The following is a 115,343-nucleotide window of genomic DNA, read 5'->3' on the forward strand; positions in this document are numbered from 1 at the left end:
TGAACTGGCGACAGGACGATGCGATGAACTGGCGACAGGACGATGCGAAGGGATCGCCAAGTTCGTTATGGTCTGGGCGAAGCAGGATGGCACCTGGCGGATCACCAGCGTCCTCAGTTACGGGCACCGCGCCGCTACGCCTGCGGAGCAGCGAAGCGCCACTGACAGATAGCTCGTCGAGTGCCTCCTGATTCGGTTTGGCGGACCAGACCCACTTCCGGCCATTGAGATTGTGTTGCTCGCTTCCCAACTTCCGCCATTCATTCAGGTAAATTTGAGGCGGCGTCGGCAGGTGGCTGGGCCACGGCGCCGTACCCGGTCAGTTGGCTGCCGCTATGGCTTAAGCGGGTCAGACTGGACCGGAAGCCTCTCAGGTCCGCCGTCCCCCCGACGATTCCGACCACGCCCGAGCTCTGTGATGACGGCCATGGTCTCAAGCGCCGCCTTCAACTCGTCGGGTGCGGTGAGCCCGTACCTTGCGAAGTATGCCCGGATGTCGGTCGGGCAATTCACCGTCTTGGCCCAGCCTGTTGGATCAGATCCATACAGGGGCGACGGCCGTTTTCCTCGCCTACCCTCGTGCGAGCGTTGGCGCGACCAGCCGACGAGGGTAGGCCAGATTTTCTCGATCTCGAGGACGTATGACTCGATAACATCGACTTCGGGGAGCAGCTTCAGGTCCATCGCAGCCATGACTGCCTCGACTACCGCCAGCGTCTCCGGAATCCGCCTCGGTTCCAAGGGAGCCGCCCTCGTAACGGCACGATAGACGGAATGCACGGTGCCAAACCGCTCAATCGTGGCTGCGTTCGCTTTCAGGTCGCGAAAGCCCTCCCCCTTCTTTACACTCTTAGCTCTCGTTGCCTTCTCGTATTGCCCGCTGGCGAGCAGCATGAGTCTCAGGAATAGCGATCGCTCAACTACGGACTGCCGGCCAGCGAACCCGTTTTGAATCGCTTCGGCATATTCCCCGCGCTTGTGCTCGTACAGCAGGCCATGGGCCATAAACACGCGTTCGGCGAGCGCCCGCTGCTCATCGTTGGCCACTACGCGATCGGCGGTCACCACCTGCGTTTGCGAGTTGGTGGCCGAAGATATCTCCCGTACCAGCTCCTGCCTCTTCTTATGCTCAATGTCCGGTAGCGTAATGATTCGGACCACGACCTCCTTATCCTCGAAGAGAGCGGCGCGCTCGAGATCGGAGGCCGCATCCCAGATCCTGCTTAGGGTGAACGCCGTCTGCCCTCCGTTGATGATCTGCGGATTGCGCAAGGCCACCTGGGCCGTTTCTCTTTGACCCGTCCGCTCAGAAACGAAGGTTTCGTCAGACAATATGGTGATGCCGTTGTTCAGGAGCGCGAACTCGCCCGACGAACGATCCGTGATGCTTTCCCAAATCTGACGGTTTGTTGCCTGTTGCGAGAATTCGAGATATGATCTGGGATTAAAGCGCAGTATTGAATTGCGATATCGGGACATCAGCCGCGCAATCTCAATGGTTGGAGCAAGGATAACGGTGATATCCACCGGCCCGTGTTCTGTCCGCACCTTCGCACTTAGCCGGCTGCCCGCCGACTTATTGCTCATGTCGATATTAAACAGAAGATTGGCAAAGTAGGTCTGCTCACCCCGGAGCACGGGAATCACTAATTCCTCGTAGCACCGTTCGAAGTCATAGATCTCGACTTCCATGTCGGGAAACAGCCTGCCGGTCGCTAGCTGCTCATCAGTACGCACGTTAGCGAGCAAAACGACCCTGTAGCGGTAACGCGCGATGTCTGGCACCTCTGCCAGCTGCCGCTGCAGACCCTTGATGTGGCCGCTGTAGCTATTGCCATTCGCGTCCTGCCCCTCGCCCCTGAGAATCCGCTCAGCATCGATCCGGGAAACCTCGCCGATAGTAATATGTTTATCTGAGTAGTTCTGCGCGGTTGACCTGAATTTGGATTGGACGAGCACGACCACGCGGTTCTCGTGATCGATGTGGAATGCATCGACGCCACCGTCATAGGACGAGTCGGTAATTTGCTTCTCGCGATCGTTGAACTCGTGCAGGCCATATTTAGCTTCAAGGAAAAGGTGGATGTAAGCACGCGCGCGGGCTTGATCCCGCTCAGCGGGGGATTGGCTAGCGTTTCGGTAGATTGAACGCTGACCCGCCGCCGCGCCGCCCTGAACTATGCGGTCAAGGATATTCAGAAGGATTTGGTACTTGGCCTCTGCGCCCGTCATCCGGTGTCCTGCTCTCTGTAATTGCTTAAGGCTATAACGCTTCGCTGCAAAGCGTCACCTCCCGGGAAACGGCGCAAGGTTTGCTTTTGTGTCCTGTGGAACCGCGCGGTGAAGCAGTGCCGCGACCAGAAAGTGCCGCAGCGGACCCCTTCTGACGTTGTCACGTGACCCAGAGCCGGACGCTCAACGTCCGCCTGGCACCGCCCGAGAGCGGACACTCGTTCATCTTGATCGGACGCCCGCTTCGAGCAGCTCCGCTTGCCCCTCGATCATCGCGAGCGGGGTGGGGAGCAGACGTGCCGACAGTTGCTATCCTTCGCCGGTTTCGCCCCCGCTCGACTTAACTGGATCGATCTCGGCTGCAAAGGCGTCGAAGACGCCGTCCATGTCGCGGCACCGTCGTGGACGCGATGAAGCCAACTCGCTAATGTCGATCCTGTGCCTGGCGAGCGCAAAGCTGTCGCGCTGTTCGCGGATCTCGAAAAATCCCACAGCCCGACTGCGCTGCGCCAGCGCTTGCACCACGCTATATTTGACCGCGGTGGCGCAGCGCATACCGAAGACGATCTCTTCGAGCTCAAGCGGTGAATTCTGCTCGCCGCGCGAGCCGATCAGCCGCCATTCGCGCTCATAGATCCAGGGCTTGGCCTTGCGAAGCAGGACGTCGTCGTCAACGCGGCGGCGGGCCGCGTCATCGCCCCCGAGCATGGCGGCAACCGCACTGGCTTGGACAAGCCGGCTCCCGCCATAGCGCATCTTGCGGACATTTGACGTAGCGGCCGGCGGCACTGAATAGCCGATGCACAGTCCGCGATGCTGGTCGCCGTAATGGCTCCACATCAGCGGGCAGGTGGCGCGGGCAACCAGCGAGAATACGCCCTTGTCATAGCGGCGCAGCAGCTCTTCCTGGACATAATAGCCAAGCAAGAACCGCTCGGGATCCTCGATCTCATATTCCGGGTCGGTGGCGTTGTAGCGCAGATCGGCCAGCCCGCGCTGGGCCGCCTTGCGGCCATGCCGGGCGATATGGTCGAGGGTTTTGGGGCCACGGTAGCGGAGCGTCTTCGCTGCCGCCGACATCTCGGCGACGGTCCGGTCCTCGATCAGCCGCGCAAGGATGGTCTCGAGTGCGGCGTTGTCGATATCGGCGGCAAGCGCCGGTTTGGTGTCGAGCGGATCGTTGAACGTCGTTGGATCGGCAAAATAGACAGTATCGTCGATCAGCATCGACAGGGTCCGGTTGCTGAAATTGCGGTATTTGTAGAGCCGCCGCGGCACGCCTTCCCCCTTCACAGCGCCCACCGTACCGGATCGGACCCGGATCTGAACCCTTTATGCCCGGCGATCGGATAGAAGCGCGTCGCGATCGCGCGGGCATCGCTCTCGACCATGACGTCGTGGAGGAATTTGCGTTTCGCGACCAGAAAGATGCACCGCAGGCCGGAGTCGTCGTAGGTTTCGAGCTTCACCAGATGGTCGTTTCCAAAGTCGATATAGACCGGGCAGGTAGCATCAAGCCAGGTTCGGCGCGGGCGGACCCAGTCATATTGATGATGGCCGCGATAGGTCTGATCGACCTCAGTGCGAATCTCGTGGATGCCGTGCAGCTCGCCGAACTGCAGGTTCGCCTTGGTGATCGCCCGCTCGGGATAGTCGCGCCGGCCTTCGGATAGGCGGAAAAACATGCCGTGTGCCGCGCCCTGCATTGGCCGGCTCGCCTTTGCCCAGACGATGTCCTGGGCGAGTTCGGACGCGGGATCGGGCAGCAGATGGTAGATGTCGAAATTGTCGCGAAAGCCGCGGCCATCGATCACCCACACCAAATTGCCGTAAAATTGCTCGCGCGCGATGCGCTCGGCATCGGTCATCGCCGAATGCTGAACCTCGATGACGATTCCCGTCGGGGTCTTGATGTCGGCGCGGTGGATCTCGCCGTCGGGCGCGACGTGCGAAATTTCCCGGCACGCTGCGGGGAAGAGGTTCTTCCACGCCCGGTGCCACTCGGTCTCATTCTCCCACCAAGGATCGCAGCTCCTTCGGCCAACATGCGCCCAATGGTAGAGAATGCGCGGCCCGCATTTGGCGATCGTCGTCGCCCCGCAGTTCGGGCAAGCACCGCGGCCGCCCGTAAACGCCTCGCGACGCGCGCCATCGACTAGCGCATATTGCATGGCAAACGCCTTCCGCTGCGAATGGCGCGCTTAGTGCCCACGCAGTCCGAACTCCGCGATCACTGCAGGCCGCGCCGCGAGCAGCCGTTCGAGGTGACTTTCGGCCCACATCTCGATCCTCGGCAGGGACCCGGCGGCATTGTGCGCTTCGATTGCGGCGACGGCGTCGGCAGTGAAGCGGCCAGAGGTTGCGAACACCAGCACATCGACCCGCGGCGCTGGCCACAACGCCATCTGCTCTTTCGCGGTAGCCACCTCTGCGACGTTGACGCTCCGGCTCAGCCAATGCTTGCACTGGATGATGACGCGCAGCCGAAGGATGCCCGATAGCTCGTCTTGGCTGACGCGGATGACCGATAGGTCACGGCCGCGATCCGGCGCTCGGGTCTGCATCAGCCATTCGGGATTCTCATAACCCGGGGTGTCGCTGATCAGCGTGAAGACCAGCCGCTCGAAACCCTCATCGTTGAGGCTCGACCAATCGAGCGCGGTCGAAATCGGCCCCTTGGGCCGCGCTGCGACCAAGGCGGCAAGATCGTCGGTGCGGACGGGGACCGGTTCGTTGACGCCGTAGAGGCCCTTGCGCAGGGTCGATTTCACATTGGGCCAGTCCACCCGCTCGATGTCATCGAGATCGCCGACATAGCCAAATTTTATGTGACGCATCATGTCAGACCAGCGCACGGGCTTCGTGACGCTCGAGCCCAGTAGCACCTCGACCTGTTTCATATGCTCGCGCACCGGCGCCCACTGATCCGCGTGGAGCTGTGCGCCGGGCTTGGGGTCAGCGCCCGCGAGCGCACGAAGTTCGCGCAAGTCTGCGTCGATCTGATCGATCAGGCTGACGAGGGCATCGCGGATTAGAGCCTTGCGCGTGTTGCCCAGCCGGAAGCGGTATTCGCGCAACTCGCGGCCCGGCTCATCAACCCAGCGTTCGACCGACGCCTCCGCACCGACCTCGGCGAGCTCGAGCGCGTCGAGGCGGCTTTGCGCGATCTCGTCGAGATCGGGCGGCACAGCGGTCGGCTTCCACCCGTCGATCTTGGGCAGTGCGGCCAGCAGCAGCTCGAAGGAACGCGCGCGATCCTCATGCTCGATATTCTTTCCGAAGCCGATCCCGGTCGGGACGATTGCCGCGATTTCGTCCCAGAGGCGCTCCAGCTTCAGCAAGTTAGCTTCCGCGGCCTCGAATTGCTCAAGTGCGGCCATGATCGCGCTGGCTTCGCTAATCGTTTCTGGCATCGCTCGTCCCGGTCATTGATCAATCCACTATGCTGAGAAGATGCCAAAGAGTCGCGCCCGCTGTGCCCCCCGTCAACGGCGAGGCAATCCCGGCCAATCTGCACAAACTCGCAGCGGAACACGGTATGACGCAGGGAGACTGGGCGGCGGCAGCCGAGGTCGATTGCTCTAAACCAGCGAGATCGAGAACGAGCACAACTCGGGGCGCTGGATCTTGGCTGAGGAACTAGCCCGCTTGTGGCGGCATTCTCAGCCTCACCCGAAACCTGCCAGTCAGTTGACGGCCCAGCAGCGGCCATCACGCCGTCCGGATAATGCAAGGGCGGGAAGTGTGCCGAAAATAGTCACTCTGCCCCACCGTGACGACGACCCACATCCGGCCATTCAGACCGTACTGTCCGCGCGCCAAAAGCGGGCGTTCGTTCATCGCAGCATCATACGGCAGCTACGCGCCCCAATGTCAGTCAGTAGACCTACCAGTCGGCTATCCGGAAGCTGTCATTCGGATGCTCCGGCCTGCGCAGGCGCACAGCAATCGATGACAGTCCAGCCGCGCCCGGTGAGAATGTCGAGTTCGCCCGCGGCAAAGACATCCTTGCGCATCGCCAGGCACAGAAGATGGGTCGGTCGCGTCATCGCGACATAGTGCAGTCGCAGTCTGCCAAGCATCCGCGAACCTTCAGCGACCACATTGCCTCGGCCATTCAGGCGCGACCCGCCCCCCTTCGCGCCGAGGAGCCAGGGTTTGAGCTCGCTCAGGTGATGCGCGAAGTAAAAGCTGTCGAGCACGAGTGTCGCAGTATGGGTCTCGCCCTTAACCGAGTGGATCGATCCCAGGCGGACGCGGACCTGCGGGGCGTCCTCGGGATAGGCGAACAGATTGTCGGTTCGCGCGATGGCCGCAGCCCCGGCTTGGAGCGCTGGTGCGCCCTGCGGCCATGCTAGGAATGCCGCCGCATTGCCGAGCGCCTCGGCGCCGCTCAGCTGACGGACGACCGTCTCCGCGTGCGGACGCACCGCCGCCTGCCAATCGGCGTCCGCGATCTCGCCGCGGCCAGCGAGCATGCGCTCGATCAGGGCTAGATAGGCGGGATAAGCCTCGGTGCCGGTGAGGAGATCGACTACGCGGCGATGCGGCGACTTGCGCGTCATCCGCCCGTGCGTCCCGCCGGCCAGTTCGCTTGCTGCGAGCAGCGCCGATGCCGCCGCATTGACCAACTTGTCGCTGTTGCCGCTGCCTGCCATCTCGAACCGCGCGCGTGCCAGATATTGCGCGAAGCTGGCTGGCGCCGCTTCCTTGCGCGCACAGGCCGGATCATAGGTGGGGGCGTAATGGCCCATCGCGTGCGGCACCCGACCAGCATCGTCGAGATCGTGCACGCCCGCCACCGCGGTGAACACGCCGCGTTCAAGCACATGGGCGTCGAAGGTCGCGAGCAAATGCGCGCCATAGCGGGGCAGCACCGACCGCACGCTGGCGTCGTCGAACAGGAACAGCGTGGGCGCCTGGTGCGCGACGCCGTGCTCCAGCGGCGGCCCCGCACCGACCAGGTCCTGGGGGGCGACTCCGAGCGCCTTCACCTCATCGGCGAGCGGCTGCGCGAACCGATAGCTGCGTGGTATCGCCTGGACCGCGGCGCCGGGAAAGGGATCGGTCGCAGCGCCCGCGGCGCCGGCGCGCGCATAGATCGCTTGGTTCGAGTCCCCAAAGCGCTGCCGGCGCGACGGCGCGTCACCCGCGCAAAAGATCCGGTGCAGGAGCGCTGACTGCTCCTCGCTATTGTCCTGCGCCTCGTCGACGAACACTAAGGGGAAGCGCCGCCGGAAGTCTGCTGCGGCCTCTGGCCGCTTGTCGAGCAATTCGTTCGCCCAGACGAACATCTCGTCGAAGCAGAAATAGCCCTGTTCGCTGCCCGTACGGCGCGCTTCGAGGATCGCTTGGTAGGTCGGCGTCTGCCGCCCAAACTTGCCGGTGCTGCCGCCCGTATAGTCGGGGCGGGTGTAGATTAGGCACCCTTCGCTAAGCTGGGCCTTCTGGATCGCCCAGCGTGTGTTTCCGGGCAGAAGCCCCCAGCGCTTGGCGAGCGCGATTTGCGTATCGATGCACCGGACTACGAGACCCTTGGAGCGCAGCCAAGGCAGCGCCAGATACTCGTTCACGAACGCGTGGATCGTGCCGATGAAATGCGGGTAGCGGGTCAGCGAGATTCCCGCAGCCGAATTGCCGAGCTTGGCACCGATCTCGTTGCGCGCCGCATTGGTGTGCGAGAGTACGCAGATACCTTGGTGCCGGTGCGGCCAGCGCGTTGCCAACACGGCGAGCTTGGCGACGAGAAGCGTGGTCTTGCCGCTCCCGGGACAGGCCTCGAAATCGACCGTGTCTAGATTGAGCATCGCCCGGAGCCGGCTGTCGTCATCACCGACCGGCGCAAAGCCGTCCGGTCCAAGTCCCATGAGCGCCGCCGCCCAAGCGACGTCCTGCTCCCGGATGAGATCGTGGAACATTGGCTTCAGGCCGCCGCCGCCGGGCCCGGTGCCGCGGCGCCATTCGGCTCGGGCGCCGGGAAGGGCGCGGTGACGTGCGCAATTGCCGCGACAACATAGGGCGGCAGTAGCTGCCGCAACGCTAGGGCGGTGATCGTTCCGGCTTTCACCTCCTTCTCGAGCAATTCGGCGAGATATTGGGCGGCGATCGCCTTCGATGCGCCCTCGGCCTCGAACAGTGCATAGATGTGAGAGCCGAGCGTCTCCCGATCATGAGCGGCATCGGCCAAAGCCTGATAGGCCGCATCGGCCCCGGCGATCACCCCGGCCTGTACTGCGCCGCCGGCGTTGAGTGCGTCGTCCGCCAGCGCCAGCGAAGCGCCGCGATAGACCTGCTTGCTGAGCCCGTGAAAGGCGAGATCGTATTCAAGTGTCCATTCGTCGGAGACGAAGGTCTCGACCCGCTGGCCAGACGCCTTGGCGCGGCGTTCGGTACGACGCTGGGCAAGTTGCTCGCCGGGAAGGTCGGCCTTGATCCGCCATTGCCGCCGCGAGGGCGGTCGTGCCGGCACCGGATGGCCTGGTTCGAGCTTGCCGACGATCCACGGCGCCATATCGGGCATCACGTCCATGTCGGTCACGCAGGCGACGGGAATACCGATCTCGCCATCCCTTTCCGGGTTCTCGCGTAGGAAGATGCGCGCATAACGGCTAAGCCCGACGCCACCGACATTGACCAGCGACACCCCATACTCGTGAAAATCGCGCCCGAGCAGCTTGGCCACCACCGGTATCAGGATCGTCTCGGCATCGCCTTCGACGATCATCACCGCGCGCGCGAAAAACAGGTTCGCTTTGGTCACGTCGAGGAAGCGCTCGAGAAAGCGATAGTCGGAGGCGCTGAGCTGAGTCTTGCCGCGGCACAACGGGAATGCCCGCGCGCCCTCGATCAGCACCAGATTGTCCAGCTGCAGGTCCGAAGCGAGGTTCGGACTGTGCGTCGTGACAATGATCTGGATCTTCTGGCCATCGGCGCGGGGCTTGCTTGCCTGGGCCTGCAGGAACGACATGAGACGTAGTTGGCGCTGCGGATGGAGATGCGCCTCGGGCTCCTCGATCAGCAGCAGCGGGAAGCCGTCGCTTTCAGCCGCGAGGAGCAGCAGCTCGCAGGCCATGAACAGCAGATTGTTCGACCCAAGCCCGCGGTTGTGTGCGCTGTCCGCATCGGCCGACGCCGTCAAGGCCAGTTCCAGCTTTTCAAGAAGCTGGCGCAGCCTGAGATTGTCCTCCTGTGCTCCAGCAACACCGATGCGGGCAAGGAGCAGATCATCCGCAAACGACAAGGGCGCGAGATACTCCTCGTTGAGCCGCTTGCGCGCCTGCTTGATGCCTTCGCTTTCACCGAACAGGTGGCTGGCATAGTCGCCTAGCCCGAGCACACTGAGGTCTTTGGGCTCGGCTGGCGGGTTGGCGCTGCGATCGAAGCCGACGCCGGTGTTCCGAATCTCGGCGGTGTGCTGGAGGATCTGCGACAGCCGCGATCCGCGTCCGGCGCTCATCGCGCGTTCCGCATCGCGCAACGGGCGCAGATAGGTAGCGGTCAAAAGCGAGCGCGCGCCTAGGTCCATTAGGGGACCATCGCCTTTGGCGCCGGTGCGCCATTCGGGCGGAAGCACCCGCCGCGAGCTGCCTTCCTTCGCGTTGCGCTTGGCGATCCAGGTGACGATTAGCGCGGTCTCGAGCTGTTCGCCGACGCTTTCATAGGTGAGGAACTCGGCAAAGGCGCCACGGTCGGCAACGGTTAGGCCGCGGAAGGTCAGGCGGATGGCGATCTGGTCGGCGCGTCCCGCGCCGGGCGCGCTCTGGTGGAAATCAACCGGATCGACGCGCAGGATATCCTGGTCGCGCGTGCCGAGCACCAGCCGGACCGCATCAATGATCGCGGTCTTGCCCGCGTCATTCTCGCCGACCAGCGCCGTCAGCCCGGGATTGAGCGGAAGATGGAAGGCGCGCTCGGCCGATCCGAACAGCCGGAAGTTTTCGATCCTGATCTCAGCGATATACACGTAAGGCCCCCTCCAGGAGGGAGACTAGCACCCAAGTACACGCCAAGAACAGGTTCGCTGACACGAGAACGGGTTGATACTTTAGCGTAGACCTTCACCGAGGCGCATGCGCGGCGGTGCCGATACACGCGCGCAGCTCTCGGGACCGGTTGTATTTTGCGCGCGCAATTAAGGCATCCAGGAGGGGCCGCGTCCTCGATGAGGTAAGTAGGCAGCCCGCTTCTCGCGCTTTTCGACCCGAAGCTGCCAGTCGCCTTCCGGCCCAATTTCGGTCGGTTCAAAGCCCAAACGCTACAATGGCAGCTCTGGGCCGACAGCGGACAGGCAGCTTTTGGGAGATCGCGGTCGAAAAGCGGACACCGTAAGATTTGACCCCATCCCCCGTGAAAATCGGCCCGAGCCGGCTCCACACAGCGTCGGTTGATGCGGATGACAACTCCTTCCTCAGTGCGAACGCGCCAAACTATTATAAAATCGGTCGCAATTTTCGCAGCTACGGCGTCGCTTAGCGCCTCGCAGCTTGATCAAAAGTCGTCACGACGGATCAGCGCCAGCAACTCGCGAAACTCGTCGTTATCGTCACTCCCCTTCCAAAAATTGATAAAGCGGCAGACGATCTGAACATTGCCGTCGCTATAATGGCCCGCGCTGTCGATACGGTCGCACGATGGCGCTAGTCGCGGGTCGGCGCCACTATAGTCGAACGGGATGCCGGTGAGTGCACATCGGTCGCCTTGGACATCGGTGAGCCGCTCGAGCAACTTGCGCAGCGCATATTGGTCGAGATGCAGCTCCTTGTTCTTGACGGTGCGCAGAACGCTCTGGCCATTGGCGTCGCGCACGGTCTTCTCGACCGAGAGGATCATGGTGGCGATTGCCCGGTCACGCGCGCCGAGCTTGCGACCCGGATCGACGCCGCGCGACCCTGACCTGTTCCCGGCGGGTCCGGCAGCGGTAACCAGCGGCAGTTTGACCAGCAGCCAGCAGAAGGAATGGGCATCAATGAGATCGACATTGCCGAACCCTCCATGAGCTTCGAGCCGCGATCGCACGCCGGCAATGGCGTTCAAATAGCGCCGGTAATTGTCCCACGAACATTGGCCGCGCGTGACCAGGTCAATGCCGTGCTCGCGAAACGCCTCGTCGAAGCCGGTCGGCTGGATCGGCAGAAACCGGTCGCCGTCCTTCAGGTAGAAGAGATAGGCGAGAAGCGGATATTTGCGGTGCGTGAGGTCGGCGAGACGGTCGAAGACCAGACCCTCGTCCTCGCCGCCTGCGAACAGTCCGAACAGTGCGGCCTCGAGATCGCGGCGCGCCGCACCGCCATCAGCGGCTTCGAGGAGCGCGCGGTGATCACGGTTGGCGTGGCCGAAGCGGTTTTGCCAGAAGACGAGATTGTTTGCGAGATTGAGCCGGACATCCTGGATTTCGATTGCCGCGATGACATTGCGCAGGATCGCGCCCGCACCGATCGCGGCGTCAGTCCAGCTGGAAACATCGAGCAGCTCGAGCGCGCGGGCACGCAATCGCGGCTTGTAATCCTCCATCGTAGCCGCGACGCCCTCGGCGAAACCGGTGAAGGGACGACCCTTTTGCGCAACACGGACTTGGCCGAGGAAGCGCGCGGCACAGGCGTCGAAATTGCCGGCCGCCAAGCCGCCATTCAACCCGCTGTCTGACCATTGGTCACCGGAGACTCCGGGCGTTTGTGATGCGCCCGCGGTAGTGCCGACATCTTCAGGCGAGGTCACGAAGAAGCCGAGATTGATGAGCCGCTTCGCGGCGTCGTTACGACCGCCGCTCAAATCGAGAGCGCCCAGCGCCTGGCCGTCTCCGCCCGGCGCCCATTTGTACGCGACCGCGGCGATCGCCTTGGAGTCGTAACGCCGGCCTTCGTGGACAAGAAAATAGTCGCGCGCGCCGTTGAAACCGTAGCGTTCGAGAAACGCGGAGCGACCGATGTCGTCGAATTCCGCGATTGCGTTCAAGACGCCTGTGCGCGTGATGTCTCCCTTGGCGATAAGCCCCTCCTGTAATTCGACCTGACCCGGTCCGACCCGACCAACGCGAGATTGGCTAGGCTCGCCTCTCCGGCTGCGACCTGACCAACTTTAAGCTGGCTGGCGCTGCCCCGCCAATCCGGTTCTGTGCCGCGCACACCAAGTGAGCATGCCACCGACAATGCTGACCTGATCGAGCTGACCATGTTACGCAGACGTGGCCCGCCCGACCGCGTCCGTTCGGCAAGCCTAGTCCGGTCTGACCGAAACCCAGCCGGCCAGGCCTTACCGGCCTGACCCGGCCATACCCGCCCGTCCACGGACGATCGGCCAATCCAACGACGATCGTCTTAATCCGGCGACGGGCGGTCCGGCGGCCGCGGATCATTGCCTTTGGCTGCGCCGCGCGCGGCGATGTCCGCCAACACGGTTGGGCCTCGCTCGGCCAGTTCGCGAAGCATGGTTGCAATCTGTCGCTCATTGGTGAGCATCGCATGGACCAGCCGCCCCATGAACGACGGTTTGACGCCGATCGCGAATTGCGGTGCCCAGTCGAAGGTCGCGATCTCCTGGCGCCGCACCGCGTTGTAGTGCGCGCCGAAATGTTCGCCGTAGACGGTGGCCAGAACATTGGCGATGCGGTCGCTCGGCGCCGGATGAGTTTCGGTCGCGCCCGGCACCGCGAGTTCTAGGATCTCGAAAAACTCGCAGACCGACGAAATCCGCGCGATTTCTATTCCCATGCGCGTCTCGAGAGACGGCTCGGGGCCATCATGGTCGAAGTCGCGCCGTCGGGCGAGCTGATAGCCGATGATATCGGCAAGATATTCGGAGCGATGGCTCGGCGATCCGAAGCTCGAGTGCAGCCCATTGGCGAGCATCGACCTGAGCAAATGGTCGGCGAGAAGATGCCCGAGTTCATGGCCGACGATAAAGCCTTCCTGAAAGTCGAGCATGCCATGCACGACCTGGCTGCCGCGCTCGTCGAGCATCACAATCGGTCCGCGCGCCTCGCCGGCCCGGAAGTTGGCGGCGATCTCATAAACTATCGCGCGTGCCAGTTCGGCGGTCAGTTCCTGCGCCGGCCTGCGGTTGAAATAGACTACCTGATCGAGATGGTTTTCGGCGAAGACGAACTTCTTGATCTTGCTCAGGAGAATCATGAGCGAGGTGGTGACGATGACGGCGTAGCTGCCGCTGCCTGAACTGTAGACGGCGCCTTCGATCGCGATCGAGCGGACGCCGCGCACCCGCACATGGTCGCGGCAGAATTGCTGGAGCGCAGGCGGACAGTAGCCAAGCAGTTCGGCGTAGATGCGCTCGACCAACGTTACCAGGCCCAGGCCGCTGCTAATCCGCTCGACCTCGGCCGGATCGAGTGGCTCGCCAAGAGCCGCGTGCCGCGCGGTAAGCAGATCCTGCAGTTCGCGCGACGGCGGCTCCAACTCCGCTGGGATATCGAACCGGGCAGCGATGCGATCGGCAAAGGCGTCGGGCGTTTCAGTCACCGGTGAGGCGCAGTTCGCCGGCGTCGGTCATGCGGATACGATCGACGAGCTGGTAGCGGCCGGCGCCTGCATCAGCGATCATGCCGAGCGCTTTCAGGCGATTGAGCGCGTTCGTCAGCTTGGCTTCGGTGAACCCGGCGTTGCTGTAGGTTGCCTCGACCGCTTTCAGATGCGCGACCAACATGTCGAAGGTGACCAGCCGAAAGCCGTGCTCGACGCTCGAAAGTGCCCACGCCATGCTGAGCGCGGTCGCTTCATCGAGGCCAAAGGTCGCGACGAACGGCTTGCCGCGACCGATCAGCGCCAGTCCGATCGCGACCAACGCTGCGCCGCCGACCCAGCCAGTCACCGCACCGGCGGCGATCATGGCGGCGATGCCCGTTCCGCTCGTCATCATGGCGCCGGCAAGCCCGGCGGCGCCGAGGCGATCGCGCGCCAGATTGCCAAGCTTGACGCTGTAGAAGCGCTGATCGGCGAAGCGTACGACGCCGAAGCCGATACGCCCTTCGCCGCCGCCACCCGAGGACGGCACTGCGATTTGGTCGACGTTGATTTCGACCAGCGCGCGCAGGTTTTCCGCCAGCGCTGCCAAGCCGCCGCCGTTACTCCCGCCGCCATCAGTCGCCCGCTCGCCGCTCCCACCGCTTCCGTCGCTCGACGGTACGTGATTGTCAGCACCGCCGCGCGGCGCGAGATGCGCGTCGCCGTCTCTAAGGCGCATAAGCGCCGCAGCCAGATCTTCGTGGTTCATCGCAGATGTTTGCGCGAAGGCCGGTCAATGGTCCAGCCGATGCTATCACAACGCTGCAGCGATGCGGCGCGTGTCAGCCATGTTTGGCAGGCTGGGTGCGTTCGAACCATCGGTTCAACAAGGTGATCGCGGCCTCGCTCAGCGTGACTTGCATGCGGCGTCGATCGGACGGATCCTGGGTGCGGATGACCAGCGCGTGCTGTTCGAGAGACTTGAGATAGCGCAGCGCGGTCGTCGATGCCGATCCCGACGCGTGCGATGCGGAGGTGACCGAAACGCGGGTGCCGACCGACTGCGCGACGTAGAGATCGAGCAGCATGTCTTAGGACGGTTCGCCTAACATGCTGGAATATTCCCCGACGCACGTATCCCGTGCCCGTCGCGCGCGATACGCCGCTGCCGATGCGGCGACGCAGGTCGCGGCGTTCAACAAGCAGCGCCAGGAAGAGTATCTCAAGAATAGCGATCGGGTGGCGGCGCTCAAGAAGGAAATCGAGCTGCGCGACGCACAAGCCAAACTGGCGGCGTTCGATGCCGACCCCAAGCCCGACGAGTTGAAACCGGTCCAGCTGGCCAAGACCCAGGCCGAGGTCGAAGTCCTGAAGGCACAGCGCGCATTCCTCGAGGCGCAGGCAGCGGTGCTGGTGTCCAAGGCGAGCAACCCATGATGGCGGGACCGTCCCGACGCCAGTGAATGTCGGGTCAATGTCGGTACGGTGATGATGTGCTGGCTGATATTCGCCGTCGACCCGGTCGGCGCGGCGACCGGCCGTCGCCACCGGGCGGCCCATCGCCGCCAACTGCGCGACGATGCTTGCGCCCGGCATTGGCGCGCGTAAAGGTGCGATACGCGGGCTCAATTTTGCCCGGATGGGAAAATTATCGAACATGAATATCCGCAAGGACCAGTCGCTTGACGAATTGGCGCGTGTTGGAAACGTCGCCCAGTTTGTGAGCTACGTGCCGGTCAAGGGCGGTCTGGAACAAAGCTTCTGCCGGGTCGCCGGCTTCGAGCCCAATGCCGCATTCGACTCGGTGGCCAGCGCGGCGCAGGCGCTGCTCGACCGCTCGGTCGATGGCGCCGTGAACGTCCGCAGCTATACACCCGACAGCCCGCGCAGCCGCGAATTCGTCTATGGACTGACGACCAGCGACGCGGTGGTCGAAAATGTCAGCCGGCTCGCTGCCGATGGCCTGTTCATCATCATCAACGAGACCGTCGACATTCAGGATGGCGGCGTTTCGGGCGTTGTCCAGAACGGCATCATCGAGTTCGCGCCCGACGACACGCCGCGCTGCGTCGAGAAGCCGGGGGTCGCGTCGCTGCCATTCGATCTGGGATTGACGCTCCTGCAGCGGGTCTATGGCTTCACGCCCGAGGTCGCCCCCGCCGGCCGGACCGAGTTCAGCATCCATCCGCGTCCGCGCGGGTGGCGACAGACTCACACCCTGTTGTGGGAATGGGAAGACCTGCCTCCGCATGATGTCGCGCCGGGCTGGCGCTGGCCGAACCGGTTCAGCCAGCATGTCGGCGACAAGGCCTTTGGCTTGTTGATGGCGGATCTGGTCGGGTTGCCGGTGCCGCGCACCGAGGTCATCGCAAGGCGGGTAGCTCCGTTCGTGTTCGGTACGCCGACCGGGAGCGCTGAAAGCTGGATCCGTACCTGCCCGCGCGTGCAGGAGCCGGGGCTGTTCACCACGCACAAGGGTTGGCTCGATCCGTTCCGCCTGCTTGCCGACGAGGATCCCGACGGCGATCGCATTGCCTCGGTGCTGCGGCAGGATGCGGTGCCGGCGACGCATTCGGGCGCGGCGATCATCGACGCCAATGGCGAGATCGTGATCGAGGGTCTGTCGGGCGAAGGCGATCTGTTCATGCTCGGCAAGCGCACGCCCGAGGCTTTGCCGGACGCGGTTCACACAGCGGTGACAGCCGCGCAACAGCGCGCGATGGACGTGTTCGGGCCGGTGCGCCTGGAATGGGTCTATGACGGCGGCACGGTATGGATCGTGCAGCTCCATCTTGGTGCGACGGTGAGTACGCAGCGCGTGCTGGTGCCGGGCGATCGCGAGACCTGGGTGGCGTTTGAGGTGCGCGACGGCCTCGAGGCGCTGCGCGATACGCTGGCGCATTTCGACCCGAACCAGGGCCTCGAACTCCATGGCGACGTCGGCCTCACCAGCCATGTCGCCGACCTCGTGCGCAAATCGGGTATCCCGACCCGCGTGGTTGCTGAAGCCGACGCCTAAAGTCGGTCGAACACCGAACCCATGCGCGGGCTGAACAGCCGCTCATAGGTCTTGAGCAATGTCCCGTCGGTCATGGCGGCGACATGGTCGCAGATCGCCCGATTGCCGCCACCGGCATCATAGGCGGCGAACACCTCGTCGGGCAGGAGATGCCGCGGATCGGACGCCATCGCCTCGAAGACGGCGACGACCATGCGCTGACCCTTGAACTCGAGATGCTGAACGCGCGCGCTCTCGATAACTTCAGTCACGACGAGTGCCTGCAGGGCATCAAGGAAGTCGCGAGCGTCGGCGTTGAGGCGGATTCGACTACCGAGCACTTGGTCGGCGAACCCGGCCTCGATCGTACGCTCGATGTTGCGCAGGAGATGGTTGACCAGCCGGCCAATGGTGCGCTTGCGCGCGCCGGCCTCGCCGAACAGGGTGGAGACCAGGGCATCGTACGGTCCGGCGTCGCTATCGGCGAGCGGGCGATCGCGGAGTTCGTGGAGCAGCACGGCGCAGCGCTCGGGCGGAACTGCCGCGCAAAAACGCGCAAGATCGATGAAACCCAGCGCGATCGCGTCTTCAAGATCGTGGACGCCGTAGGCAATGTCGTCTGCAACATCCATGATGCTGCAGTCGAGCGTCTTGTGCAGCGCCTTGGCATGGCGGCCGGGCTTTGACGCGGATTGGGTGAACTGCTTGCGATCGGCGTCGCTGAAGGGTGCGAGCAGCCAGTCGACGATCGATCGCTCCTCGTCGCCATAGGCCTTGGCCGGTTTGCAGGTCGCGCGGTCGAGCACGGTGATCGTTGTCGCGCGCGGATCGAGCGAGGGCACGATCGCCGGATTAGTGACCTGGCTGCGGGCGACAGGATATTTGAGCAGGCCAAGCAAGGATCGCCGCGTCAGATCGGCGCCGTGCGCGGGCGAATAGCCTTCGAGCTTGCTGACGATCCGCAACGTCTGGGCATTGCCTTCGAACCCGCCATCGGCGCGCATGCAATAGTTGAGCGCGAGTTCGCCGCCATGGCCGAACGGCGGATGGCCAAGGTCATGCGCGAGGCCGATCGCGGAGATGAGCGATGGGTTCGGCAATTCGGGTTCGTCGTCGCGCCGGCGTGCGCGAAGCTGCTGCAGCACACCTTGGGCGACCTGCGCGACTTCGAGGGAATGGGTCAGTCGCGTGCGGTAGAAATCATCATCGCCGAGCGCGAGAATCTGCGTCTTGCCCTGAAGCCGACGAAAGGCGCTCGAGTGAACAATGCGCGCATAGTCGACTTCGTCGGGTGACCGAACATCGTCTACATGCGCCGTGCGACCGCTGCGTCGTTCCGACCAGAGAATTAGGGTTTCGGTCACGTCAGTCAGTCCACCAACCGGGCGCGCCAACGAGGATCCACAGGCAACCGAGCACCGGGGCTAGGCTTAAGAGTGCCGCGACCGCGTGAACGGCAAGATCGATGTACAACTGGCGGCGCGGCGATTTACCCCAGCTGACCGAAGCGGCTCGTGCGAACTGGGAGATCACGCGCTGGCCGGCGCCGAACAGGCCTGCGCGACCATCGACGAGCGAGATGCTGACCAGAAAGTATAGCACGAGCGCACCGATGCCGCCGGCAAGGAACGGGTTCCACGCCAGCAACGCGATGAAGTTGCCGCCGCTCGAGAACCCTATCCCACCATCCGGCATGCCCTGCGGCGTTCTAGCCAACGAACCATTGTTGGCGCTGACCAATGAGCCGACGACCGAAATTGCCGACAGAAACGCCGCGACCCCAGCAATGCAGAGTTGGATGGCCTGGGTTTTCTGCGCCGCGGTGACGTCGATGCTTGCCTTGATCGAGTCTTTGAGATGACCAAAGTCATAGGTGTAGCCGCTGGCGACGTTCGTGAACGGCTTATCCGGATCGTCGGTGCGCACATGTCCCATCAGCGAATGCTGGAACGCCTCGGCATAGGCGATGACGCCTTGCGAGCGGCGCAGGCTGATCAGGCTGCCGTCGCGGTTCAACCGCTCGACCTCGCGCGACAGGCTCCACAATGTCTCGCGCCGCCATGCGATCTCGCCTGAATGATCATCGACATCGCCTACCTGCCCCACAGCCTGCGCATCGGCGGCTGCGCACGCGCTGGTGGTCGCGGTAACGGCAGGCGAACGGTCGACCCGAATGAGGGGCGTGATCTGATCGGACGACGGCTCGTGGTGCGTATGATCGTGGACGATGTCCTTGATGAAGAAATAGGCCTGCTCGGCGATCTGATCGAGCTTCTGCTGATCAACCGCTGGTGCTGCCTCGGCGGCGAACCACAAGCGCACCTCGCCCGTGCGCATAAGGGCGAATTGCACCTCGATGCGGCCACTGGTGGCCGTGGCGAGATTGACGACGTTGGTTCTGACCGTCTCGAGCTCGTCGTCCGTTGGTCGGCGGGGCGCGCCCCACAGCTTGCGCATGATTGCCTTGCCCGCCTTTTTCTGGTCCGCCTCAGCGTATTTGTTGCGCTGGGCGTAGGGCAGGATGTGGACCTTTCCATTCAACATGCCCTGCCGATCAGGCACACCATTGACCTTTTCATCCTCGCCGATCACGGGAATGCTGGTCGAGCAGGTCGTCGCTTCCATCAGCCAATAATGGACAAGGTCGCGCCGCAACCACGCGACCACCGGCGTCCACCACGGATAGTCGTTCGACACCCGCCGCTCGATTGCAAGTACGAGGCGCGAGGCTCCGCCGCTATAGGCGCGCGTATAGGCTTCGGCACGGCGCGACGCGCCGATCATGCTGAACGATAGATGGCTGCGGACGTTAGGCACCCAGCCGGCATAATTAAGTTTTGCGCCAGCCCAGGGCGCCTGTGTTTTCGACATGGAACGACCTACCGGCTGCGGTTCAGAAGACGTCCTTGGCGACCGTCCTCGTCTCGTTGACCAGAAGCCCCTTGTCCGTCACGCGCAGGCTGATCCCGGCGCGCGTCGAAATGAGCGAACCGCTGTCCTGCTTCGCGACCGAAGCGCCGAAGAATTGCGGAAGTCCAATGCCCGCGCGAGCAAATTCGCGGGCCTCGGCCGTCCCGCCACGCCAGACATGCGCGAGCGCTGCCACCAATGCCATGAACAGCGAGAGGAAGATCGGGAGCGCGACACACGCTGCGATGATCAGGAACAGCTTCATCCGTTCTCCCTTCGTACCGGTTTAACGATAGTTTGGCAAGAGATCGACGATCGTGCGGCCAGGGGTCACTCAACGTGGCGGCCGACAACTTGTTCACCGGAGCCCGGACATCCGCATATGCGAGGGCCGCGATGGGCGCGAGTCCGGGGCGCCTCGGCGATGTCTGTGCGCGCATCGATCAGACCTCCAGGCTAGTCCAGACGCCGCTTTCGACGCGCTCGACCTTGAGCACCATGTCGGCGATATCGGGCACACCGCCTTCGACTGTCAGTTCGACGATCCTGGGCTTGGTCGTGGTGCCGACCCGGCCCGCACCGCTCGGAAATCCGGCGATCGGGTGGAACGTCGCGGTGCCGCGCGGCTGCGGTACGTAAAGCGTCTGGCCCGAGTTGATGGCACTCAACAGGATCGCGTTACGGTGGCGTTCGATGAGCGACTTGGTGTCGACGGTGAGCACAACCTGCGGATCCTTGGCATAGGCCTTGGCTTTCAGCAGCCGTTCGAGCCGTTCGCGCTCGACCCACAGAAAGCTCTTTCGGTTGAGGGTTTCGTACCAGTCCCGCGGGGTCAGGCCGTTCTGCAGGCATTTGAGCAGCGACGCTTCGAACATCGGCTTGTTGTCGCGCACCACCGCGTCGGGCAAACCGTCCGCCTTCAGGGTAACGCACTGCGGCCGCCGGGCGGATTCGATTGGCGCGCGCGCGCCGCCGGTCACGCCGTAGAGGTCGAGCAGCGCGGTGACGCTCAGCAATCCGTGATCGCGGATCGACGGCCAGCTGCCGTCGGCGGCCATATGCCAGACCTTGGGATGTCGCTCGATCAGCTCGTCTTCAGTCACTAGGGTCTCCGGTCGATCATGCCGCCGCGACGCGGGTCGGTCGAAATCAGCGTTACCGGCACACCCGTAACCTCCTCGATTTGCAACACCAGCGCCTTGGTATGGTCGGTGAGCGACGCGAAATGGGGGACGTCGACATTCTGGGCGGACAGATAGTCGGCGAAGGTCAGGGCGATCTCGTCGGCGCCGTTGAGTGCCGCCGCGCGACGAATCTGCCCGAGATCGAATTCGGCGATGCGTCGCGGCTTGCCCGAGACGGTGCCGACCTCGGTTTTCATGATCCCCTCGACGGCGAGGCCCGAGCGATCGGCGATCGTCTTGGCATCGATCTCGATCCCCATATAGCCCGAGTCGCCGCCGACCCGGATCGGATAAGTGCGCGCGACGATGATGACCTTGCGGACGCGATTGGGCGGGATCCCGGCATCGGACAGGCACCCGCTGGCGGTGGTTTCGCGCGAAGTGACGTGCGGCCACATGCCGTGGTGCAGGCTGAGGTCGGTCCCCTGGGTGCCCTCCAGCATGATGCGTTCACCGGCTGCGTAGGCGCGCTCGAGTTCGATCAGCACCGGCCGCACGAACGGCTCGAGTTCGATGATGTCGCGCGCCAGTCGAACGGGCGCGCCGAACGTCTGCTTGCCCCGGCCGAGGATCTTGCGCGCGGTCGCCACCCCGACCCCCTTCTTGGTCGAGCCGATCACCTCGAGCGCGCCGGTTTCCCACTCGACGTCGCTGTCTTCGATGATGATCGCCTGCGGGTCGATCGACAGCCGCTCGGGCGTGATCTTGAGTTCCGCGATTTCCCGCAGGATGACGGTCAGCGACAGGGTCGCGCCAGCGCCGATCAGCAGCCGGGCATCGGGGTTGTGCAACGCGCCCGAAGGCAAGTGGATGAAGTCGTAGTCGGGATCCTTGACCCGGTGACCGGCATTGGGACCGCCGACGCGCAGCAGCACCTGATAGTCGCTGGCGAGGTAGGAGCAGACATTGCCTTTGCCCTCGCTCCCGAACTGACCGCCGACGATGACATCGACCAGCGGGATCACCTCGCGCCGCATCAGCCCGAGCCCCGCCAGGGCGACAGCAGCAATCGCGCAGGAATCGAGGCGCGTGGCGTCGAACGTCACGTCGGCGATCTGCGCCATGCGGTCGACGTCGGCTTCGGTCAGATTGACGCGCACCGCGTCGTAGCTGTCGGGCTCGATCACATCATGGTCGCGCCGACGGTGGCGGCGCTCGCGCTCCGCCGGTTCGGCAATGACATGGACGTGGCGCACGATGTCGGGAAACAGTTCGCGCAGATAGGCCACCTGCTCCGGACGGCGAACCGCATCGACGATCACGATCGCATCGGGAGCAAGGTCGGCAACAGCGGCCTGGGTCGCATCCCCGACCCAATTCAGGTTGGTATCGACATCGAGCTTGTCGCCGGCGGCCTGGAGGTCTTCCCGGCTTTTGCCGCAGCCGGTCAGCTCGAGGATCATCGAGCGCGTCGACAATCGCGTTCCGTCGAATTGCGACAGGATCGCCGTAGCGACAGTTGATTTGCCGCTCGCAACCGCACCCGACAGGGCGACTATTTGTCGCATTCCCCCTCCTCGCGCTCAGATGTCCCCCGACATCGTGAAGCGAACATAATGATCCTGCGGCGAGATGCTATGATTATGACGTTCAACGCGCAGAAATCGTTCCGGATTTGGTGGCAATTCTCACCCATGCGCTTGCCAACCGCGACTGGCGGCCTCTCACCCGTATGAAGTTCAACAGATACAGTCGGCGCGACGTGGCGGCCTGTTCAAAGCAAAGGCCCGGCGATGGGCCTATCACCGATAATCTGCGCTGGAAGAAAGCATCGCCCCTTCGGGTAGGAAACCCGGAAGCCAAGCTGCGCATTACACATGAGCGACCGTGTCTGTTCCCACAGAGCCGCAAAAAGCAGATTGAATTTGTCTCATGCGTTTTCATGTGACCTACCATGTATCCAGCTAAGCACTTGAAAACATGGTGGGCGCGACAGGGATTGAACCTGTGACCCCACCCGTGTGAAGTGCAGGATTGATAGCCAGCTACGAATGACCACTTTCGGCTGTGGATCGTGAGTTCACGAACGACCGACTTTGGGGCGCGTAGCTGCCGGCCTTCGGTATCTGAATGAAGGGCAGCTTACGCCATTCCAGCGCCTAAAAGCGGTCGGTCCGGTCTCCACCATCAGTTGCCAGCGGCGAATCGATGCTCAGGAACAACGTCGAGTAAATAGAAGGAGCGACGACGATCGCTAGTGTTCCCATGGTGATCGGCGGGGCGGCGTGCGCCCATTTCGTACAGGAAATCTGCTGTCTCTTTCTTGTGTTTCCAATTTGCGACCGCTTCGCTCGTTGCCTGTGCCGATATGAATCCGTCGTGGTAGAAGGCGGCTAACTCATCTAGCCGCTCGGTTGCACCGCGCGGAAGTGTCATGTCGCAGTAGCTTGAGAGGCTGCCCCTGAGCAGCGTGGGGCGCTTGCTTTGCCGGTTGGCGATCAGATCATCAACGATAACCGGGATCTCATGCTCGGCCTGAATGAGGCGTCGAACGGCAGTCGCGATAACGGAAACGGGCGATGTGAGATGGTGCCATTTGGCGGGGAAGGTCTTCGGCCCCTTATACTTTACCAGACCATCGGGATACTCTGTCCTGGCCAGATCGGGATGGCGCATCTGGGCGGCGACAGCCCGCATCAACACCGTCACCTGCTTCAGGTCGGGTCCCGCCGGTGATTTCACGTTTGAGCGAAGGCGCCGAAGAATTCGGCCGAACCAGACGTGCTTCGGCCTGGCAAGCAGGGTTTCCGCCGCTGGTGCCGCAAGCTCGACATCCTTATAGCGCCAATCCTGACAGCCGAAGAACGCATCGAGCGTTTCTGCAATGGCGGCGTATCGCTCGGCCTGGCTGTTCGTGGCGCGCTGTGGTGATCGTTCCGCAGATACGTCGCGGAGCACGCCCAGTTTGCCGAGATCGACCGGATTTGCAATGCGGGCGACGACGAGTTGTACGTCGTGGCTGCACCAGATCAGCGCCTGGCGAATAAGGGCCCCACGCACCTTAGTAATATCGGCGGAGACATCGGCCGACTGAATGTAGCGGATGACGGGAGCAAAGCGGCCAGTAATCAACCCGGCATATAGCGTCATGTTTACATCGCGGATGCGCCACAGATCACTGACGTGATGATCGAGCGCGTGACGCGCACGATGCTTTCCAGCCCAGCCCTTGACGATCATGTCATAGTTCACCTCCTCGCCGTTGAGGATCATCAACCGCATCAGCAAGCGCTTCAGCTCTTCCCGAGTGCGCGGGACAAGGCTTGTTGGCAGCAGTTCCTCCTTGGCGTCGAGCAGCCCCGGCGGGAGCTTTCGGATGTCGGAGAGGCCGGGATCGAAGAGGCGGGTGCCGTACTCCGCTTCCTCGATGCCGCCGTTGTAGATGAGGTGGTGCAACTCGGTTACCAGTCCCTTCAGCTGGTACGCATTAAGCTCCAGCTCTTGAAGGATCGCTCGCGGATCGGCGGAATTCGAGATCAGGTGAGACGAGCGTTGCGCGTTCTCCGGCGGCGTCTGGCGCTTCATGGCGGTGAGCTGGCGCCGCTGCTCCGGTCGACTTATGCGTGCGCTCGTCATAACTCCTCCAGCGCCCGACTGATTCGATCCTGCAACGCTGCCCCTTCGATTATCAACGCCGCGTGCATTTTTTTCAAACGCGCGTAGCGATCCAGCCCCAACCCGCTCTTCGCCAAGATTTCCTCGCACTCGCCCAGCGCCTTTTCGAAGGCGGCGCGGTTCCGCTCGAAGCACCCGATCGCTGCCTCCAGATCCTGATCGTCAGTCATGCGCCAAACCCAGCGCAGGCGGCGATGCAGGCTCTTGCCAGTAGGTCGGATTACCGCCGCGCGCGTAAATCCAATCGAAGGCTTCGCCGCGGTTCGCCAGCTCGGGCAGTGCCTCACTAAGGATGTGGGCGAGCGTCGCGATCAGCGCGGCCTGATCGTCGCTGATCTCCTCGCGGCGCCAGCGCGCTTTCGGCCCAGCCTTGCCCGACGCCATGAAGCTGGTGACTGCGGCATCGTACAGCGCCTTGCGGCGACGCCACTGGAGAACTCTGCCCCAACGGCGACACCAGCTATAGCATGCCGGATCGGCGAACACGGCCTTGACGAGGTCGCCGAACATCGGCCCCGCGCCCCTCTCCCGAGCCTGACGGAGCCACGCCAGCATCTGGTCGGGGTGGGCCATCAGTCCAACCAGCGCCGTGTCGTCGACACCCTCCATGCCAACAAGAGTAAGCCCGGCGCCCAGCGCATAGTTGCTTGCATCGGCGGATCGTCCGCGTCCGCGGCGCTTGGTCAGCGCGTGGTGCTGACGACGTAACTCGCTGATCGAGGCTTCACAGATGCGGGTTGCCGCATCGACCTTTGCGGTCATGTCGGCGACATCGCGACGGCACACGTCAAGGTTCAGGGCAGGCGCGGTGCTGTTTTCCACACCTTGGTCGCTGCCCCAACCGCCGGGAGCATGTAGCAACTTAGCCCACCAAAAATGACGGCCCCTCGATTTCGAAAACGGTGGCCTGAGTTGCGTCTTTCACAACCGCGAGACGGCAAAAGGTGCAGGAGAGAGAGGGGGTGGTGCGCGATAAAGTGTTTTTCGGGCGCCAGAGGCGTACGACAAACCGCTGCGCCACCCCCTCTCTCCTGCGACGGAGAAAGTCATTGAAGGTCGGCTACGCCAAGGTGAAGGAAAGGTCGGATGCGATCCAGCGCGCGCTGGCTGATGCGCGCAGCGCTCGTAACCGGATAACCCGTCAACGGCGCGAGCAGGACCGCGATGCGGTTGCGGCAGGTCGCCGGCAGAGGGCGCGTACCGCGAAGGAGGATCGCGACCGGGAGCGTGCCGGCAAGCGCCGCATCCGGGTGCAGGTCGCCGAGCACGACCGGCCACGCAGAATTGGTACCACACCGCGGCGGCTGTTCACGCGTCAGATGATCTTCAGCACCGGCACGCCGCGTGCGCGTGGCCAAGAGCGTGCCGACGGTTTCAGGTCCATACACTTCTCGCTGGTCGCGCGCGGCTTCCGCTCGACGGCGGGGCGGCGTTGGCGCGCCGGTGAGGCAGGTCGTGCGGCCTTGTACGCGGTGCGGGAAGACGCACTCGAAGGCGGCGAGGTCGGCTGGTGGTCGAATATCGCCGCGGACCGGGCCGAACTGCTCGCCTTCTGGCGCACGGTCGAGGCGGTGGAAAGGCACGACCGCGCCAATGCCAACGTCTACGTTGTCGAGGTCATCGCGCTTGATGCGACGCTCACCGAGGCTGACCGCCGCGCCGTGGTGACCGACCTCTGCGACGATCTCGAGCGGCGCGGGCTCGCTTTCGTCGTCGGCATGCACAAGCCCGATTCCTCGGGCGACCAGCGCAATTTCCACTGCCACCTGATGTACTCGCTGCGTCCAGCCGAACGCCACGCACCCTATGACTGGAGCTTCGCCGTCTCTAAGGTCGGCGACATCAACACACCGGCTGGTATCCGGGCGCGGCGGTCGCTGGCGGTCGATACGATGAACTGGCAGCTGATGCTCGCCGGCAGCGACCGCCGCTACACAGCGCTCAGCAACAAGGCGCGCGGGATCGTGGACACGCCGCAGCCGAAGTTGGGCAAAAGGGCCGTGTGGGTCGGCCGGCGTCTGGATGCAGAGCGGGCGCGAATGAACCACCTCGATCAGCTTGGTGCTGGACTTGCCAGCCTCAACGCAAGCTTCTCCCTGTCTGATCGTTTCGTAAACATCCGGAATTCATTACGCGCAACGCTTCATCGCGCTTCCGTACGGGTAAACGCGCCTGACCCGACTAAGACAGTCAGTGTCGACCCGTTGGAGCTGCGGTCGGACGCCGTCCGCCGTGTTATCGCCGACCGGCTCCATAGGCTTCTGTCATTCGACATCGGATTGTACGATGCCCGGCTGAGCACGATCGAACGGGTGGTGCAGGAGCGCGTGGCGGCACTCCCTACGGCCAAGTCGAAAATGGTGCCGCTCAAAGCTGCGGGAGTTGTTGGCGAACAATCCATCGATGCAGCCTTGCAACCGGATCAGCTGCCGAGCGCCGAAACACCTGTTGCCGCGCCGGCGCCAATAGCTCCGATGGTGATAGCAAACACGACGAACCAGATCGACGCGCCCGAACGGCATCCGGGTGAGGTGCAGACCAGCGGCGAAACCAATACTGGCAAGCATCTAACCAACGACGAACATTCCGAGGAGGATCACGGGATACTTCAACTCGCCCTGATCGCCCGTCTCTTCCACGACGGGCAATGGGATCAGCGCGATTGGCAGTCCGGCGGCAAGAAGCGGTCTGTGGCGCGAGGGAGCCATGTGGATGCGGGAGAAAACTCAGGCCCTGCTGCGGCGGAGGCTGAAGCTGAAACTGAAACACCCGACTGGGATGAAGTTTTGCTGGCTAAGTTGCGGGATGGCGGAGGGCGTGGCGGCTAGGGCTGAGGATCACTTCAAGGATCCAGCATCATGACCGAGCCCATCGCGTCTTTACCGCCTACGAGCGCCCGCTACGTCCCACCGATTCTTCGTGATGGGAAGGTTCAAACGCCCAAGACCGTCTGCGCATCGTGCCCGGCGTCGCTGTGGTACTTCGATCAGCGCCTTCACTGCTTCTGCGGTACGATGAAAACGCTGATGTGGACGGCCGGCAGCGAGGTTCCGCTTCGGCGGTGCGACGGGCGGCGATTCGCCATCGCGCAGTTGCGAGGGGCTAGAAGCGAATGACCTGACCGAGCATCTCCAATCAAGTTGGAATATCAACCCATGCGATGGAAGATAAGGTATGTGCCAGTTCTCGAGTGTCGAGGTTGAGAATCGCCTCCGACCCGATATGATCGCGCAGGCCATGTGCATGCTCAAGAAGGTCGAGCGTGTCCTCGCTCACGGCGCGATCATTTACAACGTCCCAAATCAGCTGCGTGGTCAATCCGTTGGCGTCTACGGCGATTCGACCGAGGTCAAAATTGACTTCGACGCTTCCAGTGTACGGGTTGAGGTGGATGCCGAACGCTTCAGTTGCTGTGAAATGCAGGACTTTCGACCAACCTCCCCACCTCGTAATTTGGAAGACCTGACCAAACGCATGCCGGCATGGACATCGTACATCGCCACTTCGACCGATCCGCTGATTATTCAGTCACGGGATGAAGCAACGGAGCAGGCGCTCGACGCGCTGCAGGCCGCAGTGACTGCAAGCGACCCGGACTGGTGGCATATAATACTTTATCGCTATTCCGCCTCGGTCGTGCGGGCTACTATTCACGGCTCATCCTGTAGTCGCGACTATGCGACTGCAGACCTCGACTCGTCTGAATGGGCATTTCCGATGTCGGAAGCGCTGTCCCGGGCGTTGATCGATTTGCCGGATTACAGCTCGATATCGGATGGTGCTCGCCGTCGCAGCGACGCGCTCGACATCGTGATGTGGCCGCCCCTGCCTTCCATCAGGGATAACACCCTGTCTCCGATCGGTAAGCTTCGCGCGATCGCGCTCGCAGCGGAGAAGGATTACCGCCTCCTGGACTGATCGGTGATGGCGGCGCCGACGATCGACACGATTGCACCTGCACGAGCAGACCTTCCGGTCTGCGTGGCAGTACCGGTGGCAGCGCTGAGGCGCTGAGACGAAGGCCGCAGGGGCGGCAGAGGGGGAATGGAGGAGGATCTTCGAGCCTGAAGAGGAGGTGAAACTCCGAAGGGCTTGTCCCGAACCGATCGGTCGGGACCACGCAAGAAGGTTCTTCATCCTCATGTCCATCTACACCGTGACGGGCTTCAGCCTGACGAGCATTGCCGTCGGCCTGCTTCTCGAAGCGCTCACTGCCGGCGACATCTACGATCAGATCACGTTGCCTGGCCTGCCCAATGCCATCCACGTGCCCGAACGCGACGCGGTCATCGCCGCGACGACCGCGCCCGCGCCGCTGTTCGACGGCGAACTGGAGGCGATCGCCACCGAGCGTCACCTCGACGTTATCCTGTTGCAGATCGGCGGACTGGAGGATGGACGAGCCAGGATCGCCGTCGACTTCGCGCTCGGGTCGCTGCCCTGCACCGTGTGGGCCGAGTGTGGTTTTTCGCTCTATCAGGACGCCGACGGTACGTGGCTGGTGCCCGCCGGCTTCGGCCCGGCGGTGTCGGTCAGTTGGGAGGGCTTCAACCTCGAGATCGTGCCGCCATACGCCGATCTGATCGAGCGCGCCGACGGCATCGCGCGCGCCGCCCGCAGCCTCACTCGCTTCCTCCAGCCGGTGGAGGCGTGAGCGTGGCCAAGCCGTTCCCGATCAACGTCGACGTCCAGCCGAACCCGGCCAATCCGCACTCCTGGCTCCCGCTAATGGGTCACTCGCCCGGCGAAAGCGGTCCCGGAGGTGTCCGGGTGATGTGGGGCGTCCTGCGGCCCGAATATCGCTCGTTTTCACCATCGCTCTCGACCTTCGTTCGCATGAAACTGGCACCCGCCGCCGGTGCAAACGCCACACCTTGGGCTATCACGGCCTATCGGTACGAGGTGCTGCTGCCGGCGTTCGCCAGCGATCACTTGCGCGACCCGCGATTGTTGATCGAGGCCGCCGAGCGCGAACAGCCAGCGGATGCGAAGGCGCTGGCGGCCTACGTCACGCTGACCTCGTCGCCTGATCGACTGCATGCGGCCTGGGAGATCGGGCGTACGCTGGCGAAAAATCTGGTCGACGACCACGACGTCGCCGCGTTGCTGGTCCAGCACGTGCCCTCGCTCGCGGGCGGCAGCGCGCAACCGCACCTCCACCTCGTCATTCCCGGACCGCGTCGGGTCACCCGCTACGGCATGTTCTCCACCCTCGTCGGCGATCTCGCCGGCGACCGCGGACGCGACCTCGTCCTCACGCTGCTCGCCGGGATTGTCGGGGAGACAAGCGCATGAGCGCCCTGCTGCTGCGCACGCTGGACGAGATCGGTCGCCTCGGCCTGACCCACGCGCTCGATCCCGCGCCGCTTGGCGCGGCGCTCGGTGTCGAGTCGATTGATGTCGGAAAACTGATCGACACCGGCTGCGTCTCGGACACGCTTCTGATGACGAGCGAGGCTGCGGCGGCGTACCTTCTCGGGATCCTGGTCCGCCTGGAGGTGCGCTGCCACGGCGACAGTGTGGCCATTCGCGCCGCGCTCGATCGCCCAAGCCCTGACCTGAGTGGTCTCTCGATCGTGCAGGGTCTGCTTGCCCGCCCCGACATCGCCGGCCTCGCCGTGATCCACGAAGCCGCCGGTACGCTGCCCGTACCCCGCGTCCGCATGTGGCGCGTCGCCGACACCTACAGCTAAAAGGTATCCAACGATGAACGACGGACCTGCCGCCCGGCGGGCGGCGGAGGCGCGCGCGCTTACCGCTACGCTCGCCATCGCCGGGCTCGAGGGCTGGTCGCTGCGCGGCGGCGATATCAGCCTCGATTTGCCCTTCTCGCATTACCTGTACGTCGAGGCGGCCCAGTTGCTGCTCGTACCCACCATCCGACCGTTACCGGCGGAGATGAAGACGGTGACGCCAGGTACGCGCATCGCCCGCAGCGATGCCTTGGTCGTCCGCGTCGATCCGGCCGAGCCGTTCCGGGTCGAACTGGCATTCGCCCTGTGGGGTCGCGACGCGACCCGCTGGCTGGCGCCGATGGTACTGTGGCAGCGCAGTGATGTCGGCACGTGGCTGGTGCCGAACCCTTATTTTCACGGGGTGCGTGACGAGTGCTTTTCCCTGCGCGGTGGCCGGCTGCGACCCGGCCCCGCGCCGTGGCGGTCGGAAGCCGAGATGCGGGTCGGCTGCATGAACGTCGCCGTCTGGCTGTCGCGGATGCTCTCCATGTGACCGGCCAGCGGGCCGGCTCGACAGGGTCGAGGACAGGCAAAGGAGCTTGGAAGCCCGGAAGTGCTGGAGACGGGGGAGGGAAATGGACCCTGAAGCCGCTCCGGCGCGAACACGCCAGCCAAAGGACAACAAAGATGATCCCGCACACCATCGATCCCGCAACCGAGACCTACTTCTTCAAGATGTCGGCCTTGCGCGGTCACCACATGCTCTTTGTCACCCAGGCGATGGAAACGCAGAACCCCTGCACGCCGCTCTGGGTTGGGGCTTGCCCCGACGAACGGACGCTGAACGCGTTCGCGCGTTGGCTGGCAGTGCGCCGCGACGAATGGGCTGCATGGGGACGGCAGGTAGAACTTACCGGTTACGAGGCGTTCGACCGCTACCTGCGCGCCCGGATCGAAGCCGAGCCCTACGGCGAATCGGACGCCACGATCGTCCGCGTCGCCGAAGGCAGCCGCGAGGTCATCATCGGCCAGTCGGTCAGCGGACCATTCGGATATGGCGAGGAAATGCTCTACCGGCACATCTTCCGCACGCCCAAGGCACGGAAGCGCTTCCTGGCGTGGCTCGACAAGGACGGAAGCCTTTCGCGCATGCACGAACTCGTCGCACTCGCCTTCCAGCGCGGCACCGCCGCACTCGGCGAAGCCCTCGACGAGATCGCCGACCGATCCGGGACCGGCAAACCGAGCGGCGAGCAGCGGCGCCAACCGCAATCGCTGCAGGCCGGTTAAGCGGTCACTTCTGCAAAAGACGCTGTTTTAGCGGGGCTAAGTTGCGTCTCGTCCGCGGCCATCCTGTCATCTCGACAGGATGGCCCCACAGCCCTTCGATCAACATCCGCAGTCCGGCAGCCGTGTCGATGGCCGGACGGGCTGCTGTGGGCGGCTGATCGTCGACCGCTTGATCGCGCCGCCGATCACACCGGCCGAACTCCGCGCCGTGCTCGATGCCCTTCAGGACGAGCTTCGCAACCTGATCTGACAGAGGAAGACGGTGACCCGTTCCAACCCCATCCGCGCCTATGCCTATCTGCGCCTTTCCGTCGACAAGGAGGATGGTACGCCGCAAAGCATTCAGGCGCAGCGCAGTTCCATCAACGATTATGCGCGCAAGAACGGCATCACCATCGTTGAGGAATTTGCCGACGCCGGCTTCAGCGGCCAGAATGATCGTCGCCCCGAGTTCCGCCGCATGGTGGCTCAGGCCATCGCCGACGATCATCCGGTCGATGCGGTACTCATGTTCATGCTGAGCCGCATGGCCCGCAGCGCTCGGCTGTTCTTCGAGGTGACGGGCAAGCTGGAGGATGCAGGCGTCGAAGTCATCTCGATCACCGAAAATTTCGGTACCGGCCGGGGCCGGCGCATCGGTCGGGCAATCACTGCGGTCATAAACGAGGAACAGGCGCTCGACGCTGCCATCCTCACCCGCAAGAGCCGCCGCGAGAACGCGCGCCAAGGCTTCTATAACGGTGGACCGATCCCTTTCGGGTACGAAACCTATGTCGCCCGGACGGATGGCGAAAAGGAACGCAAAAAGCTGGCGATAGTCCTAGCTGAGGCCGAAATCGTCAAACGCATATTCGAATGGGCGGACAGTGGTCGTGGCGGCCGCTGGATCGTCAGGGCACTGAACAATGGTGCTTATTCGTTGCGAGGTGCCCGGTTCACCAACGGCAATATTGCAGGCATTCTCGCCAACGAGGCCTACACCGGCACCTACCATGATCGCACTGCCGACGACGACGGCGTCCGACCGGACATCGAAGACGCGATTCCGGTCGCCTGCCCGGCGATTGTCTCGCGCGAGCAATTCGATCGTGTCGCCTCTACCCGGGCCAGCCGGAACCCCCGAGCACTGGCGCCGCACGTGGCGGCCGGTACGACGCTGCTGACCGGCCTTGCCCGATGCGGTGGGCCGGGATGTACAAGCGGCCTTACCATCGCCACCGGCAAGGGTGGTCGCTATGCCTACTACCGCTGCAACGATCGGCTGAACCGGGGAGGCAGCTGTTCCACCCGCCCGATTCGGCGCGAGGAGCTCGACGGGATCGTCGTCGATGCGATCGAACGGCGGGTACTGGCACCGGAGCGCTTGCGCGAACTACTCGCCGGCGTGCTCGACTTGTCGGCAGAGCGGCACGTCGCGCGTCAGGCCGAGCTACGCCACCTCCGCGCCGAGAAGACGCGAACCGAAACGGCGATGAACAAGCTGCTTATTCTCGTGGAAGACGAGATCATGAGCCCTCGCGACCCGGTATTTGCCAGTCGCATGGCTGAGAACAAGGCGAAGCTCGCCAGCGTCTCGGCGCGGATCGACGTCGTCGAGGCGCAACTTGTCCGAGGCGCGCGGCAGATCGATGAGCATACCGTCGCCAAGTTCGGAGAGTTGCTTTCTGCCAAGTTGCGCGACGACGATCTGACTTTGCGCGCTCAGTACCTCAAGCTGTTCGTCGCTGAGGTGCGAGTGTCCGATACCCTGATCGAGATCATCGGTCCAACGGCAGCGCTCGAAGCCGGTGTCGCAACCGGCATGCCTGTCAAAGCTGAAGTGCCCAGCTTTGACCGGGAGTGGTGCCGCTTACAGGACTCGAACCTGTGACCCCCGCATTACGAATGCGATGCTCTACCAACTGAGCTAAAGCGGCGTGGGACGCGGTTGGCGTCCAGGCGGCGGCGCTTACCAAGGCCGGCGGCGGCTGGCAAGCGGTTCGTGCATGTTTTGGCGGGTCGCCCCCGGCTTTACGGCTCGTTTACCACGGAGGGCGCACAAGGGGCTGGATCGGGCAGGTTTCGCCCATGGGGACGGTGAGATGGACATGGCGCGCGGACCGGGCGAACAGCGGGGCGAGGACGATCGCGACGGCATCGGCGGCGAGACGGTCGCGATCGGCACCGACGAGCGCCGGATGCAGGTCCGCGCCTACAACCACTGGATCGCGCTGCTGCGCGGGCAGAGCTGCCCCGCGATCGCCGATCTCGATCCGGCCGGCATCGCCGATTTCGGCCCGTACAGCGTGCTGCTCGACTTCACGGCAGGCGTGGCTGACCCGGCGATCCGCTTCCTCGGCCATGCGCTGCGCACCGAATGCGGCGCCAGCGATTCGATCACCCGGTTGAGCGAGGTTCCGGCGCGCTCGCTGCTGTCGCGGCTGACCGACCATTATCTCCAGATCATCGCCAATCGCGCGCCGATCGGCTTCGAGGCCGAGTTCACCGGCACGCGCGGCTTTCCGATGATGTATCGCGGCATCCTGATGCCGTTTTCGTCGGATGGCGAGGCGATCGACTATCTCTACGGCGTCATCAACTGGAAGGAGGTCGTCGATGCGGCCACCCAGTCGCAGTTGCTCGCCGAACTGGAGGAATCGCGCCGGGTCACGCCGCGGCCGACGCCGGGAGCCGCCGTGTGGGCCGATGGCCCGAGCGCGGGGCTGAGCGACCTGAGCACCGATGCCGACACGCTGGCCGACCGGCTCGCCACCGCCCGCACCGCCGCCGACAGCGCGCGGCTGGCCGGGGGCGGCGCGCCCGGTGCGCTGGTCGAGGCGCTGGCGCAGGCGCATGACCTGGTGATCGCCGCCGGGCGCGAGCCCGCCGTCTTCGCCGCGCTGCTCGACGATGCGGGGATGCCGCCCGTCACCGACACGCCCGTCGAATCGGTCGCGCGGCTGGTGTTCGGTGGTGCCCGGCTGGCGGATCATGTCGCGCTGCTCGGGGCTGCGCGGCGGCATGGCGTGGCGGAAGGCGGGTTCGGCGCGTGGGTCGCGGCGCATCCGGGCGGCCTGCCGGCACTGGTCGCCGATGCTGCCCCCCCGCCCTCGCCCACCGACCATGCCCGCATGGCGCAGGCGGTCGCGACGGTGCCGATCGCGCCGGGCGACGACGAGTTCGTGCTGCTGCTCGCGCGCGCCGCCGGCAGCGGATCGGTCGCGGTGCTCGGCCGGGTCGACGGCGATCCGGCAACGCTGACCCGCGCGATCGCCCAGCTCGCCGCCTGACGCCGCTATCCGGTTGAATTGGCTGACCCCGGGGTCGCGCCAGCCCCGTATTGCCGGGCGGCCATGACCCGCGCCTGCGTATTATAATTACCGCAACGCGACATTTTGTTCGCAACTGCCACAAGGGTTGAGCCTGTCATTGTGACGGCGCATAGCGCGGCCATGACACCAAAAGCCAAGCTCGCCCGCCCGCTGGAAACGCTGCTGGTCGACAGCGCCTTGCCCGGCGAACTCGAAGGTCTCGATGCCGCCGCGCGGAGCGATGCGGCGCAGTTCGTCGCTGCCACCGCCGCGCATCGCTCGCCCGGCACGGTCAGCGTCGCGCTGGAGACGCTGACCCGGGGTGACGCGCGGCGGATGCGCCTTGCGGTGGTCAACGACGACATGCCGTTCCTCGTCGATTCGATCGCGGGGACGATCGTAGCGCACGACATCGCGATCGACCGCATCCTCCACCCGGTCGTCAGCGTCACCCGCGACGCGGCGGGCACGCTGACCGGCATCGATGGCGAGGGCCGCCGCGAATCGATGATCTATATCGAGATGGAGCGCGCCGATGCCCGCGTCCGCCACGCGCTGATCGCCGAGATCGAACGCAATCTCGACCATGTCCGCGCCGCCGTTATCGACTGGCGGGCGATGCAGGCGGCGATGCAGGGCGATGCCGCGCGGCTGACCGCGAATGCCGACACCGCCGAAGATGCCGCGCTGCTCGGCTGGTTCCTCGCCGGCAATCTGACACAACTGGCGCACGAACGCTGGTCGCGCGACGGGGTGGTGTCCGACCGGCTCGGCCTGTCGCGTGCGCGGCTCGACGTGCCGCTGCTCGCCGACGCCTCGCGTAGCCGTGCGATCGAATGGTTCGACGCCGGCAACGTCCAGCCGCTGCTGCTCAAGTCGAACTGCATCTCGACCGTTCACCGCCGCGCGCCGATCGACCTGATTCTCGTCCCCGTTCGCGACGGCGAGCGCGTCACCGGCCTGTCGATCCACGGCGGATTGTGGACCAGCGCCGCGCTCCAGGCCGAACCGGCCGACGTGCCGGTGCTTCGCCGCAACCTCACCGCGCTGCGCGCCAAGTTCGGCTTCGATCCACAAGGCCATGCCGGCAAGGCGCTGGCACACGCCATCTCGACGCTGCCGCACGACCTGACCACCGCGCTGCATCCCGAATCGCTCGAACAACTGGCGCTGACCGCGATGTCGGTCGCCGACCGGCCACGCTCGCGGCTCGTGCTGATCCGCTCGGCGCTGGGGCGGCACCTGTTCGCCTTCGTCTGGCTGGGGCGTGACGATGTGACGACGCAGCGCCGCCTCGCGATCGGCGACATGCTGGCGCAGGCGGCGAATGCGGCGATCCTCAACTGGTCGATCGCGATGGAGGATGGCGAGGCGGCGCTGCTGCGCTACGTCCTCGACCTGCGACAGGACGGGCGGATGCCCGATGCCGCCGATCTCGACCGGCGGATCGAACGCATGGTGCGCGGCTGGCGCCCGGCGGTCGAGGCGGCGCTGGCCGAGCGCGTGCCCGAAGGGGCGACGCGCATGGCGCTGCGCTTCGCCAACGCCTTTCCGGCCAACTACCGCAACTCGAATCTCCCTGAGGAAGCGGCCCGCGACATCGTCCGCGTGGCGGGGCTGACCGATGCCGGGGCACGCTCGGTCCGCATCATCGGCGGCGAGGGGCAGGCGCTGCGCATCAAGGTCTATCGTCGCGGCGGCGCGCTGGCGCTGTCGGACGCGGTGCCGGTGTTCGAGAACTTCGGCTTCCGCGTGGTCGAGGAACTGCCGACCCGGCTGGAGGACGACGAGAAAAGCTATATCCACGACTTCGAGGTCGCGCTGACTTCGGGCGGGCAGCCGCGCTTCGACTATACCACGGTCGAACATGCGATCGAGGCGGTGCTGGAGAACCGCGCCGAGAACGACGCCTTCAACCGGCTGACCGTCGAGGCGGGAATCGCGCCTGCCGCCGTCGTGCTGCTGCGCGCATGGTTCCGCTATCTGCGCCAGACCGGGGTCAGCTACAGCCTTGCCACCGTGGTCGACGCGCTGCGCCGCGCACCCGGAGTCGCCACCGCGCTGATCGAGCGGTTCAACGCCGCGCACGACCCGTCGCGCGCCGACCGGGAGGCGGCGATCGCCGCCGCCGACGCCGCGATCGAGGCCGGGCTCGACGCCGTCTCGGCGATCGACGACGACCGTATCCTGCGCAGCTATCGCGGGGTGGTGGCGGCGACGCTGCGCACCAACGCCTTCGCACCCGCCGCCGCCGAAGCGCTCGCCTTCAAGCTCGACAGCGCGAAAGTGCCCGGCCTGCCCAAGCCGCTGCCGTGGCGCGAGGTTTTCGTTTACAGCCCCCGGGTCGAGGGCATCCACCTGCGCGCCGGCCCGGTCGCGCGCGGCGGCCTGCGCTGGTCCGACCGGCGCGACGATTTCCGCACCGAAATCCTGGGACTAATGAAGGCGCAGCGCGTCAAGAACGCGGTGATCGTGCCGACCGGGGCCAAGGGCGGTTTCTACCCCAAGCAACTCCCCACCCCCACCAACCGCGACGCATGGATGGCGGAGGGGACCGAAAGCTACCGCATCTTCATCCGCACGCTGTTGTCGATCACCGACAACATCGTCGACGGCAAGGTAGTGCATCCCGAGCAGGTGACGCTCCTCGACGGCGAGGACCCGTATTTCGTCGTCGCCGCCGACAAGGGCACCGCGACGTTCAGCGACGTGGCCAATGCGCTGGCGCTCGAACGCGGCTTCTGGCTGGGCGACGCCTTCGCCAGCGGCGGCAGCGTCGGCTATGACCACAAGGCGATGGGCATCACCGCCAAGGGCGGATGGATCTCGGTCCAGCGCCACTTCCTCGAACTAGGCACCGATGTGCAGACCCAGCCGATCGACGTGGTCGGCTGCGGCGACATGTCGGGCGACGTGTTCGGCAACGGCATGCTCTTGTCGAAGGCGATCCGGCTGAAGGCGGCGTTCGATCATCGCCACATCTTCCTCGACCCCGCGCCCGATGCGGCGGCAAGCTGGACCGAACGCGACCGACTGTTCGCCCTGCCCCGGTCGAGCTGGGCCGATTACGATCCCTCGCTGATTTCGGACGGCGGCGGCGTGTTCCCGCGCACCGCCAAGACGATTCCCCTCACCGACCCCGTCCGCGCGATGCTGGGGGTGAGCGAGCGCGAGATGGAGCCGACCGCGCTGATTGCGGCGATCCTGCGCGCGCCCGTCGACCTGATCTGGTTCGGCGGCATCGGCACCTATGTGAAGGACCGCGCCGAGAGCCATCTGGACGTGGGCGATCCCGCCAACGACCGGATTCGCGTCGACGCGCAGACGCTGCGCGCCAAGGCGATCGGCGAAGGCGCGAACCTTGGCGTCACCCAGGCGGCGCGCATCGCGTTCTCGCTGAACGGCGGGCGGATCAACACCGACTTCATCGACAATTCGGCCGGAGTTGATTGTTCGGACAACGAGGTCAACATCAAGATCGCGCTCAACCGCGAAGTGATCGAGGGCCGCCTCGCGCTCGACGATCGCAACGCGCTGCTGGCGCGGATGACCGACGACGTCGCGCATCTGGTGCTGGAGGACAACCGGCTCCAGACGCTGGCGCTCTCAGTCATGGAGAATGACGGACCCGTCGCGGTGCCGAGCTATGTCCGCGTCATCGAGATGCTGGAGGCGGCGGGCAAGCTCGACCGAGTGGTCGAGGGGCTGAGCGGCAACGACGACTATATCCGCCGCGCGCAGGACGGCCTCGGCCTCACCCGCCCCGAACTGGCGGTGCTGCTCGCGAGTGTAAAATTGGCGCTACAGGACGCGATCGAACACGCGCCGATCGCGACCGACGACGACATGACCGGCGACCTGCTCGCCGCCTTCCCCACCGAGATGCGCGAGACGCAGCAAAAGGCGATCCTGTCGCACCGGCTGCGCGGAGAAATCGTCGCAACCAAGCTCGCCAACCGCATCGTCAACCGGCTGGGCGTACTCCACGTCTATGAACTGGCCGAGGAAGAAGGCGCGGCGCTGGCCGACATCGCGGCGATGTTCGTCGCCGCCGAGCGGCTGTTCGACATCGACGCGCTCTACGACCGGATCGAGGGGGCCGACATTCCCGAACGCGCGCGCATCGCGCTGCTCGATGAAGTAGCCGTCGGCATGCGCTCGCAGATCGCCGATCTGCTGCGCGCCTTTCCGGCGGGCACCAGCGCGGCGGAAGCGGTTGCGCATCTCGCCAAGGGGGTCGCCAGCCTCGCCACCCAGGCCAAGGCGCTGCTGCGTGCCGAAGCCGCGCAACAGCGCGACCGGATCGCCGGCGTGTTGCAGGATGCCGGTGCCCCGCAGGATCTGGCGGGACAGGTCGTGCGGCTGTTCGAGCTCGATGGCGCGGTCGGCCTCGCCGATCTCGGCCGCCGGTTGAAGCTGGACGAGACGAAGCTGACGCAGGCGTTCACCCATCTCGGCTTCGCGCTGGGGCTCGACTGGGCGCAGGCGGTGGCGGCGCGCATCCAGACCGGCGATCCATGGGAACGGCTGCTGATCGCCGGCCTCGCCCGCGATTTCCAGCAGTTGCGCTTCGATTTCCTCGGCCGGCGCGCGGGCAAGGACCCGCAGGCGGCGGTCGAGGCATGGCTCACCGCCAATGCCCCGCGCGTCGCGCAGTTCGCTGCCCTCGTCCACCGCGCGCGGCAGGCGCCGGTACCGGGTGCTGCGATGCTCGCGCAGATCGCGGGACAGGCGCGGGTGTTGCTCGGCCGCTGATCGCTACCGTACCCGGCCGTTGCGGCACGGCGGTGCTTTTCCCACATGGGCGATTCGAAAGGATCGCCCATGTTGCTCGATCGTCGTCGCCTGCTCGAACTCACCACTCTGACCGGCCTTGCCGCACTGATCGGTTGCGCGCCGGGCGAAAGCGCGGCCGCGCCGAACTTTCCGCTCAAGCTGACCGACGCCCAGTGGAAGGCGCGGCTGACCCCGGCGCAATATGCGATCCTGCGGCAGGAGGGGACCGAGCGGCCGTACAGCAGCCCGCTCAACAAGGAAAAGCGCGCCGGCATCTTCGCCTGCGCCGGCTGCACCCGCCCGCTGTTCAGCTCGAAGACCAAATTCGAGAGCGGCACCGGCTGGCCAAGCTTTTATGCACCGCTGAACGGCGCGGTCGTAGACCGGACCGACCGCTCGCTGATGATGAGTCGCACCGAAGTGCTGTGCAGCCGCTGCGGCGGGCATCTCGGCCATGTGTTCGACGACGGCCCGCCGCCGACCGGCAAACGCTACTGCATGAACGGCGATGCGATGACGTTCCGCGCGGCCTGACCCGGCCCTTCGTCATCCCCGCGCAGGCGGGGATCCATACACGCCGACGTTCCGGCTGGACTCGAAACGGTAGCGTCTATGGGTTCCCGCCTTCGCGGGAACGACGATCGCTGGAGGCTATGCCCAAAACGCAAACCGGCCCGGCGCTCTGGGGGAAGCGCCGGGCCGGTTCTGCCGTCGAAGCGGATACTTACTTGAGCGCCGCGACTTCCCGGTCGAGCGCGCCATGACCGGTCGGCAGCGCACGGGCGACCTGCACCGGCGCGACCGAGGCGACGACCACCGTCGTCACCGGCTGCGCCTTGGCGATCACCAGCGGTGCGTCGAACGGGCTGACCTGCGGCGCATGGCCCGAATAGATGAAGCCGTTGGTCGGATAGGACGAGGTGCCGAGGCCACCGAGCGGGCCGAACCATACCTTCACCTGGCTCCAGTCGCCCGCCGCCGACACGTCCACCGCGCGCACGTCGCGCTCGATGCCGCCGCGACGCGACCAGTTGGCATGGGTGAGCAGCACTTCACGCGCGCTGACGATCTTCGACACCATCGCGACATGGCCCAGACGCATCCGTGACGTCGCGGCGAACGACAGGACCGACCCTTCCTTCGGGGCATGGCCACGCTCGTACTTGCCGGCGGCCTGGTTCCACCAGGTATGGGCGTTGCCGAAAATCTCGACGCCCGAGATTTCGCGGGCATAGGGGGCGCACTGCCAGAAACGGGCCTGCGCCGGAGCCACCATCGTCAGGGCGCACAACACCATCAGCGCGAAACGCGCTGCGAAACCACCAAAACTCATCTGACCCCCAGGCCCCAATTACGCTGTGAGCGGTACCAAGCAGGGTTTTCTTCGCTCGGGAACCCCGGCAACGACTCGACCGGAACCTTTTCCGACGAAGCGTGTTTGCGCGGCGATGACCGGCGGTTGGTCGACGGATCAGGGCCGTGTCGCCGTCCGTTCATCGCCCGGACAGGCTGCCCGACGACGCCCTGGTCGATTCGGGGACAACGCTTTGCGCGCACCGGTCAAATGCGACGAACCGCATGACGGAATTGTTGCAATGCAGCAGCGTCCATGTTCGGATGTGTCGCGGGACGTTGCCCGAACGGTTCGTTCAGCAAGCTGTTAACCAGTTTCGGGCAATCTCCTGTCGGTTAATCCGGGGTGGGAGTTTGGATGATGGCGACTGCACGCAAACCGGCCGAAGGCGCGATGACGCTGGCGGAAATGAAGGAATTCGCGGGCTTCTCGTCCGCCACGCAACGGTATATCCGCCGCGCGCTCGACGTCGGGCTGGACCGCGACGATGCGATGAAGCGCTGGTCGCGCGACGTGGTGGAGGCGGCCAGCATTCGCGCGCAGGCCCGCGTCTATGACCGGTTGCCCGACATTCGCGCCTGCATCCCCGACGACAGCGGGCTCGACGCGATCGAACCGTTCATGACGCCGCTGCTGCTCGTCACCGCCTTCGATCTGGGACAGGGGCGGCTGACCACCTTCGGCGCCTATCGCTTCCTTTACGAACGGCTGGTCGGCGCCGAGGCGCGGCCATGGCTGCCCGCCGCGTTCTGCGCGTCGGCGGCGCTGCCGCACCTGCACCCCGAACTGCGCCGCAAGCTGCTCCAGTCGCTCAGCGAAGCCGCCGCCACCGCCTCGGGCTGGTCGCTGCGGCAGCCGGTGTTCTATCCGGCATGGGTCGAAAAGGTCGAGGCCAGCGCGCCGATGCACTGAGCAACATATTACTCCCCTCCCTGACAAGGGAGGGGCTGGGGGTGGGTCGGCCCGCGAGGAAGCGTACCAGCGCCCCCGAAACCGACCCACCCCCGCCCCCTCCCTGTCAGGGAGGGGAGAGTTACCTCACCGACACGCACCGCCCATTCCGCGACTGGCCTGGTCGAAATGGAAATGGTCGCGGTGCGCCGCATTGTAATCGGGCGACAGCACGGTCGAGAACACGCCACATGCCCCGTCGCGCACGTCGCGCAGGAACGCCGCCTTGTCGGCGTCCGCCTTGCCCTGCCCGGCGGTCCAATCGCTGACCACGCTGATCCGCCGCCCATCCTCCAGCACGAACGCGGCAATATCCAGAGCGTTGGCGGTCGAATGTTCGCTGAACGCCCCCGAATCGCGGCCATAGAGCCGGCGACAGCTATAGCTGCCGAAATGCTCGATCCGCGTGACGCCGCTGCCAAAGCGCGCCTGTGCGGCGGGCTGTACCACCTGCCATTCCCATAGCGCCAGCGCGGCGGCGACGCGGCACGACACGCCAACCCCGGCCGGGGCATAGGCAAGGTCGCGCGATCCCCCGGCGTTCAGCCGCACCGCATCGTCATAGCCGCATTGCGCCCCGCCATCGCGCGGCGGCAGTGCGGTATAGCGCACCCCCGCCGCATCCAGCAGCGCGCGACATCCAGCGAAATCATCCTTCAAACCGCCGATCTTGGAGCGGGTGAACATGCCGATCGGCTGCGACAGGTCGAGCGGGGTCCATGGCACGTCCTGCGGCCGGCTGCGCACAAAGGCGTAGAGCGCGAAGCCGATCGCCACCAGCACCGCCAGCCAGACAAGCGTGCGGACACCGGCCGAAAGCGCCTTCACCCGCGCACCGTCCGCGCCATCGGCTCGGCCGTCACCGGATAGCCGAGATCGTCCGGGATCGTCAGCCAGTCGCCGTCCGCCCGTCGCTCGACCCATGGCGTGATCGTCCGCACCGGCCAGCGCACGGCATCGGCCAGCACGCCCGCGACGTCACGCTGTGCGGCGAGCCGTTCGAGCACCCGCCGCGTCGGGAACAACAGGCTCGCCGCCCCCCGGTCCGCCGCCGCCAGTACCGCGCCCGGCCGAAGCCATGCCGCGCTCCGGTTCTCGGTCCCGTCGACCACCGGTTCGGGGGCGTCGTGGGAACAAGCCGCAACATAGAAATGCGTATCGAACACCCGGCTCACGCCCCGGTCGGGCAACCACCGCGCATAGTCGATCAACGGCGTCGGATCGACCGGCCCGATCGCGCCGAGCACCTGCCCCTCCGCCAGCGCTGCCCGCATCGCCGCGACCTCGCCCGCCACGCCGATCGCGATACCCGCTTCCTCGATCGTCTCGCGGATCGCCGCCAGTCGCGGTGCCAGAGCCTCGTCTCCCATCGCCAGCGCCAACGCGCGGTCGCCGGGGTCGATCCGCCCGCCGGGAAACACCATCGCCCCGCCGGCGAACGCCATCGCCGCCGCCCGCTCGACCATCAGCACCTCCAGTGCGCCCGCCCGGTCGCGAAGCAGGATCAGCGTGGCGGCGGGGATTGCGCCGGTCACGGCCGCGGCACGGTCAGCAGCCGCCATCCCTCGGGCAGATAGTCGATCGGCATATAGTAATAGAAGCCGCACGACCGGTCGCCGCGATAGCTGCTCCCCTTCAACAGCCCGATCGCGGTCGTGCCGATGAAGATCGGCCCGCCGCTGTCGCCGCCGCGACAACTGGGTCCGGCGACCGCGACCCACATCGGCAGGCACGCGCCGCCGCACAGGTCGCCCGACGGCGCGAAATCGGTCATCAGCACCCGCGCGCAGCTATAGCCGCTGCGCTCGCCCCGGTGACAGACGAGGTCGCCGACCCGCGTCGCCGCCCGGCCCCGCTGGTGCTCGACCTGCCGCACCTGCGTTCGCGCGGTATCGGCGAAGAATACCGCCCGGTCGGCCAGCGGTGACAGATTGACCTGCACGTCCTGAAACCCCCAGCCCCATTGCCCGACGAACGGCAACGGAATGCGCGATCCGTCGGTCGCGATATGCTCCAGCGTATCGGGGCAGTGCGCGGCGGTGACGATCGCGGTCCGCTCACCGTCGCTCACCGCGAAACCGGTGGTGCAGATATAGCGCCGGCCATTGACCGGGTCCGGCCCCATCACCTGCGATCCGCCGGGCACCACCGGCCCGACCAGCGGCGACGGCGGAGCATCAAGCGCCGCCGTACCGGCGAGCAATCCGTCCGGCCGGTCAGCGGGGGCGAGTCGCACCGGCACGTCGGTCAGCCGCTCGATCCGCTTGCGCAATTGCTCGCGGTCGCCTGCCGCATCGGCCCCGCCGATCATTATGACCAGCTCGCCACGCCGCGCATCGATGCCCATTGCGGGGGGCCGTGCCAGCATCGCGCGGATCGCCGCCTGATGCTCGCGGATCGCCGCCAGCAGTTGGTCGCGGGTGGCCTTCGCCCCGGTGCGAAAGCGCACCACGACGGTCGCCTCCCCCGCCTGCGCCATCATGTCGGCGACGGGCTTGCGCCCGGTCAGCAGCACGCTGACATCGCCACCGGTATCGAGCGACAGGCCGGCCAGCCGGTCGCGATACGCCCCCTCGATCCATTCGGTCAGCGCGACGCTCGCCCCCTGCGCGCGCAGTTCGGCGAGCGCGGCTTCGGCCGTGCCGCCTTCGGTCCGCGCCACCTCGGCGGCATCCACCGCCAACGCCTCGGCCTCGCGCTGCACCGGCCACACCTGCGCGGCGGCGGGACCAGCCACCGCCAGCGCAAGCAAACTCAGCACGCTCCGGTCAATCCAGCCGACGCGCCAGTTCCTTGTTGAGCGCCAGCGCCGCCAGCGTACCCACCGCACCCGACAGCAGGTACAGCCCCGATGCGAACAGCCCCAGCTTGCCCGCCAGCGCAAGTGCCACCAGCGGCGCGAAGCCCGCGCCGAACAGCCAGGCGAGATCGGAGGTCAGCGCCGCGCCGGTGTAGCGCGAATCCTTGGCGAAGTTCGCCGCGACCGTGCCCGACGACTGGCCGAACGACAGCCCCAGCAGGATGAAGCCGGTAATCATGAACGCGATCTCGCCCGCATCGCCACCGTTCAGCAGCAGCGGGGCAAGTCCCGAGAACAGCGCGATCGCGACCGCGCCGAAGCCGAGCAGCGTGCGCCGACCGACATGATCGGCCAGCACGCCCGAAATGACGATCGCGAAGATGAAGAAGATCGCGCAGGCCGTCTCGATCCACAGGAAACGGGCGATCTCCTGTTCGGTGAACAGGAAGATCCACGACAGCGGGAACACCGTGACCATGTGGAACAGCGCGAAGCTGGCCAGCGGCACCAGCGCGCCGATCACGATCGTCTTCCATTCGCGGCCGACCGTGGGCAGCACCGGCGATGCCTTCAGCTCGCGATTCTCGAACAGCGCGGTATATTCGGGCGTCACGACGATGCGCAGCCGCGCGAACAGCGCCACGACGTTCAGCGCAAAGGCGACGAAGAACGGATAGCGCCAGCCCCAGCTAATGAAATCCTCGGCACTCATATAGGCGGTGAAGAACGCGAACAGCGCGCTCGCCACCATCAGGCCGAGCGGCGCGCCAAGCTGCGGGATCATCGCATACCAGCCGCGCCGGTCCTGCGGCACATTGAGCGCCAGCAGCGAGGCGAGACCGTCCCATGCGCCGCCGAGCGCAATGCCCTGCAGGATACGCAGCGCCGCCAGCAGAATCGCCGACCATGCGCCCACCTGTGCGTAGCTGGGAAGGAAGCCCATCGCCACGGTCGAGGTGCCGAGCAGGAACAGCGCGATCGTCAGCTTGGTGCCGCGCCCGTGCCGCCGGTCGATCGCCATGAACAGCAACGTGCCGATCGGCCGCGCGAAGAACGCCAGCGGAAACAGCGCGAAGGAATAGAGCGTGCCGGTCAGCCGGTCGACATACGGAAACATCAACTGCGGGAACACGATCACCGATGCGATCGCATAGACGAAGAAGTCGAAGAATTCCGAGGTGCGCCCGATGATGACGCCGATGGCGATCTCCTCGGACTGGACGCTGATCTGGTCCTCGCCGTTGCCGGACGTGTTGACCGCCCGGGCATCGGCCTCGAGGTCGCGGGAATGGACGAAGGCCTCGGCCATGGGGACTCCAAGCATGCGGCGCGGCATGCGCGCGGGTGTAGACAGAATATGCGCCCGTTATCGCAATGCACCAAACACCGGGATAGGACAAAATGTCCTATCGCAGTGCAGCATCGGGCAGCATAGGTCGCGCGCATGATCCAGCCCCGCTCGCTTCCGTGGCACCGGCCACTGCGTTCGCTCCTGCCGCTCGGGCTCCTGCCCGCGCTCGCCGGCTGCGACATGGTCGTGCTCAATCCCGCCGGCGATGTCGCGCGCCAGCAGGCCGACGTCCTGATGATCTCGGTCGGCCTGATGCTGCTCATCATCGTTCCGGTGATGGTGCTCACCGTCTGGTTCGCGTGGAAATATCGCGCCGCGAACGAGAAGGCGACGTACAAACCCGACTGGGACCATTCGACCGGGCTGGAACTCATCATCTGGTCGGGACCGCTGCTGATCGTCATCGCGCTCGGCGCGCTGACGTGGATCAGCACCCATCTGCTCGACCCCTATCGTCCGATCGGACAGATTTCGGCGGGCAAGCCGGTGCCGCAGGGGCAGCAGCCGCTGGAGATCCAGGTCGTCTCGCTCGACTGGAAATGGCTGTTCATCTATCCCGAGCAGGGGATCGCGACCGTCAACCGGCTGGTGATCCCGGTCGACCGGCAGGTCCGCTTCCGCCTGTCGTCGTCGTCGGTGATGAACACCTTCTATGTCCCCGCGATGGCCGGCATGATCTACACCATGCCCGGCATGGAGACGAAGCTGCACGCGGTGCTGAACCGTCCCGGCACCTTTGAGGGCATGTCGGCGCATTACAGTGGCGCTGGCTTCTCCTACATGAACTTCAAGACGACCAGCACCGACCAGGCGGGCTTCGACCGCTTCGTCGCGGGTGTGAAGGCGATGCCCAACCGGCTCGACACGCAGCGCTATCTGGTGCTGGAGCGGCCGAGCGAGAAGGTCGCGCCGATGGGCTTCGGCGGCGTCGAGCAGGGCCTGTTCACCCGCATCGTCCAGATGTGCGTGAAGCCCGGCACGCCGTGCATGACCGAGAGCATGCACCACGGCGGCCCCGACGGCGCGCTGGGCGGACCGACCAACAACCGCCTGCCGCCGCAGGGCGAGGATACCAAGGGCGCGCTCGAAAAGGCCCCGTCCGACTATGGCGTCAGCCCGCACAGCAGCGGCGACGCCCCCGAAGGGTCGAAGGCCGCGCCCGGCAGCAACCAGCCGGGCAGCGCCAAGAACCGTAACATGACCCGCATCGCACCGAGCGCGATGCCGGGCCGCCCCGCTTCGGCGCAAGGCTGAGACACATCATGTCCGATACCCTTACCAAGCTGATCTTCGGTCGTCTCACGATCGAAAGCTTCCCGATCCACGAACCGATCATCGTCATGACCTTCGCGGCGGTCGCCATCGGCGGCGCGGCGGTGCTGGCGGCGCTGACGTACTTCAAACTGTGGGGCTATCTCTGGAAGGAGTGGTTCACCACGGTCGATCACAAGCGCATCGGGATCATGTATATGATCCTCGGCATCGTCATGCTGCTGCGCGGCTTTGCCGACGCGATCATGATGCGCGCCCAGCAATCGATCGCCTTCGGCCAGAACGAAGGCTTTCTGAACGCGCACCATTATGACCAGGTGTTCACCGCCCACGGCGTCATCATGATCTTCTTCGTGGCGATGCCGCTGGTCACGGGGCTGATGAACTACATCGTGCCGCTCCAGATCGGCGCGCGCGACGTGTCGTTCCCGTTCCTGAACAATTTCAGCTTCTGGATGACCGCGTCGGGCGTGGTGATCGTGATGGCCAGCCTGTTCGTCGGCGAATTCGCCCGCACCGGCTGGCTGGCGTTCGCGCCGCTGTCGGGGCTGGACTACTCGCCCGACGTCGGGGTCGACTATTATATCTGGGCATTGCAGTTGGCCGGCGTCGGCACATTGCTGTCCGGCGTCAACCTGATCGCGACCATCGTCAAGATGCGCGCGCCGGGCATGGGCCTGATGAAGATGCCGATCTTCACCTGGTCGGCGCTCGTCACCAACATCCTGATCGTCGCCGCCTTCCCGGTGCTCACCGCCGTGCTCGCGATGCTGTCGCTCGATCGCTATGTCGGCACCAACTTCTTCACCAACACGTTGGGCGGCAACCCGATGATGTACGTGAACATGATCTGGATCTGGGGCCATCCGGAAGTCTACATCCTGATCCTGCCGGCGTTCGGCGTGTTCTCGGAAATCGTGTCGACCTTCTCGGGCAAGCGGCTGTTCGGCTATACGTCGATGGTCTACGCGCTGCTGGTCATCACCATCCTGTCGTACCTCGTGTGGCTACACCACTTCTTCACCATGGGGTCGGGGGCGAGTGTCAACTCGTTCTTCGGCATCACCACGATGATCATCTCGATCCCGACGGGCGCGAAGATCTTCAACTGGCTGTTCACCATGTATCGTGGCCGCATCCGCTACGAACTGCCGATGCTGTGGGCGATCGCGTTCATGCTGACCTTCACGGTCGGCGGCATGACCGGCGTGCTGCTCGCGGTGCCGCCCGCCGACTTCGTGCTGCACAACTCGCTGTTCCTGATCGCCCACTTCCACAACGTCATCATCGGCGGCGTGGTGTTCGGAATGTTCGCCGGCATCAACTACTGGTTCCCCAAGGCGTTCGGCTTCAAGCTGGACAAGAAATGGGGCCTCATCAGCTTCTGGTGCTGGTTCGTCGGTTTCTGGGTCGCGTTCACCCCGCTGTATGTGCTGGGGCTGATGGGCATCACCCGGCGTCTGCGCCACTTCGACGATCCGTCGCTCCAGATCTGGTTCATCATAGCCGCGATCGGTGCCGCGATCATCGCAGTCGGCATCGCCGCCTTCCTGGTGCAGATCGCGGTCAGCATCATGAACCGCGACAAGCTCCGGGATTTCACCGGCGATCCATGGGGCGGGCGCAGCCTCGAATGGGCCACCTCGTCGCCGCCGCCCGACTATAACTTCGCGTTCACGCCGGTCGTCCACGATCTCGACGCGTGGTACGACATGAAGAGCCACAAATACGCCCGGCCGGTGGACGGCTTCACCGCCATCCACATGCCGAGCAACACCTGGGCGGGGATCGTGCTGGCGGGCCTGTCGACCGTGTTCGGTCTGGCGATGGTCTGGTACATCTGGTGGCTGGCGGCGCTGGCGTTCGTCGCCGTGATCGGCACCGCGATCGTTCACACCTTCAACTACAAGCGCGACTTCCACATTCCGGTGGAGGAAGTCATCGAGACCGAGGCACGGCGCACCGCCGACCTCCAGGCCGCGGGGGCGTAAAGACCATGGGTTCGTCGGTACAAATCCCCGCAGGCGCGTCGGAGCGCGCCTATCATCTGGCGGAGGAGCATGAGCATGAAGCCGGGTCGAGCACGATGCTCGGCTTCTGGCTCTACCTGATGAGCGACTGTCTCATCTTCGCCATGCTCTTCGCCTCCTATGGCGTCTATTCGGGCAGCACCGCCGGCGGCCCGGACGCCAAGGAGCTGTTCGACCTGCCGCTGGTCGCGCTCAACACCGCGATGCTGCTGTTCTCGTCGATCACCTACGGCTTCGCGATGATTTCCGCCGAAGAGGGCAAGAAGGCGGCGACGCTGCGCTGGCTGGCGATCACCGGCGTGTTCGGTGCCTGCTTCCTCGGCATCGAGCTGTACGAATTCAGCCACCTGATCCACGAAGGCGCAGGACCGCAGCGCAGCGCGTTCCTCTCGGCGTTCTTTACGCTGGTCGGCACCCATGGGCTGCACGTCACCTTCGGCATCGTCTGGCTGACGACGCTGATGGTGCAGGTCGCCAAGCACGGCCTGGGCGCGGCCAACATGCGCCGGCTGATGTGCCTGTCGCTGTTCTGGCACTTCCTTGACGTCATCTGGATCGGCGTCTTCACCTTCGTCTATCTGCTGGGAGTCCTTTGATGGCCGGCCACGCCCACCACGACGCGCATAGCCACGATCATGGCCACGGCGGCCACGGCGACGCCCCCGCCCATGGCTCGCGCCGCGAATATGTCATCGGCTTCCTGCTCTCGGTCGTGCTGACCGCGATCCCCTTCGGTCTGGTCATGACCGGCGTCATCGCCGATCCGCGCCTGACCGCCGGGCTGGTGATGGTCTGCGCGGTGGTGCAGATCGTCGTCCACATGATCTACTTCCTGCACATGAACACCAAGTCGGAGAACGGCTGGACGCTCATGGCGCTGATCTTCACGGTCGTGCTGGTCGGCATCACCATCGCCGGGTCGCTGTGGGTGATGTATCACATGAACGTCAACATGATGCCGCAGATGGGCGGAGACATGAGCTCGATGTGACCCTGCGCCGCGCGCTGCCGGTCGGGCTGATCGCCCTCGTCATCGCCGGCCTGATCGGGCTGGGCCTGTGGCAGTTGCAGCGCCGGACCTGGAAGCTCGACCTGATCGCGCGGACCGAAGCGATGCTGAAAGCACCGCCGGTCCCCGCCCCGCCGCCCGGAACCCCGGTCGGCGGACAAGACGAATACCGCCCGGTGGTCGCCACCGGGCGGTATCGCCCCGCCAGCGACACCTATGTTCAGGCCGTGACCGTGCTCGGCGGCGGCTTCTGGGTGCTGACTCCGCTCGACACCGGACGCTTCACCCTGCTGGTCAATCGCGGCTTCGTGCCCCCTGCCCAGCGCGGCAAGGTGCCGCCGCCGACCACCCCCGTCACCGTGAGCGGCCTGCTGCGCCTGACCGAGCCGGGCGGCGCGTTCCTGCGCTCGAACGATCCCGCCGCCGACCGCTGGTATTCGCGTGACGTGGGCGCGATCGCGGCGAAGCGCGGGGTCGCGCCGGTCGCCCCCTATTTCATCGACGCGGGCGCCAGCACCGGCTGGCCGCGCGGTGGCCTGACCGTCGTCACCTTCCGCAACAACCACCTCGTCTATGCGCTGACGTGGTTCGGTTTGGCGGCGCTGCTGGGCGGCATGACATGGTGGGCGACCCGGCGGCGAGGCTAACCTTCTCCCTGGAAGGGAAGGGTCGGGGGTGGGTTGGGTTGCGAGGGAACGTAGGCGCTCTACAAGCAGCCTACCCACCCCCAGCCCCTCCCTTGTCAGGGAGGGGAGCCAGCACCGCTACCGCCCACGCCCCCGCCCCCCTACATACCGCCCATGCAGCCCGCCCGCCCGCTCCTGCCGCCGCGCTTCCTGCCGCCCGCCGACGGCGTCGGGCGCAACATGCTGTTGCTGGTGCAGTTGCGCTGGCTCGCGGTCGGCGGACAGCTCGCCACGATCCTCGTCGTCGACGGGCTGCTCGGCATCCGCCTGCCGCTGCTCCCGATGGCCGGGGTGCTGGCAGGCCTCGTGCTGCTCAACCTGCTGACCCTCGCCCGCCGCTCGCGCTGGAGCGACACCAACCTGCCGATCTTCGCCGCGCTGGTGCTCGATGTCGCCTCGCTGACCGCGCAACTCTATCTCTCGGGCGGGGCGCGCAATCCGTTCGTCTCGCTCTATCTGTTGCAGGTCGTGATCGGCGCGATCCTGCTGCCACAATGGTGGAACTGGGCATTGGTCGCGATCACCAGCGCCGCCTTCGCGCTGCTCGCGGTCGTCTATCGCCCGCTTAGCCTCCCGCCAGGCTATGCCAGTGACCTGTCCGATGCGTACCTGATCGGCAACTGGATCAACTTCGTGCTGGCCGCGACGCTGCTCGTCGCCTTCGTCACCCGCATCGCCGCCAACCTGCGCGACCGCGACGCCAAGGTCGCCCAGCTCCACAACCGCGCGGTCGAGGAGGAACATATCGTCCGCATGGGCCTCCTCGCCAGCGGTGCCGCGCATGAACTGGGCACGCCGCTCTCGTCGATCTCGGTGCTGCTCGGCGACTGGAAGACCGAACCCGCGATCCGCCGATCCCCCCGCCTCGCCGCCGAGGTCGACGACATGCGCGGCGAGATCGCGCGCTGCAAGGACATCGTCTCGGGCATCCTGTTCGCCGCCGGCGAAGTCACCGGCGAAGCCCCGACCCGCACGACGCTGCGCACCTTCCTCACCGCCACGCTCGACCGCTGGCGCGGCAGCGATCCGGCGCGCGCAACCTTCGAGGACCGGCTCGGCCCCGACGTGCCGATCGTCGCCGACCGCGCGCTGGCGCAGGCGATTACCAACCTGCTCGACAATGCGGTAGAGGCCGGCGGCCGCGCCATCGCGCTGGTCGCGCTGCGCGACGGGGCGATGCTGCGCCTGTCTGTCCGCGACGACGGCCCCGGCTTCGCCGCCGCCATCCTCGCTGCGCTGGGCAAGCCGTACAATACCAGCAAGGACCGGCAGGGTGCCGGGCTCGGCCTCTATCTCGCCACCAACGTGCTGCGTCCGCTGGGCGGCACGATCGAGGCGGTGAACCGCGAGAGCGGCGGCGCCGAAACCACCCTCGTCCTGCCGATCGAATCACTCGCGCTGGAGAAACCGCGATGACCGCGCCCCGCCTGCTCATCGTCGAGGATGACGCCACCTTCGCCCGGACGCTATGCCGATCGTTCGAGCGGCGCGGCTATGCCGTCGAAGTCACCGGCGGTCCCGACCGGCTGGAAGACCTTGCCCGCGCGTTCGATCCCGGCTTTGCGGTCGTCGACCTGCGGCTGGGCGGTGCGTCGGGCCTCGCCTGCGTGTCGACGCTGTCGGCGATCGATCCGGCGATGCGGATCGTCGTGCTGACCGGCTTCGCCAGCATCGCGACGGCGGTGGAGGCGATCAAGCTGGGCGCGACCAACTATCTCACCAAACCCGCCAACACCGACGAGATCGAGGCGGCCTTCGCCAAGGTCGAGGGCAATGTCGCCGCCGACCTGACCGCCGCCCCCACCTCGATCAAGACACTGGAATGGGAACATATTCACCAGACGCTGGCCGACACCGGCTTCAACATCTCCGAAGCGGCCCGGCGGCTGGGCATGCACCGCCGCACGCTGGCCAGAAAACTCGACAAGCGGCATTTGTCGTGAAACTTCGCCATTCAGGGGGTGCGAAACGCCCCCGGCCCTGTGCTATGATGCGCCGCAAAGGGGAAACGGTTCATCGTGCGGCAGCATCGGTAGCGATAGACCGGCCCGCACCCGTAGAGTGTCAAGGATGAGAGCGATTTTCCACAACCGCCACCGCTTCGTAACTCCGGCCCGCCGTCTGCTGATCGCGGGCATCGCGCTCGGCTGCACCGCCGCCGCCGGCGCGCAGGTACTGCCGCCGCCGGTCGTGCCGACGCTGCCGCAGACCACCGGCGTGACCATGGCCGTGCCGGTCCTCACCCCGGCGCAGGAAGGCGAACTCGCCCGGCTGATCGCCCGCGACGAAGTGGCGCAGGGGCTGAAGGACCGCGAACCCGCGCTCGCCTCGCTGACCGGCCCGGCGCTGGTGCAGGCAGCGCTCGACCATGCCCGCGCGGTCCGTTCGGGCCGGCTCGACACCGCCGATTTCCAGACCGACTGGGCGATGCGGCCGCAGCCGTTCGATCCGCTCCCCTCGCTGCGCGCCGCCGTGGCGCAGAACCGGCTGGCATCGTGGGTCGCCGCGCTGCCGCCGCCCTATGCTGGCTATGACACGCTGGTCGCCGGCCTCGCGCGCTATCGCAAGATTCAGGCGGCGGGCGGCTGGGGCACGATCGGCGCCGGGTCCGAACTGAAACTGGGCGGTCGCGGACCGCAGGTCGCGGCGCTGCGCAAGCGCCTCGCCGCCGAGGATTCCGAGGTATCGGCCAGCGGCGACATGTTCGACGCATCGCTGCTCGACGCGGTGCGCCGAGCCCAGCGCCGCTATGGCCTGAACCCCGCCGGACAGGTCGGCGCGCAGACCATCGCCTCGCTCAACGTGCCGGTCAGCGAGCGGATCAAGCAGATCAAGGCCAACATGGAGCGCTGGCGCTGGTTGCCGACGCAACTTGAGAAGGACCGGATTCAGGTCAACATCGCCGCCGCCGTGCTGACGGTGTTCGACGGCGATCAGCCGGTCACGTCGATGAAGGCGGTGACGGGCCGTCCGGGCGATGAAACCCCGATGCTGACCTCGACGATCCACTCGATCGTGCTCAATCCGCCATGGAATGTGCCGTCGTCGATCGCCGACAAGGAACTGTGGCCCAAGGAGCGGGCGAACCCCGGCTATCTGCGCCGCAACGGCTTCCGCGTGATCGACACCGGCAATGGTGGCAAGCGGCTGCAACAGGCGTCGGAGCGCAGCGCGCTCGGCCGGTTCAAGTTCGATTTCGACAATCCGTTCGCGGTCTATCTCCACGACACCCCGGCGCAGTCGGGCTTCGCCAAGTTCGATCGCCTTGCCAGCCATGGCTGCGTCCGCCTCGAAAAGCCCGAGGATCTCGCCCGGCTGTTGCTGCGCACCACGCCGCAATGGCCTGATACGCAGATCGACGCGACGCTCGCCTCGGGCAAGACGGTGCGCGCGCAGGTCGCCAATCCGGTGAAGGTGTACCTCCTCTACTGGACCGCGTTCGCCACGCCCAACGGCACGATGAGCTTCCGCGAGGACCCCTATAAATGGGACGGCGTCCTCGCCAACAAGATCGCCGCGCGGTCGGACAAGATGCAGGTCGCCGCGCGATGAAGGGGGTACGAATGAACCGGAAATTTCGTGGGCTGATGCTGGCGGGCAGCGCGTTGCTGCTCGCCGGGGGTCTTGCCGCCTGCTCGAACGACACGGTCGACGAGGCGCCGATCGAGAACAGCGCGTTCGACGAGGAGGCACCGCCGCCGGTCGAAGCCAACACCGACGTCAGCTACGAACCCGTACCCGACATCGTCGGCAACGCGACCGCCGCCGCCCCGGTCGAGGACCTGCCGCCGCCCCCGCCGCCGGTCGAGCCCGACCAGCAGGTCCTCGACGACGCCTCGGCCACCGGCCTAACCTCGCGCAGCACCCGCGGCGAACCGACCCCGCCGGCCGACGACGCCCCGGTCGACGACGTCATGTCGAACCAGTCGGGCGAGTGATCCCCCCGCCCGGCGCATGGCGCGCCGGGCGACTGTCCTACAGCGGCAGTATTTGCCAGAGTGTCGGCAACGCGCGAAACCGCGTCCGCTATTTGACATGACTGCAACCCTCCCTCGCCCCTGACAGGGGAAAGGGATGCGCGGACCTGATCCTTGCGCAGCAAAGTCCGGGGCGATCGACGTTCAGCCGATGCTACCGCTTTTCGTCGTTCCCGCGCAGGCGGGAACCCATAGACGCAACGGGTCCGGTTCCATTGCTGGCACTGGCGTGTATGGATCCCCGCCTGCGCGGGGATGACGCGGGGAGGGGGCGAAGGCAAATCCCCCTGTCAGAGCCGACTGTCGATCCGCACTGATAGAAACAAGCGGAACGGGCACACTGAAGCAACCACGCACCGCTGCGGACACACCGTCTCAAGCGACTACATTATGCGGGCATCGCAACATCTTGGCGACACTATCGTCGAACGTGCGCGAAGGTCAGTCCGCAACTACGCCAATCCGCCACAATCTAACCACGAATCGCATCACGAGTGTAAAGTTTGTAAACTTTGGCCACCGCGTTCCGGCACGGCCAAGTACCGGTCAGGCCGCGTTGGCGACCGGCTCCGGCTGACCAACGCCTTGATCGGCATAGGCAATGTCGAGATACAGGTTGGCCAGTTCGTAATGGGCGTGAACCACCTGGGCATGGTCGGCGCGCTGCGCCAGTTCCAGTTGCTGTTCCGCACGACGCACGAAGTAGGACATTTCGTCCGGGCCGATCAAAGACACGCTAACCTCTCGCGGGCGGTATCCGCCCTGTTTGACAATCGCCCGGTTCAACCGGACGTCGTATCAACGCCCGACCCCGGATCGGGGATGCCTGTCGCCGCAAATTCTGACGCGGTCATGACACCACCGGTCGCGGGATCGCGGCCGTTGGCGCTCAGATCCGCCGGTGCTTGCCGCCGTAGCGCCCGCCGATATAGGCACCCAGCCGGTCCATCTCGGATGCGGCGGCGACCACCGCATCGCTCTGGCACGGCAGCGGATCGCGCTCGCGATCGGCGGCGCGCATCGCCACCTTCGCCGCCAGATCCTCGATGTCGGCACGCGAGAGCAGGTTCTTCTCGCGAAGCAGGCAGAGCAGGCTCTGCAAGATCACCATGCTCTGTTCACCCACGGCATCACGCGGTTCGATTCCAGCCATCGTTCCTCTCCTATATTATAGGGTGAGGATATGCCGATCGCCGCGCGATGCAAGGGGTGTGCCGTTTAGTTCAATCCACCTCCCAGCGTCCGGTACAGCGTGACGAGGTTGGTCGCCCGCGCCAGCCGGGTCTGCACCAGCGTCTGCCGCGCGGCATAGCTGGTCCGCTGCGAATCGAGCGTGGTCAGGAACGAATCGATTCCCGCGCGGTAGCGCGCATCGGACAGCCGGGCAGCGGTTGTCGCGGCGGCCGCCCGCGCGGTCTGCGCCGACAGCCGCTCGCCGATCGTGCCGCGGGTCGCCAGCGCGTCGGCCACCTCGCGGAACGCGGTCTGGAGCGTATCCTCATAGGTCGCGACCGCGCCCAGTTGCTGCGCGCGCGCCACCTCGACGTTCGCCCTGCGCCGGCCGCCGTCGAACAACGGCAGGCTGGCGGTCGGCGAGATCGAGAAATTCTCGGTTCCCGCGCCGAACAGCCCGCCGAGCGCGGTGCTGATCGTCCCCAGCGTCGCGGTCAGCGAGATCGTCGGGAACATCGCCGCCCGCGCCGCGCCGATATTGGCGTTGGCGGCATAGAGCTGCCGTTCGGCCTGCAACACGTCGGGCCGGCGCAGCAGCACCTGCGACGAAACGCCGGCGGGCAGGTCGGTCAGGATCGGGTCCTGCACGCCCAGCGTCGTCGGCAATTGCTCGACCGGCACGGTGGTGCCGGCGAGCAGGTTGATCGCATTCTGGTCCTGCGCGATCTGCGCGGTCAGCGTGGCGATGTCGCTGCGGGCCTGCTGATAGTTGGTTTCGGCCTGCTGCACCTCCAGCTCGGAGATGACGCCGACGCGGAACTGCGCCCGCGTCAACTCCAGTGACCGGCCGAAACTGGCCAGCGTATCGCGCGAGATCTGCAACTGGTCCTGATCCGACGCCATCGTCAGCCACGCGGTCGCGATCTCGCCGATCAGCGCGATGCGGGCGGCGCGCTGCGCTTCCTCGGTCGCGAAGTATTGCTGGAGCGCTGCCTGGCTCAGATTGCGGACCCGGCCGAACAGGTCGAGCTCGAACGCCGAAAAGCCGACCGACGCCTGATAGATTTCGAGGTTGCCCGACGATTGCGCCGGCACCCCGCCGGCGGCACCGCCACTCGCGCCACCGGCTCCGGCACCACCCGCCCCGCCCAGCGCGCCGAACGGGTTGTTGGTGTAGGTGACGCCACCGTTCGTCGTGGTGGTCGGTACCCGGTCGGCGCGGGTAATGCGGTATTGCGCGCGCGCCTGCAGCACGTTCGCCGCCGTCACGCGCAGGTCGCGATTGTTCTCCAGCGCGGTGGCGATCACCGCCTGCAACCGGGGATCGGTAAAGAACTCGCGGTAGCCGATCTTCGTCACATCGGCCTGTTCGGGCCCCAGCGGCGGATAGGCCCCGCCTTGCGGCAGGGTCAGCGGGATCGCGCCGTCGGGCCGGACATTCTTGGGCGCGAGGTTGCAGGCGGCCAGCGCGGTCGTCGCGCCGAGGATCGCCAGGGTACGCAGGGTCATCATATGCTTGCCCATGGTCATGCCTCCTGCGGCGCTTTGCCGCCGTCGGAGGCGTGGTTGCCGCCATCGGGTTCGATGTCGCGATTGGCCGATTTTTCGTTCTTGCCGCCCTGATCCTTGCCACCGTGTCCGAACAGCCGGAGCACGACGACGAAGAACATTGGCACGAAGAAGATCGCGAGGATCGTCGCCGACAGCATACCGCCCACCACCGCGCGGCCGATGGCGTTCTGCCCACCGGCACCCGCACCAGTCGACAGCGCGAGCGGCAGCACGCCGAAGATGAAGGCGAGCGACGTCATCAGGATCGGCCGCAGCCGCAGCTTCGCCGCCTCGATTGCCGCTTCCATCGGGCTCTTGCCGTCTCCCATCCGTTCCTCGGCGAATTCGACGATGAGGATCGCGTTCTTCGCCGACACGCCGATCGTGGTGATAAGGCCCACCTGGAGATAGATGTCGTTGTTCAGCCCGGTCAGCATCGCCGCCAGCAGCGCGCCGACAATGCCCAGCGGCACCACCAGCATGACCGAGATCGGCACCGACCAGCTTTCGTACAGCGCGGCGAGGCACAGGAACACGATCAGCAGCGACAGCGCGTAGAGCGCCGGCGCCTGCCCGCCCGACAGCCGCTCCTCATAGGACAGGCCGGTCCATTCGAGCGAGGTGCCCGGCGGCAGCTTGGCATGGATTTCCTCCATCGCCTTCATCGCCGCACCGGTGCTGGTGCCCGGCGCCGGCGCACCCTGTAGCTGCATCGCCGGCTGCCCGTTGTAGCGGGTGAGCTGTGCGGGTGCCTGCGTCCAGTTGACCGTCGAGAAGGCGGAATAGGGCGCCATCTGTCCGTTCTCGCCGCGCACGAAGAAGGCACCAAGGTCTTCCGGGCGCTGGCGATAGGGTTCGTCCGCCTGGATATAGACCCGCTTCACCCGTCCGCGATCGATGAAGTCGTTGACGTAGGCCCCGCCCCATGCGCTGGCGAGCGTGCTGTTGATCTGCCCCAGGTCGAGGCCGAGCGCGCGGGCCTTGTCCTGATCGATGTCGATCCTGAGCTGCGGCGCATCGTCGAGGCTGAGCGGACGCACCTGCGCCACCGCCTTGTTCTGCATCGACATACCGAGCATCATGTTGCGCGCGGCGACCAGCCGCTCATGCCCGATCCCGCCGGTATCGACCAACTGCAGATCGAAGCCGGTGGCGTTGCCCAGTTCCTGGACGGCGGGCGGCACGATCGCGAAGACCATCGCGTCCTTATATCCCGACAGCGCACCCATGGCGCGCCCGGCGATCGCCTGCGCACTGTTCTGCGCTCCCGGTCGTTCGGCCCAGTCCTTCAGCCGGACGAACGCCAGGCCGGTATTCTGCCCCTGCCCCGCGAACGAGAAGCCGTTGATGGTGAACACGCCGGTCACGCTGGCGGCTTCGTTCTTCAGGAAATGCTCGCGCACCTTGGTCAGCGCGACTTCGGTCCGCGCGGAGCTGGCACCCGAGGGTCCCTGCACCAGCACGACGACACCGCCCTGGTCCTCGTCCGGCAGGAAGCCCGACGGCAGCCGCACGAACAGCAGCACCATGACGGCGACGATGCCAGCATAGACGAGCATCGACCATTTCCAGCCGCGCGCGGTGCGCCCCACGCCCCGTTCGTACTTCTGCGTGCCCCGGTCGAAGGTCCGGTTGAACCAGTCGAAGAAGCGGTTGAAGAACCGGGCGATCGGGTTCCGGCTGGTGCTGTGGTGCTTGTCCGGGTCGTGCGGCTTCAGGATCGTGGCGCACAGTGCGGGCGTCAGGATCAACGCGACCAGCACCGACAGCACCATCGCCGAGACGATCGTGATCGAGAACTGGCGATAGATGACGCCGGTCGACCCGCCGAAGAACGCCATCGGCAGGAACACCGCCGACAGGACCAGGCCGATGCCGACCAGCGCGCCGGTGATCTCGTCCATCGACTTGCGCGCGGCTTCCTTCGGGGACAGTCCTTCGGTCTGGATCAGGCGTTCGACGTTCTCAACGACGACGATCGCGTCATCGACCAGCAGGCCGATCGCCAGCACCATGCCGAACAGCGTCAGCGTGTTGATGGTGAACCCGGCCAGCGCCATGATGCCGAACGTGCCGAGCAGCACGACGGGCACCGCGATCGTCGGGATCAGCGTGGCGCGCCAGTTCTGGAGAAACAGGAACATCACGAGGAAGACGAGGACCACCGCCTCGACCAACGTGTGGATGACCTGTTCGATCGACAGCCGCACGAACGGCGTGGTGTCGAGCGGATAGATCACGTCGATCCCCGCCGGGAAATTCTTGCGAATTTCCTCCATCTGCTCCTTCACCGCATCGACGGTGCCCAGCGCATTCGCGCCGGGGGCCAGACGGACGCCGAAACCGGCGCCCGGCTTGCCGTTCCACAGGGTCGAGAAGCCGTAGTTCTCGGCACCCAGTTCGACCCGGGCGACGTCGCTCAACCGGACGACCGCGCCGCCGACGCTGGTCTTCAGGCGGATGTTGCCGAACTGTTCGGGGGTTTGAAGCCGCGACTGGACCGATACCGTCGCGTTGAGCATCTGCTCCTTGGGCGCGGGCTGCGCGCCGAGCTGCCCGGCGGAAACCTGCGCATTCTGCGCCTGCACCGCCTGGGTAACGTCGGCCATGGTCAGCGCGTAATTGTTGAGCTTGAGCGGATCGACCCAGATGCGCATCGCATATTGCGATCCGAAAATCTGGAGTTCACCCACGCCGCTCACCCGGCTGATCGGATCCTGGATCTGCGACGAGATGATGTCGGCGAGGTCGGACGCGCTCTTGGTGCCGTCCTGCGACACCAGCCCTACTACCAGCAGGAAGCTGGCGGAGGATTTCGCGACGCGGATGCCCTGCTGCTGCACTTCCTGCGGCAACAGCGGGGTCGCCGCCTGCAGCTTGTTCTGCACCTGCACCTGCGCGATGTCGGGGTCGGTGCCCTGCTCGAACGTCAGCGTGATGGTGACGGTGCCCGCCGACGACGACGAGGACGAGAAATAGCGCAGATTGTCGATGCCCTTGAGCTGCTGCTCGATGATCTGCGTCGTCGTGTTTTCCAGCGTGGTCGCGTCCGCACCCGGATAGGTGGCGGAGATCGAGACCGCGGGCGGCGCGATCTCGGGGAACTGCGCGATGGGGAGCGAGCGGATGGCGAGGATGCCGAACAGCATCAACCCGACGGCGATGACCCATGCGAAGATGGGTCGATCGATGAAATAGCGAGACATGGGGCTTATTTCGCCTGTGCCTGAGAAGCGGGCGCGCCGCCGGCCGGGGCGGCCGCACCCTGCGGTGCTTGCCCCGCCGTCTGCGGCGTCCATGGATAGCCCTTGACGGGCGTGCCGGGCTGGAGGTTCATCGCGCCTTCGATGACGACCTTGTCACCGGGCTTCAGCCCGCCCGTCACCAGCCACGCATCGCCGACCGTGCGGCTGGTGGTCAGCGGACGGGGGCTGAGCTTGCCGTCCTGCCCGATCACCATCGCCGTGGCATTGCCCTTGGGATCGCGGGTGACGGCGCGCTGCGGCACGAGGATGCCGTCGCCCTGCGTCCCCTCGACCAGTTCGGCGCGGACGTACATGCCCGGCAGCAGCAGCCCGCGCGGATTGGCGAAGACCGCGCGGATCACCTGCGTCCCCGTCGCCGGATCGACCGTCACGTCGGTGAAGCGCAGCGTCCCCTCGATCGGATAGGTGCTGCCATCCTCCAGCTTCAGCCGGACCCGCGACGCGGCGGCACCGCGCGACAGGTCGCCGCCCATCAACTGCTGGCGCAGCTTCAGCACGTCGGCGCTCGACTGCTGAATATCGACATAGACCGGGTCAAGCCGCTGGATCGTCGTCAGCGCTTCGGTCTGCGCCGCCGAGACCAGCGCGCCGGTGGTCGATACCGACCGCCCGATCCGGCCGGAGATCGGCGCGGTGATGGTCGTGCGCGACAGGTCGATCTGCGCCTGACGGAGTGCTGCGCGCTGCGCTGCAATATCGGCCTCGGCCTGCTGCGCGGTGGTGGTCGCGTTCTCGAATTCCTGGCGTGAGATCGCGTTGATCTTCACCAGTTCGCCATAGCGCCGCGCGAGATTGCGGGTCGATGCGATCGCCGCCTGCGCACGGGTCAGCGCCGCGCGGGCGCTCGCCACCGCTGCCTGATAGGGTGCGGGGTCGATGCGATACAGCGGCTGGCCACGGCGGACGTAATCGCCCTCCTGGAACAGCCGCGCGAGGATCAGGCCGTTGACCTGCGGACGGACCTCGGACGTCTCGAACGCCGCCGTGCGGCCAGGAAGCTGCGTCGTCAGCGTCACCGGTTCGGTGCGCACGGTCACGAAGCCCACCTGCGGCGGCCCTTGCGGTGCCTGCTGCGGCTGCTGCTCACCCCCGCCGCAGGCCGAAAGAATGAGCGCCAGTGCCAATGGAGCCGTGCTTTTTTTCATGAACGTCCTCGACGGATGTGCTAAACAGTGAGTGATCGATCACTCACACATGGGCGGCGCGTACGCCGTCCCGGCGAATGAGGCAAGAGGTTGCAGGTGAATCTGACGTGAATTTGTTGCAGTGCGGTGCAGCGTGTCGGGCGAGCAAGGCGGCGGCCCGTCGCGAAAGGCTGGTTTCGGTGGCGCGACGGCTGTTCGCGGAACAGGGGTTCCACGGTACCGGCGTGGCGCAACTCGCCGCCGAGTCGGGAATCAAGGTCGGGCAGATCTATCGCGACTTCGCCGACAAGGAGGCGATCGTCGCCGAGATCGTCGAGAGCGACCTTGCGACCTTTCTGCACGAGGCCGATCTCGACCGGGCGATCGAGGCCGGCGACATTGCGGCGATCCGCCACTGGCTGCACGTCTTCGCCCGTTGCGAAGGGCCGAGCGATTCGCGGGCGCTGGTGCCCGAGATCATCGCCGAGGCGGCGCGCAACGATCGCATCGCCGCCATCGCGCATGCCATCAACGCGCGGGTCAAACATGCGTTGTTCCGCGCGATCGCCGCGCTGGCCCCCGATCCCGATCATGCCGAGCGCCGCGCGCAACTGGCCGACCTGATCCTGACGATCGGCGCGGGGTTGATGCACCGCCGAATCGCGGACGCCGAATTCGACGAAGCCGCCACCCGCCGCCGGATGGTCGCCATCGTCGAACGGGCGGTCGACACGCTGACCGACGAAACGCCATACCCGATCCTCCAAAGGGAGGATTGCACTTTGTCGGCAGAGGGCTACTAAGGGGGAACGCACTCCCTTGCGTATCGATGCCAAGGCCCGTCCGACCCGCCGTCGGACGGGCCTTGTGCTATCTGGCGAGCGCACGGTCGAGCACCACGAAATACAGGTCGCGGGTTCGGGGCAAGCCGAAGCGCGGATCGTCGAGCGGAAACGGCCGCGTCCCGCCGGTACGGCGATAGCCCTGCCGTTCATACCATGCGATCAGTTCGCCGCGCTGGGCGATGACCGTAATCTCCATCACGCCAGCCCCCGCCGCCGCCGCGGCATGTTCGGCCGCCGCGACCAGCGCGCGCCCGGTGCCGCCGCCCTGCAGGTCCGGCCGGACCGCAAGCATCCCCAGTGCGGCGCGCCCATCTGGCAGAAACGACAGCGCGACGCAGCCGATCATCCTGCCCTCCGCCTCGGCGACCAGCATCCGCCGCACCGGATCGCCGACCAGTTCGCTCAGCGCGGCGCGATCGGTCCGCTGGCCATCCAGCAGATCGGCCTCGTGCGTCCAGCCGGTGCGGGCTGAGTCGCCCCGGAACGCCGCCTCGACAAGATCATGCAGCGCCGCAATGTCGTCGATCGTCGCGACGCGGATCATGGCACCGCCCCCCATCCACCGCCCATCGCCTGATACAGCGCGACCAATGCGTTCAACCGGTCGGCGCGCACCTGTTCGAGCGACAGTTCGACGCTGAACAGCGCCCGCTGCGCATCCAATTGTTCGAGATACGGGCTGTAGCCGGCACGGTAGCGGTTGGTCGCGTGGCGCAGCGCCTCGGCGGTGGCGGTACGTTGCGCCTCCAGCGCGCGGGCCTGCGCGGCGAGACGGTCGACGCCGGCCAGCGCGTCCTCCACCTCGCGGAATGCGGTCAGCACGGTACGCTGATAGGCGAACGTCGCCTGATCGCGCCGTGCCGCTGCGGCGTCGAGGTTGCCGCGCAACTGTCCGCCGCGGAACAGCGGGGCAAGGATGCTCGCCCCGATCGACCAGATGCCGACCGGATTGGGCAGCGCGCTCGACAGCACCTCGCCGGTCGATCCGGTCAGACGCAGCGCCGGCAGGAACTGCGCACGCGCCGCCGCCAGACTGGCATCGGTCGTCGCCAGCGCCGCCTCGGCCTGCGCGATGTCGGGCCGGCGGCGCAGCAGGTCGGACGGCAGACCGGCGGGGATCGGCGGCGGCACCAGCCGATCGAGCGCCAGCCCGCGCGCGATCGGGCGCGGCGGCGTACCGCTCAGCAACGCCAGCGCATCCTCCTGCCGCCGCGCCAGCAGTTCGAGTTGCGGCAGCGTCTGGGTGACGCCGGCATATTCCGCCTCGGCCTGCCGCAGTTCAAGCTGCGAGGTATAGCCCGCCTGCGCCCGCGACCGCGCGATCCGCAGCGCCTCGCCGCGCGAGGCGATCGTGGCCCGGACCGTCGCGATCCGGGCGTCGAGGCCGCGGAGCGTCACATAGCCGCTGGCGGTGGCCGCCGCGACCGAGAGCCGCGTCGTATCGGCGGCAGCGGCGGCGGCATCCCCCGACAGGCGCGCTGCGTCGATCTGGTTCGAAATCCGCCCGAACAGGTCGATCTCGTACGACGACTGGAACACCGGCTGGAGCGAGGTGCCGGTACTCGCCCGGCCGAGCGCGTTGAGCGCGCGCTGTTCGGTCAGGCCGACGCCGACGTCGAGCGTCGGGAACCGTGCCGCCCGCGCCACCCCTTCCTGCGCGCGTGCTTCCGCCACCCGCGCGGCGGCAATGGCAATGTCGGGATTGTTGGCGAGCGCCGCCGTCACCAGCCGGGCCAGTTCGGGATCGCCGAACCCCTCCCACCAGCGCGCATCGATCGCGGCGGTGGCGGGCAGGGTCGTGCGCCACGCGGGCGGTGCCACCACCCCCGCCCCGGCGGGCGGTGGCCGGTCGGGCGGCGTGCAGCCGGCGAGCGCCAGCATCGCGATCAGGGGCAGGCGGCGGTTCATCGCACCGCCGGCGATGGACCGCCGCCGGTATCGACCCGGGCCTCCACCGACATGCCCGGGCGCAGCCGCGCGAACAGCGGATCGTTCCGGTCGATCGCGATGCGCACCGGAATGCGCTGCGCGACCTTCACGAAATTGCCGGTGGCGTTGTCGGCGCGGATCACCGCGAACTCGTTGGCGGCGGCGGGTGCGATCCGCTCCACCTTGCCCCGCAGTTCGGCGCGATCGAGCGCGTCGACCCGGATCGTCGCGGATTGCCCGGCGGCCATGCGCGCGGTCTGCGCCTCCTTGAAATTCGCCGTGACCCAGACGGCGGGCGGCACGAGGAACATCAGTTGCGTCCCCGCCGTGACATATTGGCCCAGCCGCACGCCGACCTCGCCCAGCCGCCCGTCCTGCGGCGCGCGGATGACGGTGTTGGCAAGATCGATCTGCGCCAGCCGTACCGTCGCCTGTGCATTCTCGACCGCCGCCTGCAATCCGCCCCGACCGACCTCGACGGTGCGGACCTGTTCCTGCGCAACGCTGCGCTGCGCCTGTGCCTGCGCGACGCCGGCCTGCGCCGCGCGGAGTGCCGCCAGCGTCTGGTCGCGTTCGCGCAGCGACACCGATCCCTCGCGCACCAGATCGTCGACCCGCGCCATGTCCGCCCGTGCCCGCGCCAGTTGCGCCTGTGCGTTCTGGACGGCGGCGGCCTGCCCGCCCAGACTCGCCTCGCTCGACCGCTCGCTCTGCCGCGAATTGGCGAGGTTCGCGCGCTGCGCCGCCAGTTGCGCCAGCGCCTGATCGACCCGCTGGCGATAGATGCGATCGTCGATCCGCGCGAGGATTTGCCCGGCGCGCACCTGTTCGAAATCGCGCACCAGCACCTGAGTCACATAGCCGTTCACCTGCGGCGCGATCACCGTCGTCTGGCCGCGGACATAGGCGTTGTCGGTCGCCTGCACCCGGCTGACGAACGGCCACAGCCCCCAGGCATAGAGCGCCAGCGCGACCCCGCCCAGCAACAGCGCGACGAAACCCAGCGTGGAGCGCAGGCTGCCGCGCGGCGGCGCCCAGCCCCGGGCGCGCGCCGGTTCGACGGGGATCTCGACCGGGTCGGCGAGGCGTTGCGCGTCGTCGCGCGGTATCTGGGTATCGGTCATGAGGATTGCTGCTGCCGCATGCGTTGCACCGCCGCCAGATCGGCCGCTAGCGGATTTTCCCCGCGCAGCCGGAAGCGCAGCCACAGCGCGCCGAGCCAGACGACGACCATGGCGGATAGGATCGCGACGGCAAGGAACACGTCGTTGAACGCGAGGATATTGGCCTCGCGCGTCACCTGTTGCGCCAGCAGCGACGTGCCGGTCCCCTGTCGCAGCACCGGATCGCCCTGCACCCGGGCATAGGCCCCGCCCAGTTGCTGGATGCGCTGTGCGACGACCGGATCGGTCAGAGTGAGCGACTGGACCAGCTCGAACGAATGATATTTCTCGCGCACGATCTGGAACGACCCGAGCAGCGCGGTGCCGGCAAGGCCGCCCAGCGTCTGGGTGATGCCGAACAGCGCCGAGAAGCTGACGATATGGGTGGTGCCGCGTGCCAGCGCGCGGAAGATGCCGATCATCAGCATCGGTCCGAGGAAATACAGCGCGGCGAAGGCGATGATCGTTTGGCTGAGGTACAGGCTGGAGGGTCGGGTGAGGTTGGTCGAATCCGAATCCATCCACGCGCCGATGCCGATCAGCGCGACCGCGATCACCACCGGCTTGTAGAGATCGGCCATGTTCAGCGTCTTGAGGCCGACAACCAGCCCGGCGAGCGACCCCAGCACCATGCACAGGCTGAGCGTCACCAACTGGTCGTTGCCCATGCCGACGACGCTCAGCAGCCCGACCGTGCCATAGGTCTGTTCGGACAGCAGGATGCGTAGCGACGCCGCGACGATGCCGAAGCGGATGATGTTGCGCCCGAGCATCCAGCGGGTGTTGAGCAGCGGATTGGCGCGATTATGCTCGATCAGCAGCGCCGCGCCGATCAACGGGATGGCAGCGGCGGTGGCATAGCCCAGCCACGGCGTCGACCACCACTGGATACGCCCCTGCACCAGCACCGCGCACAGCAGCGCGACGCCGGGCGCGAACAGCGCGAAGGTAAGAAAGTCGATCCGCTCGAACGCCGGAGTGCGTTCGGACGGCGGCAGGCGCAGCAGCGCGACCGCGCCGAGGCACATCAGCGTCAGCCCCAGTTCGAACCAGAACAGCGCCTCGATCCGCCCATCGGCCAGCAGCAGCGGCGACAGCGTCCGCGCGAGCGGCAGCGCGATCTGCGACGCGGCAAAGCCGATAATCATTCCCGATAGCCGCGCGGCGGCGGGCAGCGCCTGCATGATATACAGGAAACACAGCGTCGTCAGCGCGCTGGCGACGATGCCCGACGCGCCACGCACGATGAGTTGCACGCCGAAGCTGTGAACGATCAACTGGAGCACGTTGAGGACAAGGAACGCGCTAAGGAACACGCGGGTGAAGCGCTGCATCCCGAATTGCTGGCGGAACTTGATGAGCAGCATCGACATGCACACGCTCGTCATCGACGAAATCGCGGTCAGCCACCCACCCTGCACCTGGCTGAGCCCGAGCGATCCCTGGATCTGCGGCAGGTTGGCGAGCAGCAGCGCGTTGCTGAACCCGCCGGTCAGCCCCAGCAGGATGCCGATCGCGAAATAGCCCACGCGCCGCGCGAACGGATGGTCGGGCGTTGCGGGCGATCCGGGCAGAAACGGCCGTTCGTGCGGCTTGAACTGATAGGCCGTGGCGATCGCCGTGGCTCCGACTGGTCTGGGGTTCCCGTCGCAATAACTTGTAACAAAAGACTTCGTTCCGCACCGGTAATGGATCGCCGCTGGCATCGCCCGCCGCTTCGGTTACGATCAGTGCGATGGTCCGTCTGTTCTGTATCGCGCTACTAGCCGCGTCCGCCGCTTCCGCCCAGCCCGCGCTAGAAGCGCTGCTGCCGCCCGTCCGGCCGTGGCATGGCCGGAGCGAGGCGCTGATCGTCAGATCCGGCGGCCCGTGGATCACCCCTGCCGAGGCGGCCGCGTTCGACACCACCCCCGATTACGCCGCAACGCGGGGCTGGCTCGACCGGCTGGTGGCGGCATCGCCGCTGCTGTCGATCGAGACGTTCGGCCGCAGCGCGCAGGGGCGCGACCTTTACTATGTCCGCGCGCACAAGGGTGGTCCGACACCCAAGCCGGTCGTGCTGGTGCAGGCGGGCATCCATGCGGGCGAGATCGACGGCAAGGACGCCGGCCTCATGCTGCTGCGCGACATCGCGCTTCGCGGCAAGGATCGCCTGCTCGACAAGGTCGATCTGGTGTTCGTGCCCATCTACAACGTCGACGGGCACGAGCGATCAGGTCCGTGGAACCGCCCGAACCAGCGCGGCCCACGCGATATGGGCTGGCGGACGACCGCGCAGAACCTCAATCTCAACCGCGATTATTTGAAGGCCGACGCGCCCGAGACGCGGGCGATGATCGCGCTGATCCGGCGGCTCGATCCGGTCCTCTATCTCGACCTGCACGTCACCGACGGGATCGATCATCGCTACGACGTGACCTATGCCTTTTCCGGCTGGCGCGGCTATGGCGCGCGCTCGGCGGCGATCGGGCAGGTGCTCGACCGGCAGCTCCGCCCCGCGATGGACGCAGCACTGGTCCGCGCCGGCCATACGCCGGGCTATTACGTCAGCACGATCGACAATCGCGCCCCCGAAAAGGGCATGACCCAGGACGTCGACACGCCGCGTTTCTCGACCGGCTATGGCGACACCGCGCATATCCCGACGCTGCTGGTCGAGACGCATTCGCTCAAACCCTATCGCCAGCGCGTGCTCGGCACCTATATCTTCGTCGAGGAGGCGCTGCGCTTCGCCGGCGACCGGGGCAGCGACCTGCGCGCCGCGATCGACCGCGATCGTGCTGCGCGGCCGACCACCCTGACCGCGACGTGGAAGCCGAACCTGGTGCCGCTCTATTCGGTCGACTTTCTCGGATTGGCGCACGACAGCTATCGCTCGCCCGCCTCGGGTCGCGACGAACTGCGCTGGCTGTCGAGACCGGTGACGTTCAAGATGCCGGTGTTCGGCAGCCTGCCCGACAAGGTGGTGCAACTGCCGAAAGCATGGTGGGTGCCCGCCACCCTGCCGCACGTCATCGACCTCCTGCGGCTGCACGGCCTGACCGTGGAGGCCGTCGCCGCGCCCGTTACCCGCACGCTCGACATGGCGCGCGCCACCAACCCGAAACTTAGGCCGGCGAGCGAGGGACATGTTCCGCTCGACGCCACGATCGTCCATGAGAACCGGCGCGAGACGATGCCCGCCGGATCGGTCCGCGTTCCCGCCAATCAGCCGCTGGGCCTGCTCGCCGCCTATCTCCTCGAACCCGAAAGCGGGGAAGGCGTGCTGGCATGGAACCTGGCACCGGCCATGCTCCAGCGCACCGAATATATCGAAGGCTATGCCATCGCCCCCTTGGCCGACCGGATGCTGGCAAGCGATCCGGCGCTGAAGGCCGCGTTCGAGGCGAAGCTGGCCGCCGATCCCGCCTTCGCCGCCGATCCGACGGCGCGGCTGCAATGGTTCTATGCCCGCACGCCCTATTACGACGAACGCTATCTACTGTATCCGATCGGGCGCGAGGTGAATTGACCTTGATGGCCCACGTCCCTAGCCCACGCGACATGACGAGTTTGCCCGCATGACCGCCCCGTCCATCATCGTCGTCGAGGACGATCCCGCGCTGCGCACCCTCACCGCCCGCGCGTTGCAGGAAAACGGCTATCTCGTGCGCACCTGCTCCGCCGCGCCCGAGATGTGGCTAGCGCTGGAACAGGGGCCGGTCGACCTGATCCTGCTCGACATCATGCTGCCGGGCACCAGCGGCATCGACCTGTGCCGCCAAATCCGCCAGGCCAGCGCGGTGCCGATCATCTTCGTTTCGGCCAAGGGCAGCGAGGTCGATCGCGTCATCGGCCTCGAACTGGGGGCCGACGATTATCTGCCCAAGCCGTTCGGCACGCGCGAGCTGATCGCCCGCGTCCGCGCCGTGCTGCGCCGGGGCGAACTGAACGCGCAGACGACGCAGCGCGAGGAGGGCATCTATACCTTCGAAGGCTGGACCGCGAACCTGCCGCGGCGCGAGCTGACCTCGCCGACCGGCGCGTCGGTCGACCTGACCGGGGCGGAATTCGACCTGCTGGTCGTGCTGCTCGACCATGCCCAGCGGGTGATCGCCCGCGAACGGCTGATCGAGCTGTCGCGCACCCGGTTGGGCGACAGTTCGGACCGCAGCATCGACGTGCTCATCAGCCGGTTGCGCCGCAAGTTGTCGACCGCCGGTGCCACTCCGCCGATCGTGACGGTGCGCGGCGTCGGCTATATGCTGAACGTGCCGGTCGAGCGGCGGTGAAACGCACCCTGCCGGCGATGCCGTTCGGGTTGATCGGGCGGATCGTCGCGATCCTGCTGCTGACGATCGTCATCGAATTCGGCGTCTCGGTCCTGCTCTACGAACGCGCCAGCCAGTTTTCGGTACGCGACGACGAGGCGCGGCGGCTGGCCGAGCATCTGGTGATCGCGCGGCGGATCGTCGACGAACGCGCCATCGCCGAACGGCCGGGGATGGCCGCCGAACTGACCACCGAACGCTATGCCGTCCAGTGGCGGCCAACCCTCCCCGCCCTGCCCGTGCGCGGCACCGAGCTGCGCGAGATGGAACAGCAGGTGCTGGCATGGGAACCGACGCTCGCCGACACCGGGCTGCACCTGACGCTGGCATCGCCCGGCGGGCGATCGGTCGTCACCGGCGTGCTGCGGCTGGACGACGGAAGCTGGCTGTATTTCCGCACGCTGGAGCCGCTGCGCGCGTTCGATCTGGCGCTCGGGCGTATCCTGCTGGCGCTGATCCCGGCGATCGCGTTGATGGTCGCGGGCGGGCTGCTGATCCGCCGGACGTTGCGGCCGATGCGGCAACTGGCCGATGCGGTCGATCGCTTCGGCGCGGGCGGTGCCGCCGCGCTGCCGCCGGTCGAGGAAGCCGGCCCCGGCGAGGTTCGCCGGCTCGTCGTGGCGTTCAACGGATTGCAGGCGCGCATCCACCGGTTGATCGAGGATCGCACCCGCGCGCTGGCGGCGGTCGGCCATGATCTGCGCACCCCGCTCGCCCGGTTGCGGCTGCGCACCGATGCGATCGCCGATCGCCAAGTGCGCACCACGGTGCAGAATGATCTGGCCGAAATGGAGGCGATGGTCCTCTCGCTGCTCGCCTTCCTCGGCGGGGAGGGGGAGCCGGAAAAGCCGACACTGGTCGACATCGCCGTGCTGTGCGCCAGCATCGTCGACGACGCGACCGATCACGGCCATGACGCCAGCTATCACGGCCCCGACCATTGCGAACGGGTCGTGCGCCGGTCCAACTTCCGCCGCGCGGTCATCAATCTGGTCGAGAATGCGATCCATTACGGCGGCAGCGCGCGGCTCACGCTGGTGCGCGACGTGGACGCCACCATCGTCCGGGTCGAGGACGACGGTCCCGGCATCCCCGAGGAATCGCTCGGCCATGTCCTCGAACCGTTCGTGCGGCTGGACACCGCGCGCAAGCGCGACACGGTCGGCTTCGGCCTTGGCCTGTCGATCGTCGCCCGCGCGGTTGAGGCGGAGGGCGGACGGCTCGAACTCGCCAATCGCGACGGGGGCGGGTTGTGCGTTGCGATCGTGCTTCCCGCCGCAGCGCAGCGGCAATAATTCGTTACACGGCCGTCGAACGCAGCAATTATCTTGGCCGTATACGCTGATCCCGACCGGCATGGCTGCGGCCCATGCCCTCTGGATTGGGAACAAGCGATATGAACGACGTCATCGGGCGGGTCTTCGGATTCGAAAAGGACGTGTTCGGCACCGATGCCGACCTCTATTCGAAGCTGGCGACCGATGGGCAGAGCCCCAAGGTGCTGATGATCTCGTGTTCGGATTCGCGCGTCGTTCCCGAACATATCCTCCAGGCGAAGCCGGGCGACGTGTTCGTCATCCGCAACGCCGGCAACATCGTCCCCCCCTTCACCCAGCAGAACGGCGGCACGACCTCCACGGTCGAATATGCGGTCGCGGTGCTCGGCGTCACCGACATCATCGTATCGGGCCATTCGGGCTGCGGCGCGATGGGCGCGCTGATGAAGCCCGAGACGCTGGCAGGCCTGCCGAGCGTCGCGGCATGGCTGCGCCACAGCCATGCCGCCCATTCGGTCGTGTCGCACAGCTATCCCGATCTTGACGATCAGGCCGCGGTCCGCGCCGCCAGCCTCGAGAACGTCGTGGTGCAGATCTCGCACCTGCGCACCCATCCCGCGGTCGCCTCGCGCATCGCCAAGGGCGATCTGACGCTGCACGGCTGGTTCGTCGACATCCATGCCGGGGTGATCCTCGCGCTCGACGGCGAAACCGGCCGGTTCGCGCCGATCAACGAAGATCGCCCGCTGCCAGTGGCGTTGCCCGCCGCGAAGCGGCTGGCTGCCGATTTCTATACGGCCGAAGCTGCCGAATAAGCCGTTCCCGCATGTCCGGCGGGGCGATTCTTCCCTCCCCCGTCCCGTCGGCCTAGCGGGTTCCGCGCCGGCCATGCTTCCCCCGAGGCATGGCCGGCGCACCCCGTTCAACCACAAGGCATCCCTGCCGCCATGTCGCAACCATCCCTGATCGCCAATCTTCGGCAGGATTTGCCGGCGTCGATCGTCGTCGCGCTCGTCGCGCTGCCCCTCTGCCTCGGCGTCGCGCTGGCGTCGGGCGCGCCGCTGTTTTCCGGGCTGATCTCCGGGATCGTCGGCGGCATCGTCGTCGGTGCGCTGTCGAAATCGCCGTTGTCGGTCAGCGGTCCCGCCGCCGGCCTGACCGTGATCGTGCTTGACGCGATCACCCGCCTCCCCTCGTTCGAGGCATTCCTGCTCGCGGTGATGCTCGCCGGCATCCTCCAGGTGCTGCTGTCCTTTTCGCGGTCGGGCGTGCTTGGCGAATTCGTGCCGTCGTCGGTCATCACCGGCATGCTGGCGGCGATCGGCCTGATCCTGATCTTGAAGCAGGTGCCGCACGCGATCGGCTATGACGGCGATCCGGGCGGCGACTTTGCCTTTCGGCAGGACGACGGGCGCAACACCTTCAACACCATCATCTTCGTGCTGCGCGAACAGGTGGTCTGGGGCGCGGCGGTCATCGCCGCGATCAGCCTTGCCTTCCTGTTCTGGTGGGAAAAGGCGAAGCCCAGCGACGGTTTCCTGAAATTCATCCCCGGCCCGCTGGTCGTCGTGGTCGGATCGGTCGCGCTCAACGCGCTGTTCGGGCTGGTCGCGCCGGCGCTGCAGGTCAAGCCGACCCATCTGGTCAGCGTGCCGATCGCCGAGAGTCTTGGCGGGTTCGTCAAGCTGTTCAGCTTCCCCGACTTCGGCCAGATCGGCAATGCAACGGTATGGACCGTGGCGGTGACGCTGGCGATCGTCGCCAGCCTCGAATCGCTGCTGTCGGTCAAGGCGGTGGACGAGATCGACCCCAAGCGTCGCGTGACCGACAAGAACCACGAACTGCTGGCGCAGGGCGGCGGCAACATCATCTCCGGCCTGATCGGCGGCCTGCCGGTCACATCGGTGATCGTGCGGTCGTCGGCCAACGTCGGTGCCAACGCCGCGTCCAAGATGTCGACGATCCTGCACGGTAGCTGGCTGCTGCTGTCGGTGCTGCTGATCCCGGTGCTGCTCAACCTCATCCCGCTGTCGGCACTGGCGGCGGTGCTGATCCAGACCGGGTACAAGCTGACCAAGCCCGAGCTGTTCGTGAAGCGCTGGAAGCAGGGCTATACCCAGTTCGTCCCGTTCGTCGTGACCGTGGTGGCGATCCTGTTCACCGATCTGCTCAAGGGCATCGTGATCGGTCTCGTCGTCGGCTTCGTGTTCGTCATCGCGCGCAATTTCCGCCCGGCGGTGACGTTCGTGCAGGACGGCGAAGGCCCGGGGGCAAGCTGCATGGTGCGCGCCAAGCGCAACCTGTACTTCATCCATAAGGTCGAACTGACCCGCGAACTCGACAAGGTGCCCGACGACTGCACCGTGGTGATCGACCTGTCGGCGACCAGCTATGTCGATCTCGACAACATCGACATCATCAACGGCTTCATCAAGAATGCCCAGTATCGGGGCGTCAACGTGCTGGTCCGCGGCGACATCGGTGAAAAGACCGCGCCGCAGATCAAGGCGCCGCGCAAGGAGGTCGCCTACGCATGAGGGAATACAAACACCTGCTGCTCGCCAACAAGGCATGGGCATCGGAAAAGCTGGAAGAGAACCCCCGGTATTTCACGCGCCAGACGCAAGGCGAACAACCCGATTTCCTGTGGATCGGGCCATCGGACAGCCGCGTCGCGCCCGACCAGTTGACCAACGCCCAGCCGGGCGAGATGCTGATGCACCGTAACATCGCCAATCTGATCGATCCGAACGACCAGAATCTGATGTCGCTGGTGCAATATGCGGTCGAAACCGTCGGCGTGCGCCATATCATCGTCTGTGGTCATTATGGCTGCGGCGGCGTCGAGACCGTGCTGTCGGGCGAGGTCGACGGCCATATCGACGACTGGCTCAACATCCTGCGCGACGTGATCCGCGACCACCGCGATGAACTCGACGGCCTGCCCGCCGGCGAGTTGCGCAGCAACCGGCTGGTCGAACTGAACGTCCGCGACCAGTTGGTGAAGCTGGCCCGGACCGACGTGATCCAGAACGCCTTCGCTTCGGGCAAGCCGCTCGAACTGCACGGCTGGATCTATGATCTGCGCGACGGGCTGCTCAAGCCGCTGATGGAGATCGACGCGACGACGCCGCTGGCGGCGGTGCCGGTGCCGGAAAAGGTGCTGACCTAAGCGAACGGCTCCCCCCTTCCGAGGGGGAGCCGTTCCGGTTCAGCCCGCCATCGTCATCACCGCGCCCGAATCGACGCGGATATTGGCACCGTTGATGAAGCTGGCCGGTCCCGAGCACAGGAACACGATCGCGGCGGCGACTTCCTCCGCCTTGCCGCGGCGCTTGAGCACCATGCCGGGGCGTTCTTCCTTCAGGAAACTCTCGATCGCCGAGTCCATGTCGGTGCCGAGTTCCTTTGCGCGCTTTTCCATCATTGCGTCGGTCATCGGCGTTTCGATAAAGGCGGGCGACACGCTGTTCACCAGCACATTGTCGCAGCCATAGGCCTTGGACAGCCCTTTCGTCAGGTTCAGCAGCCCGGCCTTGGACGCGCAATAGGCAAGCTCGTCGACATAGGGCTGCACCGCATCCTCGGACGCGATCAGCACGATACGCCCGCCGCCCGCCTTGCGCATCGCCGGAATTGCCTCGCGCGCGACACGGACCGCGCCCATCAGGTTGATTTCCAGCGTTTCGGCCCAGCCGGCATCGTCGACCTCGAGGAAATCGCCGGTCGCCCCGGTCACGCCGGCCGCATTGACCACGATCTCCGGATCGCCGAGCAACTCGCGCACCTTGGCGAACAGCGCCTGCACGTCGGCCAGCTTGGTAACGTCGGCCGGCACCGCGACCACCTCGCCATATTGCTTCAAGCCTTCGAGCGTGGATTCGATGTCACCGCCGGGTCGGTCGCTGATCGCGACCCGCACGCCTTCCTCCAGCAGCATGCGCGCGGTTTCCCGGCCGATCCCGCTGTCCGATCCCGTCACCAACGCGATCTTTCCATCAAGCCCGAAGTTCATCCTGTCTCTCCAATCCAGCAACACCGGACGGCCAAGCTCTTGAAATGACGCGGAGTTCCGTCACAATTGCGTACCGTTCAGCGTGGCGATCGCCTGGATCAGCGCTAAGTGGCTCAAACCTTGCGGCAAATTGCCGAGATACTCGTGCGTCTTCGGATCGATCATTTCCGGCAGGATGCCGACGCCGTCCGCCAGTCCCGCCATCGCCGCCTCGAATGCCGCCGCCGCGCGGTCGTGCTGGCCGAGGATCGCCCGCGCCTCGACCATCCAGAAGGTACAGGCGAGGAAACAGCCTTCTTCCTTGTCCATGCCGGTGTAGCGATAGTGATAGGCCCCCGCGCCAAGCTCGCGGTCGATCGCGTCGAGCGTGCGCGCCAGCCGGTCCTGCCCGTCGAAGCGGAACCGCACCGCCAGCGCCAGCGACGCATCAAGACCGTCCGCGCCCGGATAGCAGAGATAGGCGCCGCGCTCCTCCGACCAGCAATGCTCGCCGATCCATTCCATGATCCGGTCGCGCTCGCGCGCCCAGCGGTCGCGGCAGGTGGTGGGAAGCTGCCCGGCATCGGCCAGTTCGACCGCGCGCTCCAGCGCCTGCCAGCAACTGATCTTCGACATGGTGTAGTGCTGGGCCTCCTCCAGCTCCCAGATGCCGGCATCCTTCTGCCGCCAGCGATCGGCGCACTGGTCGGCAAGGTGCGACAGCGTCTCGGCACTGGTCGAATCGAGGATATTGCCGCACGCGACGAAGCGTTCGGCGGTTTCGAAGATGTCGCCATATATGCCGTGCTGATGCTGGTTCGTGGCGAGATTGCCCGCGACCACCGGCTGCGACCCGCGATAACCGGGCAGGTCGACCCGTCGTTCATCGGGCACCCGGTCGCCGGCCAGCGTGTAGCAGACGCGCGGGGCACCCTCGCCCAGCCGCTTGAGCAGCCAGGTGAACCCCGCCTTCGCCTCGCCCAGCGCACCGATCCGCAGGAACGCCTTGATCGTATAGCCGGCATCGCGAATCCAAGCGTAGCGATAGTCCCAGTTCTTGGTGCCGCCGATCCGCTCGGGCAGCGATGTCGTCGCGGCGGCGACGATCGCGCCCGACGGCGAATAGAGCAGCAGCTTCAGCGCCAGCGCGCTGCGGATCGCCGTCGCGCGGTGATCGCCGACACAGTGGAGCCGCTGCGTCCAGTCGCGCCATTCCTTGTCGGACAGGTCGATGCGCTCGTCGACCGCTTCGATCGTCGGCACTACCAGCGGCTCGTCGGCACCGGCGACGATGCCGATCGTCGCGCGCTCGCCCGGCGCCACCGCGATCCGCCCATCGATGCCGTCATCACCCTGCCGGTCGATCGTCACATTGTCCGAACAGCGCACCAGCCCCAGCACCGCGCCGACATGGAATACATCATGCCCCCCGGCGCGCGCAAAATAGGGGCTGACGGTGTCGGCGCGCCGCCCGAAGCGCAGCGTCAGCGTGAAGGCGACGCGCCCGTCGAGCCCCTCTACCCGGCGGGCGAGTTCAGCCCATGGCAGTCGCCCGGCGGTGCCGCTGTTCAGGCTCTCGACCAGCTTGGCGCGCCCGGTGGCGGTGGTGAAGATCGTCTCCAGGACGTTGCTGTTGTCGCGGTAGCGTTGTTCGCTGGTGAACGGTTCGGCCGGGGTGATCGCGAAATAGCCGCCCTGCCCCGCATCGAGCAGCCGGTCGAACAGCGGCGGCGAATCCATGTTGGGCACGCACCACCAGTCGATCGATCCGTCCGCGCCCGACAGCACCACCGCCCGCCCGTCCCCCAGCGCACCGTAGCGGGCAAGCGGCAGATAGCCGTCGGTATCGCGCAGCGAGGCGGGAGCAGAGGCGGACGAGGATCGCAGGAACATGCGCCCGATAACCCGTGATAGCGCGCAAATGTCCGTGATCGCGGGGAGACAGCGGCGGCGACGTGCGTTTGCGTGGCTTCACCTCCCCTGCAAACGACATTTCGGAGAACCGCCGCATGAGCCTCGCTTCCGCCCTGGGCCTTGGCAAGAAGGTCCGCTACGCCGTCGTCGGTGCTGGCGACATCACCCAGCGTTCGATGCTGCCCGGCATCAAACACACCGGCAATTCGAAGCTCGTCACCGTCGTCACCGGCGACAGCGACAAGGCGACGGCACTGGCCGAGATGTACGGCCTCGATCGCACCTATAGCTATGACGAATATCACGAACTGCTGGCATCGGGCACGATCGATGCGGTGTATCTCGGTACGCCCAACTGGCGGCATGCTGAATTCGCGGTGCCCGCACTCGCGGCGGGCATCCATGTGCTGTGCGAAAAGCCACTCGAAATCTCGACCGAACAGGGTCGCGCGATCCTTGCCGCGCAGCAGGCGTCGTCGGCGAAGCTGATGACCGCCTATCGCCTGCATTTCGAACCCGGCACGCTGTCGGCGATCGATAAGGTGCGCGACGGCAAGCTAGGCGATCTCGTCACCTTTACCGCGACGTTCAGCCAGTCGCTCGATCCCGAGAACCACCGTGCCAGCCACGGCATCGTCGCCGGTCCGCTGTTCGACATGGGGCCGTATCCAATCAACGCCATCCGCTACCTGTTCGGCGAGGAACCGGTCGCGGTGGAGTCGGCGGTGGCGACCCGCCAGGCGAAGGCTGGCTTCGGCGATCTCGACGATACGTTCGCGGTCGTGCTGCGGATGCCCGGCGCCCGGCTGGCAAGCTTCACCGTCAGCTATTACGCCGGCAACGTCGATCATCTGACGATCTGCGGTGCGAAGGGCAGCATCCATATCGATCCCGCGTTCGGCTATGGCGATACCCAGCATCAGACGATCACGATCGGCACCGAAAAGTCCGAAGAGAAGTTCAAGCCGACCGACCAGTTCGGCGGCGAGATGAAATATTTCTCCGACTGCATCCTGAACGGCGACGATCCCGAACCCGATGCCGAGGAGGGTCTGGCTGACCTGCGCGTCATCGAAGGCATCGTCGAGGCGCTCAAGACCGGCCGCCGCGTCGACCTGCCGCCGTTCGAGCGCAAGCGGCGGATCAACACCGCGACGCAGAAGCAGACGCTGTCGCCGGTGACGCCGCCGGAGACGGTAAAGGCCAAGACGCCAAGCGGTCAGTAAGCCTCTTTGCCCCTCCCTGGAAGGGAGGGGTTGGGGTGGGTCGGCCCGTGAGGGAATGGAGCGCCAGCCCCGAACCTACCCACCCCCGGCCCCTCCCTTGTCAGGGAGGGGAGATCATCCCGCTACCACTCCACCCCGATCTTGCCGAAATGCTCGCCGCCTTCCTGAAACCGGAACGCCTCAGCCAGATCGGTCAGCGCGAAGCGTCGATCAACCACCGGACGGATACCAGTCGCATCGAGCGCGCGGACGAAGTCCTGCTGCGCGCGCCGGCTGCCGACGATCAGCCCCTGCAACCGCGCCTGCTTCGCCATCAGCGCCGCGGTCGGCACCTCGCCGCCGCGCCCGGTCAGCACCCCGATCAGCGAAATATGCCCGCCGACCCGCACCGCCGCGATCGACTGGGCGAGCGTGGCGGGGCCGCCGACCTCGACCACATGATCGACGCCGCGCCCGTCCGCCCATGCGGCGACCGTCGTGCCCCAGTCCTGATCGTTGCGATAATTGACGGTGAAGTCCGCGCCAAGGTCGCGCGCCCGTGCCAGCTTTTCGTCGCTCGACGAGGTGATGGCGACCACCGCCCCCATCGCCCTGGCGATCTGCAATGCCCAGATCGATACGCCGCCGGTGCCGAGCAGCAGCACCCGGTCGCCCGCCTTCAATCCGCCATCGACCACCAGCGCGCGCCATGCGGTGAGGCCGGCGGTGGTGATCGTCGCCGCCTCGACCGCGTCCCAGCCCTTGGGTGCATGGGTGAAGGCGGTGGCGGGCAGCACGACCGTCGCTTGCGCGAACCCGTCGATGCCGTCGCCCGGCGTCCGCGCGAAATCGCCGATGGTCGGCGCGCCGTCCTGCCAGTCGGGGAAGAAGCACGAGACGACGGTGTCGCCGACCGCGAAGGCGGTGACGCCCTCGCCCACCGCCTCGACCACGCCGGCGCCATCCGCCATCGGCACGCGACCGTCGGCGGCGGGCGATGTGCCGCTGACGACGATATAGTCGTGGAAGTTGAGCGAACTGCCATGCAGCGCGACGCGGATGTCGCCCGGCCCCGGCTGCCCCGGATCGGCGCGCTCGACCCATTCCAGCCGGTCGAGGCCGCCGGGCGCGCGCAGGGTCATCGCCTTCATGCCGCATCCTCCGCCTGCACGACGGCATCGGTCATGCCGTTCGGCGACAGGATCTCGATCCAATAGCCATCGGGATCGGCGATGAAGGCGATGTCCTTCATCTTGCCCTCCTCCGGCCGCTTGACGAAGGATACCCCCATTTCCTCGAACCGGGCGCAGGCGACGGCGACGTCGGGCACCGAAATGCCGATATGACCGAAGCCGCGCGGATCGGCATTGCCATTGTGATAGCCGGCGAAGTCGGCATCGTCCTCGGTGCCCCAGTTATGCGTCAGTTCCAGCGTCGTCTCGCGCGTGAACAGGAAGCGGGCGCGTTCCGCCGGGTCGGCGGGGATCGTCTCGCCGTCCTTGAGATAGGCGAGGAAATACAGCGAGAACGCCATCTCCTCGAAATCCAGCTTCTGGATCAGCGTCATGCCCAGCACGTCCTGATAGAAGGACAGGCTGGCGCTCGGGTCGCGCACGCGCAGCATCGTCTGGTTGAGGACGAAGCCCCGGGTGCCGTCGGGTCGGGTCATCGAAACGCTCCTGTGCGATTGGAGCGGCTCGAACGCGGCAACGGTGCGTGCGGTTCAGCCGCCCAGCGCGGCGATGGCGCGGGCCAGCTCGGCTTCGCGGAACGGCTTGGTCAGGCGCGGCAGGTCGGCGGGCAGCCCGTCGACCTCGGCATAGCCCGACACGATCAGAACGGCGACGCCCGGCATGCGGTCACGCACCGTCCGCGCCAGCCACGCGCCCGACGGGCCGGGCATCAAGTGATCGGTCACGACCAGATCGAACCGGCGGGTGTTGAGCACCCGCTCCGCCTCGGTCGCGCTGTCGACCTCGACCGTATCATAGCCAAGGTTCTGGAGCATGACGGCAGTGGTCATCCGCACCAGCGGTTCGTCGTCGACCACCAGCGCGCGGCCCCGGAATTGCAGCGGATCGGCATCCTCGCCACCGCTGTTCTCCACCACCGCCGCTGCGCTGACCGGCAACCACAGATCGATGCGCGTGCCGACCCCCGGCGCACTGACGATCGCCATCGTGCCGCCCAGTTGCAGCGCGAGGCCATGGACCATCGACAGGCCGAGCCCGGTGCCCTTGCCGATCCCCTTGGTCGAAAAGAACGGCTCGATCGCGCGGGCGGCGATGTCGGCGGTCATGCCGGTGCCGGTATCGATCACCGACAGGCGGACATAGCGCCCGGCGCTCACCCCCGCATCGCGCGCCTCGGCCGCGTCGGGCAGGTCGGCGGCGATGGTGATCCGCCCACCCTCCGGCATCGCGTCGCGCGCGTTCACGCACAGGTTCAAAACGGCCATTTCCAACTGGTTGGCATCGGCCAGCGCGGGCGGAAGATCGGCGGACACCATGGTGGTCAGCGCCGTCTGCGGCCCGATGGTGCTGCCGATCAGATCGGCCATCCCACCGATCAGCACCGACAGGTCGACGGCACCCCGTTGCAACGGTTGCCGCCGCGCGAACGCCAGCAGCCGCTGGACCAGCGTCCGCGCGCGCTCGGCCGATTGCAACGCGCCGTCGATCAGCCGCAGTTCGCGCGGCGACAGGCCGGCGCGCCGCTGGAGCAGGTCGAGGCTGCCGAGGATCGGGGTCAGCAGATTGTTGAAGTCGTGCGCGACGCCGCCGGTCAACTGGCCCATCGCCTCCATCTTCTGCGCCTGTCGCAGCGCGTCCTGCGCCTCGCGCAGGTCGGCCTCGGCGCGCAGCCGGTCGGTCACGTCGGTGACGAACTGGAACGCGCCGATCCGGTTGCCGGCATCGTCGTACAGCCGGTTGAACTTCATCTCATAGGCGCGACGGGCATGGCCGCGGTCGGTATCGCCGAACACCTCGATCGCGGTGAATTCCTCGCCCGCCAGCGCCCGGTCCCAGACCGATCGCACCAACGCCATCTGTTCGGGCTGATCGGCGATCAGCGCGAGCAGATTGTCTCCCACCCGCGGCCGCACGCCGAACACCCGCTCGAACTCGGTCACGCCGGCACCGTTGATCGCCAGCCAGCGATAGTCGAGGTCGAGGACGTTGACCGTCGCATCGGTCGTCTCGAGAATGCCGGCCAGAATGTTGCGTTCGGCGGTGCGTTCGGCGACGCGCGCTTCCAGCGTATGGTTCAGTTCGCGCAGATCGTTCAGCGCGGTCGTCAGTTCGGCCTGGCTGCGCTTCAACGCCGCGTCGGACAGCACGCGCGACGTCGTCTCGTTGGTAAAGATGAACAGCCCGGCAATCGCGCCGTCACGGTCAAGGATGCGCGAATAGGAAAAGCTCCACCACGTATCCGCCGCACCACGATCGGTATCGAGCTTCCATGGCACGTCGACATAGCGCGGGCTGGTTCCGGCATAGGCCGCCGCGATGATCGGCATCGCCTGTTCCAGCCCGTCGGCCCAGACCCGGTCGAACCGCTCGCCCATCGCCCAGTCGAGCCGTGGCCCCAACAGCGGAAAATAGGCTTCGTTGAAGAAGAAGGTAAGCTCCGGCCCCCAGCACAGGATCATCGATTCGGGCGAATTGACGACGAGGCTGAGCGCGCTGCACAGCGCGTCGGGCCAGGTTTCGGGCGGCCCCAGCACATGATCCGACCAGTCGCGCGCACGGATCATGTCGGCCGCGCGGCCACCGCCATTCAGGAACGGGGCGATCGTCACCGCCTTATACCACCGGTCCTGCCACCAGCCCCTCGGCCAGCGCACGCGGTATCCGCACCAGCGATCCGTGGCGGGCGCCCCCGGGCATCGTCAGCCGCGCGGTCACGTCGCGCCATTCGCGGAAGTCGCGCGTCGCCGCCGCGCCCCAATGACCGTCGCGATACACGTCCCAGTAACAGATCGTCTCCCCGCCCACCTGCGCGGTCATCGGTCCTTCGACCCACGACGGCGTGAAGGCTGCCCCAAGCGGCGCGAACGGCCCGGTCGGAGTGGCGGCACGCGCGACCTGCAGATATTTGCGCGGCGGCTGCACCGTCTCGTCCTTGACGATCAGGTGGAGGCTGCCGTCGTCCCCCCGCGCGAACGTCCCGTCGATCACGCTGAACCCCGGATCGTACAGCACCTTGGGCGGGCCGAACGTCACGAAATCGCGCGTCGTCACATACCATAGCCGGTGGTTGTAGCCCGATTCCGAACTGCCGTCGGTTTCGGGAAATCGTCCGCGCACCGTGCTCGACCAGAAGACGACATACACACGCCGCCGCGCGTCCCAGATCGCCTCGGGTGCCCAGCAGTTGCGGGTGCCCGCCACCCCGGCCATCACCGGCAACGCGCGCTGCGGCGTCCAGTGGCGCAGATCGCGGCTGGTGGCATGACCGATCGTCACCCCGTCCCATGCGGTGGTCCACAACAGGTGCCATGGCGCGCTCCGCCCCTCGCCCCGGAACAGGAACGGGTCGCGCATCAGCTTCGATTCGCCGACCATGGGTCTCAGGAAACTCCGCCCCCCGGCCAGTTCGCGAAAGGCGAAGCCGTCGTCGCTCAGCGCCAGCTTCAACCCCGCCGCCTCACCGCGTCCGGTACCGAAATAGGCGAACAGCAACGGATCGCCCTGCCGTGCCAAGGCAGAGGCACGCCCACCGATTAGGGGAAGCACCAGCCCGGCAAGCGTCGTCCGCCGATTGAGCATCATCGCCTTTGGCTCCCAGAGCGTTGATTCCATGGGTCGCTTGCCGCATGGGCGCGACGACTGCAACCATTGGCGCGATGATCGGCAATCGACGGTTGACGTATCCGGTATCCGCAGCGACGATCACCGCCGACCCGCTGCGAAAGAACCGTCCGTTGCTCAAGACCTCCGCTTCCCGCCTCGCGCTCGGCCTCCTGCTGCTGGCCGCGCCGCCAGCATTCGCCGATCCGATCCGCCAGACCAAGGGCGACTGGCAGGACAAGTTCCGCCAACTGGAGGGTGAGGACTGGCCGACGCCGACCGACTATCGTGGCGCATCGGGGGCGCCGGGCCATCGCTACTGGCAGCAGAAGGTCGATTACGACGTCCGCGTCGCGCTGAACGAAGCGACCAAGGTCGTGACCGGCAGCGAGACGATCCGCTATCGCAACAACTCGCCCGACGCGCTGCCCTATCTATGGCTGCTGCTCGACCAGAACGACTATAAGCGCAGTTCGATCGCGCAGATGAGCCAGACGGTGGCCGACGCCGCGACGATCAGCATCGGCGACATTAACCGCGCCAAACGGATGCAGGACTGGGAGGGCGGCTTCACCATCGCCGCCGTGCGCGGCCCCGACGGCCAGCCGCTGGCCCACCGCGTCACCGACAGCCTGCTGCGCATCGAACTGCCCGCACCGGTCGCGGGAAACGGCGGCGAAGTCACGATCAGCATCGACTGGTCGTTCCCGATGGCCGAACAGAAGGTCGTCGACGGCCGGTCGGGCTATGAATGTTTCACCGATCCCGGACAGGACGGCAACTGCATCTTCGAGGGCGCGCAGTGGTTCCCGCGCCTCGCGGTCTATTCGGATTACGAAGGCTGGCATAACAAGGCGTTTCTGGGCGCGGGCGAATTCACGCTCGAATTCGGCGACTATCGCGTCGCGCTGACCGTGCCCGGCGATCACATCGTCTCGGCGACTGGCGTGCTCCAGAACCCCGATCAGGTGCTGACCCCTGTGCAACGCCAGCGGCTGGAAACGGCGAAGACCGCGAGCAGCCCGACCTATATCGTCACCCCCGAGGAAGCGGTGGCCGCCGAGCGCAGCCGTGCTTCGGGCACCAGGACCTGGACCTTCGCCGCGCAGAACGTCCGCGATTTCGGCTGGGCATCGTCGCGCAAATTCGCATGGGACGCGATGGGCGTTCGGCAGGACTATGCCGCGAACCCGCATGTCATGGCGATGTCGTTCTACCCCAAGGAAGCACGTCCGTTGTGGGACGCCTATTCGACCAAGGCGATCGCCCACACCATCGACGTCTATGGGAAATTCGCCTTCCCCTACCCCTATCCCGTGGCGCAATCGGTCAACGGACCCGTAGGCGGCATGGAATATCCGATGATTACCTTCAACGGTCCCCGGCCGGTGAAGGACGCCAAGACCGGGGCGCTGACCTATACCGAACGCGCCAAGACCGGGCTGATCGGCGTGGTGATCCACGAGGTCGGCCACGACTGGTTCCCGATGATCGTCAACAGCGACGAACGCCAGTGGACGTGGATGGACGAGGGGCTGAACACCTTCCTCCAGTTCCAGGCCGAAAAGCTGTGGGACAAGGACTTCCCCTCGCGGCGGGGCGAGCCGAAGGACATCGCCGAATACATGCTGTCGGACAATCAGGTCCCGCTGATGACCCAGTCCGATTCGGTCCTGCAATTCGGTGCCAACGGCTATGGCAAGCCGGCGACCGCGCTCACCATCCTACGCGAGACGGTGCTGGGCCGCGACCTGTTCGACCGGGCGTTCCGCGAATATGCCAACCGCTGGCGGTTCAAGCGGCCGACGCCCTACGACTTCTTCCGCACAATGGAGGAAAGCTCAGGGGTAGATCTCGACTGGTTCTGGCGCGGCTGGTTCTATTCGACCGACCATGTCGATTTCGCGCTGACCAACGTCGTGCAGGGCCGTGTCGCCGGCGGCGACCTGCCGGCGACCGAGCGGCAACGCCGCGCGATCCGCGATGGCGACAATGTCTCGCTGACCGTTCAGCGCAACGCCGGGCAGCGCACCGTGACCGAGCGCGATCCGGCGACCCGCGACTTTTACGACCAGACCGACCGGCTGGCGGTCAGCCCGCAGCAGCGCCGCGATCTGGCCGAAAAGCTGCAAGGGCTTACCCCGCAGCAGCGCGCCGCTTTCGCCGTGACCGACAATTTCTATCGCTTCACCTTCCGCAACATCGGCGGGCTGGTGATGCCGGTGCCGCTGAAACTGACGTTCAGCGACGGATCGACCGAGATCGCCCGCATCCCCGCCGAGGTCTGGCGCTACGATCCCAAACAGGTGACGTGGCAATATGTGACGCCGAAGACCGTCACGGCGGCGGAGATCGACCCGCTGCTCGAAATCGCCGATGCCGACCGGTCGAACAACGCATGGCGCGGCGCCATCCGCCCGGTGGTGCTGGAGATCGAGGATATTGACGAGCTGGAAAACCGGATGAAGGACTTCGACGTGCAGGTGAAGCCGGGATCGGTGCGCACCTATCCGGCGGCGGCGAAGTGAGGCGTTGGGCGGCACTCGCGCTGGGGCTAGGGCTGGCGATCGTCGCTCCGGCGCAAGCGCATCGCGGGCATGATTCGCTCGCGGTGGTGACGCTTGCCGATGGCAGCGTCACCGTGTCGCACCGGTTCGAGGCGCATGACATCGAACCGGCACTGGCGAAGATCGCGCCGGCCGCGCAGACCAGCCTCGACGATCCGGCGGCGCTGGCGGCACTGGAAGCCTATGTGCTGCGGCGCTTCACGCTGACGATCGACGGCAAGCCGGTGGCGCTGACCCACGTCAAAACCGACCTGTCACACGCCGAGGTGCGGATCGAGTATCGCGGCCGTGCGCCGAAGCGGGCGAAGGTCGTCGCCGTCCGGTCGAGCGTGCTGAGCGACGTCTACCGCGCGCAGGTCAATCAGGTGAATGTGCGGCGCGGGACGGTGGTGAAATCGCTGACGCTGCGCGGCGGGGCCGCCGGCAGCGTCACGCTCGGCTGACCAGCGGCAGGGTGACGGTGGCGGCCAGTCCGCCGCCCGGTGCCTCGCCCAGCGTCAGCGCGCCGCCATAGAGCGTCGCCAGATCGCGAACGATCGTCAGGCCGAAGCCATGCCCGTCGCCGCGTTCGTCCAGCCGGATACCGGGATCGGTCGCACGGGCACGGTCGGTGGCGGGAATGCCGGGGCCGTCGTCGGTGACGGTCAGCGCCGCCATCGCTTCATCGCGTGCGGCCGATACCCGGACGATCGAGCGGGCATGGCGCGCGGCATTGTCGATCAGATTGCCCGCCAGTTCGTCGAGATCGGCGGCATCGACCGCGACGATCAGGTCGGGAACGGTGGCGTCGATGGCGACGGCCGATCCCCGGTGCAGCGCCTCGACCGCTGCCACCAGCCCTTCGATCGCCGGGCGCAGCGGCGTTGCGGCACGCCGGTCGACCATGCCGTCGCGCGCGCGGGCAAGGTGATGGCGGATGGTCGCATCAATCCGCGCCACCTGCGCGCCCCGCGGATCGCCGTGCAGGTCGAGCGCAAGCGTCGCCACCGGCGTCTTGAGCGCATGGGCGAGGTTTGCCGCCGAGCCTCGCGCGGTTGCCAGCGCGGCGGCATTGTCGCGGATCAGCGCGTTCAGTTCGATCGCCAGCGGGCGGAGTTCGTCGGGCTGGTTCTCGGGCACGCCCTCCGCCGCCCCCTGCCGAATCGCCGCCACCCGGTCGCGCAGCAGCCGCAACGGACGCAGGCCATAGCGAAGCTGCACCAGTGTCGCCGTCGCCAGCACGATCGCGACGATCATCAACGTCGCGATCAGCGGCAGCATCGCTAAGCGCAGCGGCGCATCGATCTGCCAACGCGGGACGGCCACCGCCACGCGGACCGGCCCGGCGGTGGTCGCGATCGTATCGGTCAGGCCATGGGCGCGCGTGCCATCGACCAATTCGGCCTCGAACGGCTGTATCCCCGGCTCGCGTCGTCCCGCCATCGGCGGATGCGGGCGCCCTCGTACCTGCCGCGCGATCCGGTCGACATCGCCGGGCAGGGTCCCGCTCCCGATCGTACCGGCCGGTGCGTCGATCCGCCACGCGGTATCGGCGGCGAAGGCACGCTCGACCGATGCCCGGTCGAGCAACGCCTGGTCGATCGTTCCGTCGGGCCGCACCACCGCTCCGGCCAGCCGCAGCTTGTCGCTTAGCCGCTCGTCGATGTTGCGCGTCACGAAATGTTCGAGCACCCCGCCGATCGCGAACCCGGCCACCGGCAGCGCGACCAATGTCGTCACCGCCGACAGCGCCAGCATCCGCCCGTGGATCGATCGCGGCAGTCTCATGCCCCGGCCGTCAGCCGATAGCCGCGTCCGCGCACCGTCTCGATCAGCGACGCGCCGATCTTCTTGCGCAACCGCCCGATGATGACCTCTAAGCTGTTCGAATCGACGTCGGCATCGCCTTCATAGACCCGCTCCATCAGGTCGAGCCGCTCGATTACCGCTTCCTTGGCGAGCATCAGCGCCGACAGGACACGATATTCGAGTGCGGTCAGCCGAAGCGGCAGCCCGTCGAGTTCGAACACCCCGGTCTGGCTCTCGAACGCGAGTGGTCCGCACGTCAGCCGGGTGGCGCCGTGCCCGGCGGCGCGGCGAACCAGCGCGCGCAGTCGCATCATCAGTTCCTCGATGCGGAACGGCTTGGTCAGGAAATCGTCGGCACCGGCCTTGAACCCGGCGACCTTGTCCGACCAGCCATCGCGCGCGGTCAGGATCAGCACCGGCAGGGTACGGCCGCCCTCGCGCCATGCGCGCAATACCTGTGTGCCCTCACGGTCGGGCAGGCCGAGGTCGAGCACCGCCACGTCGTAGCGTTCGGTATCGCCCAGATGCTGCGCGTCGATGCCGCTTGGCACCAGATCGACCGCGCATTGCTCCGCGCGCAGTGCCCGCTGGATCGCGGGGCCGAGATCGGGATCGTCTTCCACCAACAGGATACGCATGGGCCCTCCGCTACGCCGCCTGTCTAAACCCAATCTGAACCGCCGGGTTCAGCGGGGCGCGGGGACGACTCGGCTAGAGCGATGCCATCGCAGCATGAAGGAGCAGAAGACATGACGAAATTTCGTTTTCCGGGCGTCGGCAAGGTGGCGCTGGGCATGGGCCTCGGTCTGGCGATCGGTGCCGCCGGCGGCGCAGGTGCGGTGTCGCTGACCCGGCCGGGCGTCGAGATGGCACCGACCGTCGCGACGCCGGTCAACCGGCTGGCGACGACCGACGGCGTGGTGACGGTCAAGGGCCGGGTCGCCGAAGTCTATGGCGACCGGTTCGTGGTGCAGGATGCCACCGGCCGGGCGATGGTCGACGGCGGTCGCGACACCGCGCCGACCAAGGGACAGGTGGTGCAGGTACAGGGCCGCTTCGACAACGGACAGTTGCGCGCGTCCTACCTCGTCGATCCGGCAGGCAAGGTGACGGCGGTCGGCCCCGACCCGCGCCACGGCCCGCATGGCCCCGGGCGTGATGGTCCGCGTGGTCCCAAGGGTCCGGGTGGCCCGGGCGGTCCCGGCCCGGACGGTCGCGGTCCCGATCCGCGCCTGGCCGCTGGTGGTCCGGCGTGCGCGCCGGGTGCCGTCCCACCGCCGCCGCCGCCGGCCGTCGTTGCCGGGGTGACGCCGCCCGCCCCGGTCACCGCCCCCGCCGCGCCGGCACGGTGATGCACGAGGGGAAGGGTCCGCCCTTCCCCTTACTCCTCGGCGGGGATGAGTTCGATCACGTCGAGCGTCGATTCGAACCGCGGATAGGGCAGCACCAGCCGCCAGCGCCGCTCTCCGACCCGCTCCAGCCAGCCGACCATGTCGCGGTCGCGGTCCTGCCCATATTGCAGCGCCGCCCGCTCGTCGCCGAGCAGCAGCGTACCGAGGAACACGGTGCGGTCACCATCGGCAAACAACAGTCCCACCGGCCGCTGCGACCCGCTAAGCTTGTAGAAACTGCGCACCGATCCCTCATCGTCAATCCGGCAATCGAACGCCGGATAGGCGGTGAAGTCGCGTGACGCGGTGCCCACCCCACCCAGCTTGAACACCCGACAGCGGTAGCGACCAGCCGGAGCGTCCCCTGCCAGTCGCCGGTCGGGATCGAACAACACGCCCTGCGCCGCGACGCCGGCGGCATCGGCGGCACGGGCGCGGGGCAGCGCCGCCAGCCACGCATCGCGCCAGCGCCGCAACCGGTCGCGATCGTTCGGCGTCGCCACCCGCCGCCAGTCGTCGCGGACCGGGGGTGGCGGCGTGGCGGCGGCGGATGCGACCGGTGCCCCCCCGCCCCCGCAGGCCCCCAGCATCGCCCCGAGGCACAGGGCCGGAATCGTTGCGTAGCGCGTCATGCGATCGTCACGCCGCCGTCCAGCCGCCGTCGATCGACAAATTGGTGCCGGTGATCGCCTTTGCTTCGTCGCGGCAGAGATAGAGCGCGAGCGACGCGACCTGTTCGGCGGTGACGAATTCCTTGGTCGGTTGCGCCGCCAGCAGCACGTCGTTCATCACCTGCTCGCGGGTAAGGCCACGCGAGGCCATGGTGTCGGGGATCTGCTGTTCGACCAGCGGGGTCCAGACATAGCCGGGCGAGATGCAGTTGGCGGTAATGCCGCAGGTCGCGACTTCGAGCGCGACCGTCTTGGTCAGCCCAGCCAGCCCGTGCTTGGCGGTGACATAGGCCGATTTATTGGGGCTGGCGACAAGGCTGTGCGCCGACGCGGTATTGATGATCCGGCCCCAGCCCGCCTTCTTCATGTGCGGCACGGCGGCGCGGATCATGTGGAACGCCGACGACAGGTTGATCGCGAGGATCGTGTCCCATTTGTCGACGGGGAAATCCTCGATCTTCGCGACATGCTGGATACCGGCGTTGTTGACGATGATGTCGACCGATCCGAACTCCGCCGCTGCGTGATCGACCATCGCCGCGATCTGATCGGGCTTGGTCATGTCGGCCGCGTCGTAGCGCGCTTCCGCGCCGCTCGCCGCCGCCAGCGCGGTACGTTCCTTCTCGATCGCGTCGGCGTCACCGAAGCCGTTGATGACGACCGTCGCGCCCTCGGCGGCGAACGCCTTGGCATAGGCGAGGCCGATGCCCGAGGTGGAGCCGGTGACGATCGCGGTCTTGCCCTTCAGGAACATGAACTATCCTTGGCGCTTGTGGGGATTGGGGGTGAGGTCGAACGCGGCGGTCCGCCCGTCGACGATATTGGCGGCGACGACCTGCGCATTGGCCATCGTCTCGGCGATGGCGGCACGGCCGGCGGCCCAATGCTCCTCCATCGCCCGTGCCGAAAATTCATAGTCGCGCGCCCCGCCCTCCCACGCATTGGCGCGGTAGATCAGATGGACGAGGCTTAAGGGGTGTTCGTCGGCCAGCGCCTCCAGCGCGCGGACGTCGGCATCGTCGCGCAGGTCGGCGGGCAGGCGGGCGACCAGACGGCGGATCAGTTCGCGTTCCTGCCGCAGATGCAGCCGTTCGGCCGATACCTGCCGGGTGCGGCTGGAGAAGCGGATTTCCTTTTCGCGCGCCACCACGTCGCCGATCGTGCGCGGCATCGTGGCTTCGGCGGCGAACAGATCGACCTGGAACACCAGCATCGGATCGCGCTGATGGTCGAGGATATGGGTGAGCGGCGTATTGCTGACGAGGCCGCCGTCCCAATACCACCGCCCGTCGATCTCGACCGGGGGCAGCCCCGGCGGCAATGCCCCCGATGCCATGACATGGCGCGCGTCGAGCCGTTCGCGCGCGCTGTCGAAATACACGAAATTGCCGCTCTCAATATCCACCGCGCCGACCGACAGGCGCACCGGTCCATCGTTGACCAGATCCCAGTCGACCAGCGTGTCGAGCGTCTCGCGCAAGGGGGTCGTATCGTAATAGCTGAGCGCGGCGGGCGTGCCGGGCGGGGCGAACTGCGGCGCGAGCATGCGCGGGCGGAAGAAGCCCGGCACCCCGGTCGCCAACACCACGCCCGCCGACCATTCATGCACCCATTCGCGCACCTGGTCGTCGGGCAGGATCGGGAACCACGGCAGCACGCCCCCCGCCTGGTTCCAGAACTGTCGCAGGCGTTCGACACGGGCGGAGGGCGGATTGCCCGCGACGATCGCGGCATTGATCGCGCCGATCGAGATGCCGGCGACCCAGTCGATCTCGACGCCCGCCTCGCCCAGCCGCTCGATCACGCCGGCCTGATAGCTGCCGAGCGCGCCGCCACCCTGCAACACCAGTGCGACGCAGTCGGGAAGCGGCAGTCCGGGGAGTGCGGCGCGGCGCGGGCGGGGGTCGGCTTCGGCCATCGCGGGCACCTTGTGCGTTCTCGTGCAGGGGTTCAATGCCCGTACAACCGATTTCATCGGCGAGGGTTGCAACGCGCGTGCCCCTTCGCGCATTTCAATACGCAGCTTTAACGAACCGGACCGCCGCCCATGCGCCTCGACGATCTCGATCCATCCAGCAACGTCGACGATCTTGGCCGTGGCGGCGGCGGTCTTGGCGGGAGCGGCTTCAACCTGTTCGGCCTGTTGCCGCTGCTGCTCGGGCGCGGCCTTGGCTGCGGAACGATCGGCATCCTTGCGATCGTCGGGGTCGCGTTCCTGTTGTTCTCGGGCGGTGGCGGCATGCTGGGCGGCGGGAGCAGCGCTCCCACGCAGCAGCAGCAGGGGTCGGCGCAGGGCGACGTGCCGTGCGACACCGCCGAGGAACTGTTCGCCTGCCGCGTGCTCAAATCGACCGAGCAGGTATGGGGCGAAATCTATGCGCAGCAGGGGCAGACCTATGCGCCGCCGCGGTTGCGCTTCTATCAGGACAATGGCCGGTCGGGCTGCGGCGCGGCGCAATCGGCGATGGGGCCGTTCTATTGCCCGCCCGATCGCGGCGTGTACCTCGACACCGGCTTCTTCCGCGAATTGTCGCAGCGGTTCGGCGCGGGCGGCGACTTCGCACAGGCCTATGTCGTCGCGCACGAGGTCGGCCATCATATCCAGAATCTGACCGGACAGGCCGAAGCCGTCAGCCGCGCGCAACAGTCGCTGCCCAAGGCGCAGGGCAATGCCCAATCGGTCCGCCTCGAGCTTCAGGCCGATTGCTATGCCGGCGTCTGGGGCAAGCGCAGCGGGCGGATGGAGCCGGGCGATTTGGAGGAAGGGCTGAAGGCGGCCGAGGCGATCGGCGACGACACGCTGCAAGGTAGCAACGCTTCGCCCGAAAGCTTCACCCATGGCACGTCGGCCCAGCGGCGTAGCTGGCTGAACCGGGGCTATCAGACCGGCGATCCGGCGCAGTGCGACACCTTCTCGGGTGCGATCTGATGAGCGTTGCGTTCCGGCGGGAGGATGACGACGAGCATAAGGAACCGCGCTTCGAACTGCCGCTGCCTCCCGGCCCCAATCTCGTCACGCGGCGGGGACTGGCGGCGATGGCCGAGCAGGTCGCGCGGCTGGAGCATGACCTTGCGGCGGAAAGCAACGCCGAGCGGCAAACGGCGCTGAAACGCGACCTGCGCTACTGGCGGACGCGCCATTCGACCGCCGAGATCGCGCCGCCGCCGACCGACGAGGTCGCCTTCGGATCGCGCGTCACCTATCGGCTGAACGGTCAGCAAAAGACGATCGAGCTGGTCGGCAGCGACGAGGCCGATCCGGCGGCGGGGCGGGTTGCCTTCACCGCGCCGCTGGCGGTGGCGCTGACGGGCTTGATGGCGGGGGAAACCGCCGACTTCGCCGGGCGGGCCGATGCGATCGAGGTGATCGACAGCCAAGCGATCGAACCGTGATCCGCATCCTCGTCGATGCCGATGCCTGCCCGGTGAAGGACGAGGTGTACCGCGTGGCGCAGCGCCATGGCGCGGCGGTCAAGATCGTCAGCAACAGCGCGTTCCGCGTGCCGCCGCTGCCGTTCGTCGAACGGGTGATCGTGTCGGACGGGTTCGATGCCGCCGACGACTGGATCGCGGAGGCGGCCGACCGGCATTGTGTCGTCGTGACCGCCGACATCCTGCTCGCCGACCGGTGCCTGAAAGCCGGGGCGAGTGTCCTCGCGCCCAATGGCAAGCCGTTCACCGGCGCATCGATCGGCGGCGCCATCGCGACGCGGGCGATCATGGCCGATTTGCGCGCGGGCGGCGACCAGCTTGGTGGCCCGGCACCCTTCGCCAAGGCCGACCGCTCGCGTTTTCTGCAATCGCTCGATGCTGCCGTGGTGCGGCTTCAGCGGACCCTGTGAGGAGCCTGTCATGGCCGAGAAGTTCGAGCGTCACCGCCAGCCATGGCGGCCGGACGAGATCCAGAAACTGCATCAACTGGCCGGCAAGGGCATGGCGCTGAAGGCCATCGCCAAGGCGCTGACCCGCAGCGAGGAATCGGTCAGGGACCGGGCGAAGGACGACGGGTTGAAGATCGCGAAGCTGCGCTGACCTTCCCCGCCTTCCTGACAAGGAAGGGGTCGGTTTGAGGCAATCGCGACGTTCCCTCGCGGACCAACCCACCCCCAGCCCCTCCCTAGACAGGGAGGGGAGTATTCACATCTTCACCAGCATCTTGCCGCGGTTCTTGCCGGAGAACAGGCCGAGGAAGGCGTCGGGCATGGCGTCCAGCCCCTCGACCACGGTTTCCTCACGCTGGAACCGACCGTTCGCGACGATCTCGCCCATGCCCTGATGGAATTCGGCGATGCGCGACAGGAAGTCGCTGACGATGAAGCCGCGGATACGGACGCGTTGCGAGATGATCCGCATCAGATAGCGCAAGGCGACCGGTTCGGAGGCGTTGTAGCCGTCGATCATCCCGCAGACCGCGAAGCGCGCGTTCTGATTGGCATGGGCCAGCGCCGCGTCGAAATGATCGCCGCCGACATTGTCGAAATAGACGTCGATGCCATTGGGTGCAGCTTCGGCCAGTGCCTTCACCAGCGGCACGTCGTCCTTGTAATCGACCACCGAGTCGGCGCCGAGCGAGCGGACCCAGTCGACCTTGTCAGGCCCGCCGGCCGATCCGATGACGGTCATGCCCTTGGCCTTGGCAATCTGTACCACGCTCGATCCGACCGCGCCGGCGGCGGCGGAGACGAACACCGTGTCGCCAGCCTTGGCCTCGGCGACCGCCAGCAGGCCGAACCACGCGGTCATGCCGGGCATGCCGAGCGCGCCGAGATAGGCCTGCATCGGGATGTCACCGTCGGGCAGGCGTTGCGCCTGATCGACGGGAAGGATCGCTTCGTCGCGCCAGCCGGCCATGTGCTGGACGCGGGTGCCGACCGGCAGCGTGTCGGCGCGGCTCTCGATCACCTCGCCGACCGCGCCGCCGGTCATCGGTTCGTCGAGCACGAATGGCGGGACATAGCTTTTCGTGTCGTTCATCCGCCCGCGCATATAGGGATCGACCGACAGCCAGCGGTTGGCGATACGGACTTCGCCATCGGCAAGGTCGCGGTTGTCGAGGGCGCGCAACGCGAAATCGGCGTGGGTCGGCAGGCCCTTGGGGCGGTGGATCAGGTTCCAGGCTTGCGCCATCGTGAGCGTTCTTTCTTGAATCGCCGAACAAGCGAGGGGGCCCGGTTGCCCGGACCCCCTGCCCTGTTCAGCCGGTGTAGGACAGCCGATCAATAGGTGCCGGAGAAGCTGCGATTGAGGTTCGTATCGCTGCTGCCGGTCGCGCTGGTATCGGTGTTGCCGCCGATGCCGGTGCCGGCGGTGGTCGAGGTGCCGGCATTCAGCGCCTGACCGGTGGTCGCCGACGCGCCGTAGCGGTTGCGATCCGAATCATTGTCGCCGCTGCCGAACCGGTCGTTGCCGTAGCTGCGCTGCTGCGACTGGCCGCGATCGTTGAACAGCGCCTGGTTCTGCTCCTCGTCACGCCATGCGCTTTGCGCTTCAGCCTTGGTCTTGCGCAGCGTCACCTTGTCGTCGACAGTCTGGACCCAGCGCGACGGGATCGAGTGGTGGTGGCCACCGGCGTCGACATCGGTTTTGGTCAGGATGATACGATCGCCGCGCACCTTGTCGACGGTGCCGACATGCTCGCCGTCCGAGCCGACCACTTCCTGATGCTCCTGCACGCGGGTCAGGCTGTCGCGCTGGCCTTGGCGTTCGGTGCGGAAGGCACTGAACTCGTTCTGGAATTTGGTCGAGTTTTCCTGACGATATTCGTCATAGTCGCGGTCGAACGCGCTGACCTGCGTGTCGCGCCACGAGCGATAGGCGTGGTCGCTGTGACGTTCGTCATAGCGCGCCATCTGTTCGTCATAGCGCTGATCGCGTTCGCGGCGGCGCTCCGCCTCCTCATCGCCGAACCACGAGCGGACCTCGTCGCCAGCGCGGGCAAGGAAGCCACGGTCGTCGCTATCGTAATCCGGGCGTTCGTTGCGCTCGCGGCCGCGATACTCGTCCCGGTTGCGGTTGTCGTCGCGGTCGTTGGGGCGATAGTCGGCGAAACGATGGCCGTCGCTGGCGTAGCTGCCGCGATAATTGCCGCCCTGTGCCGGTCCGCGCGACTGGTCGCGGTTGCCATAACCGCGATCACCGCTCTGGCTGCGCTCGCTGCCATAGTTGCTGCCGTAGCGATCACCGCGTTCGTCCTGACGGCCGCCATAGTAATCGCGGCTCTGGCCATAGTTGTCGCGGCCACCGCGATCCTCACCCTGCCATGACGAACCGCCATATCCGTAGGAACCGCCACCGCCGCCGAAGGAACCACCGCCGCGGTCGTTGCGATCATCGCGGTTGTTCGAGCGATCTTCATTCCGGTAACGGCCGCCCTGCGACCGTTCGTCGTTACGGGTATAGCGATCGTACGCCATGGAGTATCTCCTGCACTTGCACGATATTGTTGCGGCGCAGCAGCCCGATGCTGCCGCGTCGTAACATCACAAAGGACGATGGCGGCGTTGGTTCCGGCGCACGGTGGCGCGTGCGACGAGATACATCGCGGTTGCGCCCTGTCGTTTTGGTCGGGAAATCGGTGCGGAAAATCCAACTGGGCCGTTGCATCGGTCTGTGGGGCCGGCTAAAGCGGCGGCCCCGGCCGATGGCCGGATAAGGGGCGGGGCTGTAGCTCAGATGGGAGAGCGCTGCAATCGCACTGCAGAGGTCAGGGGTTCGATTCCCCTCAGCTCCACCACCCCGCCGCCGATGCCTTTGAGCGGGATTCGCTCGGGATCGGGGTGGTTTTCGGGATAGCGTTGGTTTTCCGTGGGTTGCGGGTTGTTGTTCGTGCCGGGCGGCAGGATTGCGTGGTCCAAAGTTTACAAAGTTTACACTAACGGCGTGTTCGTGGCGGTGTTGCCTTTGCCCGGTCGTGGGGCTTTTCGCGCGGGTCGACGATGGGAAAGAACCGGCGGGTCTGGCCGCCGGCGGTTCGGGTATGGCGTGAACCTCGCGTGTAGGACAGCCGATGGCCGACGGCGCTTCGTCACCCCGGACCTGTTCCGGGGTCCACCGACCCGCAAAGGCATCGCCCGAACTTCGAGCGTCAGCGCTCGCCGCACGGTGGACCCCGGAACGGGTCCGGGGTGACGAGATGGGGGCGGTGCGATTCTATCTCGTGCGGCAATATGCAGGGATCGGTAGATATTGCCGGAGCATACGTCTTGCGCCCACCCCGGCCGGCTATCGCGGGCCGGATGACGAAGCACAAATCGCCCCCCGGGCGATTTGAGTCCTCCTCAGCACCTCGCTTGCGCGAGGCGAATGAAGCGGGGTCAATCGCCCCCCGGGCGATTGCCTCTCCGCTTCATTCCCACTCGATCGTGCCGGGCGGCTTGCTGGTGTAATCGTAGGTGACGCGGTTGATGCCCTTCACCTCGTTGATGATGCGGGTGGCAACGCGCGGCAGGAAGTCGCCGGGGAACTGGAACGCCTGCGCGGTCATGCCGTCGGTCGAGGTGACGGCACGCAGCGCCAGCACATTGTCGTATGTGCGCCCGTCGCCCATCACGCCGACGCTGCGCACCGGCAGCAGCACCGCGAACGCCTGCCAGATGGTGTCGTACAGCCCCGCCGCGCGGATCTCGTCGAGGTAGATCTGGTCGGCTTTCCGCAGGATGTCGCAGCGCTCGCGGGTCACTTCGCCGGGGATGCGGATGGCGAGGCCGGGTCCGGGGAACGGGTGGCGGCCGACGAAGATGTCGGGCAGGCCGAGTTCGCGGCCGAGCGCGCGGACCTCGTCCTTGAACAGCTCGCGCAGCGGTTCGACCAGCTTCATATTCATGCGCTCGGGCAGGCCGCCGACATTGTGGTGGCTCTTGATCGTGACCGATGGCCCGCCGGTGAAGCTGACGCTCTCGATCACGTCGGGGTAGAGCGTGCCTTGCGCGAGGAAGTCCGCGCCGCCGATCCTGTTCGCCTCCGCCTCGAACACGTCGATGAAGGTCTTGCCGATGAACTTGCGCTTGGCTTCGGGGTCGGTGACGCCCGCCAAGCCGTCCATGAACAGGTCCTGCGCGTCGACGTGGACGAGCGGGATGTTGTAATGGCCGCGGAACAGGCTGACGACCTGTTCGGCCTCACCCATGCGCAGGATGCCGCCGTCGACGAACACGCAGGTGAGCTGGTCGCCGATCGCCTCGTGCAGCAGCAGCGCCGCGACCGAGCTGTCGACGCCACCCGAGAGGCCGCAGATGACCTTGGCCGAGCCGACCTGTTCGCGGATTTCGGCGATCTTGAGGTCGCGGAACTCGGCCATCGTCCAGTCGCCCGACAGCCCGCAGACATGGCGCGCGAAATTGGCGATCAGCTTCGCGCCATCGGGGGTGTGGAACACCTCCGGGTGGAACTGCACGCCGTAATAGCGCCGGGCGTCGTCGGCGATGATCGCGAACGGCGCGCCGGGGCTGGTCGCGACGACGTGGAAGCCGGGCGCGATCGCCGCGACCTTGTCGCCGTGGCTCATCCACACCTGATGCCGCTCGCCCGTCGCCCACAGGCCGTCGAACAGGCCGCAGGTTTCGGCCACCTCGACATAGGCTTCGCCGAATTCGCCCGAATGGCCCTTCTCGACCTTGCCGCCGAGTTGCTCGGTCATGACCTGCTGGCCGTAGCAGATGCCGAGGACGGGCACGCCGGAGTCGAAGATCGCCTGCGGGGCGCGGGGGGAGCCTTCGTCACAGACCGAGGCGGGGCCGCCCGAGAGGATCACGCCCTTTGGCGCCATGCGGGCGAAGGCTTCGTCGGCCTTCTGGAACGGCACGATCTCGGAATAGACGCCGGCCTCGCGGACGCGACGGGCGATGAGCTGCGTCACCTGGCTGCCGAAGTCGACGATCAGGATGGAATCGGGGGTCTCTTGCATCGTGTCCCGATAGCAGAGCTTGGGGGGTGTGCCAGCCCTTTGGGTTTGGGTTTCACGCGAAGGCGCGAAGGAGAAGGAAGAAGGGTTTTTCGCGCAGAGGCGCAGAGGCGCAGAGAGGTTGCGATCAGGGCGAATGTCTCGCGATCGGGAGACGTTCCCGCTGTTGGCACGAGCTTGAAGGCCGCTGGCGCGGCGGAAGGGTTGCCGCGATCGCAACCCCTCCGCGCCTCTGCGCCTCTGCGCGAACAAACTCTCTTGTTTTTCTGCTTTCTTCGCGCCCTTCGCGCCTTCGCGTGAACCAGAACCCTTACTGCCCGATCGGCTTCACCTGCATGCCGGTCCATTTGGCGATGAATGCCCAGAGGTCGGCGGTTTCCTCGATCACCTTGTCGGTCGGCTTGCCCGAGCCGTGGCCGGCACGGGTTTCGATGCGGACGAGGTGCGGCTTGGGGCCGATGTCCTTCGATTGCAGCATCGCGGTGTATTTGAAGGTGTGGCCCGGCACCACGCGGTCGTCGGTATCGGCGGTGGTGGCGAGGATCGCGGGATAGGTCACGCCCGCCTTCACGTTGTGATAGGGCGAATAGGCCAGCAGGTTGCGGAAATCCGCCTCCTTGGCCGGCACGCCATAGTCATCGACCCAGTACCGCCCGGCGGTGAACCGGTCGAAGCGCAGCATGTCCATCACCCCCACCGCCGGGAGGGCGGCGGCGAACAGGTCCGGCCGCTGGTTGACGACCGCGCCGACCAGCAGGCCGCCGTTCGAGCCGCCCTGAATGGCGAGCTGGCCCTTGCCGGTTATCCCCTGCGCGATCAGGTCCTCGCCCGCGCCGATGAAGTCGTCGAACACATTCTGCTTGTTGAGCAGCTTGCCGCCGTCGTGCCACGCCTTGCCATATTCGCCGCCGCCGCGGATGTTGGCGACCGCGAGCACTCCGCCCTGCTCCAGCCACGCGATGCGGCCGGGCGAGAAGCCGGGGAGGACCGGGATGTTGAACCCGCCATAGGCATAGAGCAATGTCGGCGCGGGGCCGGTCACGTCCTTGGCGCGCACGATGAACATCGGGACCTTCGTCCCGTCCTTCGAGGTGTAGAAGCGCTGGCGCACGTCATATCGCGCCGGGTCGAACGCCGCCTTGGGTTGCGCCCATGGCGTCACCGCGCGGGTGGCGACGTCGTAGCGATAGATGGTCGTCGGCGTCGCGAAGCTGGAGAAAGCGAAGAAGCCTTCGTTGTCGTCGAGGTCGCCGCCCACCCCGCCGACCGTGCCGATGCCGGGCAAGGCGATCGTGCCGTCGGGCTTGCCGTCGAGGGTGAAGCGCCGCACCTCGGTCTTGGCGTCGACCAGATAGGTCGCGAACAGCCGCTGCCCGACGAGGTTCGCGCCGCCCAGCACCGCCTTGTCCTCGGCCACCACTTCGCGCGGGGTGGGTGTGGGCGACGTCAGGTCGATCGCGACGACGCGCAGGCGGGGTGCGCCCTGGGTGGTGGTGAAATAGAGCGTGTTACCCTTCGCCCCCGACAGGCCCCAGTCGACATCGTCGGTGTTGATAATCGTGCGCGGGCGATCGTTGGGCTTGGTCAGGTCGACCACGGCATATTCGGCGTGGTTGCCCGGACCATCGATGCCGATCACCAGCCAGCGGCCATCGTCGGTGACGCTGGGCGACAGCGTGTATTTCGGCTGGTCGGGGCGTTCATGGACCAGCCGGTCGGCGCTCTGCGGCGTGCCGAGCTTGTGGAAATACAGGCGGCTGTTGAGGTTCTGGCTCTGGAACTCCTGCCCCTTCTCCGGCGTCGGGAAGCGCGAATAATAGAAGCCCGATCCATCCTTGGCCCATGACGCGGTCAGGCCGTATTTCACCCAGTCGATCTGGTCGTCGAGGATGCGGCCGGTGTCGACGTCGAGGACGCGCAGCTTGCGCCAGTCGCTGCCGCCGTCCTGGATCGAATAGAGCAGCTTCTTGCCGTCCTTCGACGGCGACCATTCGGCAAGCGCGGTGGCGCCGTCCTTCGACCAGCCATTGGGATCGATCAGCACGCGGCCGGGACCGGTCAGGCTGTCGCGGACATAGAGGACCGACTGGTTCTGCAACCCCGAATTGCGGCTGTAGAAATAGCGGCCGCCTTCACGGTTCGGCACGCCGAAGCGTTCGTAATCGAACAGCGCGGTCAGCCGGCGCTTGAAGATGTCGCGGCCGGGCAGCGTGGACAGATAGGCGTCAGTCGCCTTGTTTTCCGCCGCGACCCATGCCGCCACCTGCGGATCGTTACGGACGTCGTTCTCCAGCCAGCGATAGGGATCGGCGACCTTCACGCCGAACTGTTCGTCGACCTGGGGCACGGTCCGCGTTTCGGGATAGGCGATGGTCTGGGCCACGGCGGCGGTGGTGCTCATCAGGCAGGCGATCGCGACAAGGGCATGACGGTACATTCGGGCTCCAGCGACGGAAACGGTGCCGGACCAGTATCCGGCGTTACCGGTGCAGGATACGCCATGGCGGCTTCGGTGCAAGGGGGAGGATACAGCATATCGTCAACGTGGCTTTGCGACGTGGTTGCAACGGCTTGTCCTTTTGGCCGACGTTGTCATTGGCGCTTGCCTGCCGGCGGCATCGCGCGCGATAGCGGACCGGCGATCGGCGCAACGGGTTGAGGAGCAGGCCATGGACTGGACCCCCACGGGACGGGTGCGCGAGGTGCCGGCCAGCGACGCGGCGGACTTCGCGACGACGCATGGCGCGGCGTACGAACCGGTGGTGCTGCGCGGCCTCGTCGCCGACTGGCCGCTGGTGCGGGCCGGGCGCGAGGGGGCACCGGCGGCGGCCGAACTGCTCGCGCGCTACGACCGGGGCGAACCGACGCATGTGATGCGCGCGCCGGCGGAAGTCGGCGGGCGGTTCTTCTATAACGATGCGCTGCGCGGGTTCAATTTCAAGGTCGAGCGCGCGCCGCTGTCGACGCTGATGGGCGAGCTGATCGCGCTGGCGGGCGAGGCGAGCCCGCCCGGCCTCTATGCCGGATCGGCACCGACCGCGCAGCACCTGCCGGGCTTTGCCGAGGCGCATCCGATGCCGCTGGCCCGTCCCGATGGGCCGCCGCGCATCTGGGTCGGCAACAAGACGCGGGTGGCGGCGCATTACGACGTGTCGGACAATGTCGCGGTGGTGGCGATGGGGCGGCGGCGCTTCACGCTGTTCCCGCCCGCTGCCACGCCCGACCTGTATGTCGGGCCGCTCGACGTGACGATCGCCGGGCAGCCGGTGAGCATGGTCGATCTGGCCGCCCCCGATCTCGAACGCTATCCGCGTTTCGCGCACGCGATGGAACAGGCGCTGAGCGTGGTGCTGGAGCCGGGCGACGCGATCTTCGTGCCGACCTTGTGGTGGCATGCGGTCGAGGCGCTCGATCCGGTCAACATCCTCGTCAACTACTGGTACAACCAGCCGCCCGCCGGATCGCCGTTCGCCGCGATGCTGCACGCGATGCTGGCGATCCGCGACCTGCCCGCGCCGCAGCGCGCGGCATGGGGGGTGTGGTTCGACCAGTATGTGTTCCGCGCCGATGCGGCGACCAGTGCCGACCATCTGCCGCCGCATGCGCAAGGGGTGGCGGGCCCGCCGTCGCCGGCACGGGAGCAGGCGATGCGGGCGTATCTGCGCCGGGCTTTGGGGTAGCGTGCGGTTGCGTCAGGCCGGAAACGACAGTCATGGCCGCATCGTCACCCCGGACCTGTTCCGGGGTCCACGGCGCGGCGATCGATGCCGCCCGAGGCACGATCGACAACGTAGGCGGCTGGGTGGACCCCGGAACAAGTCCGGGGTGACGACGGAGGGCGGCGCTTTCGATCCGGCCCCTACCCCCGCATCGGCGCGGTGCGGGCGACATGGTCGGCGTGGGGCGGCATGCGCTGCGCCAGATCGGCATAGGCGGCGACCATGCGCTCCATCGTCCCGGCGACCAGCGCCTCGTCGAGCGAGTCCGCCACCGCGTCATGGCCCGTCGGCCAGATGCCCTGCCCGAACATCACCGATACCCAGCTCGGCACCTCGAACAGGTCATGGTCGTAGCGCAGGATGCGGCCTTTCTCACGGAACAGCTCGATCTTGTGCGCCAGCGTGTCGGGGATGGGCATGTCACGGACATATTGCCAGAACGGCGTGTCGGCGCGCGTCGTCGCCTTGTAATGCAGGATGATGAAGTCGCGGATATAGTCGAACTGTTCGGACATCAGCCGGTTGTATTCGCGCCGCTCCACCTCGGCATGGGCGGTATCGGGGAACAGCCAGAACAGCTTGGAAATGCCGGTCTGGATCAGGTGGATCGAGGTCGATTCGAGCGGTTCGAGGAACCCGCCCGACAGGCCCAGCGCGACGACGTTCTTCTCCCACAGCTTTTCGCGCACCCCGGCCTTGAACGACAGCCGGCGCGGATCGGCGGTGGGGGCACCGTCGAGATTGGCGAGGAGGATTTCCTGCGCGCGATCGTCGGTGGTGAAGCCGCTGGAATAGACATGGCCGTTGCCGGTGCGGTGCTGGAGCGGGATGCGCCATTGCCAGCCCGCCTCGCGCGCGGTGGCGCGGGTATAGGGCAGCAGCGGATCGGTGCGCTGCGATGGCACCGCGATCGCCCGGTCGCACGGCAGCCAGTGCGACCAGTCGCGATAGCCCACCCCCAGCGTCTCACCCAACAGGAGCGAGCGGAAGCCCGAACAGTCGATGAAGAACTGCCCCGCGACCCGCCGGCCGTCGTCGAGGACGAGCGCGGTGACATGCCCGCTCTCGCCATCGCGCTCGACCGAGGCGATACGGCCCTCGACCCGGCGGACGCCCTGCCCCTCGGCGCGCTCGCGCAGGAATTTGGCATAGAGGCCGGCGTCGAAATGATAGGCGTAGGCGAGCTGCGACGCGGGGCTGCGCGGATCAGACACCGGGGCTGCGAAGCGATGCGCGGCGGCGGCCTGCGCCGACATCGAGAAACGCTCGAAATCGGCCATGCCGCCGGCGCGGCGGTGTTTCAGCCAGTGCTGGTGGAACGCCACCCCTTCGAAATCGCGGCCGATCGTGCCGAAGGGATGTAGATAGCGCTCCCCCACCCCGCCCCAGTTCACGAATTCGATGCCGAGCTTGAACGTCGCGCCGGTTTTGGCGACGAACTCCTTTTCGTCGATGCCGAGCAGACCGTTGAATTGCAGGATCGGCGGGATCGTCGCCTCGCCCACGCCGACGGTGCCGATCGCGTCGGATTCGACCAGCGTGATGCTGCGCCGCCCGTTGTTCAGGTAGCGCGAGGCCGCCGCCGCCGCCATCCAGCCGGCGGTGCCGCCACCGACGATCACCACCGATTCGATCGGCGCTGCCGCTTCGCTCATCCACGCTCTCCCAATGTGCGCGCGAGCCATAGCGGATAGGGTTCGGCGAGCGCCACCGCCTGTGTGCTGCGCTGCGCCTGCGCGGTGCGCGCGGCGGCGGTAACGGCGGGGTCGGCGGCGGCGAGGTGCGCGGGCGTGCCGGGGGGAATGCCGATGCCGGTCAGCAGTTGCGTCCACAGATCGCGGGGCAGGAAATCCTCCTCGACATGCGGCAGACGGGCGCGGCGGGCGAATTCGCGCAGCCGCAGCGCGAGCAACGGCGAGGGCCGACTGCGCAAGGGGTGGCCTTCGGGCAGGGCGACCAGATGCGCGGCGACGAAATCGCGTGCCGCATCGGCCGCCTGCCCCGCGCGGCGATTATATTCGGCACGTTCGAGCGGATGGATGTCACGCCCCGGCAGCAGTTCGACGAGCAGGTCGATCGCCTGCGCGGCGAGCGCGAGATTGGTGTGCCCCAGCGGCGGGAGCAGCGCGGCGGCATCGCCCAGCGCGACGATCCGTCCAGTCCACGGGTTCCGGCGTCGCCCGCTGGCGATTTCGGTGCCCTCGCCGCCGTGGCGCATCGTCACGCGGCGGGTGACGTCGCGGCCGGGCGAGATCAGGTGGAGCGCGGTGTCGTCCAGCGTGACATGATCGGCGAGCGACAGCGCCGGATCGGCATGGGCGATGGCGACGCGGTCGATCGGCAGCTCGGCCGACCAGTCGATCCAGTCGTCGCCGCGCCGCCCGGTCGCATCGATCACCAGATCGGCGTCGACCGCGTCGGGCACGGTATCGCCCGGCGCCTCGATCACGACACCGAGGTGGCGGGCAAGCGACGCCAGATGGCGGCGATAGGCTTCGGGTGCCCAGCGCAGGCCATGGTCGATGTCGCTGAGCGGCGAGGCGGGATCGTCGGCGGCAGGCGCGAAGCGTTCGGCCAGCGCCAGCGCGACGGCGGGGCCGCTGGGGCCGGTCGCGCCCGTCGTATCGCGGCCGGTCCAGCCGTGCGCGGCGGGATCGGCGACCGCGCCGTGGCCGATCCACCAGTCGCGGCCGTCTGAACGCCAGCCACCATCATGGCGCGTGGCGAGGCGGTGGCTGGCCCCGGCGCGGGCGAGCAGCCCGGCTTCGTCGATGCCGATCCGGTCGTGCAGCCGGGCGAGCGACGGCAGCGCGCCGTGCGCCCGATCGGCCATGGCGTGCGGCGGGACCGGCGTGGGCAGCAGGCGGACGCGCGCGACGGGCAGCGTGCGGGCGAGCGCGCAGGCGGCGAGCAGCGCGACCTGTCCGCCGCCGACCACCGCGATCGTGGCGGGCGGGGTGCGGCGGTTCATGGTCGCCGACCCAGCGCGTGGGCGTGGCCGGGCATCGCCGCGACGCTTGCAGCGATCTCGCCCTGCAAACCCTGCAACGCCCGCGCCAGCGCGGCATCGGGTGGGATGTCAGCGCGCGGGTCGTAGCCCGCCGGGATCACCCCCTGCCCCAGATAGACCGCGATCCAGCTCGGCTCAAAGAACAGCCCCTCGCCATAGCGTTCGACCCGCCCGGTCGCGCGCCACAGGTCGAGCTTGGCTGCAAGCGTATCGGGCACCTCCATGGTGCGGACATGGTTCCAGAACGACGAATCGCTGCGGCGGGTGGCGTGATAATGGAGGATCAGGAAGTCGCGGATGCGATCATATTCCATGTCGACCAGCCGATTGAATTCGGCGCGGTCGGCATCGTCGCCGCCATCGACCGGGAACAGCTCGATCAGCCGGGCGATCGCCATCTGGACGAGGTAGATCGAGGTCGATTCGAGCGGTTCGAGAAAGCCCGAGGCGAGACCGACCGCGACGACGTTGCCGACCCAGCTTCGCGCGCGTCGCCCCGCCTTGAACCGCAGCACGCGCGGGTCGGCGAGCGGCGGCCCCTCGATCGCGCCGAGCAGCGCGGCGGTGGCGGCATCCTCATCGAGATGCGCGGAAGAAAAGACATAGCCGTTGCCGACCCGGCTGGTCAGCGGGATGCGCCAGCGCCAGCCCGCCGCCATCGCGGTGGCGCGGGTATAGGGCTCGATCTCGCCCGGCGGCGAGGCGCAGGGAACCGCGACGGCGCGGTCGCACGGCAGCCAGTGCGACCAGTCCTCCCACGCCTCCCCCATCGTCTGCCCCAGCAGCAGGCTGCGGAACCCCGAACAGTCGATGAACAGGTCGCCGTGTATCGCTTCGCCACTGTCGAGGTGGAGCGTGGTGACGTTGCCGCTGGCGGAATCGCGATCGACCGAGACGACTTTCGCCTCGGTCCGCTCGACACCCAAAGGTTCGGCGAAGGCGCGCAGGAACGGGCCGAACTTCGTCGCGTCGAACTGATAGGCATAGCCATAGCTGGCAGCGAGCGAGAGATCGTCGTCGCGCGGGACCGCGAAGCGGCACGACTCCGCCGCCGCGACACCCAGCGAATAGGCGCCGATCGGGGTGTTGCGGCCGTCAGCGGCGGCGCGCAGCCAGAAATGGTGGAAGCCGACTCCGGCGAGATCGCGGCCGAACGTGCCGAAGGGATGGACGTAGCGATCGCCGAGCGCGCCGAAATCCTCGAACGCGATGCCGAGCTTATAGGTCGCATCGGTCGCGGCCATGAACGCGCCCTCGTCGATGCCGAGGCGGGTGACGAACTGGCGGATGTGCGGCAGCGTCGCCTCGCCCACGCCGACGATACCGATCTCGGCCGATTCGATCAGGCGGACACGCACGGCCCCGCCCAGATGGCGCGCCAGCGCGGCGGCCACCATCCATCCGGCGGTGCCCCCGCCGACAATCACGACTTCGATCAGTGCCTTGTCCACGTCTCTCTCCGGCGGCAGGTTGTGGCAAAAAGACAACGCTGACAACAATCATCCGTAATAACGAAAGCAAATTGGGTTTGGCCGATTGTCTGACGGTGTCAGAAAGCATAAGCAGACCGTCACGCGACGCCCGGTTGGCAGGTCGCGACAGGGTGGCAGCCGGCATCAGACCGGCCTGCAGGGGAGGACGTCATGGCTACCGAGCGCACGCGCTTGTCTTATACGCAGTTTCTGAAGTCGGCTGGCGGTGCATCGGCACTCGCGCTGGCGCTCGTCGCACAGGGTGCGTGGGCACAGGATACGGTCGCGCCGGAATCGCAGACCTCGACCGCGACCGAAACGCCGACCGGCGCGCCGGCCAACCCGACCGACCAGCCGTCGACCGCCAAGGACGACAGCGCCGAGTCGGGCGACGAGATCATCGTCACCGGCATCCGCGCCTCGCTCGCCAAGGCGCAGGACATCAAGCGCGACAGCGCGACCGTGGTCGACGCGATCACCGCCGAGGACATCGGCGCGCTGCCCGACCGTTCGGTCAACGAAGCGCTCCAGCGCGTTCCCGGCGTCGCCATCACCCGCTTCGCGGCGGCGGAAGATTCCGCCCACTTCTCGGTCGAGGGTTCGGGTGTCGTTATCCGCGGCCTGTCGTTCGTGCGTGGTGAATTCAACGGTCGCGACACCTTCTCGACCTCGGGCGGGCGCGAGATCGGCTTCAACGACGTGGCGCCCGAACTCGTCGGTTCGGTCGAGGTGTTCAAGAACCTGACCGCCGACCTGATCGAAGGCGGCATCGCCGGCACGGTCAACATCAACACCCGCAAGCCGTTCGATTCGAAGAAGCGGCTGATCTATGTGTCGGGCGAAATCAACTATGCCGACCTGATCGACAAGTCGGCGCCTACCTTTACTGGCCTGTATTCCAACCAGTGGGAACTGCCGGGTGGATCGCGCGTCGGCCTGTTGGTGTCGGGCACCTATTCGCAGTTGTTCTCGCAGTCGCATTCGGCGTTTGTCGCCGCACCGCTGGAACGCTTCACCGGCACGCGGACGTTCAACGCCGGGTCGCCGTACCAGTCGACGACCACCGACACCTTCAATTGCGGGACTGCTCTGAACCGCTGCTACGCGCCGGTCGGCGCTGGCGTGCGTAATCAGGACTTTAACCGCGAACGCTATGGCATCTCGGCGGCGCTTCAGTTCGCGACGCCGGGTGACGAAGTGATCGCCACTGCCCAGTTCCTGCGCACCAACGGCAAGAACAGCTGGGTCGAGCGCACGATCGAACCCAACGTCTATTATGGCGACGTCAACGCGACCTTCCCGCAGCCTGGCACGCAATATGTGTTCGATGACAACGGCGTGTTCGTCAGCGGCAACATCAACCGTCCCGGCGGTTTCAAGGAAGGCAATATCCCCGGCGGCGGCGGCTATGGTCGGCTGAACAACTTCCAGTCTGGTGGTATCTTCACAACCTTCTCCAACCGCGCGACCGCCAGCGAAGCGCAGACCGACGATTACTCGCTGAACTTCAAGGTGACGCCGAGCGACCGGCTACGCTTCAACTTCGACGGTCAGTATGTAAAGTCCAAGCTCACGTCGTTCGACAACATCATTGATACCGGCACCTGGTCGAACATCTCGCTCGACACGTCGGGTCGCATCCCGGTCGTCGGCTTCACGATCGGTGACGTGCCGAACTACAACGGTCGCCGTCCCAGCGCGTCGGAATATTTCACCAATCCGAACAGCATCTACTTCCGCGATGCGTTCAGCGACCTCAACGACAACAACGGCGAGGAATGGGCCTTCCGCGCCGATGCCGAATACGACTTGTCGGACACCGGATTCCTGCGTCGCCTGCGCGTCGGTGGGCGTTACGCCGATCGCGATCAGACCGTTCGCAACAATGCGTACAACAACTGGGGCGCACCGTCCGAGACGTGGACTGGCGGCGGTGCGCAGACCTTTGCCACCATTGATCCGTCGAACTATCGGGCGGCCGGGTTCAACGATTTCTTCCGCGGCGACGTGCCGGCGGTGCCGATCGCCAACTTCCTGAATCCGGACCTGCTGCTCGATTACAAGGCCAGCCAAGCCCTGCTGCGTCAGGTTACTCGCGCGGGCGGCGGCAATTACACCCCGGTCGAGGACCGCGCCTGCGACAACAATGCTGCAAAGATTAACACATACTTCTGCCCCAACCAGATCTACCAGAACTCGGAGTCGACCATATCCGGCTATGCCCGACTGGACTTCGGATTTGATACTGGCAGCACCTCGTCGTTCGACGGCAACATCGGCGTTCGCTACGTAAACACGCTCGACCGTTCGTTCGGCGCGCTGACCGCACCGAGCTCAAACGCGGTCTTCACAGCTTTTGTCGAGCAGAGCACCGGTCGCGTGTTCACACTTGCCGAAACCTGCGCCCGAGTATTGCCTGCGGGTCAGCAGCAACAGGCAATCTGTTTCTTGAGTCCAGCCCAACAGCAGGCAGCGCTTGCTTTCTCGAACGGTCGATCCGCGCCATATGTCGGGCGCAACCGGTTCGATCACTGGCTGCCCAGCATTAACCTGCGCTTCAAGGCGACCGAACAGCTCCAGTTCCGTCTGGCAGCGTCGAAGGCAATCTCGCGGCCGAACTTCGGCAACCTGCGTGCCTTCATCGGCGTAAACCCTGACAGAACCCCTGCCAACACGCTGTTCTTCTCGGCCAATTCGCAGAACCCGTTTCTCGAGCCGGTCGAGGCCAAGCAGGCCGACCTGACGGCGGAATGGTATTTCAGCCGGGTCGGATCGATTACCGCGGCGGCGTTCTTCAAGCGGCTGACCAACCTGATCGACTATAACAGCCAGTCGATCCTGAACGTCAGCAACAATGGCCAGACCTATCCGGTAGTCGTCAACGGTCCGGCGAACACCGACGGATCGGCAGATATTAAGGGTGTGGAACTGTCGTATCAGCAGACCTACGAGTTCCTGCCGGGTGCGCTGTCCGGGCTTGGCATGCAGGCGACCTATACCTTCGTCGATACCGGCAAGTTCCCGAACACGACCGCCGCTAATGGCGCGGGCGATGGCGCACGTCCGCCGGGCCAGGTCGATGGCCTGTACGACAACCTGCCGCTGACGCAGTTGTCGAAGCACAACGTCAACGTCGCCGGATTCTACGACAAATACGGCATCTATGCCCGCATGGCGTATAGCTGGCGCTCGTCGTACCTGATCTCGGTGCGCGACTGCTGCTTCCCGTTCCTGCCGAACTATAACGAAGCGACCGGCCAGCTCGATGGGTCGCTGTTCTACACGGTCAACGATCAGTTCAAGATCGGCCTGCAGGTCAGCAACATCCTGAACGAAGTCACGCGCACGTCCTTTGGCCTCTACGCAGACGAAGACGGTGAAATCGTGCGATCGAAGAAGGCGGCCTTCATCAACGATCGTCGATATTCGATCTCGGTCCGTCTGACCCTGTGACGACGGTTTGACGGGGCGGGCGATCCTTCACCGGATCGCCCGCCCTTTTTTTGTATCCACAGGAGGACGATATGCGGCTCAACCGACGCGACACCATGGTCGGGGCGGCGGCGCTCGGCCTTGCCATATCGCTCGACGCGCAGGCGGCGTCGCCCCGCAGGCTCAGCAACCCCGCCGCCTCGCGCGAGGCGAAGGCGCTCTATGCCTATCTCTGGTCGCAATATGGCAAGCGCACGCTGACCGGGCAGCAGGAAGGCTTCGAGGATAGCGGGGGGCAGCGGGCCGAACTGACCTATATCGAGCGGACCACGGGCAAGCTGCCGGCAATCCTCGGGCTCGACTATATCGATCCCAACGACAATGCGAACGTGAACCGCCGTGCGACCGAATGGGTGAAGTCGGGCGGGATCGCGACCATCTGCTGGCATTGGGGCGCGCCCGACATCGGCACGGGGTATGAGAATTCGAAAAAGGATTTCGACGTGCCCAAGGCGCTGACGCCGGGCACGCCGCAGAATGTGGCGATGCGCGCGCAGATGGCGCAGACCGCCGACCTGCTGCAACAACTGCGCGACCGCAAGGTGCCGGTGCTGTGGCGGCCGTTCCACGAATTCGGCGGCGACTGGTTCTGGTGGGGGAAGCACGGGCCGGAGGCGTTCAAGGGCCTGTGGCGGATGATGTACGACTATTATGTCCATGAGCGGAAGCTGGACAATCTGATCTGGGTGCTCGGCTGGGCGGGGCAGAATGTCGATCCGCGCTATTACCCCGGCCGGCGCTATGTCGATGTCGCGGGCGCGGACATCTATGTCGAGGATCATGGCAATCTCGCGCCGATGTTCCAGCAGGTAAAGGCCATCGTCGGCGACAGCGTGCCGATCTGCCTGCACGAGAACGGCCCCGTCCCCGATCCGGCGACGCTGGGACCACAGGCCGACTGGCTGTGGTTCATGACGTGGCACACCCGCTGGCTGACCGATCCGGCGCAGAACACGGCGGCGCGGTTGAAGGCCTATTACAACTCGGAGCGCTATGTGACGAAGGACGAACTGCCGCGCAGCCTGTCGCGGTAGCGGCGGAACCGGCGGGCGGGGCCGCTCGTCGTGCGGCGACCGGTCCGTTGCGAAGGGGTGCCCATGGCGACATTGTTCTTTCTCCACGCGCTGGGGGCCAGCGCGCGCAGCTTCGATGCCGTCATCGCGCGGCTGGAGGGCATGGCCTGTGTCGCGCTCGACCTGCCGGGGTTCGGCGATCGGTCGGGCGAGGCATATCGCGACGTCGCCGGCATGGCGGACGATGTCGCGCGGACGATCGCGGCGCGGGGCGCGGACCGCTGTATCCTCGTCGGGCACAGCATGGGCGGCAAGATCGCCACGGTGCTGGCAGCGCGGCGCACGCTGCCGGTGGCGGGCGTGGTGCTGGTGGCGGGATCACCCCCCTCGCCCGAACCGATCGAGGACGCGCGGCGCAGCGACATGCTCGGCTGGCTGGACGGTGCGACGATCGCGCGACCCCATGCCGAGGCGTTCGTCGATGCGAATTGCGCCACCCCCCTGCCCGATGCCGTTCGCGAACGGGCGGTCGCGGATGTGTGCCGGTCGAACCCGGCGGCGTGGCGTGGCTGGCTGGACGCCGGGGCGGACGAGGACTGGGCCGCGCGAGTCGGGACGATCGACCTGCCCGCGACGATCGTCGCGGGCGGCGGAGACGGCGATCTGGGCGAGGCGGCGCAGCGGCGGCTGAACCTGCCGCATTATCCCCGGGGAACGGTCGAGGTCGTCGCAGGGGCGGCGCATCTGATCCCCTATGAGCAGCCCGGCGCGCTGGCCGCTGTCCTGCGCGAAGCGATCAGGACGCTGCCTGGCAGTGCGCCGCGATGAAATCGGCGTGGGTGGGCATGCGATCGGCGGCGGCCTGCGTCACCTGCGCGATACGGTCGAGGCGGGCGCGGGCCTCGTCCAGCGACAGCGTCATCGCCAGCGGATCGACCCCGGTGGCGCGCACTCCCTGCCCCTCGAGCACCGCCAGCCAACTGGTACGGGTGAACAGCTCGTCGCCGTCGCGGTATACCCGGCCCGTCGCGCGATATTCGGCGATGCGCCCGGCAAGGCTGTCGGGAATCGCCATGGTGCGCAGGTGCCGCCAATAGGGGGTGTCATCGCGCCGCGTGGCGTGGAAGTGCAGGATGATGAAGTCGCGGATGCGGTCGAACTCCTCGCCCATCAGCCGGTTGTAGCGGCGGACCATCGCGGGATCGGGATCGCGCGCCGGCAGCATCTCCAGCAACCGGGCGATACCCGCCTGGATCAGATGGATGCTGGTCGATTCAAGCGGTTCGAGAAACCCCGCCGACAGCCCCAGCGCGACGCAGTTGCCGACCCAGCTTTCCGCGCGACGCCCGGCCTTGAACCGCAGCACGCGCGGATCGCCAAGCGGCGTGCCGTCGAGGTTCGCGAGCAGCAGGTCGGTCGCGGCGTCCTCGTCCAGATGGGCGCTGGCAAAGACCACGCCGTTGCCGGTGCGATGTTGCAGCGGGATGCGCCATTGCCATCCCGCGCCGTGCGCGGTGGCGCGGGTATAGGGTGGCGGCGCGGGGATCGCCGTGCTCGGCACCGCCACGGCGCGGTCGTTGGGCAACCAGTGCGACCAGTCGAGAAACGCGCTGCCCATCGCCCCGCCCAGCAACAGCGAGGCGAACCCCGAACAATCGATGAAGAAATCCGCCTCGATCCGCCGACCATCGTCGAGCAGTACCGCGTCGATGCGGTCGCCGCCACGCTCGACGGTGGCGATGCGGCCTTCGTGGCGGACGACACCGGCGGCTTGCGCCAGACGGCGGAGATAGGCGGCGTAGCGCGCGGCATCGAAATGAAAGGCATGGCCGATCTGATGCAGCGGGGTGTTGCCGGGGTCGGTGCGGGGCCGCTGGAACCGGCCGGTCGCGGCCGCTGCGGCGCAGATCGAATAGGCGGCAAGCGGCCGGGCGCCTGGCTCGGCACGCAGCCGGTGCCACAGCGCCTCGAACGGAACCGCGCCGACGTCGACGCCATAGACGCCGAACGGGTGGAAATACCGCTCGCCGACATCGCCCCAGCCGGCGAATTCGATGCCGAGCTTGAAGGTGCCGCCGGTCGCGCGGATGAACGCATCCTCGTCGATGCCGAGGAGCGCGTTGAAGGCGCGGATCGGCGGGATGGTCGCCTCGCCCACGCCGACGGTGCCGATCGCGTCCGATTCGACCAGGGCGATGGCGACCGACCCGTTCAGCACCCGCGACAGCGCGGCGGCCGCCATCCATCCGGCCGTGCCGCCGCCGACGATCGCGATCCGCCGCAGGTGCGGAGCGTCATGGTCGGCGGCGGGCGACATCAGTAGGTCGCGCGCAGCGACACGCCGAAGCGCCGGTCGTTCAACTGATATTGCAGCGGCTGCGACGGGGTTCCGATATAGGTCACGTTCATCCGGTTGTTGACGTTCACCGCATCGACCGACAGCGCGAGATGGCGGTTGATGTTGACGTTCACCGACGCATCGAGCGAGGCGTAGGGATTGGCATATTGCGGAATGCCGTTCGCGCCGCTGCCGAAGGTGGTGTCGAGATAGCGGCTGCGCCACGACCATGCCAGCCGCGCCGTCACCGGGCCCTTTTCGTACAGGCCGACGAGGTTGTAGCTGTGCTTCGACAGTTTTTCGAGCGGCACCTGCTGCGGGATATTCGTGCCGGGGCTGGCGAACGGGTTCGACACGTTGCTGTCGACATAGGTGTAGTTCGCCTGAAGCCCCAGACCGCTCAGCAGGCCGGGCAGGAAATCGTAGAATTGCTGATAGCCGATTTCCGCGCCCTTGACGGTGCCGTTGCCCGAATTGACCGTGGTGCCGACGTCGTAGGCGACGCCGTTATAGCTCTGCACGACGGTGCCGCCCGCCAGGAAGCCGTTGACCTTCTTGTAGAACACGCCGCCGGTCAGCGATCCGGCCGATGCGAAGTACCATTCGAGCGTCAGGTCGTAATTGTCCGATTCGATCGGGCGCAGCCGGGGATTGCCCGATCCGGCGCTCGGCCGGCCGGTGATCGGGTTGACCTGATTGGGGTTGTTGAGCGTCAGGTTGGTCGACAACTGGTCGAAGTTCGGCCGGGCCAGCCCCTTGGAAAAGGCGAAACGGGCCTGGAGTTCGTCGGTGAAGCGGGCGCGGACGTTGAAGCTCGGCAGCGCGCGGGTATAGTCGTTCACCACGCTGATCGGGCTGAGCACCTGCCGCGTGCCGCCGCCGGGCACCGCCACCGTCGCGAACTGGGTGCCGATCGAGGTCGCCTCGGTCTTGACCAGCCGGACGCCGACGCCGCCGTCGATACGGATGCCGCCCAGTTCGCCGGCATAATCGGCGACGCCCCAGACGGTGTAGGTCTTTTCGGTCTGTTCGTTCAGGTCGCCCGGGGTGAACGCATCCTTGGTGCGCGCGCCGAACAGCGCATACAGCGCCTTGGTCTGTGCCCAGACGCCGTCACCCGCCGGGAAGGCCGGATAGAGCAGCCCGTTGACCACCGTGTTGCCGTCGAACCAGTTCTTGGACGGTCCCGGCATCGCCAGTTGCGGATTGCGGGTCAGCGGGATGAGCGCGGTGCCCGCCGGGGCCGAGCAGGACGGATCGGCGCCGAGCGCGCTCAGGCAGACGCCGTTCCACGTACCGCGCAGGTTGATGGTATTGTCGGCATAGCGCGCGCCGCCGCGCAGCTTCGACAGGAAACTGCCCTCCATGTCATATTCGAGGTCGTAGGCGAGCGCCAACTGGTCGGCCTCGTTGCGCTGGAGCGAATCGGCGACGAACGGCGTGGTGTAATTCGCCGCGGTGTTGAGCAGCCCCGGGTTGCGCACGTCCCAGCGCGGATATTTGCCGCGCAGGTCGAAGTCGACCGTGGTGGCGTGCGGCGTGGTCAGCGCGGTCTGCCCGGCCTGGGTATAGAGCGACAGGACGTG

96 protein-coding genes and 2 tRNA genes (1 of these 98 running past the window's edge) are annotated in these 115,343 nt (G+C 66.4%); 45 read left to right on the top strand and 53 right to left on the bottom strand.

The annotated features are described in order from the left end of the window. Window positions 1-333: 333 nt before the first annotated feature. From ASG37_RS15655 to ASG37_RS15700, 10 genes are all read right to left on the bottom strand, one after another. Complete coding sequence (locus ASG37_RS15655) at window positions 334-2,232, bottom strand: AIPR family protein (protein WP_055762518.1); 1,899 nt, start codon at window positions 2,230-2,232, stop codon at window positions 334-336. A 309-nt stretch (window positions 2,233-2,541) separates the two neighbouring features. After that, the gene (locus ASG37_RS15660; RefSeq protein WP_235525270.1) at window positions 2,542-3,510 is read right to left on the bottom strand and encodes a DUF2971 domain-containing protein; all 969 of its coding nucleotides are present in this window, start codon (window positions 3,508-3,510) and stop codon (window positions 2,542-2,544) included. A gap of 11 nt (window positions 3,511-3,521) precedes the next feature. Continuing rightward, window positions 3,522-4,403, bottom strand: coding sequence for a competence protein CoiA (locus tag ASG37_RS15665; RefSeq protein WP_055762524.1), 882 nt, complete (start codon window positions 4,401-4,403; stop codon window positions 3,522-3,524). 30 nt (window positions 4,404-4,433) lie between these two features. Beyond that, window positions 4,434-5,645, bottom strand: coding sequence for a restriction endonuclease (locus ASG37_RS15670; RefSeq protein ID WP_055762528.1), 1,212 nt, complete (start codon window positions 5,643-5,645; stop codon window positions 4,434-4,436). Window positions 5,646-6,143: 498 nt separating this feature from the next. Next, window positions 6,144-8,150, bottom strand: a complete 2,007-nt coding sequence (locus ASG37_RS15675; protein WP_055762532.1) for a UvrD-helicase domain-containing protein — start codon at window positions 8,148-8,150, stop codon at window positions 6,144-6,146. A gap of 5 nt (window positions 8,151-8,155) precedes the next feature. Next, a complete protein-coding gene (locus tag ASG37_RS15680; protein WP_055762535.1) occupies window positions 8,156-10,195 on the bottom strand; it encodes an ATP-dependent nuclease in 2,040 nt (679 codons plus the stop codon). A 524-nt stretch (window positions 10,196-10,719) separates the two neighbouring features. After that, complete coding sequence (locus tag ASG37_RS18205; protein WP_200909838.1) at window positions 10,720-12,183, bottom strand: hypothetical protein; 1,464 nt, start codon at window positions 12,181-12,183, stop codon at window positions 10,720-10,722. A 362-nt stretch (window positions 12,184-12,545) separates the two neighbouring features. After that, window positions 12,546-13,703 (bottom strand): hypothetical protein, encoded by a 1,158-nt coding sequence (locus ASG37_RS15690; protein ID WP_055762538.1) that lies wholly within the window; start codon window positions 13,701-13,703, stop codon window positions 12,546-12,548. Continuing rightward, window positions 13,696-14,454 carry a hypothetical protein gene (locus ASG37_RS15695; protein WP_156349245.1) on the bottom strand — a complete coding sequence of 253 codons (759 nt, stop codon included), beginning with the start codon at window positions 14,452-14,454 and terminating at the stop codon, window positions 13,696-13,698. Before ASG37_RS15695 ends, ASG37_RS15690 begins: the two co-directional genes overlap by 8 nt. Window positions 14,455-14,527: 73 nt before the next feature. Continuing rightward, complete coding sequence (locus ASG37_RS15700; RefSeq protein ID WP_055762544.1) at window positions 14,528-14,773, bottom strand: hypothetical protein; 246 nt, start codon at window positions 14,771-14,773, stop codon at window positions 14,528-14,530. Window positions 14,774-14,795: 22 nt separating this feature from the next. On the opposite strand from ASG37_RS15700, the gene ASG37_RS15705 reads away from it, so the two are divergent. Together ASG37_RS15705 and ASG37_RS15710 are read left to right on the top strand one after the other, a co-directional pair. After that, complete coding sequence (locus ASG37_RS15705) at window positions 14,796-15,122, top strand: hypothetical protein (RefSeq protein ID WP_055762549.1); 327 nt, start codon at window positions 14,796-14,798, stop codon at window positions 15,120-15,122. 283 nt (window positions 15,123-15,405) lie between these two features. Continuing rightward, a complete protein-coding gene (locus tag ASG37_RS15710) occupies window positions 15,406-16,704 on the top strand; it encodes a hypothetical protein (protein WP_200909840.1) in 1,299 nt (432 codons plus the stop codon). On the opposite strand, the gene ASG37_RS15715 is transcribed toward ASG37_RS15710, so the two are convergent. The 5 genes from ASG37_RS15715 to ASG37_RS15735 all read right to left on the bottom strand — a co-directional run bounded on the left by ASG37_RS15715 (window position 16,701) and on the right by ASG37_RS15735 (window position 22,285). Next, window positions 16,701-18,047: an anti-phage deoxyguanosine triphosphatase gene (locus tag ASG37_RS15715; protein WP_156349246.1), complete on the bottom strand. Its 1,347-nt coding sequence runs from the start codon at window positions 18,045-18,047 to the stop codon at window positions 16,701-16,703. The two genes, ASG37_RS15710 and ASG37_RS15715, sit on opposite strands and share 4 nt — an antisense overlap. Before the next feature lies 1 nt (window position 18,048). Beyond that, window positions 18,049-19,467: a hypothetical protein gene (locus ASG37_RS15720; RefSeq protein WP_055762556.1), complete on the bottom strand. Its 1,419-nt coding sequence runs from the start codon at window positions 19,465-19,467 to the stop codon at window positions 18,049-18,051. A gap of 109 nt (window positions 19,468-19,576) precedes the next feature. Further along, entirely contained in the window at window positions 19,577-19,858 is a 282-nt protein-coding gene (locus tag ASG37_RS15725; RefSeq protein WP_055762559.1) for a hypothetical protein, read from the bottom strand. A 178-nt stretch (window positions 19,859-20,036) separates the two neighbouring features. Next, on the bottom strand, window positions 20,037-20,696 hold the full coding sequence (locus ASG37_RS15730) for a DUF7002 family protein (RefSeq protein ID WP_156349248.1): 660 nt from the start codon (window positions 20,694-20,696) through the stop codon (window positions 20,037-20,039). Further along, window positions 20,696-22,285: an adenylosuccinate synthetase gene (locus ASG37_RS15735; RefSeq protein WP_055762560.1), complete on the bottom strand. Its 1,590-nt coding sequence runs from the start codon at window positions 22,283-22,285 to the stop codon at window positions 20,696-20,698. The genes ASG37_RS15730 and ASG37_RS15735 overlap by 1 nt, the downstream gene beginning before the upstream one ends. 110 nt (window positions 22,286-22,395) lie before the next feature. Here ASG37_RS15735 and ASG37_RS17740 point away from each other — a divergent pair, with 110 nt between their 5' ends. After that, window positions 22,396-22,665 carry a hypothetical protein gene (locus ASG37_RS17740; RefSeq protein WP_156349249.1) on the top strand — a complete coding sequence of 90 codons (270 nt, stop codon included), beginning with the start codon at window positions 22,396-22,398 and terminating at the stop codon, window positions 22,663-22,665. Window positions 22,666-22,904: 239 nt separating this feature from the next. On the opposite strand, the gene ASG37_RS15740 is transcribed toward ASG37_RS17740, so the two are convergent. The 3 genes from ASG37_RS15740 to ASG37_RS15750 are packed head-to-tail and all read right to left on the bottom strand — an operon-like array spanning window position 22,905 to window position 25,214. Beyond that, the gene (locus ASG37_RS15740; RefSeq protein WP_055762563.1) at window positions 22,905-24,353 is read right to left on the bottom strand and encodes a hypothetical protein; all 1,449 of its coding nucleotides are present in this window, start codon (window positions 24,351-24,353) and stop codon (window positions 22,905-22,907) included. Further along, window positions 24,350-24,562: a hypothetical protein gene (locus ASG37_RS15745; protein ID WP_055762566.1), complete on the bottom strand. Its 213-nt coding sequence runs from the start codon at window positions 24,560-24,562 to the stop codon at window positions 24,350-24,352. Before ASG37_RS15745 ends, ASG37_RS15740 begins: the two co-directional genes overlap by 4 nt. After that, window positions 24,555-25,214 (bottom strand): hypothetical protein, encoded by a 660-nt coding sequence (locus ASG37_RS15750; protein WP_055762569.1) that lies wholly within the window; start codon window positions 25,212-25,214, stop codon window positions 24,555-24,557. The genes ASG37_RS15745 and ASG37_RS15750 overlap by 8 nt, the downstream gene beginning before the upstream one ends. 227 nt (window positions 25,215-25,441) lie before the next feature. Between ASG37_RS15750 and ASG37_RS15760 the strand changes: the two genes are divergently transcribed. The 9 genes from ASG37_RS15760 to ASG37_RS17455 all read left to right on the top strand — a co-directional run bounded on the left by ASG37_RS15760 (window position 25,442) and on the right by ASG37_RS17455 (window position 33,227). Continuing rightward, complete coding sequence (locus tag ASG37_RS15760) at window positions 25,442-27,220, top strand: MobA/MobL family protein (protein ID WP_156349250.1); 1,779 nt, start codon at window positions 25,442-25,444, stop codon at window positions 27,218-27,220. Between the two features lie 394 nt (window positions 27,221-27,614). Next, window positions 27,615-28,310, top strand: coding sequence for a hypothetical protein (locus ASG37_RS15765; protein ID WP_156349251.1), 696 nt, complete (start codon window positions 27,615-27,617; stop codon window positions 28,308-28,310). Between the two features lie 223 nt (window positions 28,311-28,533). Further along, on the top strand, window positions 28,534-29,046 hold the full coding sequence (locus ASG37_RS15770; protein WP_055762581.1) for a hypothetical protein: 513 nt from the start codon (window positions 28,534-28,536) through the stop codon (window positions 29,044-29,046). A 2-nt stretch (window positions 29,047-29,048) separates the two neighbouring features. After that, window positions 29,049-29,687, top strand: coding sequence for a hypothetical protein (locus tag ASG37_RS15775; protein WP_055762585.1), 639 nt, complete (start codon window positions 29,049-29,051; stop codon window positions 29,685-29,687). Beyond that, the gene (locus ASG37_RS15780; RefSeq protein WP_055762587.1) at window positions 29,684-30,085 is read left to right on the top strand and encodes a hypothetical protein; all 402 of its coding nucleotides are present in this window, start codon (window positions 29,684-29,686) and stop codon (window positions 30,083-30,085) included. Before ASG37_RS15775 ends, ASG37_RS15780 begins: the two co-directional genes overlap by 4 nt. Before the next feature lie 13 nt (window positions 30,086-30,098). Continuing rightward, entirely contained in the window at window positions 30,099-30,620 is a 522-nt protein-coding gene (locus tag ASG37_RS15785; protein WP_055762590.1) for a hypothetical protein, read from the top strand. Between the two features lie 134 nt (window positions 30,621-30,754). After that, the gene (locus ASG37_RS15790) at window positions 30,755-31,357 is read left to right on the top strand and encodes a hypothetical protein (protein ID WP_055762593.1); all 603 of its coding nucleotides are present in this window, start codon (window positions 30,755-30,757) and stop codon (window positions 31,355-31,357) included. A gap of 79 nt (window positions 31,358-31,436) precedes the next feature. Continuing rightward, window positions 31,437-31,607 carry a hypothetical protein gene (locus tag ASG37_RS17745; RefSeq protein ID WP_156349252.1) on the top strand — a complete coding sequence of 57 codons (171 nt, stop codon included), beginning with the start codon at window positions 31,437-31,439 and terminating at the stop codon, window positions 31,605-31,607. A gap of 12 nt (window positions 31,608-31,619) precedes the next feature. Next, a complete protein-coding gene (locus ASG37_RS17455; protein WP_082448569.1) occupies window positions 31,620-33,227 on the top strand; it encodes a recombinase family protein in 1,608 nt (535 codons plus the stop codon). Here the strand turns inward: ASG37_RS17455 and ASG37_RS15800 are convergent. Beyond that, window positions 33,198-33,273: transfer RNA gene (locus tag ASG37_RS15800), tRNA-Thr, on the bottom strand. The genes ASG37_RS17455 and ASG37_RS15800 overlap by 30 nt on opposite strands. A gap of 171 nt (window positions 33,274-33,444) precedes the next feature. Here ASG37_RS15800 and ASG37_RS15805 point away from each other — a divergent pair. The 3 genes from ASG37_RS15805 (at window position 33,445) to msrB (ending at window position 39,957) form a co-directional block, all read left to right on the top strand. After that, window positions 33,445-34,626, top strand: coding sequence for a hypothetical protein (locus tag ASG37_RS15805; RefSeq protein WP_156349253.1), 1,182 nt, complete (start codon window positions 33,445-33,447; stop codon window positions 34,624-34,626). A gap of 162 nt (window positions 34,627-34,788) precedes the next feature. Then, window positions 34,789-39,402 carry an NAD-glutamate dehydrogenase domain-containing protein gene (locus ASG37_RS15810; protein WP_055762604.1) on the top strand — a complete coding sequence of 1,538 codons (4,614 nt, stop codon included), beginning with the start codon at window positions 34,789-34,791 and terminating at the stop codon, window positions 39,400-39,402. Window positions 39,403-39,471: 69 nt separating this feature from the next. Then, on the top strand, window positions 39,472-39,957 hold the full coding sequence (gene msrB, locus ASG37_RS15815; RefSeq protein WP_055762901.1) for a peptide-methionine (R)-S-oxide reductase MsrB: 486 nt from the start codon (window positions 39,472-39,474) through the stop codon (window positions 39,955-39,957). 190 nt (window positions 39,958-40,147) lie between these two features. Here the strand turns inward: msrB and ASG37_RS15820 are convergent, their stop codons facing one another. Next, window positions 40,148-40,756, bottom strand: coding sequence for a CHAP domain-containing protein (locus tag ASG37_RS15820; protein WP_055762607.1), 609 nt, complete (start codon window positions 40,754-40,756; stop codon window positions 40,148-40,150). Between the two features lie 381 nt (window positions 40,757-41,137). Between ASG37_RS15820 and ASG37_RS15825 the strand changes: the two genes are divergently transcribed. After that, window positions 41,138-41,689, top strand: a complete 552-nt coding sequence (locus ASG37_RS15825; RefSeq protein WP_055762904.1) for a hypothetical protein — start codon at window positions 41,138-41,140, stop codon at window positions 41,687-41,689. Between the two features lie 126 nt (window positions 41,690-41,815). Here ASG37_RS15825 and ASG37_RS15830 read toward each other — a convergent pair whose 3' ends face one another. From ASG37_RS15830 to ASG37_RS15845, 4 genes are read right to left on the bottom strand one after another with little or no spacing between them, the layout of a single operon-like run. Beyond that, window positions 41,816-42,556, bottom strand: a complete 741-nt coding sequence (locus tag ASG37_RS15830) for an extensin family protein (protein ID WP_055762610.1) — start codon at window positions 42,554-42,556, stop codon at window positions 41,816-41,818. Beyond that, complete coding sequence (locus ASG37_RS15835) at window positions 42,553-43,263, bottom strand: NUDIX hydrolase (protein WP_235525271.1); 711 nt, start codon at window positions 43,261-43,263, stop codon at window positions 42,553-42,555. The genes ASG37_RS15830 and ASG37_RS15835 overlap by 4 nt, the downstream gene beginning before the upstream one ends. Further along, entirely contained in the window at window positions 43,260-44,489 is a 1,230-nt protein-coding gene (locus ASG37_RS15840) for a S1 family peptidase (protein WP_235525272.1), read from the bottom strand. Before ASG37_RS15840 ends, ASG37_RS15835 begins: the two co-directional genes overlap by 4 nt. A 7-nt stretch (window positions 44,490-44,496) precedes the next feature. Next, window positions 44,497-45,837, bottom strand: coding sequence for an MFS transporter (locus ASG37_RS15845; RefSeq protein ID WP_055762616.1), 1,341 nt, complete (start codon window positions 45,835-45,837; stop codon window positions 44,497-44,499). A gap of 135 nt (window positions 45,838-45,972) precedes the next feature. On the opposite strand from ASG37_RS15845, the gene cyoA reads away from it, so the two are divergent. The 9 genes from cyoA to ASG37_RS15890 all read left to right on the top strand — a co-directional run bounded on the left by cyoA (window position 45,973) and on the right by ASG37_RS15890 (window position 54,814). Then, window positions 45,973-47,133: a ubiquinol oxidase subunit II gene (gene cyoA, locus ASG37_RS15850; protein WP_055762618.1), complete on the top strand. Its 1,161-nt coding sequence runs from the start codon at window positions 45,973-45,975 to the stop codon at window positions 47,131-47,133. 8 nt (window positions 47,134-47,141) lie between these two features. Continuing rightward, the gene (gene cyoB, locus ASG37_RS15855) at window positions 47,142-49,142 is read left to right on the top strand and encodes a cytochrome o ubiquinol oxidase subunit I (protein ID WP_200909842.1); all 2,001 of its coding nucleotides are present in this window, start codon (window positions 47,142-47,144) and stop codon (window positions 49,140-49,142) included. Window positions 49,143-49,147: 5 nt separating this feature from the next. After that, on the top strand, window positions 49,148-49,777 hold the full coding sequence (gene cyoC, locus ASG37_RS15860) for a cytochrome o ubiquinol oxidase subunit III (RefSeq protein ID WP_055762625.1): 630 nt from the start codon (window positions 49,148-49,150) through the stop codon (window positions 49,775-49,777). Continuing rightward, entirely contained in the window at window positions 49,777-50,172 is a 396-nt protein-coding gene (gene cyoD / locus ASG37_RS15865) for a cytochrome o ubiquinol oxidase subunit IV (RefSeq protein WP_055762629.1), read from the top strand. The genes cyoC and cyoD overlap by 1 nt, the downstream gene beginning before the upstream one ends. Further along, window positions 50,169-50,837 (top strand): SURF1 family protein, encoded by a 669-nt coding sequence (locus ASG37_RS15870; protein ID WP_055762633.1) that lies wholly within the window; start codon window positions 50,169-50,171, stop codon window positions 50,835-50,837. The genes cyoD and ASG37_RS15870 overlap by 4 nt, the downstream gene beginning before the upstream one ends. Window positions 50,838-50,990: 153 nt before the next feature. Further along, window positions 50,991-52,292 (top strand): ATP-binding protein, encoded by a 1,302-nt coding sequence (locus ASG37_RS15875; protein WP_055762636.1) that lies wholly within the window; start codon window positions 50,991-50,993, stop codon window positions 52,290-52,292. After that, on the top strand, window positions 52,289-52,819 hold the full coding sequence (locus tag ASG37_RS15880) for a response regulator transcription factor (protein WP_055762638.1): 531 nt from the start codon (window positions 52,289-52,291) through the stop codon (window positions 52,817-52,819). The genes ASG37_RS15875 and ASG37_RS15880 overlap by 4 nt, the downstream gene beginning before the upstream one ends. 127 nt (window positions 52,820-52,946) lie before the next feature. Next, on the top strand, window positions 52,947-54,428 hold the full coding sequence (locus ASG37_RS15885) for a L,D-transpeptidase family protein (protein WP_082448573.1): 1,482 nt from the start codon (window positions 52,947-52,949) through the stop codon (window positions 54,426-54,428). Between the two features lie 11 nt (window positions 54,429-54,439). After that, the gene (locus ASG37_RS15890; RefSeq protein ID WP_055762641.1) at window positions 54,440-54,814 is read left to right on the top strand and encodes a hypothetical protein; all 375 of its coding nucleotides are present in this window, start codon (window positions 54,440-54,442) and stop codon (window positions 54,812-54,814) included. A 585-nt stretch (window positions 54,815-55,399) separates the two neighbouring features. Here ASG37_RS15890 and ASG37_RS15895 read toward each other — a convergent pair. From ASG37_RS15895 to ASG37_RS15915, 5 genes are all read right to left on the bottom strand, one after another. Beyond that, window positions 55,400-55,564, bottom strand: coding sequence for a hypothetical protein (locus tag ASG37_RS15895; protein WP_235514985.1), 165 nt, complete (start codon window positions 55,562-55,564; stop codon window positions 55,400-55,402). Between the two features lie 178 nt (window positions 55,565-55,742). Then, window positions 55,743-56,006: a hypothetical protein gene (locus tag ASG37_RS15900; RefSeq protein WP_055762647.1), complete on the bottom strand. Its 264-nt coding sequence runs from the start codon at window positions 56,004-56,006 to the stop codon at window positions 55,743-55,745. 65 nt (window positions 56,007-56,071) lie between these two features. Further along, on the bottom strand, window positions 56,072-57,535 hold the full coding sequence (locus ASG37_RS15905; protein WP_235525274.1) for an efflux transporter outer membrane subunit: 1,464 nt from the start codon (window positions 57,533-57,535) through the stop codon (window positions 56,072-56,074). Between the two features lie 17 nt (window positions 57,536-57,552). After that, window positions 57,553-60,783, bottom strand: a complete 3,231-nt coding sequence (locus tag ASG37_RS15910) for an efflux RND transporter permease subunit (protein WP_055762652.1) — start codon at window positions 60,781-60,783, stop codon at window positions 57,553-57,555. A 5-nt stretch (window positions 60,784-60,788) separates the two neighbouring features. Next, window positions 60,789-61,988, bottom strand: coding sequence for an efflux RND transporter periplasmic adaptor subunit (locus tag ASG37_RS15915; RefSeq protein WP_055762655.1), 1,200 nt, complete (start codon window positions 61,986-61,988; stop codon window positions 60,789-60,791). A gap of 179 nt (window positions 61,989-62,167) precedes the next feature. On the opposite strand from ASG37_RS15915, the gene ASG37_RS15920 reads away from it, so the two are divergent. Continuing rightward, complete coding sequence (locus tag ASG37_RS15920) at window positions 62,168-62,770, top strand: TetR/AcrR family transcriptional regulator (protein ID WP_055762657.1); 603 nt, start codon at window positions 62,168-62,170, stop codon at window positions 62,768-62,770. Between the two features lie 67 nt (window positions 62,771-62,837). On the opposite strand, the gene ASG37_RS15925 is transcribed toward ASG37_RS15920, so the two are convergent. The 4 genes from ASG37_RS15925 to ASG37_RS15940 are packed head-to-tail and all read right to left on the bottom strand — an operon-like array spanning window position 62,838 to window position 67,433. Further along, window positions 62,838-63,356 carry a GNAT family N-acetyltransferase gene (locus ASG37_RS15925; protein WP_235525278.1) on the bottom strand — a complete coding sequence of 173 codons (519 nt, stop codon included), beginning with the start codon at window positions 63,354-63,356 and terminating at the stop codon, window positions 62,838-62,840. Next, a complete protein-coding gene (locus tag ASG37_RS15930) occupies window positions 63,353-64,720 on the bottom strand; it encodes an efflux transporter outer membrane subunit (RefSeq protein WP_055762664.1) in 1,368 nt (455 codons plus the stop codon). The genes ASG37_RS15925 and ASG37_RS15930 overlap by 4 nt, the downstream gene beginning before the upstream one ends. Further along, a complete protein-coding gene (locus ASG37_RS15935) occupies window positions 64,717-65,865 on the bottom strand; it encodes an HlyD family secretion protein (protein ID WP_055762666.1) in 1,149 nt (382 codons plus the stop codon). The genes ASG37_RS15930 and ASG37_RS15935 overlap by 4 nt, the downstream gene beginning before the upstream one ends. Further along, a complete protein-coding gene (locus ASG37_RS15940) occupies window positions 65,862-67,433 on the bottom strand; it encodes an MFS transporter (protein ID WP_200909844.1) in 1,572 nt (523 codons plus the stop codon). Before ASG37_RS15940 ends, ASG37_RS15935 begins: the two co-directional genes overlap by 4 nt. Before the next feature lie 206 nt (window positions 67,434-67,639). Here ASG37_RS15940 and ASG37_RS15945 point away from each other — a divergent pair, with 206 nt between their 5' ends. From ASG37_RS15945 to ASG37_RS15970, 6 genes are all read left to right on the top strand, one after another. Next, complete coding sequence (locus tag ASG37_RS15945) at window positions 67,640-69,415, top strand: M14 family metallopeptidase (RefSeq protein WP_055762668.1); 1,776 nt, start codon at window positions 67,640-67,642, stop codon at window positions 69,413-69,415. A gap of 49 nt (window positions 69,416-69,464) precedes the next feature. After that, the gene (locus tag ASG37_RS15950; protein WP_055762671.1) at window positions 69,465-70,175 is read left to right on the top strand and encodes a response regulator; all 711 of its coding nucleotides are present in this window, start codon (window positions 69,465-69,467) and stop codon (window positions 70,173-70,175) included. A 17-nt stretch (window positions 70,176-70,192) separates the two neighbouring features. Beyond that, the gene (locus tag ASG37_RS15955; protein WP_055762916.1) at window positions 70,193-71,509 is read left to right on the top strand and encodes an ATP-binding protein; all 1,317 of its coding nucleotides are present in this window, start codon (window positions 70,193-70,195) and stop codon (window positions 71,507-71,509) included. 101 nt (window positions 71,510-71,610) lie between these two features. Next, window positions 71,611-72,306, top strand: coding sequence for a carbonic anhydrase (locus tag ASG37_RS15960; RefSeq protein ID WP_055762675.1), 696 nt, complete (start codon window positions 71,611-71,613; stop codon window positions 72,304-72,306). A gap of 132 nt (window positions 72,307-72,438) precedes the next feature. Beyond that, window positions 72,439-74,028: a SulP family inorganic anion transporter gene (locus ASG37_RS15965; protein WP_055762678.1), complete on the top strand. Its 1,590-nt coding sequence runs from the start codon at window positions 72,439-72,441 to the stop codon at window positions 74,026-74,028. Beyond that, window positions 74,025-74,663, top strand: a complete 639-nt coding sequence (locus ASG37_RS15970; RefSeq protein WP_055762681.1) for a carbonic anhydrase — start codon at window positions 74,025-74,027, stop codon at window positions 74,661-74,663. The genes ASG37_RS15965 and ASG37_RS15970 overlap by 4 nt, the downstream gene beginning before the upstream one ends. A 39-nt stretch (window positions 74,664-74,702) precedes the next feature. Here ASG37_RS15970 and ASG37_RS15975 read toward each other — a convergent pair whose 3' ends face one another. After that, the gene (locus ASG37_RS15975) at window positions 74,703-75,506 is read right to left on the bottom strand and encodes an SDR family NAD(P)-dependent oxidoreductase (protein WP_055762684.1); all 804 of its coding nucleotides are present in this window, start codon (window positions 75,504-75,506) and stop codon (window positions 74,703-74,705) included. 60 nt (window positions 75,507-75,566) lie between these two features. After that, window positions 75,567-77,378 (bottom strand): glycoside hydrolase family 15 protein, encoded by a 1,812-nt coding sequence (locus tag ASG37_RS15980; protein ID WP_055762687.1) that lies wholly within the window; start codon window positions 77,376-77,378, stop codon window positions 75,567-75,569. 116 nt (window positions 77,379-77,494) lie between these two features. Between ASG37_RS15980 and ASG37_RS15985 the strand changes: the two genes are divergently transcribed. Next, complete coding sequence (locus ASG37_RS15985) at window positions 77,495-78,625, top strand: Gfo/Idh/MocA family protein (protein WP_055762690.1); 1,131 nt, start codon at window positions 77,495-77,497, stop codon at window positions 78,623-78,625. A 122-nt stretch (window positions 78,626-78,747) separates the two neighbouring features. Here the strand turns inward: ASG37_RS15985 and ASG37_RS15990 are convergent, their stop codons facing one another. Genes ASG37_RS15990 through ASG37_RS16005 form a run of 4 tightly spaced genes read right to left on the bottom strand, consistent with a single transcriptional unit; the run spans window position 78,748 to window position 83,409 of the window. Continuing rightward, window positions 78,748-79,755 carry a zinc-dependent alcohol dehydrogenase family protein gene (locus tag ASG37_RS15990; RefSeq protein WP_055762692.1) on the bottom strand — a complete coding sequence of 336 codons (1,008 nt, stop codon included), beginning with the start codon at window positions 79,753-79,755 and terminating at the stop codon, window positions 78,748-78,750. Further along, complete coding sequence (gene gloA / locus ASG37_RS15995; protein ID WP_055762695.1) at window positions 79,752-80,273, bottom strand: lactoylglutathione lyase; 522 nt, start codon at window positions 80,271-80,273, stop codon at window positions 79,752-79,754. Before gloA ends, ASG37_RS15990 begins: the two co-directional genes overlap by 4 nt. Window positions 80,274-80,327: 54 nt before the next feature. After that, complete coding sequence (locus ASG37_RS16000; RefSeq protein ID WP_055762698.1) at window positions 80,328-82,451, bottom strand: ATP-binding protein; 2,124 nt, start codon at window positions 82,449-82,451, stop codon at window positions 80,328-80,330. Beyond that, on the bottom strand, window positions 82,411-83,409 hold the full coding sequence (locus tag ASG37_RS16005; protein ID WP_235525280.1) for a glycoside hydrolase family 43 protein: 999 nt from the start codon (window positions 83,407-83,409) through the stop codon (window positions 82,411-82,413). Before ASG37_RS16005 ends, ASG37_RS16000 begins: the two co-directional genes overlap by 41 nt. Window positions 83,410-83,453: 44 nt before the next feature. On the opposite strand from ASG37_RS16005, the gene ASG37_RS16010 reads away from it, so the two are divergent. Further along, window positions 83,454-85,925, top strand: a complete 2,472-nt coding sequence (locus ASG37_RS16010) for a M1 family metallopeptidase (protein ID WP_156349254.1) — start codon at window positions 83,454-83,456, stop codon at window positions 85,923-85,925. Further along, window positions 85,922-86,407: a DUF6702 family protein gene (locus tag ASG37_RS16015; protein ID WP_055762701.1), complete on the top strand. Its 486-nt coding sequence runs from the start codon at window positions 85,922-85,924 to the stop codon at window positions 86,405-86,407. Before ASG37_RS16010 ends, ASG37_RS16015 begins: the two co-directional genes overlap by 4 nt. On the opposite strand, the gene ASG37_RS16020 is transcribed toward ASG37_RS16015, so the two are convergent. Next, entirely contained in the window at window positions 86,394-87,731 is a 1,338-nt protein-coding gene (locus ASG37_RS16020; protein WP_055762704.1) for a sensor histidine kinase, read from the bottom strand. The two genes, ASG37_RS16015 and ASG37_RS16020, sit on opposite strands and share 14 nt — an antisense overlap. Further along, entirely contained in the window at window positions 87,728-88,390 is a 663-nt protein-coding gene (locus ASG37_RS16025) for a response regulator transcription factor (RefSeq protein WP_055762707.1), read from the bottom strand. The genes ASG37_RS16020 and ASG37_RS16025 overlap by 4 nt, the downstream gene beginning before the upstream one ends. Window positions 88,391-88,501: 111 nt before the next feature. Here ASG37_RS16025 and ASG37_RS17940 point away from each other — a divergent pair, with 111 nt between their 5' ends. Further along, window positions 88,502-89,104, top strand: coding sequence for a hypothetical protein (locus ASG37_RS17940; RefSeq protein WP_055762710.1), 603 nt, complete (start codon window positions 88,502-88,504; stop codon window positions 89,102-89,104). Window positions 89,105-89,133: 29 nt separating this feature from the next. On the opposite strand, the gene ASG37_RS16035 is transcribed toward ASG37_RS17940, so the two are convergent. Genes ASG37_RS16035 through ASG37_RS16045 form a run of 3 tightly spaced genes read right to left on the bottom strand, consistent with a single transcriptional unit; the run spans window position 89,134 to window position 91,732 of the window. Continuing rightward, window positions 89,134-89,775, bottom strand: coding sequence for a DUF4893 domain-containing protein (locus tag ASG37_RS16035; RefSeq protein ID WP_235525285.1), 642 nt, complete (start codon window positions 89,773-89,775; stop codon window positions 89,134-89,136). Window positions 89,776-89,782: 7 nt separating this feature from the next. Further along, window positions 89,783-90,568 carry a 3-hydroxybutyrate dehydrogenase gene (locus ASG37_RS16040; RefSeq protein WP_055762714.1) on the bottom strand — a complete coding sequence of 262 codons (786 nt, stop codon included), beginning with the start codon at window positions 90,566-90,568 and terminating at the stop codon, window positions 89,783-89,785. 3 nt (window positions 90,569-90,571) lie between these two features. Next, window positions 90,572-91,732 carry a patatin-like phospholipase family protein gene (locus tag ASG37_RS16045; RefSeq protein ID WP_055762717.1) on the bottom strand — a complete coding sequence of 387 codons (1,161 nt, stop codon included), beginning with the start codon at window positions 91,730-91,732 and terminating at the stop codon, window positions 90,572-90,574. Between the two features lie 129 nt (window positions 91,733-91,861). On the opposite strand from ASG37_RS16045, the gene ASG37_RS16050 reads away from it, so the two are divergent. From ASG37_RS16050 to ASG37_RS16065, 4 genes are read left to right on the top strand one after another with little or no spacing between them, the layout of a single operon-like run. Then, a complete protein-coding gene (locus ASG37_RS16050) occupies window positions 91,862-92,743 on the top strand; it encodes a neutral zinc metallopeptidase (RefSeq protein WP_055762721.1) in 882 nt (293 codons plus the stop codon). Next, the gene (locus ASG37_RS16055) at window positions 92,743-93,207 is read left to right on the top strand and encodes a GreA/GreB family elongation factor (RefSeq protein WP_055762723.1); all 465 of its coding nucleotides are present in this window, start codon (window positions 92,743-92,745) and stop codon (window positions 93,205-93,207) included. The genes ASG37_RS16050 and ASG37_RS16055 overlap by 1 nt, the downstream gene beginning before the upstream one ends. Next, complete coding sequence (locus ASG37_RS16060) at window positions 93,207-93,656, top strand: YaiI/YqxD family protein (RefSeq protein WP_082448589.1); 450 nt, start codon at window positions 93,207-93,209, stop codon at window positions 93,654-93,656. Before ASG37_RS16055 ends, ASG37_RS16060 begins: the two co-directional genes overlap by 1 nt. 10 nt (window positions 93,657-93,666) lie before the next feature. Then, complete coding sequence (locus tag ASG37_RS16065; RefSeq protein WP_055762730.1) at window positions 93,667-93,846, top strand: phage terminase small subunit-related protein; 180 nt, start codon at window positions 93,667-93,669, stop codon at window positions 93,844-93,846. A gap of 105 nt (window positions 93,847-93,951) precedes the next feature. Here ASG37_RS16065 and ASG37_RS16070 read toward each other — a convergent pair whose 3' ends face one another. Then, window positions 93,952-94,941 carry an NADP-dependent oxidoreductase gene (locus tag ASG37_RS16070; RefSeq protein WP_082448577.1) on the bottom strand — a complete coding sequence of 330 codons (990 nt, stop codon included), beginning with the start codon at window positions 94,939-94,941 and terminating at the stop codon, window positions 93,952-93,954. An 89-nt stretch (window positions 94,942-95,030) separates the two neighbouring features. Next, entirely contained in the window at window positions 95,031-96,227 is a 1,197-nt protein-coding gene (locus ASG37_RS16075; protein ID WP_055762733.1) for a DUF2171 domain-containing protein, read from the bottom strand. Window positions 96,228-96,471: 244 nt separating this feature from the next. On the opposite strand from ASG37_RS16075, the gene ASG37_RS16080 reads away from it, so the two are divergent. Then, window positions 96,472-96,547 (top strand) — tRNA-Ala (locus ASG37_RS16080). Between the two features lie 612 nt (window positions 96,548-97,159). On the opposite strand, the gene guaA is transcribed toward ASG37_RS16080, so the two are convergent. Further along, window positions 97,160-98,716 (bottom strand): glutamine-hydrolyzing GMP synthase, encoded by a 1,557-nt coding sequence (guaA, locus tag ASG37_RS16085; protein WP_055762736.1) that lies wholly within the window; start codon window positions 98,714-98,716, stop codon window positions 97,160-97,162. Window positions 98,717-99,023: 307 nt separating this feature from the next. Beyond that, the gene (locus tag ASG37_RS16090) at window positions 99,024-101,150 is read right to left on the bottom strand and encodes a prolyl oligopeptidase family serine peptidase (protein WP_055762739.1); all 2,127 of its coding nucleotides are present in this window, start codon (window positions 101,148-101,150) and stop codon (window positions 99,024-99,026) included. A gap of 232 nt (window positions 101,151-101,382) precedes the next feature. Here ASG37_RS16090 and ASG37_RS16095 point away from each other — a divergent pair, with 232 nt between their 5' ends. Beyond that, complete coding sequence (locus tag ASG37_RS16095; protein ID WP_055762741.1) at window positions 101,383-102,393, top strand: cupin-like domain-containing protein; 1,011 nt, start codon at window positions 101,383-101,385, stop codon at window positions 102,391-102,393. Between the two features lie 179 nt (window positions 102,394-102,572). On the opposite strand, the gene ASG37_RS16100 is transcribed toward ASG37_RS16095, so the two are convergent. From ASG37_RS16100 to ASG37_RS16110, 3 genes are read right to left on the bottom strand one after another with little or no spacing between them, the layout of a single operon-like run. Next, window positions 102,573-104,087, bottom strand: a complete 1,515-nt coding sequence (locus ASG37_RS16100; RefSeq protein ID WP_055762744.1) for a tryptophan halogenase family protein — start codon at window positions 104,085-104,087, stop codon at window positions 102,573-102,575. Beyond that, window positions 104,084-105,403 carry a tryptophan 7-halogenase gene (locus tag ASG37_RS16105; RefSeq protein WP_055762748.1) on the bottom strand — a complete coding sequence of 440 codons (1,320 nt, stop codon included), beginning with the start codon at window positions 105,401-105,403 and terminating at the stop codon, window positions 104,084-104,086. Before ASG37_RS16105 ends, ASG37_RS16100 begins: the two co-directional genes overlap by 4 nt. Next, window positions 105,400-106,893: a tryptophan halogenase family protein gene (locus tag ASG37_RS16110; RefSeq protein WP_268795751.1), complete on the bottom strand. Its 1,494-nt coding sequence runs from the start codon at window positions 106,891-106,893 to the stop codon at window positions 105,400-105,402. The genes ASG37_RS16105 and ASG37_RS16110 overlap by 4 nt, the downstream gene beginning before the upstream one ends. Window positions 106,894-107,085: 192 nt before the next feature. On the opposite strand from ASG37_RS16110, the gene ASG37_RS16115 reads away from it, so the two are divergent. The 3 genes from ASG37_RS16115 (at window position 107,086) to ASG37_RS16125 (ending at window position 112,247) form a co-directional block, all read left to right on the top strand. Beyond that, the gene (locus ASG37_RS16115; RefSeq protein ID WP_055762751.1) at window positions 107,086-110,367 is read left to right on the top strand and encodes a TonB-dependent receptor; all 3,282 of its coding nucleotides are present in this window, start codon (window positions 107,086-107,088) and stop codon (window positions 110,365-110,367) included. Between the two features lie 71 nt (window positions 110,368-110,438). Then, window positions 110,439-111,440, top strand: a complete 1,002-nt coding sequence (locus ASG37_RS16120) for a glycosyl hydrolase (protein WP_235525286.1) — start codon at window positions 110,439-110,441, stop codon at window positions 111,438-111,440. Between the two features lie 63 nt (window positions 111,441-111,503). Next, window positions 111,504-112,247, top strand: a complete 744-nt coding sequence (locus ASG37_RS16125; protein WP_055762754.1) for an alpha/beta fold hydrolase — start codon at window positions 111,504-111,506, stop codon at window positions 112,245-112,247. On the opposite strand, the gene ASG37_RS16130 is transcribed toward ASG37_RS16125, so the two are convergent. Both ASG37_RS16130 and ASG37_RS16135 read right to left on the bottom strand, forming a co-directional pair. Continuing rightward, complete coding sequence (locus tag ASG37_RS16130) at window positions 112,216-113,736, bottom strand: tryptophan halogenase family protein (protein WP_055762757.1); 1,521 nt, start codon at window positions 113,734-113,736, stop codon at window positions 112,216-112,218. The genes ASG37_RS16125 and ASG37_RS16130 overlap by 32 nt on opposite strands. Continuing rightward, window positions 113,736-115,343, bottom strand: partial view of a TonB-dependent receptor gene (locus tag ASG37_RS16135; RefSeq protein WP_055762759.1) — the 3' portion only. 1,206 nt of this gene lie beyond the right edge of the window; 1,608 of the gene's 2,814 nt are visible here — the last part of the coding sequence; the start codon falls outside the window, past its right edge — the gene reads right to left on this strand; its stop codon occupies window positions 113,736-113,738. Before ASG37_RS16135 ends, ASG37_RS16130 begins: the two co-directional genes overlap by 1 nt.

It is taken from the genome of Sphingomonas sp. Leaf407, from assembly GCF_001425385.1.
Classification (GTDB): Bacteria; Pseudomonadota; Alphaproteobacteria; order Sphingomonadales; family Sphingomonadaceae; genus Sphingomonas.

Bases quoted from the DNA above. Each gene is read 5' to 3' on its own strand.
- ASG37_RS16005 (WP_235525280.1), bottom strand. From the start codon at position 83,409: ATGGAATCAACGCTCTGGGAGCCAAAGGCGATGATGCTCAATCGGCGG.
- ASG37_RS15705 (WP_055762549.1), top strand. From the start codon at position 14,796: ATGCTGGAATATTCCCCGACGCACGTATCCCGTGCCCGTCGCGCGCGA.
- ASG37_RS15895 (WP_235514985.1), bottom strand. From the start codon at position 55,564: ATGTCCTACTTCGTGCGTCGTGCGGAACAGCAACTGGAACTGGCGCAG.
- ASG37_RS15970 (WP_055762681.1), top strand. From the start codon at position 74,025: ATGAGGGAATACAAACACCTGCTGCTCGCCAACAAGGCATGGGCATCG.
- ASG37_RS15980 (WP_055762687.1), bottom strand. From the start codon at position 77,378: ATGTTCCTGCGATCCTCGTCCGCCTCTGCTCCCGCCTCGCTGCGCGAT.
- ASG37_RS16045 (WP_055762717.1), bottom strand. From the start codon at position 91,732: ATGGCCGAAGCCGACCCCCGCCCGCGCCGCGCCGCACTCCCCGGACTG.
- ASG37_RS16095 (WP_055762741.1), top strand. From the start codon at position 101,383: ATGGACTGGACCCCCACGGGACGGGTGCGCGAGGTGCCGGCCAGCGAC.
- ASG37_RS15905 (WP_235525274.1), bottom strand. From the start codon at position 57,535: ATGACCCTGCGTACCCTGGCGATCCTCGGCGCGACGACCGCGCTGGCC.
- msrB (WP_055762901.1), top strand. From the start codon at position 39,472: ATGTTGCTCGATCGTCGTCGCCTGCTCGAACTCACCACTCTGACCGGC.
- ASG37_RS15820 (WP_055762607.1), bottom strand. From the start codon at position 40,756: ATGAGTTTTGGTGGTTTCGCAGCGCGTTTCGCGCTGATGGTGTTGTGC.
- ASG37_RS15915 (WP_055762655.1), bottom strand. From the start codon at position 61,988: ATGAAAAAAAGCACGGCTCCATTGGCACTGGCGCTCATTCTTTCGGCC.
- ASG37_RS16100 (WP_055762744.1), bottom strand. From the start codon at position 104,087: ATGAGCGAAGCGGCAGCGCCGATCGAATCGGTGGTGATCGTCGGTGGC.
- ASG37_RS15885 (WP_082448573.1), top strand. From the start codon at position 52,947: ATGAGAGCGATTTTCCACAACCGCCACCGCTTCGTAACTCCGGCCCGC.
- ASG37_RS16075 (WP_055762733.1), bottom strand. From the start codon at position 96,227: ATGGCGTACGATCGCTATACCCGTAACGACGAACGGTCGCAGGGCGGC.
- ASG37_RS15955 (WP_055762916.1), top strand. From the start codon at position 70,193: ATGCCGTTCGGGTTGATCGGGCGGATCGTCGCGATCCTGCTGCTGACG.
- ASG37_RS15945 (WP_055762668.1), top strand. From the start codon at position 67,640: ATGGTCCGTCTGTTCTGTATCGCGCTACTAGCCGCGTCCGCCGCTTCC.
- ASG37_RS15930 (WP_055762664.1), bottom strand. From the start codon at position 64,720: ATGAACCGCCGCCTGCCCCTGATCGCGATGCTGGCGCTCGCCGGCTGC.
- ASG37_RS15810 (WP_055762604.1), top strand. From the start codon at position 34,789: ATGACACCAAAAGCCAAGCTCGCCCGCCCGCTGGAAACGCTGCTGGTC.
- ASG37_RS16120 (WP_235525286.1), top strand. From the start codon at position 110,439: ATGCGGCTCAACCGACGCGACACCATGGTCGGGGCGGCGGCGCTCGGC.
- ASG37_RS15925 (WP_235525278.1), bottom strand. From the start codon at position 63,356: ATGATCCGCGTCGCGACGATCGACGACATTGCGGCGCTGCATGATCTT.
- ASG37_RS15720 (WP_055762556.1), bottom strand. From the start codon at position 19,467: ATGATCGGCGCGTCGCGCCGTGCCGAAGCCTATACGCGCGCCTATAGC.
- cyoB (WP_200909842.1), top strand. From the start codon at position 47,142: ATGTCCGATACCCTTACCAAGCTGATCTTCGGTCGTCTCACGATCGAA.
- ASG37_RS16125 (WP_055762754.1), top strand. From the start codon at position 111,504: ATGGCGACATTGTTCTTTCTCCACGCGCTGGGGGCCAGCGCGCGCAGC.
- ASG37_RS15960 (WP_055762675.1), top strand. From the start codon at position 71,611: ATGAACGACGTCATCGGGCGGGTCTTCGGATTCGAAAAGGACGTGTTC.
- ASG37_RS15655 (WP_055762518.1), bottom strand. From the start codon at position 2,232: ATGACGGGCGCAGAGGCCAAGTACCAAATCCTTCTGAATATCCTTGAC.
- ASG37_RS15965 (WP_055762678.1), top strand. From the start codon at position 72,439: ATGTCGCAACCATCCCTGATCGCCAATCTTCGGCAGGATTTGCCGGCG.
- ASG37_RS15845 (WP_055762616.1), bottom strand. From the start codon at position 45,837: ATGGCCGAGGCCTTCGTCCATTCCCGCGACCTCGAGGCCGATGCCCGG.
- ASG37_RS15825 (WP_055762904.1), top strand. From the start codon at position 41,138: ATGGCGACTGCACGCAAACCGGCCGAAGGCGCGATGACGCTGGCGGAA.
- ASG37_RS16035 (WP_235525285.1), bottom strand. From the start codon at position 89,775: ATGACGCGCTACGCAACGATTCCGGCCCTGTGCCTCGGGGCGATGCTG.
- ASG37_RS16025 (WP_055762707.1), bottom strand. From the start codon at position 88,390: ATGCGTATCCTGTTGGTGGAAGACGATCCCGATCTCGGCCCCGCGATC.
- ASG37_RS15700 (WP_055762544.1), bottom strand. From the start codon at position 14,773: ATGCTGCTCGATCTCTACGTCGCGCAGTCGGTCGGCACCCGCGTTTCG.
- ASG37_RS17940 (WP_055762710.1), top strand. From the start codon at position 88,502: ATGACGAAATTTCGTTTTCCGGGCGTCGGCAAGGTGGCGCTGGGCATG.
- ASG37_RS16090 (WP_055762739.1), bottom strand. From the start codon at position 101,150: ATGTACCGTCATGCCCTTGTCGCGATCGCCTGCCTGATGAGCACCACC.
- ASG37_RS15890 (WP_055762641.1), top strand. From the start codon at position 54,440: ATGAACCGGAAATTTCGTGGGCTGATGCTGGCGGGCAGCGCGTTGCTG.
- gloA (WP_055762695.1), bottom strand. From the start codon at position 80,273: ATGACCCGACCCGACGGCACCCGGGGCTTCGTCCTCAACCAGACGATG.
- ASG37_RS16055 (WP_055762723.1), top strand. From the start codon at position 92,743: ATGAGCGTTGCGTTCCGGCGGGAGGATGACGACGAGCATAAGGAACCG.
- ASG37_RS15950 (WP_055762671.1), top strand. From the start codon at position 69,465: ATGACCGCCCCGTCCATCATCGTCGTCGAGGACGATCCCGCGCTGCGC.
- ASG37_RS17745 (WP_156349252.1), top strand. From the start codon at position 31,437: ATGGCCCCACAGCCCTTCGATCAACATCCGCAGTCCGGCAGCCGTGTC.
- ASG37_RS15935 (WP_055762666.1), bottom strand. From the start codon at position 65,865: ATGACCGATACCCAGATACCGCGCGACGACGCGCAACGCCTCGCCGAC.
- ASG37_RS15875 (WP_055762636.1), top strand. From the start codon at position 50,991: ATGCAGCCCGCCCGCCCGCTCCTGCCGCCGCGCTTCCTGCCGCCCGCC.
- cyoD (WP_055762629.1), top strand. From the start codon at position 49,777: ATGGCCGGCCACGCCCACCACGACGCGCATAGCCACGATCATGGCCAC.
- ASG37_RS15740 (WP_055762563.1), bottom strand. From the start codon at position 24,353: ATGACGAGCGCACGCATAAGTCGACCGGAGCAGCGGCGCCAGCTCACC.
- ASG37_RS15735 (WP_055762560.1), bottom strand. From the start codon at position 22,285: ATGCGACAAATAGTCGCCCTGTCGGGTGCGGTTGCGAGCGGCAAATCA.
- ASG37_RS16040 (WP_055762714.1), bottom strand. From the start codon at position 90,568: ATGTTCCTGAAGGGCAAGACCGCGATCGTCACCGGCTCCACCTCGGGC.
- ASG37_RS16070 (WP_082448577.1), bottom strand. From the start codon at position 94,941: ATGGCGCAAGCCTGGAACCTGATCCACCGCCCCAAGGGCCTGCCGACC.
- ASG37_RS16050 (WP_055762721.1), top strand. From the start codon at position 91,862: ATGCGCCTCGACGATCTCGATCCATCCAGCAACGTCGACGATCTTGGC.
- ASG37_RS16065 (WP_055762730.1), top strand. From the start codon at position 93,667: ATGGCCGAGAAGTTCGAGCGTCACCGCCAGCCATGGCGGCCGGACGAG.
- ASG37_RS15785 (WP_055762590.1), top strand. From the start codon at position 30,099: ATGAACGACGGACCTGCCGCCCGGCGGGCGGCGGAGGCGCGCGCGCTT.
- ASG37_RS15765 (WP_156349251.1), top strand. From the start codon at position 27,615: ATGATCGCGCAGGCCATGTGCATGCTCAAGAAGGTCGAGCGTGTCCTC.
- ASG37_RS15900 (WP_055762647.1), bottom strand. From the start codon at position 56,006: ATGGCTGGAATCGAACCGCGTGATGCCGTGGGTGAACAGAGCATGGTG.
- cyoA (WP_055762618.1), top strand. From the start codon at position 45,973: ATGATCCAGCCCCGCTCGCTTCCGTGGCACCGGCCACTGCGTTCGCTC.
- ASG37_RS16020 (WP_055762704.1), bottom strand. From the start codon at position 87,731: ATGAGACTGCCGCGATCGATCCACGGGCGGATGCTGGCGCTGTCGGCG.
- ASG37_RS15975 (WP_055762684.1), bottom strand. From the start codon at position 75,506: ATGAACTTCGGGCTTGATGGAAAGATCGCGTTGGTGACGGGATCGGAC.
- ASG37_RS16130 (WP_055762757.1), bottom strand. From the start codon at position 113,736: ATGTCGCCCGCCGCCGACCATGACGCTCCGCACCTGCGGCGGATCGCG.
- ASG37_RS15665 (WP_055762524.1), bottom strand. From the start codon at position 4,403: ATGCAATATGCGCTAGTCGATGGCGCGCGTCGCGAGGCGTTTACGGGC.
- ASG37_RS15675 (WP_055762532.1), bottom strand. From the start codon at position 8,150: ATGTTCCACGATCTCATCCGGGAGCAGGACGTCGCTTGGGCGGCGGCG.
- ASG37_RS15670 (WP_055762528.1), bottom strand. From the start codon at position 5,645: ATGCCAGAAACGATTAGCGAAGCCAGCGCGATCATGGCCGCACTTGAG.
- cyoC (WP_055762625.1), top strand. From the start codon at position 49,148: ATGGGTTCGTCGGTACAAATCCCCGCAGGCGCGTCGGAGCGCGCCTAT.
- ASG37_RS15780 (WP_055762587.1), top strand. From the start codon at position 29,684: ATGAGCGCCCTGCTGCTGCGCACGCTGGACGAGATCGGTCGCCTCGGC.
- ASG37_RS15985 (WP_055762690.1), top strand. From the start codon at position 77,495: ATGAGCCTCGCTTCCGCCCTGGGCCTTGGCAAGAAGGTCCGCTACGCC.
- guaA (WP_055762736.1), bottom strand. From the start codon at position 98,716: ATGCAAGAGACCCCCGATTCCATCCTGATCGTCGACTTCGGCAGCCAG.
- ASG37_RS15770 (WP_055762581.1), top strand. From the start codon at position 28,534: ATGTCCATCTACACCGTGACGGGCTTCAGCCTGACGAGCATTGCCGTC.
- ASG37_RS16010 (WP_156349254.1), top strand. From the start codon at position 83,454: ATGATCGGCAATCGACGGTTGACGTATCCGGTATCCGCAGCGACGATC.
- ASG37_RS16115 (WP_055762751.1), top strand. From the start codon at position 107,086: ATGGCTACCGAGCGCACGCGCTTGTCTTATACGCAGTTTCTGAAGTCG.
- ASG37_RS16105 (WP_055762748.1), bottom strand. From the start codon at position 105,403: ATGAACCGCCGCACCCCGCCCGCCACGATCGCGGTGGTCGGCGGCGGA.
- ASG37_RS15695 (WP_156349245.1), bottom strand. From the start codon at position 14,454: ATGAACCACGAAGATCTGGCTGCGGCGCTTATGCGCCTTAGAGACGGC.
- ASG37_RS15725 (WP_055762559.1), bottom strand. From the start codon at position 19,858: ATGAAGCTGTTCCTGATCATCGCAGCGTGTGTCGCGCTCCCGATCTTC.
- ASG37_RS15990 (WP_055762692.1), bottom strand. From the start codon at position 79,755: ATGAAGGCGATGACCCTGCGCGCGCCCGGCGGCCTCGACCGGCTGGAA.
- ASG37_RS15805 (WP_156349253.1), top strand. From the start codon at position 33,445: ATGGCGCGCGGACCGGGCGAACAGCGGGGCGAGGACGATCGCGACGGC.
- ASG37_RS15745 (WP_055762566.1), bottom strand. From the start codon at position 24,562: ATGACTGACGATCAGGATCTGGAGGCAGCGATCGGGTGCTTCGAGCGG.
- ASG37_RS15790 (WP_055762593.1), top strand. From the start codon at position 30,755: ATGATCCCGCACACCATCGATCCCGCAACCGAGACCTACTTCTTCAAG.
- ASG37_RS15910 (WP_055762652.1), bottom strand. From the start codon at position 60,783: ATGTCTCGCTATTTCATCGATCGACCCATCTTCGCATGGGTCATCGCC.
- ASG37_RS15880 (WP_055762638.1), top strand. From the start codon at position 52,289: ATGACCGCGCCCCGCCTGCTCATCGTCGAGGATGACGCCACCTTCGCC.